Origin of the sequence: Luteimonas aquatica (genome assembly GCF_022662575.1) — a bacterium.
GTDB classification, from domain to species: Bacteria; Pseudomonadota; Gammaproteobacteria; order Xanthomonadales; family Xanthomonadaceae; genus Luteimonas; species Luteimonas aquatica.
In genome coordinates this window covers 437,690-550,864 of sequence record NZ_JALBFU010000001.1, presented here as the reverse complement: position 1 = coordinate 550,864, position 113,175 = coordinate 437,690, and the positions used below count along the sequence as shown (strand labels likewise).

Below are 113,175 nucleotides of genomic sequence, written 5' to 3'. Positions count from 1 at the left end.
GCTCCGCGCGCAACGTCTGCCGCGCTCCGGACCGTCCCGCGTTCCGCGCCGGGGCGCGTTTTTCAAGGATGCGGCGACCTTCGTATAATTCGCGGATGGCCAAGCCCCCCGAACATGAGCACGATCACGGCATCGCCGTGGAAACCAGCAAGCCGGAGCTGGCGCGCCCGCCGCTGTATTCCGTCCTGTTGCTGAACGACGACTACACGCCGATGGATTTCGTGGTCGACGTGCTGCTGCGCTTTTTCGCCATGAACCTCGACAAGGCCACCCAGGTCATGCTGCACGTGCATACCCGGGGGCGCGGCGTTTGCGGGGTCTACACCCGCGAGGTGGCCGAATCCAAGGTGGCGCAGGTCAACGAGTATTCCCGCCTCAACCAGCACCCGCTGCTGTGCACGATGGAAAAGGCCTGAGCCGGGAAACGGGGGCGGCGCGCGCTCCGTGAATCCCCGGTATGGGATTCTGCGTCCCGCGGCATGCACGACTTGCGCAACACGGGGGTTAGGCCTACAACGGAGGCCATGGGGCGGGCATGGAAATTCCGGTCGGCGGCCCCATCTGGGTAGCAGACGTTTAGGAGGCTTCCGCCCCATGTTCTCCAAAGATCTCGAATACTCGATCGGCCAGTGCTACAAGCGCGCCCGCGAGGCGCGCGACGAATACATGACGGTCGAACACCTGCTGCTCGCATTGCTCGACAACCCCTCGGCCGAGGCCGTGCTCAAGGCCACCGGCGCCGACTTCGAACGCCTGCGCGGCGACCTCGAGCAGGCCATCGCCAGTTCCGTCTCGCGCCTGGCCGACGACGACGCCCGCGACACCCAGCCCACGCTCGGCTTCCAGCGCGTGCTGCAGCGCGCCGTGTACCACGTGCAGTCCTCCGGCAAGAAGGAGGTCACCGGCGCCAACGTGCTGGTGGCGATCTTCGGCGAGAAGGACTCGCACGCGGTCTACTACCTCAACCAGCAGGACGTGAACCGGCTGGACGTGGTCAACTACCTCTCGCACGGCATCACCAAGAGCGGCGGCGAGGAACCGCGCGAAAGCGAGGACGCCGCGCAGAAGCCCGAGGGCGGGGAAGGCGAGAGCAAGGGCGACGCCCTGGCCGAATACGCCAGCAACCTCAATGCCCTGGCGCTGGAAGGCAAGATCGATCCGCTGGTCGGCCGCGCCGAGGAAATCGAGCGCACCATCCAGGTGCTGTGCCGCCGCCGCAAGAACAATCCCCTCTACGTCGGCGAGGCCGGCGTGGGCAAGACGGCGCTCGCCGAGGGCCTGGCCAAGCGCATCGTCGACGGCGACGTGCCGGACGTGCTCGGCGACGCCACCATCTACTCGCTCGACCTGGGCGCGCTGGTGGCCGGCACCAAGTACCGCGGCGATTTCGAGAAGCGCCTGAAGGCGGTGCTGGCCGCCTTGAAGAAGATTCCGGGCGCGGTGCTGTTCATCGACGAGATCCACACCATCATCGGCGCCGGCTCGGCCAGCGGCGGCACCATGGACGCATCCAACCTGATCAAGCCGGCCCTGGCCTCGGGCGAGCTGCGCTGCATCGGCTCGACCACGTTCCAGGAGTACCGCGGCATCTTCGAGAAGGACCGCGCCCTGGCGCGGCGCTTCCAGAAGATCGACATCGTCGAGCCGACGGTGGGCGAGGCGGTGGAGATCCTGCAGGGGCTCAAGCCCAAGTACGAGGCGCACCACGGCGTCACCTACGCCGACGACGCCATCAAGGCGGCGGTCGACCTGTCGGTGAAGCACATCGGCGACCGCCTGCTGCCGGACAAGGCCATCGACGTGATCGACGAGGCCGGCGCGCGCCAGCGGCTGCTGCCGGCCGGCGCGCGCAAGACCCTGATCGACGTCGAGGAAGTGGAAACCATCGTGGCCAAGATGGCGCGCATCCCGGCCAAGCAGGTCAGCGCCTCCGACAAGGACGTGCTCGAGCACCTGGAGCGCAACCTGAAGATGGTGATCTTCGGCCAGGATCCGGCGATCGAAACGCTGACCTCGGCGATCAAGCTGGCCCGCTCGGGCCTGGGCAACCCCGACAAGCCGATCGGCAGCTTCCTGTTCGCCGGCCCCACCGGCGTGGGCAAGACCGAGGTCACCAAGCAGCTGGCGTTGCAGCTGGGCATCGAGCTGGTGCGCTTCGACATGAGCGAATACATGGAGCCGCATTCGGTCAGCCGCCTGATCGGCGCGCCTCCGGGCTATGTCGGCTTCGACCAGGGCGGCCTGCTCACCGAGAAGATCGTCAAGACGCCGCACTGCGTGCTGCTGCTGGACGAGGTGGAGAAGGCGCACCCCGACATCTTCAACATCCTGCTGCAGGTGATGGACCGCGGCATCCTCACCGACACCAACGGGCGCGAGGCGAATTTCCGCAACGTGATCCTGGTGATGACCACGAACGCGGGTGCCGCGCAGGCGGCGCGCCGTTCGATCGGCTTCACCCGCCAGGACCACAGCACCGATGCGATGGAAGTGATCCGCAAGGGCTTCTCGCCGGAATTCCGCAACCGCCTGGACACGGTGGTGCAGTTCCAGGCGCTGGGCATGGAGCACATCCTGCGCGTGGTCGACAAGTTCCTGATCGAGCTGGAGACGCAGCTGCACGAGAAGAACGTCTCGCTTTCGACCACCCCGGCCGCACGCGACTGGCTGGCCCAGCACGGGTTCGACCCGCTGATGGGCGCGCGCCCGATGGCGCGGCTGATCCAGGACAAGATCAAGCGTCCGCTCGCCGACGAACTGCTGTTCGGCAAGCTGGTGCAGGGCGGCCGCGTCGGCGTGGACGTGAAGGACGGCGAGATCGTGCTCGACGTGCAGGCCGAGCCGGAAAAGCTGCTGCCGGTCTCGGTCTGACGGCCGGCCAAAGACCGCCGTTTCGCGGTACGGCAGCCGCAAGAACGAACGCCGGCGCGGGATCCGCGCCGGCGTTGGCATGTCCGGGGAACGGCGTTGCGCTCAGCGGCGCCGACGCAGGCGCTCGTAGGTCTTCTGGTCGATGCTCTCGATCTTCATGACCTCGCAACTGCCGCGCTTGGTGGTGACCACGCTGCTCTTCGGGCACAGGCGCCCGTCCGGAGTCGAGACCTCCACGCGCGAGGCCAGCGTCAGCGCGTCGCAGCCGCCGCCGCGGAAGCCGAGCTTGTAGTAGGCGTCGTTGTCGCGCACGAGCGCGTGCTGGGTGCCGAAGGCGGATACGGCGCGCGTCTGGCCGAGGGCGACGCAGCCGCTCTCGTCGGCCGAGGCGGCAAGCGCGCTTCCGGCGCACAGGCAGAGCGAACCGGCCAGGACGATCTTCTTGATCTGGGACATATTGATCTGGAGCATGGTGGCGATCTCGGTGGGCGAGCTCGAAGCGAGCATGGGGAAAGCTACGGGCTGCGCCGGAATGCGGAATCTGCTGGAAGTCGGCGTGACGTTCGCCACCGATGACTTTCGTCCTGTGCCGATCGTCCTGTATCGATCGCCTTGTATCGATCGTCCCGCTGTTCCGCGGCGCGGAGACGTCCGTGCCGCCGCGGTCGGAAACGCGGCGCGGTCTTGACGGTTTCCCCATGCGCGCGCGGCAAAAACAAAAGGGCGGCCATTGGCCGCCCTTCTGTCGCATGGACCGCGATGCTCAGCGCATGCGGTAGGTGATCCGGCCCTTGGTCAGGTCGTAGGGCGTCATTTCCACCTTGACCTTGTCGCCGGTCAGGATGCGGATATAGTTCTTGCGCATGCGCCCGGAAATATGGGCGATGATCTCGTGGCCGTTCTCCAGCTTCACCCGGAACATGGTGTTCGGGAGCGTTTCGGAAACCGTGCCTTCAAATTCGATGACGTCGTCTTTCGCCATGCCTATCTTAGTCGTGGGTGCCCGGCGCGGAGCGCCGTAAAGAGCGCGGCATTCTGCCACGAGACGGGGCTGCCGGCAAAATTTCGTTATTCCTGCCCGGGCGGGGGAGCCCGCGGCGGGCGGTTCAGCCCAGGTCGCGGACGGCCAGGGCGCCGAAGCGCGCGGTCCAGCGGCCCGGCGGTTCCGCGGCCGCCGTGAGCGCGCGGACCCGCGCGAGGAAGGCGGCGCGCGGCCAGTCCTGCGCCCCCAGGCTGGACAGGTGCGCGCTGGCGACCTGGGCATCGATCAGCGGCCAGCCCCATTGCGCCAGGCGCCGCGCCACTCCGGCCAGGGCGAGCTTGGAGCCGCCGCTCTCGCCCGAAAACATGCTCTCGCCGAAGAACATCCGTCCCAGGGCCACGCCGTACAGGCCGCCGACCAGCCTGCCGCCGTCCGGTCCGCCTTCGCCGTAGACCTCGATGCTGTGGGCGTGGCCGCGCCGGTGCAGCTCGACGTAGGCGGCCTGCATCTCCTCGGTGATCCAGGTGCCGTCCTGGCCGCGTCGGGGCACGGCGGCGCAGGCGCGGATCACCGCCTCGAACGCGGTGTCGGCATGGACGGTCCACGGCACGCGGCGCAGGCCGCGGCGCAAGCGCGAGGACAGGCGCACGCCGTCGGTGCGAAACACCGTGCGCGGATCCGGCGACCACCACAGGATCGGCTGTCCGGCCGAGAACCAGGGGAAGACGCCGTTGGCGTAGGCATTGAGCAGGCGCGGCGGCGAGAGGTCGCCGCCGAAGGCCAGCAGGCCGTCGGGACGGCGCAGGGCGGTCCCGGCGTCCGGAAAGGGCGCCAGCGGATCCTCGCCGAGCCTGGGCAGGTGATAGCTCATGCGCCCATGCCCTCACTCCCGGCGAAACGGCGTATGCGACTGCAGCATCTTCGCATAGCCCCGCACCGAGGCCGCCTCGTCCCGGCACCAGGCCGCGAGCGCGGCGGCGAAGTCGGGATCGGCGATCCAGTGCCGGCTGCGCACCAGCGCCGGCAGGAAGCCGCGCGCGATCTTGTGCTCGCCCTGCGCGCCGGGCTCGAACACCCGCAGCCCCTCGCGCAGGCAGTATTCGATGCCCTGGTAGTAGCAGGTCTCGAAGTGCAGCCCGGGGATCTGGCGGCTGGCGCCCCAGTAGCGTCCGTAGAAGGTATCGCCGCCGCGCAGGCACAACGCCCCGGCGACGGTCTCGCCGTCCTGGTCGGCCAGGATCAGCACCAGGTCGCGCGGCATCTCCGTCGCCAGGTGGCGCAGGAACGCCAGGGTCAGCGCCGGCGCGTTGCCGTATTCGGCGAAGGTCTGCAGGTAGAAGCCGTGGATGGCCTCGAGATCGCGCGCCTGGGCCTGGTCGCCGTGCAGCGTCCGGAACGTGACGCCGGCGCGCGCCACCTTGGCGCGCTCCTGGCGGATGTTCTTGCGGTGCTTGTGGTCCATGGCCGCCAGGAAGTCGTCGAAGTCCCGCCAGCCGGCTTCGTTGCGCCAGTGGTACTGCACGTCGATGCGCGGTAGCCAGGCGTCGCCGAAGGCCGCGTCCTCATCCTCGCGATGGAAGTTCACGTGCGCCGAGGACAGCCCCCGGCTTTCGGCCATCGCGCGGATGGCTTCCAGCAGGTGCCGGCGGTCGTCGGCCTCGCGCGCCAACAGGCGCGGGCCGGTGACGGGCGAGTAGGGCACCGCGCACAGCCACTTGGGGAAATAGTCCAGGCCGTGGCGGGCGTAGGCATGCGCCCAGGCGTGGTCGAAGACGAACTCGCCGTGGGAATTGTCCTTGAGGTAGCCGGGCGCGGCCGCGACCAGCGCGCCGCCGCGCCACAGGGTCAGGTGCTGCGGCGTCCACCCCCAGTCGGGGCGCAGGCAGCCGTGGCGCTCCAGGCCGGCGAGGAAGGCGTGGCGGAGGAAGGGGTTGCCGCCTTCTTGCAGCGCATCCCAGGCGGACGCATCGATCTCCTCCAGCGAGGCGAGCATGCGGATCGTGGCGGCGGACGTCGTCACGCCTTGAGCAGGTATTTCACCCGGGTGCCGTCCAGGCTCAGGATCTTGCGCTCGGCCAATTCGCGGATGATGCGGTCCATCGCCGCTTCGTCCAGGCTCTTGCCGAACCAGTTGGCCACCATCGCGCGCAGCGTCTTCTCGGTCTGCGGCCGGCTCTTGGGCATGCCGCGCAGGTTCTCGATCACCGCGTCCACCTGCGCGTCGCCGGGCGCGCGCGTGAGCGGCTTGAGCACCGGCACCGCCTCGAGCGTGGCGGTGCGCTTGGCCGAGAATCCCTGGTCCTTGAGGTGCGCGATCAGCGGGTCGAAGCCGGTGTCCTTGGAGACGATGTGGAACGAGGCGTCGGCATCGGTCGCGGCGATCTTCCCGATGTAGTAGGCGATGTGGAAATCGAGCGCGTTGGGGCCGCTGCCGGCCATCTGCACGTATTCGGCGCGCGGGCCGAGCGCCTGCAGCGCCGTCACCAGTTCCACCGGCAGGCGAGTATTGTTCTTGCCGAGGAAGACCAGGACGCGGAACTTCTCGTCCTTGAGCAGGCCCAGGTTCCTGGGCTGCACGTTCTCGTAGTCGATGAGAACGTAATGGGTCTTAATTGCGGCCGCGGCATGGGGATCAGCCGTCCTTGTCCAGGTACTTCTCGGCGTCCAGCGCCGCCATGCAGCCGAAGCCGGCCGAGGTGATCGCCTGGCGGTAGACCTGGTCGGCGACGTCGCCGGCGGCGAACACGCCGGGCACCGAGGTCTCGGTGGCGCCGCCGCCCAGGCCCGAGCGGATTTCCAGGTAGCCGTTGTTCATCGCCAGCTGCCCCTCGAACAGCGTGGTGTTCGGGGTGTGGCCGATGGCGACGAAGAAGCCGTGCACGGTGATCTCGCGGCTGCTGTCGTCCTGCACCGACTTCAGGCGCAGCCCGGTCACGCCGGCCTCGTTGCCGAGCACCTCGTCGACGACGTGGTGCCAGACCGGTTCGATCTTGCCGGCCTGGATCTTGGCCTGCAGCTTGTCCTGCATGATCTTCTCCGCGCGCAGGGTGTCGCGGCGATGCACCAGGTAGACCTTGCGGGCGATGTTGGACAGGTACAGCGCTTCCTCCACCGCGGTGTTGCCGCCGCCCACCACGGCCACGTCCTGGTCCTTGTAGAAGAAGCCGTCGCAGGTGGCGCAGGCGGAGACGCCGCGGCCCTTGAACTTCTCCTCCGATTCCAGGCCCAGGTACTTGGCGGTGGCGCCGGTGGCGATGATCAGCGCGTCGGCGGTGTAGTCGCCGTTGTCGCCCTTCAGGCGGAACGGCCGCTGCGTCAGGTCGGCGGTATGGACGTGGTCGAAGACCACCTCGGTGTCGAAGCGCTCAGCGTGCGCCTGCATGCGCGACATCAGGTCCGGGCCCATCAGGCCGTGCGCGTCGCCCGGCCAGTTGTCCACCTCGGTGGTCGTCATCAGCTGGCCGCCCATCTGCAGGCCGGTCACGACCACGGGCTTGAGGTTGGCGCGGGCGGCGTAGACGGCGGCGGTCCAGCCGGCGGGGCCGGAACCGAGGATCAGCAGGCGGCAGTGCTTCGAGGTGGTCATGTATACTCGCGGAGTGAAATTTCAGCGTCTCGGGTCGTATAGCTTGGCGGCGCGGAAGCGCCAACTCAAGGCGGCGATGGGGGACGGCGCTGAAACGAACAGTTCGTCGCAGCGCTACGATGCGACTGCCTGGCGGGCGTCCGCGCTACCCCGTGCGGATGCCGCGCGGGGCCGTCGCGCGAAACCCGTACTCCCCCGTGCGGTGTTCCGCAGCCGAAACCCGCACGCCCGCGTGCGGGTTTTTGCCGTCTTGGCCCGGTGCGGCGGTGCCCTCCCAACCTACAGTTAGAGAACAAGCACATGCGTATCGGCGTACCCAAGGAAACCAAGACCCTCGAAGGCCGCGTGGCATTGGTGCCGGCGGCGGCGGGCGATCTCGTCAAGCGCGGCCACGAGGTCTGGCTGGAGAAGGATGCCGGCGTGAAGTCCGGTTTCAAGGACGAGCAGTACACCCGCCTGGGCGTGAAGATCGCGCCGGACGCGGCGGCCCTGTACGAGAAGGGCGAGCTGATCGTCAAGGTCAAGGAGCCGATCGAGGGCGACCTGGCGCTGCTGCGCAAGGACCACCTGCTGTTCTGCTACCTGCACCTGGCGCCGTTGCCGGAGCTGACCAGGCGCCTGCTCGACATCGGCCTGACCGGCGTGGCGTTCGAGACGGTCGAGCTCGACAACGGCGACCTGCCGCTGCTGGCGCCGATGTCGGTGATCGCCGGCAAGATCGGCGTGCAGGTCGGCACCCACCTGCTGCACCAGCCGATGGGCGGCAAGGGCAAGCTGCTCGGCGGCCTGCCGTCCACCGAGCGCGGCAAGGTGGTGGTGTTCGGCGCAGGCCAGGCCGGCGGCAATTCCGCGGCGCTGGCCGCGGCCGGCGGCTCCAACGTGGTGGTGTTCGAGAAGCGCCAGGACCGCATGGACGAGATGATGCGCCTGGGCAACAACGTCACCGCGCTGTATCCCTACGACGACGTGGTCGCGCGCGAGGTGGCCTCGGCGGACCTGGTGATCGGCGCCGTGCTGGTGACCGGCGCGGTCGCCCCGCACGTGCTCACGCGCGAGATGCTCAAGGGCATGGAGCCGGGCAGCGTGGTGGTGGACATCTCCATCGACCAGGGCGGCTGCTTCGAGACCTCGCGTCCGACCACCTGGAAGGAGCCGACCTACGTGGAGGAGGGCGTGACCCACTTCGCGGTCACCAACATGCCGGGCGCGGTGCCGCAGACCTCCTCGCAGGCGATCTGCGCGGCGATCCTGCCGTGGGTGAACAAGCTGGCCTCCGGCAAGTGGCGCGACAACCAAGCGCTGGTGCGCGGCATCAACGTCGAGGGCGGCAAGCTGGTGCACCCGGCCCTGCAGGGCATGAAGCTGTAAAGTGCCGGCAATTCCCGTCTCCGCGCCCCGGCCTGAGCCGGCGGCGCGGGGCCGGAAACGGCAAGACGTCACTTTTCTGCAAATAATCGCGTAGAATCATAATATTGCAGGGTTTTCCTAAGGTTTAATCGCACGGTGGCATCCCGCCCGCTCCCGGAACGCAGCAAACGACCGCGCGCTGCCGCGTCCCAGAAAGCCGCGCCCGAGAACGCCCCGGATCCGCGGCGCCAGCGCCTGCTGCGCGACATCGCGCTGATCCTGATCGGGCCGCTGCTGCTGTACCTGCTGGTCAGCCTGTTCACCTACTCGCCGGGCGACCCCGGCTGGTCGCACTCGGGCAGCGTGACCGCGCCGCTGCACAACCTGGGCGGGCGCGTCGGCGCCTGGCTGGCCGACGTGCTGCTGTACCTGACCGGCTACGTCGCCTTCCTGCTGCCGGTCATGCTCGGCGCCATCGCCTGGATCGCGCTGTTCGGCATGGACAAGGACGGCGACGGCAATGCCGACCTCGGTCCGGCGCTGCGCCTGATGGGCATCGTCGGCTTCCTGGTCTCGGCCACCGGACTGCTGTACCTGCGCCTGGGGCCGGCCGAGAACTTCTCCGCCGGCAGCGGCGGCATCCTCGGCCGCCTGGTCGGCAACTCGCTGTACAACGGGTTCGGCCCGATCGGCGGGAACCTCTTCCTGCTGGCGCTGCTGCTGATCTCGGTGACCCTGGCCACCGGGGTGTCCTGGTTCGCGGTGATGGATCGCATCGGCGGCTGGATCCTGAAGCTGCCGGCCCTGTTCCGCCGCGGCAGCCAGCAGGCGGCCGAATGGCAGGAGGCGCGCCAGCACCGCGAGGAGCGCCAGGAGACCCGCAAGATCGAGACCGAGCTGCGCGCCAAGCGGGCGCCGGTCAAGATCGAGCCGCCGGCGCCGGCGCAGGTGGAGAAGAGCGACCGTGCCAAGCGCGAGCAGCAGATCCCGCTGTTCCACGTCGGCGACGGCTCGGGCATCCCGCCGCTGGCCCTGCTGGACGATCCCAAGCCGCAGCCCAAGGGCTACGACGAGGACACGCTGGAGACCCTGTCGCGGCAGATCGAGTTCAAGCTCAAGGATTTCCGCATCGACGCGCAGGTGGTCGGCGCCTATCCGGGCCCGGTGATCACCCGCTTCGAGATCGAACCGGCGCCGGGCGTGAAGGTCAGCCAGATCAGCTCGCTCGACAAGGACATCGCGCGCGGCCTGTCGGTGAAGTCGGTGCGCGTGGTCGACGTGATTCCCGGCAAGTCGGTGATCGGCCTGGAAACGCCGAACACGCACCGCGAGATGATCTATCTCAGCGAGCTGCTGCGCTCCAAGGAATACGACAAGTCCGGCAGCCCGCTGACGCTGGCGCTGGGCAAGGACATCGCCGGCCGGCCGACCGTGGCCGACCTGGCGCGCATGCCGCACCTGCTGGTGGCCGGCACCACCGGTTCGGGCAAGTCCGTGGCCGTCAACGCGATGGTGCTGAGCCTGCTGTACAAGGCCGGCCCGCAGGACGTGCGCATGCTGATGATCGATCCGAAGATGCTGGAGCTCTCGGTCTACCAGGGCATCCCGCACCTGCTGGCGCCGGTGGTCACCGACATGAAGGAGGCCGCCAACGGCCTGCGCTGGTGCGTGGCGGAAATGGAGCGCCGCTACAAGCTGATGTCGGCGGTGGGCGTGCGCAACCTGGCCGGCTTCAACAAGAAGGTCAAGGACGCCCAGGACAGCGGCCAGCCGATGATGGACCCGCTGTTCAAGCCCAGCCCGGAACTGGGCGAGGCGCCGCGGCCGCTGGAGACGCTGCCCTTCATCGTCGTGTTCATCGACGAGTTCGCCGACATGATGATGATCGTCGGCAAGAAGGTGGAGGAGCTCATTGCGCGCCTGGCGCAGAAGGCGCGCGCGGCCGGCATCCACCTGATCCTGGCCACCCAGCGTCCGTCGGTCGACGTGATCACCGGCCTGATCAAGGCCAACATCCCTACGCGCATCGCCTTCCAGGTGTCGAGCAAGATCGACTCGCGCACCATCCTCGACCAGTCAGGCGCGGAAACGCTGCTCGGCCACGGCGACATGCTCTACCTGCCGCCGGGTACCGCGCTGCCCGAGCGCGTGCACGGCGCCTTCGTCAGCGACGAGGAGGTGCACCGCGTGGTCGACCACCTCAAGCAGAGCGGCAACGGCCCGGACTACATCGAGGGCGTGCTCGACGAGGTGCAGACCATGGGCGACGGCACCGTGGTCGGCGCCACCGGCCTGCCAGAATCGGGCGGCGGCTCGGGCGACGAGAGCGATCCGCTCTACGACGAGGCGGTGAAGATCGTCACCGAGACCCGGCGCGCCTCGATCTCAGGCGTGCAGCGGCGCCTGAAGATCGGCTACAACCGCGCCGCGCGCCTGGTCGAGGCGATGGAGGCGGCCGGCGTCGTCTCGCCGCCCGAGCACAACGGCGACCGCTCGGTGCTGGCGCCGCCGCCGCCGAAGTAGCGTTGCTCCTCGCCGGGCGGCGACACCGGTTACGTCGGCCGCCGTGCGCGCCGTCCGAACGGCGTGCGAAGATGCTTGCCGCCAGGAAGGCGGTCGACGATGCCCTCCGGGTGCCGGCTTTTTCATTTCCAAGGACAGAAACGCATGCACAAACTCCTACCGCCGGTCGTCTGCGCGATCGGCGCCTTTCTCGCACCCGCCGGCTGCGCCTTCGCGCAGGACCAGGCCGAGCACACGCGCCAGATCGAGGCGGTGGTCGAAGCCTTCCGCACCTCGATCATCGAAAAGGACAAGCCGAAATTCACCGCGCTGCTGTTCTCCGAGAACATTCCCTGGACCGCGGTGCTGGAGCAGGAAACGCTGGATCGCGAGCGCCGGAAGAAACCGCAGGCCAAGCGGGTCTTCGCGGACGCCAGCGAGGGGCCGATCGGCTTCATCGATTCGATCGTGCAGGAAAAGGACCGCCAGGAAGAGAAGTTCGACAACGTCCGCATCGAAACCGACGGCAGCATCGCCTCGGTCTGGTTCGACTACAGCTATCACAGCGGCGAGAAGAAGACCAACTGGGGCAAGGAGGCCTGGCAGCTGGTGCGCACCGACGACGGCTGGAAGATCAGCTCGGTGATCTGGTCGATGGCCTACTGACCGTCGAGGCGCAACCCCGTCGCGCTCGCCGCCGACTGGACGAAGAGCGAGGGCCGCCCGGGTCTGGCCCGGGCGGCCTGCCTCTGCTCCGAGGACCTGCCGCGCCGGCACGGCCGCCGGCCGCGACATGAACCACACGGACGGCCGCGGGCGCGGCGCAAGTCCGGATTCAGCTTTTCCGCCACACACTGGCGCGCAGACAACAGGAACCCGATGCCATGCCCGCATTCCGTTTCGCCGCAGCGCTCGCCGCGCTGCTCTTCGCCGCCGGCGCCTCCGCCGGCGCGCGCGACAGCCTAGCCAGCTTCACCAAGGACCTCAAGGGCCTGGACGGGCAGTTCTCGCAGCAGGTCTTCGACACCAATGGCAAGCTCAAGGAATCCTCGAGCGGGCGCGTGGCGCTGTCCGCGCCGCGCCTGTTCCGCTGGGAATACGCCAAGCCCTATGCGCAGCTGATCGTCGCCGACGGCAAGAAGGTCTGGGTCTACGACCCCGACCTGTCGCAGGTCACCGTGCGCCCGCAGGGCGCCGAGGAGCAGAACAGCCCGCTGGCCGCGCTGATCGATCCCGGCAAGCTGGAGCGCGATTTCGACGTGGCCGAGGCCGGCGCCGAAGGCGGCCTGCAATGGCTGGTGCTCACGCCCAAGCAGGACCAGGACGCCGGCTTCCAGAACGCGCGCCTGGGCTTCGGCGCCGACGGGCTGGCCAGGATGCAGGTGGTGGATTCGCTGGGCCAGCGCACCGAGATCTCCTTCAGCGGCTGGAAGAAGAATCCGGCCTTCGCCAAGGACACCTTCCGCTACGTGCCCGGCAAGGGCGTGGACGTGGTGGGCGAGGGCTGATCCGCGGCGAGTGCGCCGATGCCGTTTTCGTCGCCCAGGTCCTTCTCGTAGCGGATCGTGGTCAGCCCGCTGTTCCATTCGGTATCGGGATAGCGCGCCGCCTCGCGGTAGCCGAGCGCCTCGTAGAAGCGCTGGCTGGCCAGGTTGAAGGTGTCGGTCTCCAGGCTGGCGCGGCGCACGCCCCGATCCCGCATCTGCGCCTCGGCCGCGGCCATCAGCGCCCGGCCGAGGCCGCGCCGCTCGCAGGCGCCGAGCACGTGCAATGCCTCGATGAAGCCCGCGCGCTGGTGCACCATGCCGATCACGCGGCCATGCATCTCGGCGACCAGGAATTCACCGGAGTGGTCCTCGACGTAGCGCTCCGCGATGCGGTCGCGGAAGTAGGCCTGGATCGCCGCGGGCGTGAGCTGCGCGCGCCATGTGCGCTCAAAGGTGTCGAGGAGCAGGGCATGCAAGGCTTGCGTATCCTGCGCGCACGCGCCGCGGATCGGCGGCGGAGCATGCGGCACGGACGGCGATCGCGATCGGTTCATGGCGCCAGCTTATACCGCCGTCGGCCGCGGCCCTTGCCGGAAAAAGCCAGCCGCGCAGAAGAACGCGTCGCCGACATGGCAGGCGCCTGAACGCCTGCCATGCCGTCGTTGCGACACGGGCTTTCGGACCAAACGGGCTTTGGGACCGGCGGTCCTCAGAAATAACCGCAGGTGTCGGTGAAGTAGCCGCCGTTGGAATCGATGCCGCCGTTGGTGTCCCAGGCCAGGTTGACGCTGGCGCCGGTGCCCTTGACGGTGACGTCGGCCCTGGCCGATCCCGAGAAGCGGTGCGCGCACTTGGTTTCCGCCACCCAGCGCCCGGTGCGGCCGCTCTTGCCGTAGGTGTACTTGTTGCCGCAGTCGGTGCCGTAGCCCAGGGTGCCCGAGGCGCTCGAACTGTTGCTGTAGCCGAAGGGAGCGGGATTGCAGCTGGCATCGCAGCGGATTCCCGATTGCTGGCCGCCCAGGTTCTTGGTGACCAGGGTCATGCCGTAGACGTTCTTGTACTTCTGCGTCCAAGGCGCCCAGGTCAGCCACTTGGAGATGTAGCGCGGATCGCTGGCCAGGGCGCAGGCGGCGAGCGTCGCCGTCGCCCTGCCGTCGAGCGGGCGCACCGGCTGCGGACGCAGTTCGTAGCGCACGGTCGGCGCGTAGCCGGCGGCCGCCGCCTGCCTGCGGTTCTGCACGATCGAATCCAGGAACACGATGCTCGGATCGAACACCACGCAATGGGCCTGCTCCTGCCAGCACATTTCCAGCGCCTCGTGCACGCGCGCGCGTCCGCCGACCGAGGCGGTGACCGCCAGACGGCGGTAGCTGCCCATGGCCACCGGCAATCCGACTTCGTCGAAGCCTTCCACCCCGCCGTCGAGATCGCTGCGGTCGAACTGCCCGAGGTCCTCGTTGAACCTGCCGTTGCGCAGCTTGAAGCGGTCCTCGCTGGCCTCGATGTGATAGCGCGGCATGCCCACGATCTCGCCGAACGAACGGCCCTCCAGTTCCTTCAGGTTCCCGGACGCGAGCGTCTTCACCTCGAAACGCATGTCGCGGTCGCTGGCGGCCGAGTATTCGGCGTAGACGCCTTCCGCATATCCCTTCGTCACCGACGGCTGCGCGGCCTGCGCGTTCGCGGAAAACGCCAGCGACAGGCCCATGGCGACGGCCGATACCATCACGGTCTTTTTCATGACTACCCCCGGAATGCTGCGTTTGCAGCGTGGTCGTGGCGACCGGACGGCACCTTGGCGGCCCCCCCGGCCGAGCATGCTCCCTGCAGTCCCTGCCACCGGCGCCGCCGATGACGATCCCGGTCCCGCGCCTGCCGCCCGCCCCCGCGGGGCAACGCGACGCAGGCGCTGCGACGGCAGCGCCGGATCATCGTCCGCACCCGCCCCATTGCAGCGGGATTACACTAGTGGCCTGCGTGCAACGTGTGGCGCCGTGCAAATGGCGCCGTGCAAACCGTGGCGGCGTGCAACGACCGATGAAGGAACCAAGCACAAGCCGCCGGTCACACCGCGAATGCTAACCACGACAGGAATCACAGCCGCGTGACGAAACGTAAGGCCCGGCCGGCCGACGATGCCGGCGACCTCTTGACGGTGGACCGCGAGGCGCTGCGCCCGCTGGCCGAGCGCATGCGCCCGCGCACGCTCGACGACATGGTCGGGCAGCGCCGCCTGCTCGCGCCCGGCACGGCGCTGCGCAAGTCGATCGAGGCCGGGCACGTGCATTCGATGGTGCTGTGGGGGCCGCCCGGCTGCGGCAAGACCACGCTGGCGCTGCTGCTGGCCAAGTACGCCGACGCGCATTTCCACGCCATCTCGGCGGTGCTCTCCGGCCTGCCGGAGGTGCGCCAGGTACTGGCCGAGGCCGCGCACCGTTTCGCCGAGGGACGGCGCACCGTGCTGTTCGTGGACGAGGTGCATCGCTTCAACAAGGCGCAGCAGGACGCGTTCCTGCCGCACATCGAGCGCGGCACCATCCTGTTCGTCGGCGCCACCACCGAGAACCCGTCCTTCGAGCTCAATTCGGCGCTGCTCTCGCGCTGCCGCGTGCACGTGATGGAGGCGGTCTCGGCCGAGGACATCGCGCGCGCGCTGCGCCACGCGCTCGAGGACGCCGAACGCGGCCTCGGCGGGCGCGGCCTGGTCATCGGCGAGGCGCAGCTGAAACTGATCGCCACCGCCGCCGACGGCGACGTGCGCCGCGGCCTGACCCTGCTGGAGATCGCCGCCGAGCTCGCCGACGGGAACGGGGGCGGCGAGGGCGGCGCGGACGCGACCGGCGCCATCACCGACTCCATCCTCGAGCAGGTGCTGGCCGACCGCACGCGCCGCTTCGACAAGGGCGGCGAGCAGTTCTACGACCAGATCTCGGCGCTGCACAAGTCCGTGCGCAGCTCCAACCCCGACGCGGCGCTGTACTGGCTCGCGCGCATGCTCGACGGCGGCTGCGATCCCGGCTACCTGGCGCGGCGCCTGACGCGCATGGCGGTGGAGGACGTCGGCCTGGCCGATCCGCGCGCGTTGGCGATGGCCATCGAGGCCTGGGACACCTACGACCGCCTGGGCAGCCCGGAAGGCGAGCTGGCGCTGGCGCAGCTGGCGATCTACCTGGCCAGCACCGCCAAGTCCAATGCCGCGTATGCCGCCTTCAACGCCGCCAGGCGCGACGTGGCCGAGTACGGCACGCAGGACGTGCCCCTGCACCTGCGCAACGCGCCGACCAAGCTGATGAAGGCGCTCGGCTACTCGAAGGGCTACCAGTACGACCACGACGCCGAGGACGGCATCGCGCTCGACCAGACCGGGTTCCCGGACGCGATGGGCGAGCGCGTGTACTACGCGCCGGTCGCGCGCGGTCTGGAGATCAAGCTCAAGGAGAAGCTCGACGCGCTGCGCCAGGCGCGCGAGCGGGCGCGCGGCGAAGGTGAGTCCTGACGGAAGGCGCGATCCGAAAAAAACGCGCCCCGAAGACCGGGGCGCGTGTCATCGCAAATCGTGCGGGACGGGGCGCCCGCGGCGCTTTCAGCGGGCGATTCCGCCGCCGTCCATCGGCAGCGGATCCAATCCGTGCGGCAGCGGCCAGGGCCGGCCATGGCCGAACACCTGCACGCCGGTTTCCCCGCCCAGCACCCACAGGCGGCCATAGGGATCGGCGAACAGCCGCTGCGGTACCTGGTGCCCGACATTGGTGGTCTTGCGCAGCTTCGGCCGCGCCGGGTCGGAGACGTCGAACTCGTGCAGGCCTTCGGTGTCGGCGAACCAGGCGCGGTCGCCGCGCTGCGCCACCTTGTTGTAGTCCGAGCCGCCGCTGGAGGCGTAGCTGCCCACCAGCACCGGCGATTCGGGTTTGGAGACGTCGATGATCTGCATGCCGCTCTCGCAGGCCAGATAGGCCAGCGAGACGTCGCTGTCGATGCTCAGATCGAAGGCCGAGCCGCAGCCCTGGTCGAAGCGGCGCACCAGCACCGGATCGGCCGGATTGCGCAGGCTGTACACGCGCAGGCCGCCGGTGTCCGCGGCGCCCATCTCCCGGCCTTCGGCGATGTAGAGGTAGCCCTTGTCGGCCTTGACCCGGTAAGGCTGCGAGGCCAGGCCGTCGGCCCACACCAGTTCCGCCGTCTCCGGCTTGGACACGTCGGCCACGCCGAGCAGGCCGCCGTTGGTCCACTTGGCGACGTAGGCGTACTTGCCCTGGACGTCGAAGGTGGCGGCGAAGGGGAAGGACAGCCGGCCGCTCTCGCGCGGGCGCCTGGGATTGGACAGGTCGTACATCAGCAGCCCGTAGCCCCAGGCCGCGAGGTAGGCGCGGTCGCCGACCACCTGCGTCTGCTCGAAGCTGCGCGACTGCAGGTACGGCGGCAGGTCGGCCTCCACGCGCACCAGCGGCGTCAGCTCGCGCGGATCGTTGAGGGTGAAGCCGTAGTTGGGCTGCAGCAGCAGCGGCGCTCCGCGCCACAGGGCGATGTCGCGGGCGCCGACGCCGCCGGGCAGCCAGGAGGTGGCGACGCGGCGCGGCTTGGCCGGCGTGCGCGCGTCCAGCGAATGCACCAGGTCGGTGTCGGTCTGCAGCAGGACGGTGTCGCCCAGCGCCAGCGCGTGGTGGCCGCCCAGGGAGGAGACGTCGAGATGGCCGACCGCGCGCGGCGCATCGGCGTTGCCGATGTTCCACACGTCCAGGCCGTCGCTGTAGCCGAAGCTGTAGAAATACGCGCCCAGGCGCAGCCCGTAGGTGGCCGGCGCGATGTCGAGGAAGCCGCGGCGCACCATCTGCTGCGGGTTGCTGAGGTCGAACAGGCTGAGCTGGTTGCCCACGCCCACCGCGCCGCCTTTCTCCGGCGTCAGGCTGAAGCTGTCCAGTCCGTCGACCAGGTGGCTGGCGATCTTGGCCGGCGCGCGCGGGTTGCTCACGTCGTAGAGGTCGAGCACGGTGCCGCCGAGCCAGCTGCGGCCGGTGGCGTAGACCGTATTGCCGTAGGCGACCAGCTTGTTGTACTGCACGGGCACGCCGATCCCGGCCGGCGAGAACGCCGGCTTGCGCGGGTTGGACAGGTCGCCGACGAACACGCCCTGGTTGTTGTCGAACAGGAACAGGTGGCCGTTGGCGGCGACCACGCCGATGGCGAACTGGTCCCCGTCCGGCGAATAGGGCAGGTCGGCCACCAGCCTGGGCCTGGCCGGATTGACCAGCGAGTAGACGGTCACGCCGCCGGTGCCGTCGTGGCCGCGCCAGGTGGCGTAGAGATAGTCGCCGTTGCGGGTGAGCGCGTTGATCGCGCCCTCGGCCGGCGAGGTGACGCCCAGGCGCAACGGGCGCTCGGGGCGTCGGTAGTCCCAGGTCGCCAGCACGCGACCGGTGGCGATGTAGACGAAGCGCCCGTTGGCGATCGGCGCGGCGCGCACCGCGCCGCCGCGGATCAGCGACAGTTCGAGCGGCCGGCTGCTGGCCGAGGCCTGCGCGGCGGGGGCCGTGGCGGCGGAGGCCGGAGCGGCAGCGGCGAGGACGGACAGCAGGGCGGCGGCTAGCAGCTTGTGGGTCATGGGTCTCGCACTCCTGGAGGGGATGTCGGTGACCGGACCCTGCCGCCGCGCCGCGCCGGCGGCATTCCAAGCGCTTGACGATCGCGTGACAAGGCCGTGCCCATCGACGGTTTATTGCGACCGGTCACGATTTTCGGCGCGCGCGGCGGCGTCCGGATCGAGCTCGGCGGGGATGCGGCGCTCGCCCGCCAGGGCCGCGGCGTGCGCGAAGGCGGTGCGCCATTGCCCGCGCTGCCCGTCGCCGCGCGCCAGCCGCAACTGCAGCAGCGCCATGTCGAAGTCGTATTCGGCCCAAGGCGCGACCCGGCCGATCAGCGCGGCGGCCTCGTCGCGGCGGTCGCGACGCAGCAGCCAGAGCGCGTAGGGCTCGACCACGGCGGCGATCTCCTGGGGGATGCCGCGCTGTTCGGCCAGGGCGAGCGCGGCGCGGTAGCCGTCCTCGGCGGCGGTGTCGCCGGGCGCCCGGGGTTCCACGGCGGCCTGCTCCAGGGCGCCGAGCAGGCGGCCGGGCAGGGACGCATCCTGGCTGGCCACCGCGCCCGGCGCCGTGTCCAGGTCCGCCTCCTGCGCCGCCTGCTGCCGGCGCAGCCGCATCCAGCCGCGCAGGCGCGGGTTCTGCTGCCGCGGCCAGTCGCGCAGGCTGCGGTCGGCCAGCGCGACCGCCTGGCGCAGCGCGCCGCCGCGCAGGGCCAGTTCCACGCGCAGGTAGTCCAGGCGTCCGTGGTCGGCGGCCGCCAGGTGGGCCGCCTCGGGCATCTCCAGCAGCCGCGCCGCCTCGCGCAGGCCGCCGGCGGCGATCAGCGCCTCGGCGCGGACCAGGATCAGGTCGGCGCGCTGCATCGGGTCGCGGACGCGCTCCAGCATCGCCCAGGCGCGCTCGCTCTCGGCCAGCGCGGCGTCCGGTCGCAGCAGCTGCAGGTGCGCGGCGATCAGCATCCGCCGCAGCGTGGCCAGTTCGTTCACCGCGCCCATCGAACGGAAATCCTCGACCGCCTTGCGCAGATAGGGCAGGGCCTGGGCGGGGCGTTCGCGATCGATCTCCAGGATGCCGAGGTTCGCATCCACCCGCGCCACCGCCAGCGCGTCGCCGGCCGCGGCCATCTGCACGCGGGCATTGCCGTAGTCGGCCAGCGCGCGGTCGAAGCGGCGCAGCGTCGAATGCACCACCGCGCGTCCGCTCAGCGCCTGGCCCAGCTCGGCGGGATGGCGGCCGCCGTCGCCGGCCAGCGCCACCACCGCGTCGTAGTCGCGCTCGGCGGCGTCGTAGCGCTCCAGCCGGATCAGCATCGCGCCGCGCGCGTTGAGCACGCGCATCCGGAACACCGGGTCGCGGCGCACTTCCTCGCTGGCCAGCAGGCCGTCGAGCGTCTCCAGGCCGCGCGCGTACTCGCCGGCACGGAAATCCACGCGCGCCAGCTGGTAGCGCAGCAGCGGCTGGGCGCGCTGCAGTTCCGGCGCTTCGGCCAGGATGCGGCGCGCGGTCTCGATCTCGTTGGCCAGCATCGCCGCGCGGGCGCGCTGCAGGCGTTCGGCCAGGCCCGGCTGCCCGGTCTCGCCGGCAGGCAGGCGCCCGCCCAGCGCCGCCTGCAGGCGGTCGGCGGCCAGCCGCGCGGCCTCGAGCAGGTCCGCGTGACGCGCCTGGCCGCGCTGCTCCATGCCGCCGGCGTCGCTGGCCACCAGGGTGACCCGCCAGCCGTCGGACAGGCGCTCGGCGCGGCTGCTGACGATCCAGTCCGCGCGCGAGGCGCGGCGCAGCAGCTGCGGATCGTCCGCACCGTGTTCGCGCAGCACGCCGAGCACCGCCTCGCTGGGCAGCACCCGCAGCCCGGCGCGGTGCAGGCGGTCGCCGACGAAATCCATCAGGCCCAGGCGCGCCCAGCTGGCGTTCTCGCGGTCCTCGATCTCGCTGGGCAGCACCATCAGCGCGCGGCCGGCGGGCGGAAGCGCCGCGGCCGGTGCCGGCTGCGTGCGCGACGAGTCCAGGCGCGCGATGCCCCAGGCCGCCAGGACCAGCAGCAGGGCCGCGATGGCGAGCCAGCGCCAGCGATGTCGGGCGCGCGCCGGTGACGGAGGCGCCGGCGCCACGCGCGCGCCGTCGGCCTGCGCGAACGTCGGCACGGATGCGGATGTCGATGTCGGCGCCGGGACGGCGGCGGGCACGACCCGCGCAGGCTCTGCGTCCGTTTCGACGGACGTTTCCTCCATCCAGCGGAAGCCGTAGCGCGGCACGGTGCGGATCGAGCGCTGCTCGTGGCCGTCGTCGCCGACCGCGCGCCGGGCGCGCACCACGATCTGCGCCAGTTGCGCGTCGGACACGTCGGCGCGGCCGAACACGGCCTGCACCAGTTCGTCGCGGCTGACGGCGCGGTCGCGATGCTCGATCAGGAAACACAGGCACTCGAACACCCGTGCCGGGAGGAGCACCGGAACCTCGGCGCGGCGCAGCTCGCGCTTGCCCAGGTCGAGCGAATGATCGCCGAAGCGATAACGGAGAATCGTCATGGAAGCGGGGGAGGCTCTTCCGTTCTCGGAAGCCCGCGACGGCGCCGCGGATTTCGCGAAGGGGGGCGCAATGATCGCGCATCGGCGACGGCGATGACGAGCGCCGCGCGGCACGTGAGGCCATGCGCATGCGCACGGCGCCCGCAGGCATAATGCGCGGGCTGCACCCGAACGCGGAGATGGCATCCTCCCCGAACCGCCGGCCCGACGCGCCAGCTGATGATGCCTGCCGAACCCAGCAAGGGCGGCAGGCGCGCGCCCTTTGAAATCACATCAAATACAAGGGCTAACTATGTATTTTTCCTCATCTTTCAGGGTGCTTCCATGACCCCGGCGGGGTGGTGGTGGCAATTGCTGCTGGTGATGGCCGGCGGAGCGCTCGGCGCCGCCGGGCGCTTCTGGGCGGGCGGCTGGCTGCTGCGCCAGTTCGGCGACGGTTTTCCCTGGGGCACCTTCGCGGTGAATCTCGCGGGCTCGTTTGCGGTGGGTTTCGTCGCGGTCATGCTTGAAGGACGCGGACCGTCGGCGCTGTACCTGCGCGCCTTCCTGATCGTCGGCGTCCTTGGCGGACTCACCACGTTCTCGGCGCTGATGCTCGAATGCCTGCTCTACGCGCGCTCGCAACGCGGCGAACTGACGCTGGTATACCTGTCGGCGAGCGTGTTCCTCGGCCTGCTGCTGGTCTGGGCGGGCTCGCGCGCGGCGGCGATGCTGCATCCGGCCGGCTGACGGGCGCCCGCGCCGCCGCGCCGCGGCGATCCAGGCGCGGAACTGCAAGCGCGAGGCGCGGCTGCAATCGCCCGGGCGCGAATGCGATCGGCCGCCATGGCGAATGGCACTGCACGGCGCCCTGACCGTGGCGCAGGCTGGCGTCTCCTCGGCCGACGCCGCCGCCTTTCCGGAGGTCGCACATGCCGTCACATCCGCTGCCGTCATATCCACTTTCGCGCCGGGCCTTCATTTCCGGCAGTACGCTGTCGCTGGCCGCCCTCGCGTTGTCGCCGCTGGCCGCCTGCAGCCACGACGCCGCGCCGGCCGCGCGCGGCGGCGAAGCCGCGAAAACCGCCGCCGCGCCGTTCGCGGGCACGCTGCTCAAGCGCACCATTCCCGCCAGCGGCGAACAGGTGCCGGCGATCGGCATGGGCACGTCGGGCTCGTTCGAGGTCGCCGATTTCGACGGCGACGCGGCGCGCGGCAGCCGCGACGCGCTGCGCGAGGTGCTCAGGCGCTTCGTCGACGCCGGCGCCACCGTGATCGATACCGCGCCGACCTACGGCAACGCCGAGCGGGTGCTGGGCGCGCTGGTGGCCGAGGCGGGCGTGCGCGGCAAGCTGTTCCTGGCGACCAAGCTCTCCGGCGTCGACGGGCGCGAGGCCGGCCTGGCGCAGTTCGAGCAGTCGCTGCGCGACCTGCGCACCGACAAGGTGGAACTGCTGCAGGTCCACAATCTGGGCGACACGCGGACGCAGCTGGCGCTGGCGCGGGAGCTGAAGCAGCAGGGCAGGACCCGCTACGTCGGACTGACCCATTACCTGGAGCGCGCGCATGAGGAACTGGCCGAAGCCATGCGCCGGTTCAAGCCCGATTTCGTGCAGATCAATTATTCCCCCGCCGCGCCCGGGGCGGAGCAGCGCATCTTCCCGCTGGCGCAGGAACTGGGCATCGCGGTGATGGTCAACCGCGCCTTCGACGACGGACGGCTCTTCGCCCGGGTCAAGGGCAAGCCGGTGCCGGCGTGGGCCGGGGAGGTGGGCGCGACGTCCTGGGCGCAGCTGTTCCTGAAATTCGCCCTCGGTCCGACCGCCGTGACGGCGGTGATCCCCGCCACCTCCAAACCCGACAACCAGACCGACAATCTGCGAGCCGGCATCGGCGCCGTGCTCGACGCGAAGCAGCGCGCGGCCCTGGTCGCGGCGCTGGGTTGAGGGCGGGGAGATGCCGCGCCGCCTGCTCGCGCGCCTGTTCGGCCTGGCCGACGACGAGATCGGCGGCGTGGTCGCCGGCTTCTCGCTGTTCTTCCTGCTGTTCGCCGGCTATTTCATGCTGCGTCCGGTGCGCGAGACGATGGGCATCACCGGCGGCGTGAACAACCTGCAATGGCTGTTCACCGGAACGTTCGTCGCCACGCTGGCGGCGATGCCGCTGTTCGGCTGGATCGCCGCGCGCGTGCAGCGCCGGCGCATCCTCTACTGGGTGTTCGGCTTCTTCGCGATCAATCTGGCCGCCTTCGCCGCCGGCTTCCTGGCTTCGCCCGACGACGTCTGGCTGGCGCGCGTGTTCTACATCTGGTTGTCGGTCTTCAACATGATCGCGATCTCGGTGGCCTGGAGCGTGCTGGTCGACCTGTTCGCGACCGGGCAGGCCAGGCGGCTGTTCGGGCTGATGGCGGCCGGCGCCAGCCTCGGCGGGCTGGTGGGGCCTCTGCTCGGCGTGGGCCTGGTGCAGAGCGTCGGCCATGCCGGACTGCTGCTGCTGTCGGCGCTGTTGTTGTTGGCGGCCGCATTCGCCGCGCGCGCGGCGCAGCGCTGGCGCGACGCGCGGCCGCTCTCGGCGGAGGACGTCGCGCAGCGGCAGCGCCCGCTCGGCGGCAGCCCGCTGGCCGGCGCCACCGACGTGCTGCGCTCGCCGTTCATGCTCGGCATCGCCGCGTTCGTGCTGCTGCTGGCGAGCGTGACCACCTTCCTCTATTTCGAGCAGGCGCGCCTGGTGGAGCTCAACTTCCCCGACAAGCGCACGCAGACGCAGGTGTTCGGCACCATCGACGCGGTCGTGCAGGCGCTGGCGATCCTGTCGCAGCTGTTCGTCACCGGGCGCCTGGCGCAGCGCCTGGGCGTGGGCGTGCTGCTGGTGGCGGTGCCGCTGATCACGGTGTTCGGCTTCCTGTGGCTGGCATTGGCGCCGACCTTCGCCGTGCTGGCGGTGGTGATGGTGGTGCGGCGCGCCGGCGAATACGCCTTCATCCGGCCGGGACGCGAGATGCTGTGGACCGTGACCACGCCCGAGGCCAAGTACAAGGCCAAGAATTTCGTCGACTCGGTGGTCTATCGCGGCGCCGACGCGCTGAGCAGCTGGCTCAAGGCCGGCGTCGACGCGCTGGCGCAGCAGCCGACGATCGCGGCGCTGCTCGGCGCGGCGCTGGCGCTGCTGTGGGCCTTCAACGGCAGCGCCCTGGCGCGCGCCCATCGGCGCATCGAGCACGGCTCGGCCGACGGGGCGGGCCGGTCCTGACGGTGGCGTCAGAGACCCGAGGAAGCCGCCGAGATCTGGCCGACCGCGATCGCGATCCGGCCGGCGGCGCCGGCCACCTGCACGGCCGCGTCGACCACGTCGTCGATCGAGCCGAAGGCCTCCGACAGCGCGCCGGCGGAGTCGCCATCCGCCGCGGCCCCGGAGATGCGGCTCACCACGCCGGAGAGGCTGCTCACCGCGCCTGAAATCTCGTCGACGCCGCCGGCGATATTGCCGACCGCGCCCGCGATCTGGCCGACCGGGCCCGGGATCCAGCTCACCAGGCCGGACAGGTTCTCCACCGCATCGGCGACGTCGCCCACGGCGAGCGCGATCTGCGACACCGCGTCGGCGATCTCGCTGGCCGCGCCGACCACCTCGCCGAGCAGCTCGGCCGGATCGCCGCGACCGGCCGCATTGGCCAGCCGGTCGGTGGTGCCGGACAACTGGTCGACGGCACCGGAGAGGCGATCGACCGCGCCTGCGACCTGCGATACCGCGCCGGCGACCTGGCCCACGGGGCCGGGAATGGCGCTGATCTGGGCGGCGATCCGCTGCACCACGGAGGCGATGTCGCCGACCGCCGTGGCGGCCTGGCTGACGGCGTTGGTGACCTGGTCGATCGCGGCCACGCCGTCGCGCACGACATCGTCGCTCTGCGCAAGCGGGAAGCGCTCGATGGCCGGCGTCGAGGCCGAGGAAATTCCTCGCACGGCGCGGTCGCCGCGGGCGAGGGCGTCGTTCAGCCGGCTGGAGAGCGCATCTGCCCGGCCGCCCGGCTGCTGCGGCAATGTCCTGGAGGCCTGCTCGAGCCTGGTCCCCATGTGCTCGACGCTCGTGCGCAACTGTCCGATGGCCTCGTCGAGACCGCCGGGCAGGGGCCGTCCAGGCAAGCCGGAGGGCGGAAAACGCAGGACGTCCGAAAAGACGTGGCTGCCGGGGATGGGGTCGCCGATTCTGTTCATGACAATTCCGTGACAGGGGCGCAACGTGAATGGTGCCGGCCGTTTGTATTCGTTTCGGTCTTCGGGGCACACTCCGGACATGACCCGGGGAAATCAGGCTGAGGCATGTCCCTCGGCGGGACACGATGTCGTCCCGCCGGCGCCCGTGCGCGCCGACGCCGAACTCGCCGACAGCGTCACGCAGCTGCTGGTCGCCGCCCACGACGGCCGCGAGGACGCCTGGCATCGGATCTACGCGCTGCTCTACGAGGACCTGCATCGCATCGCGCGCTCGCAGATCCGCCAGCAGATCGGCCCGCACCTGTCGCCCACCTCGCTGATCAGCGAAACGTGGCTGCGCCTGTCCGGCTCCAAGCTGGCGGTGGAGAACCGTCCGCACCTGACCGCGCTGATTGCGCGCGCCATGCGCTTCGTGCTGCTAGACGAGGCCCGCCGCATGCTCGCCGACAAGCGCGGCGGCGGCGCCGAGAAGGCCAACCTCGACGACGTCGCCGAGCCGAGCGCGGAGCCGCGCCTGGAACAGCTGCTGGTGCTCGGGCAGGCGCTGGACGGGCTGGCGGACATCGACGAGCGCCTGTCCCAGGTGGTGGAACTGCGCTACTTCGGCGGCCTGAGCGAACAGGAGATCGCGGACGTGTTCGGCCTGACCGTGCGCACCGTGCGCCGCGACTGGCGCCGTGCGCGGGCCTACCTGCTCAAGCAGCTGGGCGAGGAGATGGGGCAGGCGGCGATCTGAGAGAAGCGGCGCCGGCGCCGTTCATGGCCCGCGCGGCTTCATGGCCGTCGCAGCGGACGTCTGCTCCAGCATCGCCAGCTTCTTCTGCACGCCGACCACCGCCGTCTGCCTGGTGGCGCCGAGCTGCTGTCCGACTTCGGAAGCCTTTTGCCAATGCGCGCGCGCGGCCGCGCTGTCGCCGCGCGCGAGCGCGATGTCGCCGAGGATGTCGTGCGAGTTGAACACCATCGAGGATCCGGCCAGGCTCGGCAGCGCCTGTTCCGCGTTGCGCAGCAGGATGCGGGCGGCGCGCTCGGCATCCTGCGGCCGGTTCTGTTTCTGATACAGCTCCACCTGGATATAGCGCGCATGCAGGGCGCGATCGTTGCCGGGGCCAAGCAGCTTGGTCAGGGCGGTGGCGATGCGCTCGAGCTCGGCATCGGCTCCTTGGTCCTGTCCGTAGCGCAGGCGCGCCCTGATCAGCATCAGGCGTGCGCCCCACGCAGGCAGGCCTTGCCGTTCGCTTTCGCCGACCACGCGCGTGAACAGGTCGATGATCTCCGGCCAGGGCTTCGGATTGCCGGGGTTCTGGGAAGCCTTGCTGGCCAGCGTCGCCGCCAGGCCGCGCATCGCCATGATCGTTTCCTGGTGCGAGGGGCCATGCGCCCGCATCGCGATGTCGAACGCGCGCCGGGCTTCGTCCAGGCTGGCCGCGTGCTCGCCCAGGAACAGATGCACGCTGGAGAGCACCTGCAGCGCCTGGCCGACCTCCGGATGTTCGGGGCCGAGCACCGTGCGCAGGATGGCCTCGCCCTTCTTTGCCGAGTCCATGGCCGCGGAAAGCTGCGAGTTGGTGTATTGGCTCTCGGCCAGGCGCACCCAGGCCTTGCCGGTTTCCGGATGGTTCTCGCCGAGCATGCGGCGCCGGTTGGCGAGCAGGGTCTGCGCCACGGCCATCGCTCCCTCGCCCTTGCCGATCAGATACAGCGTATGCGCCAGTTCGGCGCGGACGTTGTCGGCGGCGACCGGATCCCTTTTCTCGGTCAGCCGGATGGCGCGCGCGAGGTCGCGTTCGGCGTCCTGATAGTGCAGCAGTTGCGCGCGCCACGCGCCGCGCTGGGTCAGCAGTTCGGCCAGGGGGACGGGGTCGCGCGACGCCATCGCCTCGGCCGAGGCCAGCGCCTGGTTCAGCGTGGCATTGGCATCGTCGAGCCGCGCCATGCCCCATTGCGCGCGCGCCAGCTCGGTGGTGAGCGACAGGCGCGCCATGTCGCCATCCAGGCCGTCCAATTCCCTGGCGGCCTCAAGTCCGGTGTTCGCCGCGCGCGCGGCTTCCGGATAGCGCGACTGGATGTTGAGCAGGCGCGCGAGCGTGGCGTGCAGGCCGGCCTGCTCGTCGGCCTGCGTCAGATGCATGCCCTGGACTTCCTCGACCATGCTCATGGCATGGCGGTAGTCGCCGAGGGTGGCGTAGTTCCTGGCAAGCGCCATCAGGCCCAGGGCGCGGATCGGAGGAGGCGCCGAGGCGCCTCGCTCGCGCAGGCGACGCTCGGCCACCCGCAGCATTTCCGCCGACGCCAGCGGTGCCTGGCTCAGCCCGGTGAGGGTCATGGCGCCGATTGTGTCCTCGAACAGGCGATTGATGTCGCGCGCCGACTCCGCTTCCCGTTCGGCAAGATAGCTGTGCCGGTAGGCGATGCCCGCGCCCAGCGCCAGCGAGGCGACGACTCCCACGCCCAGGGCCACGGCCAGCCTGTTGCGGCGCACGAACAGGCGCAGCCGATAGCCCGCGTCGCCCTCGCGCGCCTGCAGCGGGCGCAGCGACAGCCAGCGGCGCAACTCGTCCTGCAACTGGGCGACCGAGCGGTAGCGGTACGCCGGGTCGGGCGCGACGCATTTCATGGCGATGCTGTCCAGGTCGCCGGCAAGCTGGCGCCGCAGCGCAGCGGCCGAGGTCGCGCGGCGAAGTTCGACCGCCTTCGCCGGCATGTTCGCCACCAGCTTGCTTGGCGGCCGGGGCCGCCATCGCGGATCTTCCAGTGGCGGCGGCAACCCGGCACGCAAGGGCATGACATCGGCGGGCCATTGATCGCAGAGCAGGCGATAGAGCACCGCGCCCAGGGCATAGACGTCCGCGGCCACGCTGTTCCCGGCGCCGTGCAGGGCTTCGGGAGCGGTGTAGCCGAGGGTCATCGCGACGCGCGGCTGCGCCTGCGTCCAGTCGGGCGCGGTCAGCGAGGACAGCCCGAAATCGAGCAACATCGGCCGGCCGTCGTCGTCGACCAGGACGTTGGAGGGCTTGATGTCCGAGTGCAGCGTGGCCTTGCCGTGCGCGTAGGCCACGCCTTCGCAGGCCTGCACGAACAGCGCCACCCGCTCGCGCAGGCCGAGCGTGCGCGCATCGCACCAACGGTCGATCGGTTCGCCCTGCACCAGCTGCATGGCGAACCAGGGGTGCCCCTGGGGATCGATGCCGCCATCGAGCAGCGAGGCGATGTTGGGGTGGCTGAGGCGGGCGAGCGCGTGCCGCTCGTTGCGGATCGCATCGGCGAGCACGGGTGAGGGGATCTCGGTGCGCACGCACTTGAGCGCGACCGTCTGCAGGTATTGTCCGTCGTCGCGATGGGCGCGGTACACCGTGCCCATGCCGCCGGAGCCGAGGATGGCGTCGATGCGCCAGGGGCCGAGCAGGGTGCCCATCCGCGCGTCGGAGGCGGCTTCGCCCGCCGCCGTGGCCGGCGACTGGCAGTGGGCCAGGATGTCGACCGGCGAGGTCTGCAGCAGCCCCGGGTGGGCATCGGCGTGCAGCAGCAGGCGCAGCTCGGCATGCAGTTCCGGATCGCTGACCTGCAGCAGGTCGAGCGCCTGGGTACGTCCGGGTTCGTCCAGCTCGGCGTAGGCATCGAATGCCGCCAGCGCACGGGCCGCCACCGATGGCGTGGTCATGGCGAACGCCGGGGCATGGCGGGGGAGGAGATGGGCATTGGCATCGATATCATGCGCCTTGCGCCTCTAGTGCGTACCGGCCTGCGCCGGCAAAGCGGGCTGTCGTCGCAATCGAAAGATCCCCCGACCGCATGGTTGGCTTCGCCGATACTCCCGTTTCCAATCTCGCTCCTCCGTGCATTCGCGGTGAGGCGGCCGGACAGGACATCGTGCCGCGGCCAGCGTTCACTTCACCCGATGCTTGCCGAGTTTCCGGGCCAGGGTACGGCGATGCATGCCCAGGCGCCGCGCGGCCTCGGAGATATTGAAGTCGGTGGCGGCGAGCATTTCGTGGATGCGTTCCCATTCCAGCGTCTTGATCGAGGTCTGGCGTTCGGTGAGCTGCACCGTGGCGTCGCCCTCGGCGCGCTCGAACGCCGCCTCGATATCGTCGGTATTGGACGGCTTGGCGAGGTAATGGCAGGCGCCGAGCTTGATCGCCTCGACCGCGGTGGCGATGCTGGCGTAGCCGGTCAGCACCACGATCAGCAAGGCCGGGTCGTGGGCGTGCAGCGCCTGCACGCAGGCCAGGCCGGAGCTGCCGCCTGCCAGCTTGAGGTCGACCACGGCGAAACCGGGCGAATAGTCGCGCAGCACCGGCGCGATCTCGTCCAGCGCGGTCGCCGTGCGCACCTCGTAGCCGCGCCGCTCGAAGGAACGGCTGAGGGTGCGCGCGAAGGCGAGGTCGTCCTCCACGATCAGCAATCGGCGCGGTTCAGCGGTCATCGCGCATGTCCATTGAGGGGAGGGTCCGTCAGGGTGAGCGCGGACAGGGGCAGGGTGACGACCACGGCCGCGCCGCCGGCCTCGCGGTTGCCGGCGGTGATGCTGCCGCCGAGCGTGCGCGCCACGTTCAGGGCCAGGAACAGGCCGAGGCCGCCGCCGGGGCGTCCCTTGCTCGACTGGTAGGGCTTGCCGAAGTGCGACAGCATCGCCGGCGCGAAACCGGGACCGGCATCGCGCACCGTCAGCACCAGGTCGTCGCCCTCGCGCGTGGCCTCCAGCGCGACGTAGCCGGGCGAGGCTTCCAGGGCGTTGTCGAGCACGTTGCAGATCATCTGCTTCAGGCCCGAATCGGAGACGATGGCCAGATTCTCGCCGAAGCGGTTGGCGTAGTCGAACACGCGCACCGGGCGGGTGTTGCGCCATTCGGCGACCAGCTCGTCGAGGAAGGCCCCGACCGTGGTCTGCGCCGGCGCCTCGCCGCGCGCCTCGCCGGCCGAGAGCAGGATGCCGGTGACGATGGCCTTGCAGCGGTTGAGCTGGGTCTGCATCTCGTCCAGTTCCTGCAGCAGCTCGGGCTGCTGCGTGAAGGGCGGCATGCGCTTCCAGTCGCCCAGGATCACCGACAGCGTGGCCAGCGGCGTGCCCAGCTCATGCGCGGCGCCGGAGGCGAGCAGGCCCATGCGCACGATGTGCTCCTCTTCGGCGGCGCGCTGGCGCAGGTCGGCCAGGCGCGCGTCGCGGGCGCGCAGCATGCGGCCGATGCGGGTGATGAACACCACCAGCAGCGTGGCGTTGAGCACGAAGCACAGCAGCAAGCCCTGCACGTAGGGATCGGCCAGGCCGCGGTCCGGGTGCGCGGGGATCGTCACCGGGCCCGGGAACATGGCCAGCCCGATGAAGCCGAGGCTGGCCGCCGCGGCCACCGCCCAGCTCGACCAGGAGCGCAGCAGTACCGCCGCCAGCGCCACCTGCAGCAGGTACAGGAACACGAAGGGATTGGCGGCGCCGCCGCTGAGGTAGAGCTGGGCGGTGAGCGTGACCACGTCCACCAGCAGGGCGAGGAACAGCGCGTTGTTGCCGACTTCCTCGCGGTTGCGCCAGCGCAGCATGCTGAACAGGTTGAAGGCCACCAGGCAGGCCAGCACCACCGCCATCGGCAGCAACGGCAGGCGGATGCCGAAGCCGTAGTGGACGAAGACGATCGTCGCGATCTGCCCGATCACCGCGATCCAGCGCAACTGGATCAGCGGATGCATCGACGGCACGCCGCCGCGCGGCCCGATCACCGAGGGTGCGGCGTACTGGAGCGGGCGGGCTGGGGGGGGGGCCTGCATCGTTTTTCCGGACGAACGCGGTCGGGCCGCAACAATAGCGCCCTCCCGCCTGCGGGAGAGGGTCAGAGGAGCGCGGCGCGACGCCTGCGCTCCTCCAGCGCCACGCGCCAGGCGGCGGCCGCGACCATCAACGCGAGGCCGAACCAGGTCAGCGCGTACACCAGATGGTTGTTGCGAAAGCGCACCACCGTCAAGCCGCCGACCGGCCAGCGCGGCCCGGTCGCGTCCCTGGCGCCTTCCCGGTCGGCGTCGACGAAATAGGGCGCCACCGGCCCCAGTCCGCGCGCGGCGGCGATGGCCTGGACGTCGCGCGAATACCAGCGGTCGCGGGCGGGGTCGTTCCTGCGCAGGAAGCCGCCGCCCGGCTCGCTGATGCGCAGCAGGCCGGTCACGCCGGCGGCGAGGGCGGGATTCGCATCCGCGGACTCGTTCCAGCCGGCAGGAACGAAGCCGCGGTTGACCAGCACGAGCGCGCCGTCGTCGGTGCGGAACGGCGACAGCAGCCAGAAACCCGGGCCGAGCTCGGTGACCGCCTGCGTGCGCGTGTCGTGCCCGGAAAGGAAGCGGCCGCGCAGGCGCACGTGCCTGTACTCGTCGCGGGCGGCGGAAACCTGCGGCCATTCGGCGGGCCCGGGCGCGGCGCCCGGTGCGGCATGGATGCGCGATTCCACGCGTTCGATCAGCGCCAGCTTCCAGGCGCGGCGCTCGACCTGCCAGATGCCGAGCGCCAGGAAGCCGGCGATGCCGATCAGGAACAGCAGCGACATCGCGGCCAGGGCGATCGGGCCGCGCGGACGCTTGGGGGTGTGCTGGCGCATCTGCATGATCGGCGAAGGAGGGCGGACGCGGACGCGTGCCTGCGGCTCGCCGCTCCGTTCCGCCTCAGGGCATGTTGCGCATGTCGTGCGGCGACATCGGCATCATGTTGGTGTTCAGGTGATGCATGACCCAGAGCGAGCCGGCCAGCAGGATCACCACCAGCACCAGGGTGAAGATCAGCGCCAGCATGTTCCAGCCGCCTTCCGATTTCGTGTTCATGTGCAGGAAGTAGACCATGTGCACCAGGATCTGCACGACGGCGAAGGCGAGGATCACGAACGCGGTCATGCCCGAGCCGGGGATGACCTTGCCCATCACCAGCCAAAAGGGGATCGCGGTCAGCACCACCGAGAGCACGAAGCCGATGACGTAGCCGCGCAGGCTGCCGTGGGCGCCCTCGTCGTGGTGCCCGTCGTGGCCGTGTCCGGCGTGATCGTGGGGATGGTCGCGGTTGGCGGGCGAGCTCATGGCAGCACTCCCATCAGGTAGACGAAGGTGAAGACGCCGATCCAGACGACGTCGAGGAAGTGCCAGAACATCGACAGGCAGGTCAGGCGGCGGCGGTTCTCCGTGGTCAGGCCGTGCTTGCCGACCTGTGCCATCAGCGTCACCAGCCAGACGATGCCGAAGGTGACGTGCAGGCCGTGGGTGCCGACCAGGGCGAAGAACGCCGACAGGAAGGCGCTGCGCTGCGGACCGGCGCCCTCGTGAATGAGGTGCGCGAACTCGTACAGCTCCAGCCCGATGAAGGCCAGGCCGAACAGCCCGGTGACCGCGAGCCAGGCCTGCACGGCGCCGACCTTGCGCTGCTGCATGGCGATCATCGCGAATCCATACGTGATCGAGGACAGCAGCAGCATCGAGGTGTTGATCGCCACCAGCTGCAGGTCGAACAGGTCCGCGCCCGAGGGGCCGGCGGCGTAGCTGCGCCCGAGCACGCCGTAGACGGCGAACAGGCAGGCGAACACCAGGCAATCGCTCATCAGGTAGAGCCAGAACCCGAGCAGGGTGCCGTTCTCCGGATGGTGCCTGCCCGCGGCGTCGAGGAAGACCGGGCGCCCGTCGGGGTGATGGAGGGCGATGGCGTGGGCGTCAGACATGGGCGGCGGCCAATTGCTGCGTGCGCGCGTTCTCCACGGCGATCACTTGCTCCGCCGGGATGTGGTAGTCGCGCTTGTAGTTGAAGGTGTGGGCGATGGCCGCGGCCAGCATGGCCGCGAACGACACGCCGGCGACCAGCCACATCTGCCAGATCAGCGCGAACGCGCACAGCGTGCTCAGGATCGCGATCACGAAGCCGGCGGCGGTGTTCCTGGGCATGTGGATCGGCAGGAAGCCGGCGGTCGGGCGCTCGAAGCCGCGCTGCTTCATGTCGTGCCAGGCGTCGTTGTCGTGCACCACCGGGGTGAAGGCGAAGTTGTAGTCCGGCGGCGGCGAGGACGTCGACCACTCCAGGGTGCGGCCCTGCCAGGGATCGCCGGTCTCGTCGCGCAGCTGGTGGCGGCGGCGGATGCTGACGTAGAACTGGATCAGCATGCAGGCGATGCCGATGGCGATCAGCACCGCGCCGAAGGCGGCGATCTGGAACCAGATCTGCAGCGAGGGATCGTCGAAATGGCTCATGCGCCGCGTCACGCCCATCAGGCCCAGCACGTACAGCGGCGCGAAGGCGAACCAGAAGCCGGTCAGCCAGAACCAGAACGAGCACTTGCCCCAGAACGGGTCGAGCTTGAAGCCGAATGCCTTCGGCCACCAGAAGTTGATGCCGGCGAACAGGCCGAACAGCACGCCGCCGATGATCACGTTATGGAAGTGCGCGATCAGGAACAGGCTGTTGTGCAGCACGAAGTCGGCCGGCGGCACCGCCAGCAGCACGCCGGTCATTCCGCCGATCACGAAGGTGACCATGAAGCCCACCGTCCACAGCATCGGCACCTCGAAGCGGATGCGGCCGCGGTACATGGTGAACAGCCAGTTGAAGATCTTCGCGCCCGTCGGGATCGAGATGATCATCGTGGTGATGCCGAAGAACGAGTTGACGCTGGCGCCCGAGCCCATGGTGAAGAAGTGGTGCAGCCACACCAGGTACGACAGGATCGTGATCACCACCGTCGCGTAGACCATCGAGGCGTAGCCGAACAGGCGCTTGCCGCTGAAGGTAGACACCACCTCGGAGAAGATGCCGAACACCGGCAGGATCAGGATGTAGACCTCCGGATGGCCCCAGATCCAGATCAGGTTCACGTACATCATGGCGTTTCCGCCAAGGTCGTTGGTGAAGAAGTTAGTGCCGGCGTAGCGGTCCAGCGACAGCAGCACCAGCACCGCGGTCAGCACCGGGAACGCGGCCACGATCAGCACGTTGGTGCACAGTGAGGTCCATGCGAACACCGGCATCTTCATCATCGACATGCCCGGCGCGCGCATCTTGACGATGGTGGCGATCAGGTTGATGCCCGACAGCAATGTGCCGACGCCGGCGATCTGCAGCGCCCATATGTAGTAGTCGACGCCGACCCCGGGGCTGTAGGCGATCCCGGACAGCGGCGGATAGGCCAGCCAGCCGGTCTTGGCGAACTCGCCCAGGAACAGCGAGGCCATCACCAGGCCCGCGCCGCAGGCGGTCATCCAGAAGCTGAAGTTGTTGAGGAACGGGAAGGCGACGTCGCGCGCGCCGATCTGCAGCGGCACGATGTAGTTCATGAAGCCGGTGACCAGCGGCATGGCCACGAAGAAGATCATGATCACGCCGTGGGCGGTGAAGATCTGGTCGTAGTGCTCGGGCGGCAGGTAGCCGAGGTTGTCGCCGAAGGCCATCGCCTGCTGCAGGCGCATCATGATCGCGTCGGCGAAGCCGCGCAGCAGCATCACCAGGCCGAGCACGATGTACATGATGCCGATCTTCTTGTGGTCGATGCTGGTGAACCACTCGCGCCACAGGTAGCCCCACAGGCGGTACCGGGTGATCGTCGCCAGCAGGGCCAGGCCGCCGACCGCCACCATGGCGAAGGTGATCAGCAGGATCGGCTCGTGCAGCGGGATCGCGTCCCAGCTGAGCCGGCCGAAGATCAGCCGGGCGAGGCTTCCCGAGGGATGCGGTTGTTCGACGGGGACGGACATGGAAGCTCCAGGAATCTTGAACGCGGGCGGCGCGCGCGCCGGGCCCGCCTGGTTGCGTCAGGGGGTGAGGTTGACCGGGTTCCACGGCCTGGCCGCGGCCGATTCGGCGGTGCACATCGCCGAGGCCACGAACGGGCCGCCGCGCACGTCGCCCTTGCGGCGCGGCAGCAGCGCCTCGACGCTGCCCAGGCCCAGGCCGCCGGCCGAGTCGATGGCCATCATCTCGTCCATGCACATGCGGTCGGTGTCCACGCAGCGGTTGAGGATCGCGCGGTACAGGCCGCTGGCGACGCCGGCGTAATGGCGCACCGGCTCGCGCTCGCTCGGCTTTTCCAGCTGCAGGTAGTCGCTGCGCCCGAGCTCGGCGCCGCCGCGCACGGTCCGCACCCAGCGCTCGAAACCGTCCTGGCTCAGGCCATGGAACTTGAAGCGCATGCCCGAGAAGCCGGCGCCGCTGTAGTTGGCGGAGAAGCCCTCGTATTCGCCCGGGGCGTTCATCACCGCGTGCAGCGTCGTCTCCATGCCCGGCATGGCGTAGATCTGGCCGGCCAGGGCGGGGATGTAGAAGGAGTTCATCACCGTGGACGAGGTGATCTTGAACCGGATCGGCCGGTCCACCGGCGCGGCCAGCTCGTTCACCGTGGCGATGTTCTGCTCGGGATAGAGGAACAGCCACTTCCAGTCCAGCGCCACCACCTCGACCACCAGCGGCCTGGTCTCCGGCTTGACCGCCTGGCCGGCCTTGATGCGGTCCAGCGGGCGGTAGGGATCGAGCGTATGCGTGCTGACCCAGGTGATCGCGCCCAGCACGATGATGATCAGCAGCGGCGCGGCCCAGATCAGCAGTTCCAGCTGGGTGGAATGGTCCCAGTCCGGCCGGTAGGTGGCGCGGGTGTTGGAGGCGCGGTAGCGCCAGGCGAACACCAGGGTCAGCGCGATCACCGGCACGATGATCAGCAGCATCAGCACGGTCGACACCACGATCAGATCGCCCTGGCGCGCGGCGATGTCGCCGGGCGCATTGAGCAGAATGGTGTTGCAGCCGGTCAGCGAGAGCAGGGCGACGGCGGCCAGCGACAGGCGGCGCAGGGATTTGGGGACGTTCATGAATGCTGCGAGGGCATGTGTCGAGCCGTGGGGGCTCCGCATGGCGCGCACTGTAGTCCCGGCGCCGCCGGCAGACGATTGGACGTTTTGTCCTATGGTCCCGGCCGGGCGCCGGTGAGAAGCTATGATCCGCCCAGGTCCGCGACGGAGGCGCCCGGGCGCCCGCGCCGTGCCGTGAGGCCATCCTCCGCCGCTCCCCGCAGACGCCGTTCGCCCATGCACGTCCACGACCACGTCACCCCCGGCTCTCCCCTGCATCCGCCGCCGCGCGACCAGGCCGCGCATTCGGAGGTGGCGCCCGGCGAGATCGCGGTGGGCGTGGTGATCGGCCGCACCTCGGAATACTTCGACTTCTTCGTCTACGGCATCGCCTCGGTGCTGGTGTTCCCGTCGGTGTTCTTTCCCTTCCTCGACAGGCTGGAGGGCACGCTGTGGTCCTTCGCCGTGTTCGCGCTGGCGTTCGTCGCCCGCCCGTTCGGCACCATGCTGTTCATGTGGATCCAGCGCCGCTGGGAGCGCAGCACCAAGCTCACCATCGCGCTGTTCCTGCTCGGCACCTGCACCGCCGGCATCGCCTTCCTGCCGGGCTACGGCAAGATCGGCGCGCTGTCGATCGTGCTGCTATCGCTGTTCCGCGTGGGGCAGGGCGTGGCGCTGGGCGGCTCCTGGGACGGCCTGCCGTCGCTGCTGGCGCTCAACGCGCCCAAGGGCCGCCGCGGCTGGTACGCCATGCTCGGCCAGCTCGGCGCGCCGGCCGGCTTCATCATCGCCGCGGGGCTGTTCGCTTTCCTGATCACCAGCCTGTCGCAGCAGGACTTCCTCGACTGGGGCTGGCGCTATCCCTTCTTCGCCGCGTTCGCCATCAACGTAGTGGCGCTGTTCGCGCGCCTGCGCCTGGTGGTGACCCACGAGTACGAGCGCGAGCTGGGTGAGCACGAGCTCGAGCCCACGCCGGTGCTGGAGCTGTTCTCGGCCAAGGGCCGCCATGTGGTGATCGGCGCCTTCGCGGCGCTGGCCAGCTATGCGCTGTTCCACATCGTGACGATTTTCCCGCTGTCGTGGATCCTGCTGTACTCCGACCAGTCGATCGCGCAGTTCCTCGGCGTGCAGATTCTTGGTGCCTTCCTCGCGGCGGGTGGCGTGGTCGCGTCCGGCTTCATCGCCGACCGCTTCGGCCGCCCGCGTACCCTGGGCGCGCTGGCCGCCGCGATCGCCATGTTCAGCGGCTTCGCGCCGACATTGCTGGGTTCGGGCACGCTGGGGCAGGACGTCTTCATCCTGGTCGGCTTCGTCCTGCTCGGCCTGTCCTACGGCCAGGCGGCCGGCTCGGTCACGGCCAACTTCGGCTCGAAGTACCGCTACACCGGCGCGGCGCTGACCTCCGACCTGGCCTGGCTGATCGGTGCCGCGTTCGCGCCGCTGGTGGCGCTCGGCCTGTGCGCGCACTTCGGCCTGGCCTTCGTCGGCGTCTATCTGCTCTCCGGCGCGATCGGCACGCTGGCCGCGCTGGGCGTGAACCGGGCGCTGAACCTGAAGAGCTGATCCGGCGGGACAGCCGGCTCCTCGCGGCCCTCGCGCCCGGGCTGCGCGGGGCAGGGGAGGCTAGCCCAGCCCGCGAGCACGCCTGGTGCCCGCATACCAGGCGAGCACGTCGTCCGGAAGCGCGGCATCGAGCGGGATTGACAGCGCCGGGTACGCGTCCAGTTCGTCGAGCAGCGGCTGCAACAGCCGGCCTTGGCCGTTTTCCGCTTGCAGCAGCAGCGGCCGTTGCGCGCCCGCCCATTCGAACAGCAGATCGACACGCCGGACCAGCGCGTCCCGGAGCCATCCCGACATCGGCGCATGCACGCGGTAGCCGTCACGCGCCAGCAGCCGGGCCGCTTCGCGCACGTGTCCGGAGACGCCACGGTACCATTCGGTCTCGCCTCCGGCCGCGCCGCGTACGGTCATCGGCATCGGGGCGTTGTGCAGCCTGACGGGACGCCGCAACGCCAGTTCCAGGTCGCGCGCGTCGCGCTCGCTCTCGGCCTCGACCAGCAGGCCGTTGTCGAGGTCGAAGAACTCGTACCAGCGCGAATGCAGCGAACGGATCCGCTGCAGCGGATCCCGGGAGAATCCGAGCTTGCACAGATCCTCGCCGCCCAGGCAAGGGAAGTGGTAGGCGAACCAGGGCATGCACGGTCTCCGCGGCGGTCGCGCGATCGCCGATCGCGACATGCTACCCGGAGCGGACGCTCACGCCCGTTCGATGCGTTCCAGATAGGCCAGGAACATGTCGGACATGGCATCCGCGTAGGCCTTGATCTCCGGCAGGGTTCGCGGGGACTCCGAGAATTGTTTCCCCACGATGCTCAGCGTCGTGCCGATCAGGCTGCCCGCACGCACGCGGGTCGATTTGGAGGCGCTCGGCAGAATCTCCCGCATGAATGCCTGGAGCGTACGCTCGCCCGTCGCTCGCGCTTGCTTGGCTTCCGGCGCGTCGCGGTAGAGCGGGGCGGCATCGTTGAGCGCCACGCGCATGCGCGCCTCGTCGCATTCGGAACGGATGAAGGCGTGGACCAGGGCTCGCAGCCGCTCCCGCGGCGGCTTCCCGGCGTCCTTCAGGATGGCGCCCAGCAGGTCCGTCGTCTGCCGCCACTCGTCGCTCTGCAGCCGGAAGAGGATCGCGGCCTTGTTGGGAAAGTACTGATACAGCGATCCGACGCTGACGCCGGCGCGCTCGGCCACCCGCGCCGTGGTGAACCGCTGCGCGCCTTCCGCCGCCAGGACCTGGGCGGCGGCCTCCAGGATCGCGGCGACGAGCTGGTTCGACCGGGCCTGCTTCGGCTGTTTCCGCGAGGAAATCCTCGGGGGCTTGCGATCTGCCATGGGCGGCTCGGCGATCTGGACGATGGATGCGAAGGTCTGTTCCACATCATAGGGTTTCTGTTCGCGGCCGTGCAGGCTTCGGCGCCTTCGGAATGCACGTTGACCGCGCAATTCGCTTCTGCATGCCGCCGGAGACCCGGCAGGCCAGTCGAGAAATGCGAATGACGACGCATCGATGCGCGTCGTGCGCGCGATAGAGCGATCCGACGCAAGCGGGAATTCCGGCGGAAAACGCACGATCCGGATTCCGCGGGGCAAGGCGTCGCCGAATGCGAATACAAAAAGTGACGATTTATTCGTATTGTTTGCCGACACGAGATTCCACTCATTTCGAGACTGATGACGCCATGAACACCCTTGTTTCCGAACCTGTTGCTCCTTTGCTCGATCGGCTCTTCGCGGAGGCTGATGCCGCGAGCAGCCCGGCCGCTGCCGAGCTGTCGCGCGACGAGCGCCTGCGCATGATGCAGAGCAAGACCGAGTACCTCGATTTCTACGAGCGCCTGAAGGACCTTTGGCTGCCGGTCTCCCGGGAGACGGGACATCTGCTTTACATGCTGGCGCGCGCTTCCGGCGCTCGCCACATCGTCGAATTCGGCACGTCCTTCGGAATTTCGACGCTGCACCTGGCGGCGGCCGTCCGCGACAACGGAGGCGGACGCATCCTGACCACCGAATTCGAACCGTCCAAAGTCGAACGCGCCAAGCGGCACATTGCCGAGGGCGGATTGCTCGATCTGGTGGAGGTCCGTGCCGGAGACGCGCTGCGGACCTTGAGTGCGGACTTGCCCGAGACGATCGACTTGCTGCTGCTCGATGGCGCCAAGTCGCTGTACGGCGAGGTGCTGGCCCTGGTCGAAGCCCGCTTGCGGCCGGGCGCGCTCATCGTGGCCGACAACGCCGATTTCAGTCCCGAGTACCTGGCGCACGTCCGTTCGCCGAAATCCGGGTATTTGTCCATCCCATTCGCGGATGACGTCGAGCTCTCGATGCGGCTCGGATAAGTCGGTTCAGAGCCTCAGGATGGCTGGGCGACGCCGCCAGCGACACACAGGTGGGGATTCACCAGATAGCGCTAGGTCGGGTCTGGGGGGGAGACATGCCTGACTTGGCTATATTCGTATTGAACATAATGTACATTATGCGAAATTATCTATCTTGCAGCAACGTACTCCCCCCGCAGCCCTATCGCCGATCTGAACGTCATCGCCGATCTGAACGTCGGACGCTCGCACTGGCGCGGAGCCTGATTTCGAGCTTCTCAGAACGCGGCAACCAAACCAGCACGCCACGCGCGCCAACCAGCTGTAGCCGCTGTTCGAGGCGGTCCATGCTGTTCGCGGCTCAAGCGGCAATCGCTTGACCTTCCCATAATTGGAATGTGTAGGATGGCTTCGTCTTTCCGTCTGATCTGGCCGAGCCGGACTCCCAACCATGGCGATCGCCAAACGCTCAGCTCCTCCGTCCCGTCGGCGCGATCCGCATGCGTCTCTCGAACTCAACGAGGCCAGGACGCGCGGGTTCTATGAGATCGGCGAGGCGGCTGCCGCGTCTGGCGTTTCGGCCAAGATGGTTCGCCATTACGAACGTATCGGCTTGATTCCGCCGGCAACACGCACGTTCGCGAACTATCGCATCTACAACGAGAATGACCTGCACACGCTGCGCTTCATCAAGCGCGCACGCTCTCTCGGATTCTCGATCGACGACATCCAGATGCTGCTGGGGTTGTGGAACGACCAGTCCCGAGCGAGTTCCGAGGTCAAGGCGCTCGCGCAGGGCCATATCAGGATGCTCGAGGAGAAAATCGCAGGGCTGCAGGACATGCGCCAGTCGCTGGTGGCGCTGGCGGATGCTTGCCACGGCAACGATCGGCCGGAATGCCCGATCCTGGAGCAGCTCGGTGCTTCGCTCGAGAACACCGCGCACGATCGTCCGCACGAGGATTCGGGAAGGCGGCCATCAACCGCCGTCGCGCGCCCCGCAAAGCCCTGAGCGGGCCGCATGCTGGAGGGCTCGCACGGCCGCCCTCGCCCTCCGGGAATCCGATTTCGTCATTCCTGGCCGCGCAAGGCGGCCGCCAGGCGTGGCCGCTGTTCGGCAAACGTACCGTAGAACACCTGGTCGCCGACCAGGGTGATCGGCGCGATCCGCACGCCGGTACGCGCCTTGGCCTCGGCCATGACGACCGGGTCAGTCAGGTTGCGCACTTCATGGGCGATTCCCTGACGATCCAGCCAGGCCTTGAGGGCCGCGCAGTCCGGGCAAGCCGGCGTCGAGTACACGATCACGGGCGGCGCAACGGAGGTGCTCATGGCCGGCCTCCGGCCAGGCGCGCCGGCGCATCGGCGTTCGTCGCATGCGGGTACGCCGGCGCGGCCCGGAATCGCCGCAGGCGCAACGCATTGCCGAGCACGAACACGCTAGACAGCGCCATGGCGCCCGCGGCAAGGACCGGCGACAGCAGCGTGCCGTTCACGGCATACAGGGCGCCCGCGGCCACCGGAATCAGGGTGGCGTTGTAAGCGAAAGCCCAGAACAGGTTTTGGCGGATGTTGCGCAGGGTCGCCCGGCTCAGCGCAATGGCGTTGACCACGCCGCGCAGGTCTCCCGACATCAGCACCACGTCGGCCGACTCGATGGCGATATCGGTGCCGGTGCCGATCGCCAGGCCGATTTCGGCATCGGCCAACGCCGGTGCATCGTTGATGCCGTCGCCAACATACGCCACCGCGCCGTGTTCGCGGCGCAGCGCCTTCAGCGCCTCGACCTTTCCATCGGACAGCACGCCGGCCACGATGTGGTCGATGCCGAGCCTGCCGCCGACCGCCCGGGCGGTATCGGCATTGTCCCCGGTGATCATGGCGACCTTGAGTCCGAGCGCGTGCAAGGCCTGGATCGCCGCCGGCGTGGATGCCTTCACCGGGTCGGAGACCGCGATGGTCGCCGCCAGGCGTCCGTCGATCGCGGCGTACAGCGGGCTCTTGCCCTCCCCCGCCAGGCGCTGGGCCCGGGGCCGGCCCTCATCGATATCGACGCCGATCTTCGCCATGAAGCGATCGGCGCCGACCTGCACGAAGCGACCCCGCACCTTCGCCGCCACACCGAGGCCCGCCAGCGACTCGAACGACTCGGCGTCCTGCAGCGTCAGCCCGCGGGCCTGGGCGCCCTCGACGATGGCAGCGGCGATCGGATGCTCGGAGCGCGCCTCCACGGCAGCGACCAGCACCAGGACTTCGTCCTCGGCGAATCCGCCGGTCACCATGAAATCGGTCAGCGTCGGCTTGCCGCGGGTCAAGGTGCCGGTTTTGTCGAGCGCGACGACCTTGGCCGAGCGCAGCGCCTGCAGCGCCTCGCCCTTGCGGAACAGCACGCCGAGCTCGGCCGCGCGACCGGTCCCGACCATGATCGAGGTCGGCGTCGCCAGGCCCATGGCGCACGGACAGGCGATGATCAGCACCGCCACCGCGTTGACCAGCGCGAACGACAGCGCCGGCGCCGGCCCGAAGAAGAGCCAGACGGCGAAGGTCAGCGCGGCGAGCCCCATGACGATCGGGACGAAGACGGACGTGACCTTGTCCACCAGCGCCTGGATCGGCAGCTTGGCGCCTTGCGCGCTCTCGACCATGCGGATGATCTGCGCGAGCATCGTGTCCGCGCCCACCTTGGTGGCGCGGAAGGTGAAGCTGCCCGAGGTGTTGACGGTGCCGCCCACCACCTCGGCGCCGGCGTCCTTTTCCGTCGGCACGGGCTCGCCGGTGATCATCGATTCATCCACGAAGGAACGCCCCTCGACGACGATGCCGTCCACGGGCACGCGCTCGCCCGGCCGGACCTGCACGTGGTCGTCGGGCAGGACGTCGGCAATGGGGACCTCGACGATCCGCCCGTCGCGCACGAGGCGGGCTGTCCTGGCCCGCAGGCCCACCAGTCTCTGGATCGCCTCGCTGGTACGGCCCTTGGCCTTGGCTTCCAGGTAGCGGCCGAGCAGGATCAAGGTCACGATGACCGCGGCCGCCTCGAAGTAGACGTTCGCGGTGCCGGCCGGCAGCCACTGCGGAGCGAAGGTGGCGAGCACGGAGTATCCCCAGGCCGCGCCGGTGCCCATGGCGACCAGCGAGTTCATGTCCGGCGCGGCGCGCAGCAGCGCGGGGAATCCCTTACGCAGGAAACGCAGGCCCGGCCCGAACAGCACGGCCGAGGCGAGCGTGAACTGGAACACGCGCGAAGGCCCGGTGCCGAGGGTGTGCTGCACCCAGTGATGGAAGGCGGGAACCAGGTGGCTGCCCATCTCGAGCACGAACACCGGCAAGGTGAGCGCGGCGCTGATCCACAGTGCGCGCTTGAGCGAGCGCAGCTCCTCGGCGCGGCGCTTTCCCTCCGGATCGGCGCTTTGCGCGAGGTCGTCGACGATATGCGCCGCATAGCCGCTGGATGCGACCGCCGAGACCAGCGCCTGCGGCGTCGCGGTACCCGGCACCAGCCGGACTTGCGCCCGCTCGGTCGCCAGGTTGACGCTCGCCGCGCGGACCCCGAGCACGGCGGCCAACGCTTTCTCGACACGCCCCACGCAGGAGGCGCACGTCATGCCCTCGATGGCGAGTTCGAACGTGCGCATCGGCACGCCGTAGCCGGCCTGCTCGATCGCGGCGACCGCGGCCGCCGCGTCGGCGGGCCCGGCGAAACGCACTTCGGCGTGCTCGGTGGCCAGGTTGACGCTGGCATGCGCGACGCCCGGCACCGCACGCAGCGCTTTTTCTACGCGCGCGACGCAGGAAGCGCAGCTCATGCCCTCGATCGGCAGGTTCAACACGTGGGCACTGGATGGAAACGCGGCGCTCATGGCGGCCTCCGTACGCAAGGACAGCCCGGAGCTTGGACCTTGCCGCGATAGGAAGGTCAAGACGGCCCCCCGTTCGCGCCCCCGGTTGACCTTCCCCCGGCGGCAAGCCGCAGCCTGTCGTCCCCACCAATCGGAGTACGACGATGCTTGAGCTAGAGGTTCCTTCCATGACTTGCGGCGGCTGTGCCGGCGCCATCCGCAGGGCCGTCACCGCCGTGGATCCCGAGGCCGTCGTGGACGCCTCCGCGTCGACGCGTCGCGTCCAGCTGACGACGAAGCTCTCCAAGAACGAAGTGTTGACGCTGCTGGAGCGTATCGGGCATCCCGCCGAGGTGCTTCAGGCCTCCCGATGAGCTGTCGCAGCGTCGCCTGCCGGATCTTTCCGGGACGGCGGTCGATGCTGTCCGTGCGTGCGCCGGACTTGGCGGCAATGGAGCCCCGACCGATCCCACCGGCGGGGCTCCGGGCCCGATCGATCAGAATTCCATGCAGACCGGGCTGTTGCTGAAGCAGCGCCGGCGCAGCTCCCAGTAGCCGGACGTGCAGACGTACAGTTCGCCCACGTCATAGCTGCCCTGGCTGCGCCACACCCAGGTGGATTGGCCTTCGTTGTCCGCCGTGCAAGGCTGCGTCGGCTCCGCGTACGCGCTGCCGCCGAAGGTCATGCTGGCCGCGAGCAAGGTGGCTGCAATGCCTTTGATGGTGATGATCTTCATCTCAGTCCTTTTGATTGAGTCGCCGGAAACAGATGCGGCCCATGCCCCGCGCCTCTCGTCCTGGCACCGCGCGGCCTTCGCGGCGCCGACGATCGCTTCGCCGCGATCTTCCATCGTAGACCATGTCCCGTGGTCGTGATGTCGATTGAAAGCCACCCGCCATGGCGGATAACGTAATGCTCCGCCAACGGCCCGGAGGCCGGCATGAAGACCACGGCGACGGTGACGTCCACCGATGCGCATTACCTGCACCACATCCATGTCGGCCGGTTCGACCTCGACAGCGACGAGCCGCGCGCGCTCGGCGGCCAGGGCGCCGCGCCCGCGCCGTTCGACTACTACCTCGCTTCGCTGTCGGCCTGCACGGCGATCACGCTGCGCATGTACGCCGAGCGCAAAGGCTGGAATCTCGGCCGGTTCAGCGCCGAACTGGCCCTGAGCTTCGGCGAGGACGGCAAGGTGCACGTGCACCGGACGCTGGATTCGGATCAACCGCTCAGCGACGAGCAATGGAGCCGGCTCCTGGAAATCGTCGCCAATACGCCGGTAACGAAGGCGATGCGCGAAGGCGCGGTGATCACCAGCGCGCGGAGGCTGCCATGACGCGCCTGCTCGGCATTTCCGGCAGCCTGCGTGCCGGCTCCTTCAATACCGCGCTGCTGCGCGCGGCCGGCGCGACGATCGCCGACGGGGTCTCCCTGGAGATCGCCACGCTGCACGGGATTCCGCTGTACGACGCCGACGCGGAGCAGCGCGACGGCCTGCCGGCCGCGGTGACCGAGCTGAAGGAGCGCGTCGTCGCCAGCGACGGCGTGGTGCTCTGCACGCCCGAATACAACAACGGCATCCCCGGGGTGTTCAAGAACGCCATCGACTGGCTCTCGCGTCCGGCCTCCGATATCGCCCGCGTGTTCGGCGACCGCCCGTTCGCCGTGATCGGCGCTTCGCCCGGCGGTTTCGGCACCCTCCTGGCGCAGGCGGCGTGGCTGCCCGTGCTGCGCACGCTGCGGGTACGCTACTGGTCGGGCGGGCGGATGCAGGTCTCGCGGGCCGGTTCGCTGGTGAATGCCGAGGGCGAACTGGTCGACGAGGCCACGCGCAAGGCGCTGCAGGATTTCCTGCAGGGATTCGCCCGCTTCGCGCGTCCCTCGTGACGCAGGAGCCGCGCGGGCGGCGCCATCGCGGATCGGCAATGTCCTGAGACGGCCTCGAGTTGCGCTGTTATTTGGTGACGACCCGCCGGAATCCGCCCATGTCCGTCCGCCCGCTCCCGATCATCCTGTTCGCCGCCCTGCTCCTGGCCTGCGGTTTCCCGGCCCTGGCCGCGCCCAATTTCAAGGCCCCCTACCCCTGCGGGCAGACCTGGTCGTACTACCATCACGGCAGCGAAGTCCGCCAGGCCCTGGACTTCGATGCGCCGGCCGGAACGCCGGTGCTGGCCTCGGCGGCCGGCTACGCCACGCAGCACTACGAGGCGAACGGCGCCGGCAACTACGTGGTGATCGACCACGGCGGCGGCTGGAAAACCTACTACTTCCACCTGCAGAGCTTCAGCACCGCCAACGGCGCGACGGTGGGCCAAGGCCAGCGGATCGGCCTCACCGGCAATACCGGCAACAGCTTCGGCGCGCACATCCACTACGAGCAGCTGCTCAATGGCGCCGGCCAGGTGATCGCGATCAACGGCCGCTCGCTGGCCCCCTACCCCGGCGGCAGCGGCGTCGCCAGGCTGACCAGCGATAACGGCTGCGGCGGCAATCCCGCGCCCGCGCCGCGCTACTGGGTAGACACGTATGCCACCGCACCCGGTTTCGGCTCGCCGACGAGCACCGCGCAAACCGGTTCGCTGTATGCCGGCACCAACTACGTGTACTGCAAGACCTGGGGCCGCGAGGTCCGCAACGGCACCTCGTTCAACCACTGGTGGCTCAAGACCGACCTCGACGTCGGACCGGCGAATCAGTGGATCTCGGCCTACTACCTCGACCGCTGGGGCAACGACGAGGCGCGCGACAACGATGGCTTCGATCTGCCGCGCTGCGAGGTGCTGCCCTACGGCAAGATCGGCGAGAAGTACTACGCGCTCGGCGGCACGCGCAGCGTGCTCGGCGTTCCGAAGCTGGCGGAAATGGACGCGCAGCTCGGCGGCCGCTTCCAGCAGTTCAACAACGGCATCATCCTCTGGCACAAGGATAGCGGCGCCTTCGCCGTGCGCGGCGCCATCCTGGACCGCTTCTGGGCCACGGGCGGCGAGACCCGCTGGGGCTTCGCGATGATGGACGAGGCCGACGCGGCGAAATCGCCGGCGACCGGCGACCGCGGCCGGTTCCAGTACTTCCAGCGCGGCCTGTTCCTGTGGTCGCCCAGGACCGCGGCGCACGTGCTGCACGGGGCGATCCTCGACTACTTCGAGGACAACGGCCGCGAGGAGCGCCACGGCTATCCCACCGGCGACGAGGCGCCCTACGGGGAGACCGGCCGGAAGCAGGCGTTCGAGAAGGCGACGTTCTACTGGACGCCGGAGCGCGGGGTCTGGGTGCAATAGGTCCGGCTGCAACAGGTGCGGCTGCAACAGGTGCGGAGCGCAACCGCGCTCATTCGCCGGCCATCGCCGCCTCGAACCGCGCCAGCGCCCGCTCCAGGCGCCATTGCATGTCCGCCTTCGGATTGGCCTCCAGCCAGCGCCGGCAATGCGCGGCGGGCGTCGCCCGCGCATCCGCGCACGCGGCCGCGAATGGCCCGCCGGTTTGCGCGCGCCACAGGCTCGTTCCTGGCAGGAAAGCGTATTCCAGGCTGTCGCGGGCGAGCCGTTTCAGATCTCGGTAGCGCAGGCCCTGTTCGATTGCGGCGCGCAGGTACTCCCGGGTCATGTCGCTGCGCAGCACGCCCTGGTCGTCTGTGGACAGGACGACCGGCACACCCGCCGCGCGGTACAGCGCCAGCGGGTGCGCCTTGCCTGAGATGCCGAGGATGGCGGCGTTGCTGCTCAGGTTGACCTCGACCGCGATGCGCGCCTTTGCCATCCGCCGCAGCAGATCGGGCGCATCCGTCTCTTGGGCGATGTCCATGCCGTGCCCGATGCGCCGGGCCCCGGCGACCGTGACCGCCTCGCGGATGTGGAACCGCAAGTCGCGCGGCGCGACCAGGCCCGGCGCCAGTTCGCCCGCATGCAGGGACATCGGCACCGCCGGATACCGGGCGCGCAGGAACGCCAGCAGGCGCATGTGCAGCGCATAGTCGCGGATCGCCGTCGGATGATGCTCGGGCCCGGCGAGGTTGACGCCGACGCAACGCGGATCGGCCTGCGCCAGGGCGAAGCCGAACAGCAGCGCGGCGAACACCCGGGCCGGTTGCCGGGTGCGCGTGGCGGTGAGCAGATAGCGCGCCTCCACCGCGCAGGCGGGCTGCGGCGCCTGGGTGCCGCAGGCCTGCCGGGCGGCGAGATCCGCATCGTAGCGGTCGAGTTCGGCTCGCGCCTCGGCCACCGCGGCCGGCAGCAAGGGCGCCAGCGCCGCGGACAGCCGCGCCGGATCGGCTTCCTCCCCCAACCCGTCGGAGGCGTCGAGCAATCGCCGCACCGCGTCCGGCATCATCATCAGTTCGACGTAGCCGAGGTTGTCGTCCGCGGCGGCTTCGCGCGCGGCGGCGATGGCGCGGGCCTTGTTGCCCTCGTAGGCCGCCGCGAACGCGCCGAAGGTGGAGAAGAAGCGGTCATGCGGCGCCTGCTCCGCGCTGCCCACGCCTCGCTCGAACCCCCGCATCGACAACGCATCCACGGCGCGGGCGTAGCGCGCGGGGTCCTTCGCCAGATCGCGGGCCGGCATGCGGCCGGGCGCCTCGCATGGCGGGCGCGCGATCCAGTCGCGGTCGATGGCGATGCACAGCCCCTGCTCTGCCGCCCAGCGCAGATAATCCTCGGCATAGACCGTGCCGCTGAGATGGTTGTGCAGGTCGCCGCCCTTCGGCATCGCCTGCAGGAACATCCGCAACCGCGCCGGACTGTCGACGATGCGGTCGAAGTACGCCGCCGTCCGCGCCTCGGCGTCCGGGCCCCTGGCGTCGGCGCATGCCGCGAAAAGATACAGGAGCGCCAGCAGCACGACGGCCGCTTGCCCCGTTCGAGCGTTCGTCTGCCGTACGGCGTCGGTCTCCGCGTCCATGCGGCGATGATCCGCCTGGACGCAGGGACTCACAATCCCGAGGGTACGTGCTCGGCGTAGCGCGGCCAGTGGCCGGTGAGCTCGCGCACGACCGCGCTGCCGACCCGGTACGCGGCTTCATAGGCGGGAAGTCCGGCGCCGGGGTGGCGGGCGGTCGCGGATTCCAGCGTCGTGCGTCCCGGCGGAGCCTGCGTGTAGTTCGATGCCGCGCGCAGCACCAGCAGACGCCGCGCGTCCGCCGCGCCCATTCCGTCCAGCCGTGCCATGGCGGCGGCGATCGCCGAATCTTCCATGTCGCTCACCGCGAAAGCGGCGCGGCCGTCGGTGAACATCCGCACCCAGTCCCGTGCCCAGCGCGTGGCTTCCCGGCCGTGCCAGTAGTGGTTGGAGGACAGGCTGGCGCCGATCCGCACCGTGGGGCTGCCCTGTGTCTTGGGAAAGGCGGTCCATCGTTCGGCGAAACGGGCGAGCGCGGGCGTGCGCTCGAGTTCGACGGTCCTTGTCAGCGCATACGCCCATCGCGTCAGTCCCGCATCGAGGGGAAAGACCTGCGCGTAGCGGGCGGAGGGTCCATAGTCCATGGCCTCCTCCGGCATGCGTCCGGCCCGCTTGGAGCGGAAGGGATACAGGCCATAGGGCCAATCGCGCGGCGCCTCGCGCACGTCGATCGACCTGGCCAGGTCGTTGACGGCGTAGTCGACCCAGACCGCATCCCCGATCGCGCCGACCTGCGGATCGATGCCGGCCACGCCGGCGACCAGCCAATAGGCCTTGCTGACATCGAAGCGCCGATCGAATGCCAGCGCCATCACCGATGCGCCGGCGTTCACCAGGCCCATGCCGCTGACCATGGCCACGACCGAGCGGTCGGCGTTGGTGCGCAATGCGCGCACGCCGCCGGGAAAGGCCATGGTCTCGGTCAGTCCCGCGCGCTCGACCCAGAGCTGCAGTTCGCCCGGCGCGTCGCCGGTATCCTCGCCGTTCTCGTAGGCGGTCACGATGACCACCTTGACCGGCCAGGGAGCGCCATCCCGCGGGACCGGGTCCGCCCCCGCCGCGGCCTGGAACGAAAGCAGCAGGCCGGCCGCTGCGGCAAGCCGACGCAATGCGGTTCTCATCCCCTCCCCTCGCGATCCATGCGCATGCGCGTTGGCCGCAGGCTACGGCATTCGGTGTCGGCGGAGCATCGTTGGCCAGGCGAATGCCCGCCGCACCGATGCCCCGATAGATACCGCATTCCGTTGCGGTCGAGGCATGCCCTTGCGTGGATGGGGGAAGCTTGGAAGCGCCGGCATCCCGGCTGCTTGCGCGGTCAGAAGCAGCCTTTCTCGCCGCAGCTCCTGGTGTTGAAGCTCTTCATGTCGCGGTCGGCGGACTCCTTCTCGGCCTTGATCTGCGCCACGGAGCGGCAGACCTTGGTGGTGAAGTTGCTGCCGGTGCGCTGTTCGCGCGTGCAGACCATGCGCTCGTCTTCCTTGTTCTCGATCGCGCCGGAGATCGAGGCCAGCAGCGTCGAAACCTGCTGGCGCTCGCCGTCGTTCAGGTCCGAGGCGCTGGCCTTGCCTTCCAGCAGCGCGAAGAGCTTGTCCTGGTCGGCGAGGATCTGCTTGCGCTTGACCGACGGCATGGATTCGAAGCGTCCCTTTTCGGCCACGACGTCGGCGCGGATCGCCTGCTGCTGCGCAACGATGTCGCCGGGCTGCTGAAGCGTATCCGCGGCGGCGAGCGCGGAACCGGATACGGCGGCCAGGATCAGGGTTGCGACAAGTACGGCTTTCATTTCTGTTGCTCTCCTTCGGTGAATGCTCTGAAGCCCGCGGGCCCCGGATCGGATGGATCAAAAGGCATATTTCACGCCCACGGTGTAATAGCGGCCGATCGCGCCGCTGTAGTCGAGCGGGTTGTAGCCGGAGGCGCCATAGGTCAGCGGGTCGAGCGGCGCGATGCGGTCGGTGACGTTCTGGACCGAGCCGAACAGCTCCCAGGCCTCGCGCGGCTTCCAGGTGCCGGACAGGTCCACGGTATAGAACGACGCCAGGACGCAGCCGCGCGGCGCGTCCTCGCCATTGGCGAATTTCGATCCGCATTCGGAGCGGCGGCGGATCAGGTTTCCGTCGTCGTCGTAGGCCAGTTCGGTCCGGCCCAGCGTGTTCTCGAGCTTGCCGCGGTAGTTGACCAGCCCGCTCAGGCTCCATGTGCCTGCATCCCAGGTCAGTCCCAGATTGATCCGGTCCTTGGGAATGCCGATGCAGTTGGTGACGTTGCAGTCGCCGTGGGTGCCGGCGTACTCGGTCCTGATGCCGCCGGTATCGCGCTCGAAGGAGTTCATCCGGGTCCATTGCAGGTCGAGCCGCAGCTCGCCGGCGTCGCCCAGCTCGAAGCGCTGGCGGGCATCCAGGTCGAATCCCTGCACGATGGTCGAGTCGGCGTTGGTATAGGCGATTTCCACGCCGAGCAGCGAGCCGGTATGCGGCCGTCCCGGCAGATCGTTGTCGTCGCGACGGACGTTGCCGCCGTTCTTCAGGACCTCCGCGCCGAAGTCCTGGGTCAGGATCTCGTCGGTGCGGCGCACCCGAAAGAAGTCCAGCGTCACCGAGGTGGTCGGCGTGGGATCGAGCACCAGGCCCACCGTGGTGTAGCGCGCGCGCTCGGGCTTGAGGTCGCGGTTGGGGGCGATGAAGATCGCGACCGTCTGCGGCAGGCAGTCGCCGGGATTGGCGCCCGGCGCGGGAACGTTGTCGGGGCAGCGGATCGGGTCCTGGGCGGAGGTGAAGCTCGACAGGCCGCCGTTGCCGGCCTCGATCGGGCTCGGCGCGCGCACCGCCTCCGAGTAGGTGGCGCGCAGCGCCATCCAGGACAGCGCCCGCCACTTGACGCCGAGCTTCGGCGTGGCGATGGCCTTGTAGTTCCGGTACTTGTCCACGCGCACGGCGCCGGAGAGTTCCAGCGACTTGCTCAGCGGCGCGCGCAACTCGCCGTAGACGGCCGAGACCTGCTCGACGCCGTCGTAGGCGTTGTAGCCCATGCCGATGATCTGGCTCGTCTCGGTCAGCGTAGTGGGTTCGAGCGAAATGGCCTGCCGGCGCGCCTCCATGCCCAGCGCCAGACCGAGCGGCCCGCCGCGCAGCTCGACCAGCGAGCGAGAGGCCTTGGCGTCGAAGGTGTCCAGCTCGGTGCTGGCCTGCGAGCGCAGGCGCGGCGAGATGTAGTCGTAGAGCGCGCGCGAGTTCAAGTCGGCATTGACGCCGAGCCGCCAGTATCCGACCGGGCTCTGCGGATCGGTGAGCACCTGCCGGACGCGATCGTAATGCAGGTAGCCGGTCTTGACGGCATCGAAATCGCTCTGCGAATGCGAATAGCCGAGGTCGTAGTCCCAGGCGCCGGCGGTGCCCTTGGTGCCGACGAGCACGCGGACCAGGGCGTTGTCGGTGCTGTTGGTGCGCGGCCCGACGTCGAACGCCGAATAGCGCAGGCGTACGGCGGCGCCGTAGGGATTGTCCGGATGGTCGGCGCCCAGGCGCACCGCGCCGGCGCCGCTGCTGGCGTTCACCGGTCCCCACAGGCCGGACACCGAGGAAGGCGTGGTGATGGAATGCGTGCGCTTGCGCGCATAGCTGAGTTCGGCATACAGCTCGGCGGTGTCGGAGATCGCGAAGCTGCCGTGCGAATAGATGTTGATCGAGCGCGACTCGGGAGTCAGGTCGCGAAATCGTGCCGGATCCCACAGGCAGCCGCCGCCCGGGTCCTGAGGCACGACATCGGAGAGTTTCGAGCATCCGGGAAGCGATACCCAATCGCCCGGTGCCCGTTCCACCGCACCGACCGGCGAGGCCTGCGCCGCGCCCTCGGGCGGGATCACGCCGGACAGGAGGTCCTCGCCGGCCCTGTATCCCCAGCGCCGCCAGTCGCCGCTGCCGATCCATTTGCGGTCGCGGCGATCGCTCACGCGCAGCCCGTCCTCGCGCGTGCCCTCGATGCTCAAGAACACGCTGTAGCCGTCCTTGGCCAGATCGCCGCTGCCGGTCAGGATCGAGCCCGAGCGCGTCTGCGCATCGCCCTCGCCGGACACGCCGTACCCGGCCTTGACCACGGTCGCCGGCGCCTCCTGGCGCAGGATGATGTTGACGGTTCCGGCGATGGCGTCGGAGCCGTAGATCGCCGAGCCGCCGTCCTTGAGCACTTCGATGCGCTCCACGGCCTCGAGCGGAATCGTGCTGAGGTCGGTGAACAGCTTCTGGCCGTCGTCGGCCAGCCCGAAGGAGGCCATGCGGCGGCCATTGACCAGGATCAGGGTGTTGCTGGCACCCAGGCCGCGCAGCGAAAGCGCGGTGCCGCCGGCGGCGAAGCCGCTGCCGAAGGTCTTGGGGATCGACCCCTGGCCGTCGGCGGTCAGTCCCTGCAGGTAGTCGGCAAGATTGCTCTTGCCGGTGCGGTCGATCTCCTGGCGGGTGATCACCTGCACGGGCGAGGCGGTTTCCAGGTCGCCGCGCGGAATGTTGGAACCGGTGACCAGCAGCCGTTCCAGGGTCTGCGGTTCCGGCGCTTGCGCGGCATCGGAGACCGTCGGCGCGGCGCGCCTGGCCGGCTTGGGCGGCGGCGCCTTGCGCAGCACCACGGTGGCATCGCCCGTCCGTTCCCAGGCCAGGCCCGACCCGCTCAGCAGCCGGTCCAGGGCCTGGGCGGCCGTGTATCGGCCGGATACCGGCTTGCTGGTCTTGGCGGCCACCAGGTCCGGAGCGAACACCAGCTGGCTGCCGCTTTGCGCGCCCCAGGCACTGAGCGCCCGCGACAGCGGTCCGGCGGGAATGTCGTACTGGCGCATGGCGTCCGCATGCGCGGACGACTGCGCCGCGGCGATGGGCACGGCCATACCGAGCGCGAGGCCCAACGCGATGTGCAACGCCAGATTCAGCCAGTCGCCCTTGCCTGCCCTATCCATGCTCTCCCCATTGGGTACGGACATCGTTCGCCGATGCCCGTCTACACATGGGGATAACAATCCAGTCCCCGAAAACCCTACCCCCACCCCAACCCCGTCGCGGTTCCAGGCCGCTGCCGGGCATGACGCCCCTATTTCCGGGGCATCAGCACGATTTCCTGCCCGTCGCGGCTGGCCACCCGGACCGGGAACGCGGCGGCGAAGGCGGCCGCGATGGCGGCGTTGTCGCCGGTGCGGAAGCTGCCGCCGACCTGCAGGTCGGCCAGGCCCGGATCGCCCAGGCGCAGCTTCACCGCCGAATAGCGGTTGGCCTCGGCCACCGCCTCGGCCAGCGGCAGGCCGTTGAAATCCAGGCGTCCCTGGATCCAGCCGATGGCCGCCTCCGGGTCGACCCGGCGCACGCGGATATCCGCGGCCGCGCCGCCGTAGCGCGCCTCGTCCCCCGGCGCGAGCACCCTGCGCTGGCGCAGCGCGGCCACTTCCACCTTGCCTTCCAGCAAGGTCACCGCCGCGGCGCCGGCATCGTCGCGCACCCGGAAGCGCGTGCCGAGCGCGGTCACGGTGCCGCCGGCCGCCGCGACGACGAAGGGGTGCCGCGGGTCGTGGGCGACCTCGAACAGGGCCTCGCCGCGCGTGAGCGCGATCTCGCGCTTCGCCGCGCCGTAGCGCACGCGCAGCTCGCTGTCGGTGTTGAGGATGATCCGCGAGCCGTCGGCGAGCCGTTCGCTGCGTTGCTCTCCCACCTGCGTGCGGTAGACCACGGCTTGCGGGGTCTCGGGCACGGACGTGGGCAGCAGATGCCAGACGCCGAGCACGGCCATGGCGGCCACGCTGGCCGCCAGCAGCAGGGGCTTCCAGGGCACGCGCCGCGGCGGCCTGGCCGTGGCCGCCAGGGCCTCGGCGGCCATGGCGCGCAGCCGCGGCGATTCGCGCGCCGCCGCGCCCCAGTCGTCCCAGGCGCGTTCGAGGTCGGCGTAGGCGCGGGCGTGGTCGGCGCTGCGCCGGCGCCAGTCCTCGAAGGCCGCGTCCGCGTCCGCGGAACGGATGCCGTCGCGCCGCCTGGCGAACCAGTCGGCGGCGGCCTGTCGGATCGAGTCGTCGATGGGGGTCATGACTGCATCAACCCTCAAGCGCCCCAATCTCCTACCTGTGCCCGGCACTTCATCAGGGCGCGGGCCAGGTGTTTCTCGACCATCTTCACGGAAACGCCGCAGCGCCGGGCGATCTCGCCGTTGCTGAGCCCCTCCACCCGGCTGAGCAGGAACACCGTGCGGCACTTGGGCGGCAGGGCGGCCACTGCGGCTTCCAGCCGCTGCAGGGAATGCTGCCCGTGCAGCTCGCGCTCCTGATTGGGCATTTCGGAAGCCACGTCGAATCCGCTGAAATCGGTGGGTTGCTCGATCTGGCGCAGGCGCGTCCAGCGCCAATGATTATTGAGCAAGTTGCGCGCGATGCTGAACAGCAGATTGCGCAGGGCCTCCGGCGGCTGCTGCCCGCGATAGCGCATCAGCCGCGTCCAGCTTTCCTGGGCCAGGTCGGCCGCATCCTGGTTCTGCGAAACGCGCCCCTGGAAGAAGCGCAGCAGTTCGGGCTGATGCTCGCGCACGAAGACGCCGAAGCTATCCTCCTCGGCCGGCAACGTCCCTTCCCTCAACTTTTCCAACGGCGACTCGGACACCACGACGTCCCGGCACAGCTCCATACCGGCGGCAATGTGCGACTGCGCCAAGGCGCATGTCAATCGCTCGGAAGGCATGGTCGGGAGCGGCCTGCGGCGCCTGAACGGCTCAGAAGAACTCGTCGAGCAGGCGATAGAACGCCAGCCGTTCGGTATCGATCGCGCCGCCGTAGCGCGCCAGGAAAGGCGCGACCCAGGCCTCGCCGAGATTGTGGCGGATGCTCCAGGCGGCCAGCGCCAGGTCCTGGTGCCGATCGGCCAGCCCGGCGCGCCCGCAATCGACGAAGCCGGTGAAGCCGGCCGCGTCGGCCATCAGGTTCGGCAGGCAGGCATCGCCGTGGGTCAACACCAGGTCTTCGTCGCGCGGTCGCCGCGCCCGCACTTGCTCGAAGAGCGCCGCCCCGCCCTGCCCCAGGCGCTCCTCGTCGAAATCGTCCTCGTCGACCAGCCCCGCGCGCAGGCGTTCGCCGGCACGCGCGATCCGCTGTTCCAGACGGTGGTCGAACGGACAATCGACGGCGTCGACGCGATGCAGCGCGCGCAGCGCGTCGGCGGCGATGCGCACGACGCGTTGCGGATCGCCCGGCGGCACCGAGGCCAGATCCCGCCCGGGCACGGCGCCGAGCAGCAGCCATTCGTGCCCGTCGGCACGGGCCTGTGCCAGGAGCTCGGGGCAGGCGATGCCCTTCGCGGCGAACCAGCGCAGCCGTGCCGCCTCGTCGGGCAGTTCGCACATCGGCCCGGCCAGGTCGGTCTTGGCGAACAGCGTCGGACGCCCGGGCGCGGACAGCCGGTACACGGCCGCGCCCGAACAGCCGATCGTCTGCCTGTCCCAACGATAACCGGCGAGCGGCGCCTGCCAGGCGCGCGGCGCTTGCGCGGACGCCGGGACGGCCGCCGAAGGCGAAGGGATCCTGTCCTGGGGCATCGGCAAAACGGCCTTTTTCTCGGGAAACGCACCGGCAACCATAGCCGGCGCGCGCCGCGCCCGCAGCCCCGGGAGCGCGCGCCCCCGAAACAATTGCCGCCAACCGCTTGCGCACCGCACAACCGATCATTACAATTTCGCGCTTTCCAGCCGTGGGGCCATAGCTCAGCTGGGAGAGCGCCTGCATGGCATGCAGGAGGTCGGCGGTTCGATCCCGCCTGGCTCCACCACATTTCAGGTCGTTAGGCCCGACCGAATGCGTTTCTGGTTCTACCGCGTCCCCATCGTCTAGAGGCCTAGGACATTACCCTTTCACGGTAGCGACCGGGGTTCGAATCCCCGTGGGGACGCCATCTATTGCTGCAAACGACAAGGCCCGCCAATGGCGGGCCTTGTCGCGTTTGTCGTTGGCGCCCCGGTCGGCGCCGCGATCGGGCCGCGTTAATCGGACCGCGTTTCAGCCCATCGCGCCCTGCGCATCCTGATGCTCGCCGCCGGCGATCGAGCTCCAGCTCACTTCGACGCCTTTGCGATGCCCTTTCTCGACCAGCTTGAGGCCATCGGGATCGATGGTGAGGGTGTATGCCTTGTCGCCGATCTGCACTTCGCGCCGCAAGGGTTTGTCGAGTTTGGTCATGGAGCTCTCCTCATGCGCATTCGCGCGCGTCCCGAGGATGCTAGCACTCCCTTCCCCCGCGCTCGTTTGCTGGGCGTAAAAGCGGTGAACGGATCATTAAAAGAAGCTGCGACGGCCTTCAAGAAACGATCGATTCCGGCGCCGATTCGGCTTCGGCGGGGCGCAGGGTGGCCACGCCGTGGCCGCGCTCGGCCAGGTACTGCAGCCATTTGCCGAGAAAGGTGTTCATGCGCAGGCGATGGCCGAGCACCTCGGCCGGCGGCGGATACATGCCGATCACGTCCTGCCAGCGACGGCCGACGTAGCAATGCGTCGCCTCCACCTGCCGCGCGTCGCGATACAGCCGCAGGAAGGCCGAGGGATCCGGCTCTCCGGTGAGCGGATCGCGCATGGCGTAGGTCATGCGCAGCTCGCAGGTATAGGCATGCTGCTCGATCACCTCCAGGCGCAGGCCGAGGCCGTCGCCGATGTCGGAGACATAAGTGCCGGGCGCGAGATCGGCCGGTTCGAACAGTCGCGTGAGGCGATTGAAGTTCTCCGCGTACAAGCCCATCAGCCAACCGAAACGGGTAAGCCGGGGAATGCGTTCGGCGCGGGAGACGACGTGCGACATGGGCCGATCCTACACGCCCGACGGCGATCGCGGCAGCATTGACGAACCCGCCGGGGGCGCCTAATGTAGAAGCTCTTTCGCGATTCCCGCCGAGCCGGAATTTCCCGCGGCGCCGGCCCTTCCGAGACGGAAACGACAGGCCGCGGCGCGCGGCCCGGACCGCGAACGCCCGGAACCGTTCAGAACATCTCGCGATGGATGCCCAGGGTGGTCAGCACCTTGCTGGCGATCTCCTCGATCGAGGTGTGCGTGGTGCTCAGCACCGGAATGCGCTCGGCGCGGAACAGCGCCTCGGCCGCCGTCACTTCGCGCCGGCACGTTTCCAGTTCCGCGTAGCGCGAGTTCGGGCGCCGCTCCTGGCGGATCTGCTGCAGCCGGGTCGGGTCGATGGTCAGCCCGAAGAGCTTGCTGCGGTGCGCGCGCAGGCGCGGCGGCAGGCGGTCGTGTTCGAGGTCTTCCTCGGTGAGCGGATAGTTCGCCGCGCGCACGCCGTAGTGCAGCGCGAGGTACACGCAGGTCGGCGTCTTGCCGGCGCGCGAGACCGCCACCAGGATCAGGTCGGCCTCGTCGTAGTTGATGGCGATGCCGTCGTCGTGGGTGAGCGCGTAGTTCATCGCATTGATGCGGCGGTGGTACACCTCGAAATCGGCGATGCCGTGCGCCTGGCCGACCCGCGACTGCCTGCCCTGCCCCAGCTCCTTCTCCATCGGCTCGATGAAGGGCGCGAACACGTCCAGCATCAGCGCGCCGCTTTCGGCGATGAGCAGGGTCATGGCCGGATCGACGCAGGAGCTGACCACGATCGGCCGCGAGGAGAAGGTCTCCCCGGAGGCGCGGATGCGCTCGGCGACCTCGCGGGCGCGTTCCGGGCTGTCGACGAAGGGGATGCGGTCGGTGACGAAAACGGTTTCAGTGAACTGGGTCAGCAAGCTGTGGCCGATGGTTTCGGCGGTGATGCCGGTGCCGTCGGAAACGTAGAAGACCGGGCGCGTGGTCACGTGTTAAGCCTCCAGGGATGCGTGGCGCATCGCGGCGGGTAAAATAACAACTTCGGCGGGTCCTGCCTCGCCTCCCCCCTTGCCCGAACCCTGGAGTGCCCGATTTTGAGCGCCAACATCCTGTGGCTGCACGACCTGCGCCTGACCGACCTCGCCCAGGTCGGCGGCAAGAATTCCTCGCTTGGCGAGATGATCGGCAACCTCGCCAAGCTCGGCGTCTCGGTCCCGGGCGGCTACGCCACCACCGCCGACGCGTTCAAGGCCTTCATCGCGCACAACGACCTGCACCAGCGCATCTTCGACCGCCTGGCCACGCTCGACGTGGAGGACGTGCCGGCGCTGACCGCGGCCGGCAAGGAGATCCGCGGCTGGGTGATCGACGCGCCGCTGCAGCCCGAGCTCGACGCCGACATCCGCAGCGCCTACGCGCAGCTGTGCAAGGACAACGGCGGCGCGGCCGGCGGCGACGTGGCCGTGGCGGTGCGCTCCTCGGCCACCGCCGAGGACCTGCCCGACGCCTCCTTCGCCGGCCAGCAGGAAACCTTCCTCAACGTGGTCGGCGCCGACGACGTGGTGCGCAAGGTCAAGGAGGTGTTCGCCAGCCTGTACAACGACCGCGCCATCGCCTACCGCGTCCACCACGGCTTCAAGCACGAGGACGTGTTCCTCTCCGCCGGCGTGCAACTGATGGTGCGCTCGGACGTGGGGGCGTCCGGCGTGCTGTTCACCCTCGACACCGAGTCTGGCTTCCGCGAGGTGGTGTTCGTCACCTCCAGCTACGGCCTGGGCGAGAACGTGGTGCAGGGCGCGGTGAATCCGGACGAGTTCTACGTCTACAAGCCGACGCTGCAGAAGGGCAACAATCAAGCGATCCTGCGCCGCTCGATCGGCGCCAAGCAGATCCGCATGGTGTACTCGGACAAGCCCGGCGAGCGCGTGCGCAACGAGGACACGCCGGCCGAGCTGCGCGGCAAGTTCTCGATCAGCGACGAGGACGTGCACGAGCTGTCGCGCCAGGCGCTGATCATCGAGAAGCACTACGGCCGCCCGATGGACGTGGAATGGGCGAAGGACGGCGTCAGCGGAAAGCTCTTCATCGTGCAGGCGCGCCCGGAAACGGTGAAGTCGCGCGCCAAGGCCACGCAGATCGAGCGCTTCCAGCTCGAGAAGCGCGGCGAGGTGGTCGCCGAGGGCCGCGCCATCGGCCAGAAGATCGGCAGCGGCGTCGCCCGCGTGGTGCGCTCGCTCGACGACATGAGCCGCGTCCAGCCCGGCGACGTGCTGGTCGCCGACATGACCGATCCCGACTGGGAGCCGGTGATGAAGCGCGCCGCGGCCATCGTCACCAATCGCGGCGGCCGCACCTGCCATGCCGCGATCATCGCGCGCGAGCTCGGCGTGCCCGCGGTGGTCGGCACCGGCAACGCGCTCGACGCCATCCGGGACGGCAGCGAGGTCACCGTCAGCTGCGCCGAGGGCGATACCGGCTTCATCTACGGCGGCAGCCTGCCCTTCGAGCGCATCACCACAGATCTGTCGTCGATGCCGCCGGCGCCGCTGAAGATCATGATGAACGTCGCCAATCCCGAGCGCGCGTTCGATTTCGCCATGCTGCCCAATGCCGGCATCGGTCTGGCGCGCCTGGAGATGATCATCGCCGCCCATATCGGCGTACATCCCAACGCGCTGCTCGAGTACGGCAAGCAGGACGCGGAAACGAAGAGGAAGATCGACGCCAAGACCGCCGGCTACGCCGACCCGGTCAGCTTCTACGTCGACCGCCTGGCCGAGGGCATCGCCACCCTCACCGCTTCCGTGGCACCCAACCCGGTAATCGTGCGCCTGTCGGACTTCAAGTCCAACGAGTACGCCAACCTGATCGGCGGCGGCAACTACGAGCCGCACGAGGAGAACCCGATGATCGGCTTCCGCGGCGCCAGCCGCTACGTCGATCCGTCCTTCGCCGCCGCTTTCGCGCTGGAGTGCAAGGCGGTGCGCAAGGTGCGCGAGGAGATGGGCCTGGACAACCTGTGGGTGATGATCCCGTTCGTGCGCACGCTCGAGGAAGGCCGCAAGGTGATCGAGGTGCTGGCCGCCAACGGCCTGAAGCAGGAAGAGAACGGCCTGAAGATCATCATGATGTGCGAGGTGCCGTCCAACGCGCTGCTCGCCGACGAGTTCCTGGAGATCTTCGACGGCTTCTCGATCGGCTCCAACGACCTCACCCAGCTCACCCTGGGCCTGGACCGCGACTCGAGCATCGTCGCGCACCTGTTCGACGAGCGCGACCCGGCGGTGAAGAAGCTGCTGTCGCTGGCGATCAAGAGCGCGCGCGCCAAGGGCAAGTACGTGGGCATCTGCGGCCAGGGGCCGAGCGACCATCCCGATCTGGCCGAGTGGCTGATGCGCGAAGGCATCGAGTCGGTCTCGCTCAATCCCGATACCGTGGTCGACACCTGGCTGAAGCTGGCGAAGTCGAAGGCCAAGGCCACTTAAGGCGACGTACAGCGGTTTAATGCCGCGCAAACATCCGTTGTCCTATCATGCGCTGCGCCCCGCTCATGCGGGGCGCTTTGTTTTTGTTCGCCGCTATTTTCGAAAGGACCCATGGATTCCTGGATCAAGACCTTGCAAGGCTCCGAATGGGGCGCGATCGCGCTGACCTGGGGGTTGCGCCTGCTGGCCGCCCTGCTCCTGCTGCTGATCGGCCTGCGCGTGGCCAAGTGGGTGGCCGCCCTGGTCGAGCGGGCGCTCACGCGCGCGCAGCTCGAGTCCACCGCCGTGCAGTTCCTGCGCAAGGCCGTCTACGTGATCCTGGCGGTGGTGCTGGGGCTGGCGGCGCTGCAGACCATCGGCGTGCCGATGACCTCGATGCTGGCGGTGCTGGGCGCCGCGGGCCTGGCGATCGGCCTGGCGCTGAAGGACTCTCTCTCCAACATCGCCTCCGGCGTGATGCTGGTCACCCTCAAGCCGTTCCGCGTCGGCAACATCGTCACCATCGCCGGCGAGACCGGCCAGGTCGAGGCGGTGAGCATCTTCCAGACCACGCTGCGCGGCGCCGACAACCAGACCATCGTGCTGCCCAACAGCCTGATCACCAGCGATTCGATCATCAACCTCACGCCGGACGTCATGCGCCGGATCGAACTGGTCGTCGGCATCGGCTATCAGGACGACATCGGGGTCGCGCGCGCGGCCGCGCTGCGGGAGATGCAGGACGACCGCCGCATCCTGGCCAAGCCGGCACCGAACGTGCTGGTCTACGCGCTCGCCGACAACAGCGTCAACCTCGGCATCCGCTGCCATGTCGGCAACGACGACTACTTCGTGACCAAGTGCGAGCTGACCGAGCGCATCAAGCAGGCCTTCGATCGCCTGGGCATCAGCATCCCCTTCCCGCAACGCGACGTCCACGTCTACCACCACGCCAGCGAGGGCGAGCCCGCCCTGCAGCCGGCTGCAGGCGGCCTGGCGCCCGCGCGCCTGGAGGACAGGCGGCACGAGCCTTCCGGCGATCCGGAGTGAGGCGGCGGCGTTATCCGGCCGCGCCCGCGGCGAAGCGGCCCATGAACGCGCGGTAGTGGCGCAGTTCGGCGATCGAGTCGCGCACGTCGCTGAGCGCGGTATGCGCCGATTCCTTGTGCACGCCGGAGAGCACCTCGGGTGCCCAGCGCCGCGCCAGCTCCTTGAGCGTGCTGACGTCGAGGTTGCGGTAGTGGAAGTGCTTTTCCAGCGACGGCATCTGCCGGTGCAGGAAGCGCCGGTCCTGGCAGATCGAGTTGCCGCACATCGGCGAGTGCCCGTGCCCGACCCAGCGCTGCAGGAAGGCCAGGGTCCGCGCCTCGGCCTCGGCCATCGACACGCCCTCCTCCAGCACGCGCCGCCACAGCCCGGATTTGGCGTGCTGGTGGCGGTTCCATTCGTCCATGGCCTCGAGCGCAGCCAGGGGCTGGGCGATGGCGAACTCGGGGCCCTCGGCCAGCACGTTGAGCTCGGAATCGGTGACCACGGTGGCGATTTCGAGGATCGAATCGCGGTCGGTATCGAGCCCGGTCATCTCCAGGTCGATCCAGATCAGTCGTCCTTCGCTTTCGGAATTCGCCGTCATGACTCGTCGCGGTGGCCGGAGCGCGGCATGATAGCGCAGGCCCGTCCCGTGCAGCCGCCATGCCCAGTCCCGCCCTCGCCCACTACGAAGTCCTGACCGCGATGCTGGCGCCGGCGTTCTTCCTGACCGCCACCGCCTCGCTGCTGACCTCGGCCAACAACCGCCTGGCGCGCATCAACGACCGACTGCGCGTGGTGCTGAAGGAACTGGAAGACACTTCCGATCCGGAATACCGCGAGCTGCTCGAGCGCCGCATCGGCATCCAGCGGCGACGCAGCGTGCTGATCCTGCACGGCGGGCAGTGCCTGTACGCGGCGATCAGCTGCTTCGTCGGCACCAGCCTCAGCCTGGCGGCGGACGCGTTCGTCGGCTACCGCATCGGCCTGCTGCCGACGGTGCTGGCGGCGCTGGGTGTGCTGGCGATGTTCGCCGCGAGCCTGTACCTGGCGCGCGAGGCCAGGATGGCGGTGGCCACGATCAACGAGGAAATGGACCATCGCCACGCGATCGCGCGCATGCGCAAGCGCGAGCAGGCGGCCGACAGATCCGCGGAAACCGCGGCCGGGGAAGCGCGGCCGCGCGCGGACCGCTGACGTTCCCGAAGCGGCCCTGCCCTTCGGCAGTCGGCGGACGGGACGTCCGGCGACGCCTCAGGACTCGCCCAGCGGCGGCTTGCCGCGCTTGCGCCGGAAATAGTTGCTCAGCCGCGCGCCCGCTTTCTCGGCCAGCACCCCGCCGTGCACCTGCACGCGATGGTTGTGGCGCGGATCGGCGAGCAGGTCGAAGACGCTGCCGGCGGCGCCGGTCTTGGGGTCGGCCGCGGCATAGACCACGCGCGCCAGGCGCGCATGCACCATGGCCATCGCGCACATCGCGCAGGGTTCGAGCGTGACGTACAGGGTGCAGCCGATCAGGCGGTGGTTGCCGAGACGGCGGCCGGCGGCGCGCAGCGCCACGATCTCGGCGTGCGCGGTCGGATCGTGGTCGCCGATGTTGCGGTTCCAGCCTTCGCCGACGATCTCGCCCGCGGCATCGACCAGCACCGCGCCGACCGGGATCTCGTCGTCCTCGCGCTCGGCGCGGTCGGCCAGGGCCAGCGCGTGCCGCATCCAGCGCGCATCCTCGGGCGCGAGCGCCGGGCCGTCCGCCTGCACCGACGCGCTCACCGCTTGTCCTGCGCGCGCCGCACGAATTCGGCGAACACCGCCAGCGTCGACTCGCTGACGTGGTGCTCGATGCCCTCCGCGTCGCGCCGCGCGGTGTCCGCGTCCACGCCGAGCGCGAGCAGGAAGTTCTCCACGGTACGGTGGCGTTCGCGGCTCTCGGCGGCGAGCCGCTCGCCGGCCTCGGTGAGGAAGATGCCGCGGTACGGGCGCTGCTGCGCCAGCCCGCTCTTCACCAGGCGCTTGAGCATCTTGGCCACGGTCGGCTGCGCCACGCCCAGGCGCGCGGCGATGTCGACCTGGCGCGCCTCGCCGCCGTCGGCGATGAGGTCGGAGATCAGCTCGACGTAGTCCTCGATCAATTCCGATCGGTGCGCCTCGCGCACGTGGCGGAACGTCTCGGCATGGACCTCGGCATCGACCAGCCCGGAGGCGTCGTCGGCGGCCGAGGGTTTGGAGGCGCGCTGGGCCATCCCGGAATCCTCTTTCGCTGGCGCCGCGGCTCCGCCCCGGCGTGGTCGGCCATTGTCCCCCGAATGCGCGGCGATTTCGCGGCGGATTCATTTTTACCGCCTTTGCTTTATAAATTAGCAATTGCTATATTTACACCAGCCCCGCGACCGATCCCCCAGCGCATGGCCGAACGCCTGCCCTGCTCGACCCCCACGCCGGCCTGGCGACAGGCCGAGGAGCCGGCCGCGCCCAGCCTGGGCGCGATGAACGCCAGCGTCGCCGTGCCCCACTCCAGCCTGTGGTGGCGGCGCCTGTTCGCCTTCCTCGGCCCCGGCTACATGGTCTCCGTGGGCTACATGGACCCGGGCAACTGGGCGACCGACATCAGCGGCGGCTCGAAGTTCGGCTACACGCTGCTGTCGGTGATCCTGCTCTCCAACCTGATGGCGATCGTGCTGCAGGCGCTGGCCGCGCGGCTGGGCATCGCCACCGGCCGCGACCTCGCCCAGGCCTGCCGCGACCACTACTCCAGGCCGGTCAATTTCCTGCTGTGGCTGGCCTGCGAGGCGGCGATCATCGCCTGCGACCTGGCCGAGGTGATCGGCACCGCGATCGCGCTCAACCTGCTGTTCGGCATTCCGCTCACCGCCGGCGCCGTGATCACCGCGATCGACGTGTTCCTGATCCTGTACCTGATGAAGCGCGGCTTCCGCACCCTGGAAGCGTTCGTGATCGCGCTGCTGCTGGTGATCTTCGCCTGCTTCGCGGTGCAGATGGCGCTGGCCGCGCCGCCGATCCGCGAGGTGCTGGGCGGCTTCGTGCCGCAGGCGCGCGTGGTCACCGACCCGGCGGCGCTCTATCTGGCCATCGGCATCATCGGCGCCACGGTGATGCCGCACAACCTGTACCTGCATTCCTCGATCGTGCAGACGCGCGCCTATCCGCGCACCGACGAGGGCCGCCGCGCCGCGCTGCGCTTCGCGGTGACCGACAGCACCGTCGCGCTGATGCTGGCGCTGTTCGTCAACGCCGCGATCCTGATCATGGCCGCGGCGGTGTTCCACGCCAACGGCCGCACCGACGTGCAGGAGATCGAGCAGGCCCACGAACTGCTCTCGCCGATGCTGGGCGTCGGCATCGCCTCCACGCTGTTCGCCGTCGCCCTGCTCGCCTCCGGCGCCAATTCCACGGTGACCGCGACGCTGGCCGGACAGATCGTGATGGAAGGCTTCCTGCGCCTGCGCCTGCCCGACTGGGCGCGGCGACTGGTCACGCGCGGCATCGCCATCGTGCCGGTGGTGGTCGTCACCTCGCTCTACGGCGAACAGGGCACGGCCAAGCTGCTGGTGTTCAGCCAGGTGCTGCTGTCGATGCAGCTGCCTTTCGCGGTGATCCCGCTGGTGCGCTTCGTGTCCGACCGCGGCAAGATGGGCGCGCTGGTCACGCCGCGCTGGCTGACGCGGCTGGCCTGGGCGATCGCGCTGCTGATCGTCGGCCTGAACCTGAAACTGCTGTTCGACACCTTCGCCGGCTGACGCAACGCGATTGCAACCTGCGGCCACTAGGTTGGGGATTCCCCCGCATCGTCGAGCCGCCGCCATGACCGATCGCCACGCTTCGCGCCGCCGTTTCCTGCTGCAGTCGGGCAGCGTCCTGGGCGCGGGCGTGGCGAGCTGGGCCCTGCCCTCCTGCGCCGCACCGGCGATCCTCACCGCCGAGTCCGCGCGGCCCAGGCTCGACTACGGCATCCAGTTCGGCGACGTCGGCGAGCGCCAGGCCACGATCTGGGCGCGCAGCGACCGGCCGTCGTGGATGTGGGTGGAGATCGGCGACGACATCCACTGGCGCCGGCCGCTGCGCCTGCGCGGGCCGCTGGCCAACGCCGCCTCCGACTTCACCGCGCGCCTGGACGTGCCGCTGCTGCCCGGCCCGGCGCAGCGCCAGGTGCGCGTGGCCTTCGAGGACGCGCGCAGCGGCGCCTTCAGCGCCTGGAGCGAAGGACGGCTGCGCGCGGCGCCGGTCGACTGGCGGCGACCGCGCCCGGTGCGCTTCGTCTGGGGCGGCGACGTCGCCGGCCAGGGCTGGGGCATCAATCCCGAGTTCGGCGGCATGCGCATCTTCGAGAGCATGCGCCAGCGCGATCCGGACTTCTTCCTGCATTCGGGCGACACCATCTACGCCGACGGCCCGATCTCCGCCGAGCAGGCGGCCGAGGACGGCCGCATCTGGCGCAACCTGGTCGCCGAGGGCGTGCACAAGGTCGCCGAGACCCTCGACGAGTACCGCGGCCGTTACCGCTACAACCTGCGCGACGCCAACCTGCGGCGCTTCGCCGCGCAGGTGCCGCAGCTGTGGCAATGGGACGACCACGAGGTCGTCAACAACTGGTCGCCGTCCAAGGACCTGAGCGCCGATCCGCGCTATACCGTCAAGGACATCGACGTGCTGGTGCGGCGCGCGCGCCAGGCCTTCCTCGAATACTCGCCGCAGCGCCAGCCGCGCGGCGCGCGCCAGGCGAGCATCGAGCGCGTGGTCCGCTACGGGCCGCTGCTGGATGTGTTCATGCTCGACATGCGCAGCTACCGCGGGCCCAACACCGCCAACCTGCAGCTCGAACCCGGCGCCGACACCGCGTTCCTGGGCCGCCGGCAGTTGCGCGAGCTCGCGCGTGCGCTGAAGCAATCGCGCGCGACCTGGAAGGTCGTCGCCGCCGACATGCCGCTCGGCCTGCAGGTGCCCGACGGCGTCGACGCGCAGGGCCGCGCGCGCTGGGAGGCGGTGGCCAACGGCGAGCCGGGGCTGCCGCGCGGCCGCGAGCTGGAGTTTGCCGAACTGCTGCGCGCGATCCGCGGCGTCGCCAACGTCGTATGGCTGACCGCGGACGTGCATTACTGCGCGGCGCACTACTACGACCCGGACCAGGCCTCGTTCCAGGACTTCGATCCGTTCTGGGAATTCGTGGCCGGGCCGCTGAACGCCGGCGGATTCGGCCCGAACGCGCTCGACGCCACCTTCGGGCCGCGCGTGGTGTTCCAGAAGGCGCCGCCGGCGCCGAACGCCTCGCCGCTCTCGGGCTACCAGTTCTTCGGCGAGGTGAACATCGACCCGCACACGCGGGCGCTGACGGTGGACCTGCGCGACATCGAGGGAACCAGCGTGTTCAGTCGGACGCTGCAGCCGGCCTGATCGTCGCCGGACCGCCGCTACCGCGCGGCGCGCAACACCGCGCGCAGCAGGCCGGGGAAACGCTTCTCCAGTTCCGCCTTGCGCAGGCGGCTGGGCCGCGCCGTGCCGACGATGCGCGTGGAGACCAGGCCGGCCAGGCGCAGCTGGGTCATGTGATGGGAGACGGTGGAGATCTTCACCGGCATCTCCAGCTCCGAGCAGGTGGCCTCGCCGAGGGCATCGAGCTGCCGGATCATCTGCAGCCGCACCGGATCGGCCAGCGATTGCAGCACCGTGCCGATGTCGATCCTGGCGAGGTCCGGCTGCGGCAGCCAGGTGTCTTCTTGTCGCATGGCGGGAAGATGGGGGCGGAATATCGGTGTCCGGCCATCTTAGCAGTCCCGCCGATGATACGATGAGTATCGTAATAGTCGATAATCGCCGCGACCCTCGAGTATTACGATATTGGTCGTAATTAACGATCGGCATCGTATCCATGAACCCCCATCCGGACAGCACTTCTCCCGCCGCCGCTTCGCCGCATTGGCGCGGTCCCGTCGCCATGCTCACGCTCGGCACCTTCGCCGTGGGCACCGACGCCTTCGTGATCGCCGGCGTGCTGCCCTCGGTGGCCTCGACCATGCAGGTCAGCGTCGCCGCCGCGGGCCAGCTGGTGACCGTGTTCTCGCTGGCCTATGCCCTGAGCACGCCCGTGCTGGGCGCACTGACCGCGCACTGGCCGCGCCGCACGTCGCTCGTCCTGGCGATGCTGGCGTTCGTGATCGGAAACGCCTGGACCGCGCTGGCGCAGGGCTTCGACATGGTGCTGCTCTCGCGGGTGGTGGCCGCCGCCGGCGCCGGGCTCTACACGGCGACTGCCAGCGCCACCGCCGCGACGCTGGCCGGCCCGCAGCGCCGTGGCCAGGCGATCGCGCTGGTGATGCTCGGGCTGACCTCCTCGCTGGTGCTGGGCGCGCCGCTGGGCACCGCCATCAGCGCGCTCTGGAACTGGCGCTTCACGCTGTGGCTGGTCACGGCGCTGGGCGCGGTGGCCGGCGTCGCGGTGGCCTTGCGCGTGCCGCCGTTGCGCGAAGCGGCCGCCGGCGGTTTCGCGGCCCGGTTCGCGCCGCTGCGCGACCGCGTGGTCCTGGGCGCGCTGCTGCGCACGATGGTGGTGTTCACCGGCGTCTATATCCCCTACACCTACATCAGCGCGGTCTATGCGCCGGTGACCGCGACGCGTCCGCAGCTGCTGACGCTGATCCTGCTGCTGTTCGGCATCGCCGGCACGGCGGGCAACCTGTTGGCCGGCCGGCTGGCCGACCGGATCGGGCCCACGCGGGTGATCGCGATGGGCTCGGCGGGACTGATCGCGATCTTCCTGGCCATCCCCTGGCTGCGCGGCTCGGTGCCGCTGGCGCTGCTGGCGGCGGTGGTGTCCGGCGTGTTCGCCTTCTCGCTGACCACGCCGCAGCAGCACCACATCCTCGCGCACGCGCCGCCGGGCACGCAGTCGTTCGTGACCGCGCTGTATCAGGCCGTGCTGTATTTCGCGGTGTCGTTGTCCGGCGCATTGGGCGCGCTGGCGCTGCAGTTCCTCGATGCCCGCCTGCTCGCGCCGCTGGGCGCGGCCTTCGTCGCGGTCTCGCTGGCGCTGGTGATTGCCGCGGCACGCGGCGAATCCCCTGCATCCACGCAGGCCGCGTGCACGAACCCCTGATGTCCGGCGCCTTGCTCGGCGCGCCGCGGCGCCGGGCAATCCACGACGCCGCCCAGGCTCAGGCCGCGTCGGCCGCCTTCGCCGGCGCGAGCTGGTCGCGGACCGGCAGGGCGCGGATGCGCTTGCCGGTGGCCGCGAAGATGGCGTCGGTCAGCGCCGGGGCGACCGGCGGCAGGCCGGGTTCGCCGACGCCGCCGAGCGGCTGGGCGAAATCGTCGGCGGCGATCATGTGCACATGGATCTCGCGCGGCGCCTCGTTCATGCGCAGCACTTCGAACTCGTGGAAATTGCTCTGCTGGGCCGCGCCGTCCTTGAAGCTGATCTCGCCGTGCAGGGCGATGCCCAGGCCCATGATCACCGAGCCTTCCATCTGCGAGCGCACGCGCTCGGGATTGACCTGCGGCCCGCAGTCCACGGCGATGTCCACGCGCGGGATCGACAGCGTGCCGTCCTCGCCCACTTCCACCTCGCACACCACCGCGGTGTAGGTGACGAAGCTGCGGTGCGCGGCGATGCCCAGCCCCCGCCCCTTGGCGAGCTTGCGGCCCCAGCCCGCGGCCTTGGCGGCGGTCTCGATCACGCGCTTCCAGCGCGCGGTGTCCACCGGGTACAGCGCCGGGTCCTCGCCGTAGTTGCGCACCTCGACCAGCGCCTTGGGCTCGAACTTGCGGTCCTCGCCGAGCAGCTCGATCAGGAAGTCCTTGTGGTCGCGCCCGGCCGCGTGCGCCAGCTCGGCGGCGAAGCTCTGGATGCCGAAGGCGTGCGGGATGTTGTAGACCGAGCGGAACCAGCCGATGCGCGTATGCGCCTTCGCCTCCGCCGTTTCCAGGCGCACGTTCGGGATCGCGAACGGCAGGTCGAGGATGCCGTGCGCCAGGAACGACGGCGACAGGTGCACCGGATCGGGACCGAAGGTCGAGGCGATGGCCGGCGACGCGGTGCGGTGCAGCCAGCCGGCGACCTTGCCCGAGGCGTCCAGTCCGGCCTCGAAATGCTCGACGGACACGGCGTGGAAGTAGTCGTTGACGATGTCGTCCTCGCGCGTCCAGGTCAGCTTCACCGGCTTGCCGACCGCCTTGGACAGCAGCGCGGCCTCGACCACGAAGTCCGGCTTGGACTTGCGGCCGAAGCCGCCGCCGAGCAGGGTCACGTTGACGGTGACGTTGGCCGGCGGGATGCCCAGCGCTTTGGCCACCTCGTCGCGCGCGGCCTGCGGCGCCTGGGTACAGGCCCATACCTCGCAACGGTCGCCCTCGACGCGCGCGACCGCGGCCGGCGGTTCCATGGAGGCGTGCGCCAGGTGCGGAACGTAGTAGTCGGCGCTCACGCGCTTGGCCGCGCCGGCCAGCGCGCGCTCGATGTCGCCGTCGTTGCGTACCGGCTTGCCCGGTTGCCGGCAGGCGGCTTCCAGGCGCGCGCGGTAGGCCACCGAGTCGTAGCCGGCGTTCGGGCCGCGCGTCCATTCGATCTTCAGCTGCTGGCGCGCCTGGATCGCGCTCCAAGTGTTGTCGGCGACCACCGCGACACCGCCCAGCGGCTGGTAGCCGGACGGCAGCGGCGTGGCGTCCAGCTGCAGCACCTTGACCACACCGGCGAGCTTTTCCGCCGCGCCCGCGTCGAACGAGGCGACCTTGTCGCCGTAGGCGCGCGGCCGCGCCACCACGGCGTACAGCATGCCGTCCACGCGCGTGTCGATGCCGAAGCGGGCGCGGCCGCCGACGATGTCGGCGCCGTCGATCAGATGGGTCCTGCCCTTGCCGATGTAGCGGAATTCGGACGGCGCCTTCAGCGCCAGCGCCTCGGCCTTGGGCACCGGCAGCGCGGCCGCCTTGCCGGCGAGCTCGCCGAAGCCGAGCCTGCGCCCGGATGCCGCATGCACCACTTCGTGCACGCCCGCCTTCACCGTCGCGGCGTCCACGCCCCAGATCGCCGCCGCGGCGGCTTCCAGCATGGCGCGCGCGGCGGCGCCGGCGCGGCGCCAGGCGGCGAAGCCCTGGCGCATGCTGCGCGAGCCGTCGGTGTCCTGGTTGCCGAAGCGCGCCTCGTCGCCGGGCGCCTGCCGCACCTTGACCCGCGCCCAGTCGGCGCCGAGCTCGTCGGCGATCACCATGGCCACGCTGGTGCGCACGCCCTGCCCCATTTCCGAGCGGATGCAGACGATGTTGACCGTGCCGTCCGCGGCGATCTCGACGAACAGCGCCGGATCGTCGCGCAAGCCGTTCTCCATCGCCGCGCCGCCGTACTTGGCGGCCTCCTGCGCGCGCGCCAGCGGCATGCCGCCCACCGCGAGCAGCAGGCTGCCGGCGCCGAAGCCGAGCAGGAACGAGCGCCTGCTCTCGTTGCGGATGCACTCCCCGCGCTTGGCCGCATCCGCGTCGTGGCGGTTCATGCCGCACCTCCCTGCTGCCCCGCGGCGAGCTTGATCGCCGCGCGGATGCGGGTGTAGGTGCCGCAGCGGCAGATGTTGCCGGCCATGGCGTTGTCGATGTCCGCGTCGCTGGGATTCGGATTGGTGCCGAGCAGCGCGGCGGCCTGCATGATCTGTCCGGTCTGGCAGTAGCCGCATTGGGCGACGTCGAGCGTCTGCCAGGCCTTCTGCAAGGGGTGGCTGACGTCCGCCGACAGTCCCTCGATCGTCGTGACCTGCTTGCCTTCCGCCGCCGCGACCGGCGTGACGCAGGCGCGCATCGCGGCACCGTCCAGGTGCACGGTGCAGGCGCCGCACAGCGACATGCCGCAGCCGAATTTCGTGCCGGTGTATCCCAGCGTGTCGCGCAGGTACCAGAGCAGCGGCATGGACGGATCACCGTCGAAACGCTGCTCCTGTCCGTTGACGGTCAGGACGATCATGACGCACCTCGCGATGGCTGGGCGGTTGGACCGCCCGACTATAGCGCAAGCACGCAACGCGCCATGCGGCTCGCGTCGCGTTCGCGACGGGCTGCGAGCGTGCCTTGCGCGCGAGCATGACTTCCGGCCTATGCGCCGCAATGTCCGGTTGGCATTTGCCTCCTCGCCGGCCAGCGCCGATCGGCATTGTGGCGACGCCGCGGCTCGCCTAGCATCCGGCGATGGATGCATTCGCGCTGCTGTTCCTCGCCGGCCTGGCGGCCGGTGCGATGAACGCCCTGGCCGGCGGCGGATCGTTCGTCAGCCTGCCCGCGCTGATCGCCGCGGGCGTGCCCTCGGTGCAGGCCAACGCCTCCAGCACGGTGGCGCTGTATCCCGGCGGCCTGGCCAGCGCCTGGGCCTACCGCGACGGGCTGGGACCGGTGGGCACGGCATCGCTGCGCGCCCTGTTGCTGGCGACGCTGGTTGGCGGCATCGTCGGCGCCTGGCTGCTGCTGCGCACCCCGTCGAGGACCTTCGACGCCGTGCTGCCCTGGTTGCTGCTGCTGGCGTTCCTGTCGCTGTGGCTGGGCGGACGCGCGGGCGAATGGCTGCGGCGCCGCTGGCGGATCGCCCCCTGGGCGGTGGTGGCGATCCAGTTCGCGCTGGGCGTATACGGCGGCTACTTCGGCGGCGCCGTCGGCATCATGATGATGGCGGTGTGGGGACTGCTCGATGGACGCGACCTGAAAAGCCTCAACGCGCCGCGCACGTTGATGGTGAGCGCGGCCAACACCATCGCGGTGCTGATCTTCGTCGCCGCCCGCGCCGTGCATTGGCCCGAGACGCTGGTGATGCTGGGCGCCGCGGTGATCGGCGGCTACGGCGGTGCGCTGCTCGGGCGGCGCGCGCCGGCGCGCGTGGTGCGCGCCGGGACGCTGCTGCTGACCGCCGGGATCACCGCCGCGTTCTTCGCGCGGACCTACCTGCCCGCCTAGATCACGCCTGTTGGCCGCCCAGGTAATCCAGCTTGCCCAGCGGCACGCCCTTGTGGCGCAACAGGCCGTAGGCGACGGTCAGGTGGAAGTAGAAATTGGGCAGCATGAAGCCGCGCACGTAGTCGCGCGCGACGAAATGCAGCTCGCGCTGTCCGGCGCGGAAGCGGATCTCGCGATCCTCGCCGCCGACGATGCGCTCGGCCGGCACGCTGCGCAGGTAGGCGATGGTGCCGGCGATGCGCGCCTGCAGCTCGTCCAGCGTGGTTTCCTCGTCCGGAAAGCTGGGCGCCTCGCCCTGCGACAGCCGCGCCGCGCCGAACTTGGCGGTGTCGCTGGCGCGCTGCACCTGTCCGGCCAGGGTCAGCATGTCGGGGGCCAGGCGCGCCTGCACCAGTTCGGCCGGATCCATGCCGGTCTCGCGCGCGTGCGCGGCGCCGATCTCCAGCTGGCGGGACAGGTTGGACAGGCCGCGCACGAGCGCGGGCACGGACACATCGTAGAGCGAGAGCATGCGGAACTCCGGAACGCGGGATCGCGGAGCGCGCATCTTAGCCCGCGCGATGGCCGAAGGCCGAGGCGAAAAGAGGGGCGGTCACCCGCCCCTCCCTTCGACGCGATGCGGTGCTCAGCAGCTCGGGCTGCAGATCGCCCAGCAGCGCGAATCCGGATCGTTGGGATCGCAACTGCTGCAGCACGGGCGCGCGAACGCCGTCAGGCTGACGCCGATCCCCAGGGCAAACGCGCACACGGCCAACAGCGTCCTGACACGACGGTTCTTTTTCATCGCTAGACTCCTTGATCGTTGAACCACGATGGCCCGGCGCGTCCGTCGCCGGAACCTTCCCGATGCCGGAACGGCATCAGCCGTCCCGTGCGATGGCCGCGTCTCCCTTCGCGGCCGATACCGGTGAGATCGCCTCATTGCCGCCTGATCAGCGCCAGCGACTGGCGGATCGTGTCCTCGCGGTAGCCGCTGATGCGGCGCTCGCCGATGTACAGCAAGGGCACGCCGCCGCCGCCGAGCGCCTCGTACTGCCGCTTGGCGTCGGCCGACTGGTCGATGAGGAAGTCCTGGTAGTCCACGCCTTCGCGCGCGAACAACGCCCGCGTGCGGCTGCAGAAGGGACAATCGCTCGTGGAGAACATCACCACGCGCTTGCCCGTCTGGCGGTACAGCGCATCGTAGTCGCCGCTGACGTACTCGGGCGGCGGAAACATGCGGTCGTAGGCCGAGCGCAGGTGCGGGCCCGCCCACAGTCCGGCGGCCAGGCAGGCCGCGACGAGCACGAGATTGATCAGGATCTTCAAGAGGCCTCCCTGCGCCGAATGCCGACGTCGCACCGATCCCGCATGCCCGTCCGGCGGCATGCATCGGCCGCGATGCTAGCGCGGGATTTCGTGCCTCGATAGTCGCAGCGCAGCATCGTCGCGGCGGCGCTGCGCGCCGCGATTTCGCCTTCACGCTGCCGTCACGGCATGGCGCCGGCGACGAGCACGTGCCAACAGCGGGTTAGCGCGGCTTTGTGCCCGCGGTCACTGCACGGTGCAGGTCATGCTCACGGTCAGCGAGCCGCCGGCCGGCAGCGTCGGCAGCACTACGCCGCCGGCCGACTGCAGGTTGGCGACCGACAATTGTCCGGCGCCCGTGCCCGTCGCCGGGCAGACCGCGCCGCCGGTGGCCGCGCCGCAGGTCGCCGTGGTGCAGCTCAGGCCGGTGGGCGCCGGATCGCGCAGCACCGCGTTGTTGGCGGCGTCGGGGCCGGTGTTGCTGACCACGATGCTGTAGACCGTGCTGGTGCCGCGCGTCACCGTATCGCCGCTCTGGTCGGTGGCGCCGGCCGCCGGCGTGTTGGTCTTGGTCACGCTGAGGTTGCCGCAGGCCGGATCGACCTGCGCCTGCGCGCTGTTGTTGGCCGTGCCGCCGGGCGTGGGCGAGACGAAGCCGCTCTGCACCGAGGTGCCTTCGTTCAGGCCCGACGGCGTGGCGATGGTGGCGGTATTGGTCACCGCCGTGCACTGCGTCGCGCCGGGCGTGGCCGTGATCGTATAGACCACGCGGCCGCCCGCGGCGGCGTTGCCCGCCGGCAAGGTGGCATTGCCGCTGATCGCGCCGCTGCCGGAGGTCGTGCCGTTGACCGCGCCGCCCGGACAGCTGGCGCCGTTGCTGGCCGCGCAGGTCCAGCTGGTGAAGGTCAGGCCCGCGGGGACGGCGTCGGACACTGCGGCGACCGCGTCGTGTGAGGTGGTCGGCGCCAGCAGCGTCCTGGCGGTGTTGTTGTCGAAGGTGACCGTGAAGGTCGTGGCCGCGCCGCCGGCCGGGGTGGCGTTGCTGACGGACTTGGCGGCGCGCAGGTCGACGTCGTCGTCGAGCAGCGTCCAGGTCACGTTGTTGTTGGCCGTACCGCCGCAGGAAGAGGTCGAGGTCAGCACGTAGCTCGGCGAATCCTGGATGGTCAGCACGATGGTCTCGTTGTTCTCGATGACCGTGTCCTGCAATGAGGACATGGTCAGGCTGAACGAGTCGCCGTCGTAGACGCCCTCCGGAATGGTGACGTTGATGGTGTTGGTGCCGCTGGTGGTGGTGTAGTCCTGGCCGAGCGTCGCGGTGCCGCCGATCGTCACCGGCACGGTGATGCCGCCCGTCGGCACGGTGCCGGTGACCTGGATCAGGGGCACGTTGATCGTGGCGCCTTCGACGGTCTGATAGGTGCTGCTGGAGAATTCGACGTAGGGCTGCAGGGTGATCTGGATGTCGTCCAGGAAATTGCCCAGCGTGATGCCGCCCTGCGAGGAAATCGCCTCGAATCCGATGGTCTGAACGCCGTTGCCGCCGTTCCACTGGAAACTGCCGGTGTAGTCGCCCCAGCCATTGGGCCCGGCCGCGCGCGAACAGGTGCCGCCGGCGATGCATTGGCTGTAGGCACCCGGCGTACCGTCATTGGAATCGCTGGCGGTCACGATGCGCGTCATCGGTGTACCGCTCGCGGTGGGTCGGATGTTGAAATCCATCACGTCGGCCTGCGTCGACGACTGGCGGCCACGATGGGAAAACCGCCAATTGATGGTTTCGCCATCGACCAGGCAGATGGTCTGGTACAGGCGCGATGCTTGGTTGGCGTTGAGTTCTGCGTGGTTTCTGCCGGTGCGCGCCGGGACGGGCGGATTGATGCCGCCATTGCCCCACAGCTCGATCAAGGGGCCGGTCGCGGCCGGAAGGCCGCATCCGCCGCCCGCGCCGGAGGGGTGCGTGGTGCTCCAGCCCGGGACCTGCGCGTCGGTGGCGAACGCGACACAGGCGCTCGTACCGAGATTGGGCAGTTCGAAGCCTGGATTGACGATGGTGCGCTGCACTTGCGCTGCGGCGGGCACCGACATGATTCCCAGCGCCAGCCAGGCCAGACCCTGCGCCAGGCGCTTGCTGCCCGATCTTGCACGGCGGGCGACGCGCGCTTTTCGCGTCTCGAGCGTGAAACCGGACATCGATACCCCCTGTATCCCCGAATGCGGTCAGCCGATATTAACCAATATCGTGCCGCGTTTCACATTTACATGGGTTTTTTGCGGGTGATTGTGCAAATGCACACTGGCTACGATCCGACAATGCTTATTCCCACTCGATCGTCGCCGGCGGCTTGCCGCTGATGTCGTAGACCACGCGCGACACGCCCCGCACCTCGTTAATGATTCGGTTGGACACCCGTCCAAGGAAATCGTAGGGCAGTTGCGCCCAGTGCGCGGTCATGAAATCGACCGTTTCCACCGCGCGCAGGGCGATCACCCATTCGTAGGCGCGGGCGTCGCCGACCACGCCCACCGATTTCACCGGCAGGAACACCGCGAAGGCCTGACTGGTCTTGTCGTACAGGTCCGCCGCGCGCAGTTCCTCGATGAAGATGTGGTCGGCACGGGCCAGCAGTTCGGCGTACTCGGGCCTGACCTCGCCCAGGATGCGCACGCCCAGGCCAGGTCCCGGGAACGGATGGCGATAGACCATCTCGCGCGGCAGGCCGAGTTCGACGCCCAGGCGACGCACCTCGTCCTTGAACAGCTCGCGCAACGGCTCGACCAGGCCGAGCTTCATGGTCTCGGGCAGGCCGCCGACGTTGTGGTGGCTCTTGATCACGTGCGCCTTGCCGGTCTTGCTGCCGGCCGACTCGATCACGTCGGGGTAGATCGTGCCCTGCGCCAGCCATTTGGCGTTGGCGAGCTTGTGCGACTCCTCGTCGAAGATCTCCACGAACAGATTGCCGATGATCTTGCGCTTGGCCTCGGGGTCCGCGACGCCCTGGAGCCTGTCGAAATAGCGCCGGTGCGCGTCGACGCGGATCACCTTCACGCCCAGGCCGTGCTTGTCCGAAGCGCCGGCGAAGGTCGCCATCACCTGGTCGCCCTCCTGCCAGCGCAGCAGCCCGGTATCGACGAACACGCAGGTGAGCTGGTCGCCGATCGCGCGATGCAGCAGCGCCGCCACGACCGAAGAGTCGACGCCGCCGGACAGGCCGAGGATCACCTCGTCGCTGCCGACCTGCTCGCGGATCCGCGCGATCTGGTCCTCGATGATGTTGGCGGCCGTCCACAGCGTGGCGCAGCCGCAGATCTCGACCACGAAGCGGCGCAGCAGCGCCTGTCCCGACTTGGTGTGGGTGACCTCGGGATGGAACTGCACGCCGTACCAGCGCTTGGCATCGTTGGCGAAGGCGGCGACCGGCACGCGGTCGGTCTTCGCGGTGACCACGAAGTCCGGCGGCGCCTTGGAGACGTGGTCGCCGTGGCTCATCCACACGTCCAGGCGTGGCGGCGAGCCCGGATGGTCCTTCAGTCCGTCGAACAGGCGGTCGGCCGCGACCAGCGACACCTCGGCGTGGCCGTATTCGCGCGCGTCGGCCGATTCGGTCTCGCCGCCCAGCTGCTTGGCCATGGTCTGCATGCCGTAGCAGATGCCCAGCAGCGGCAGGCCGCCGTCGAACACTTCCTGCGGCGCGCGCGGCGAGCCGTGCTCGGTGGTCGATTCCGGCCCGCCGGACAGGATGATGCCCTTGGGCGCGAACCTGGCGATCTCGGCCGGATCGTGGTCCCAGGCCCAGATCTCGCAGTACACGCCGAGTTCGCGGATGCGCCGCGCGATCAGCTGCGTGTACTGCGCGCCGAAGTCGAGGATGAGGATCTTGTCGCTGTGCAGGTCGGTCATGGGCAGCTCGGAAAACTGGAGGCCATCATTGACGGGATGGCGATCGTCTTTGGATCGTCGTCAAACGATTCCGGATAAGCAGCAGCAGTCTTGCAGGGGAACAACACTGCAGCCGTCCATGGCGCACGGATATCGGCTTCGGATCGCCCGGCCCGGCCATCCATGGCCGGGCGTTCGCGCCCGCAGCCGCTGCCGATCGGGCAGCGGCCAAGCACGGGCGCTCACCCCGCCCGGTAGTTGGGCGGCTCCTTGGTGATCTGCACATCGTGCACGTGGCTCTCGCGCTGCCCCGCCCCGGTGATCTTCACGAAGGTCGGTTTCTTGCGCATGTCCTCGACGGTGGCGCAGCCGACGTAGCCCATCGTCGCGCGCAGACCGCCCGCGAGCTGGTGGACCACGCCCGAGAGCGGTCCGCGATACGGCACGCGGCCCTCGATGCCTTCCGGCACCAGCTTGTCGGCGTCGCTGGCGTCCTGGAAGTAGCGGTCCTTGCTGCCCTTCTCCATGGCGCCCAGCGAACCCATGCCGCGGTAGCTCTTGTAGCTGCGTCCCTGGAACAGCTCGGTCTCGCCCGGCGATTCCTCGGTGCCGGCGAACAGGCCGCCGATCATCACCGTGGAGGCGCCGGCGACCAGCGCCTTGCCGATGTCGCCGGAATAGCGGATGCCGCCGTCGGCGATCAGCGGGATGCGGTCGGCCAGCGCCTCGGCCACCATGTCCACCGCGGTGATCTGCGGCACGCCCACGCCGGCGACCACGCGCGTGGTGCAGATCGAACCGGGGCCGACGCCGACCTTCACCGCGTCGGCGCCGACGTCTTCCAGCGCCTTGGCGGCGTCGCCGGTGACGATGTTGCCGCCGATCACCTGCAGCCCGGGAAAGCGCTTCTTGATCCAGGCCACGCGGTCGATCACGCCCTGCGAATGGCCGTGCGCGGTGTCGACGATGATCACGTCCACGCCCGCCGCGACCAGCTGCTCGACGCGCTGCTCGGTGTCGCCGCCGGCGCCGACCGCGGCGCCGACCAGCAGGCTTTCCGAGACGTCCTTGGCGGCGTTGGGGTTGTCGCGCGCCTTCTGGATGTCCTTCACGGTGATCAGGCCGCGCAGCGCGAAGCCGTCGTTGACCACCAGCACCTTCTCGATGCGGTGCTTGTGCAGCAGCTGCAGCACCTCCTCGTCGGAGGCGCCCTCGCGCACGGTGACCAGGCGCTCCTTCTTGGTCATCACGTTGCGCACCGGATCGTCGAGCCGGGTCTCGAAGCGCATGTCGCGGCCGGTGACGATGCCCACCAGCTGCCCGCCGTCCACCACCGGCACGCCGGAGATGTTGCGCGCGCGGGTGAGCTTGAGCACTTCGGCGATCGTGGTGTCGGGGCCGACGGTGAAGGGCTCCTTGATCACGCCCGCCTCGAAATTCTTCACCCGCGCCACTTCGGCCGCCTGGCGCTCGATGCTCATGTTCTTGTGCAGGATGCCGATGCCGCCGAGCTGGGCCATGGCGATGGCCAGGCGCGCCTCGGTGACGGTGTCCATCGCGGCCGAGACGATCGGCAGGTTCAGGCGCAGGTCGCGGGTGAGCCGGGTGGCGAGGGAGACGTCCTTGGGCAGGACTTGGGAATGCGCGGGGACGAGGGACACATCGTCGTAGGTGAGCGCTTCGGCCTGGATACGCAGCATGGGCGGTCCGGAGGGGGAGAAGCACGTCATTCTACCGCGTTCGGGCCCGCCGGCGCTGGTTTTTCGGTGCCCGCGACACGATGACGGCCGCAACGCAGCGGGTCGCCGGCGTGGGTACCGCACCCGGCCCAGGGCCGTTCAGCCCGCGCCGGCCGGCCGCGCCGCATTTCTCAGTCGGCGGCCTCGGCCGCTTCCAGGGTGTTCTGCATCAGCGTGGCCACGGTCATCGGCCCCACGCCGCCCGGCACCGGGGTGATCCAGCTGGCGCGGCGGGCCGCGGCGGCGAAACCGACGTCGCCCACCAGGCGCCCGTCGTCCAGGCGATTGATGCCCACGTCGATCACCACCGCTCCCGGCTTGACCCATTCGCCCGGGATCAGCCCGGGGCGCCCGACCGCCACCACCAGGATGTCGGCCTCGCCCACGTGGCGCTCGAGCACGTCCTTCGGCGTGAACTTGTGGCAGCTGGTGACCGTGCAGCCGGCGATCAGCAGTTCCAGCGCCATCGGACGGCCGACGTGGTTGCTGACGCCGACGATGGTGGCGCTGCGCCCGCGCACCGGCTGGTCGGTCCAGGCCAGCAGCGTGGTGATGCCGCGCGGCGTGCACGGCCGCAGGCCGAACTGGCGCAGGGCCAGGTGGCCGACGTTCTCGGGATGGAAGCCGTCCACGTCCTTGCGCGGGTCGATGCGGTGGATCAGGCGGGTGGCGTCGGGGATGCCGGGCAGCGGCAACTGCACCAGGATGCCGTGCACCTGCGGATCGGCGTTGAGCCGGTCGATCAGGTCCAGCAGCTCCGCCTCGCCGGTACCCGCGGGCAGATCGAAATCGAAGGCGCGGATGCCGACGATGGCCGCCGCCCGGCGCTTGTTGCGCACGTAGGACTGCGAGGCCGGATCGTTGCCCACCAGCACCACCGCCAGCCCCGGCGGCGTCTTGCCGGCGGCGACCCGGGCCTCGACCCGCAGACGCAGCGCATCGAGCAGCGCGTCGGCGATCCGGCGGCCATCGAGGATGCGGGCCTGGTGCGGGGTGTCGGTCATGCGCGGCGCGTCGGGAAAGCGGTGGGCCCCTATTGTAGTGGCTTCATCCCGTAAGCTCAGTGCGCCCTCCCCGACGCGGACCCGCCGCCATGACCGACCCCGACACCGCCGCGACCGACACCGTCCAGATCGAAGCCGCCGTCTTCCGCCGCCTGCGCCGGCACCTGCTGGAAGCGCGGCCCGACGTGCAGAACATCGACCTGATGGTGCTCGCCGGCTTCTGCCGCAACTGCCTGGCCGACTGGTACCGCGAGGCCGCCCAGGCGCGGGGCGTGGCCATGGACAAGGACCGGGCGCGCGAGATCGTGTACGGCCGGCCGTTCGAGCAATGGAAGGCCGAGCACCAGCCGCCGGCGACGCCCGAGCAGCTGCGCGCGTTCGAGGACGCGCAGCGCCGGCATCCGCGCGCGGACTGATGCTGCGCTTCCTCGCCCTGCTCGCCGCCTTCGCGCTGGCGCTCTACCTGGCCGCCTGCTGGTGGGTCTACCGCCACCAGCGCAGCCTGCTGTATTTCCCGCAGATCACGCGCGCGGACGCCGCCGCCACCGACTTCGCGCTCGATCGCGGCGGCATCGTGCTGCGCGGCTGGGCGCTCGATCCCGACGGCGGATCGCCGATCCTGTACTTCGGCGGCAACGGCGAGCGCATCGAGCACAATCGCGACAGTTTTGCGCAATGGTTTCCCGGGAGCAGCGTCTACCTGCTCGCCTACCGCGGCTACGGCGCCAGCGACGGCACGCCGAGCGAGGCGGCGCTGTTCGCCGATGCCCTCGCCCTCTACGACCATGTCAGCGCCCGCCATCCCGGCCAGCCGGTGCGCGTGATCGGCCGCAGCCTGGGCAGCGGCGTGGCCAGCTACCTCGCCTCGCAACGCCCGGTGGACCGGCTGGCCCTGGTCACGCCCTACGACAGCATCGAGGCGGTCGCCGCCGCGCACTACGCCTGGCTGCCGGTACGCCGCCTGATCCAGGACCGCTACGCCTCGACCACCTATCTGCGCGGCTACGCGGGACCGGTGCTGGTCCTGCGCGGCGGCCGCGACGAGGTGATTGCGCCCGCGCGCACCGACCGCCTGATCGCGGCGCTGCCGAAGCCGCCGCAGGTGGTGGCGATCGCCGACGCCGGGCACGACGACATCTCCGGCTTTCCCGCCTACGGCCAGGCGCTGGCGCGCTTCATGCGCTGAGCGCTCGGCGCCGCGCCTAGGGCCTCGGGCAGCGCGGCACGCCGGAGCCCACCACGCAGTTCACGCAGCACTGCACCTGCGGCTGGTTGGAAGGCGAGGACGGCAGCGACGGCGGCAGGGCCAGCAGCGGCAGCGCGGCGATGTCCGAGGCCGGGCGCAGCTTGAGCACGGCCACCCAGTCCTGGCGGTTGAAGTTGCAGCCGGCTTCGTTCTCGGGCCAGCAGGTGGTCGAGCGTCCGGCGCCGCGCGGCAGGTCCTTGGGCATGCCGTTGCGGTCGATGGCCAGGATGCGCAGCGTCACGCCCTGCAGCACGTTGCCGCCGACCGTGTACAGCTTGCCCGCGCCGCGGTCGACGCCGACCACGATGTCGCAATGCATGAACAGCCCGCCGCCGCTGTTGGCGGCGAGATAGCGCTGCATGCCGAGGAAGCCGAGCGGCGTGCTGTTGGCGCGCACGAAGCACAGCAGGTCGCCGATCGTCGCCGGCTCGGCATCGGGGTCGGCGAAGCGGTAGGCGCTCTCGGCCGGCTGCGCATAGGCGGCGCGCACGTAGTCGAAATGGCTGGGCGAGGGTCTGAACCCGGGTAGGCGCGCCTGCGCCATCACGTAGGAAACGAAGGCCGCCGACCAGGGCTTGTCGATCAGGAAGGCGCGGCAGGCCGGCGGCGCGTAGCTGGCATTGGCGTAGCTGCAGTCCGTGGCGCCCGGGAAGCCGGCCATCTGCCCCATCAATCCGCTGTCGCGCCAGTAGTCGGCCACGCGCTTCCACGCCGGCGTGTAGCCGTCGCTGAGCGCCATCGTCTCGCCCTCGGAGGCGGTGATGCTGGCCAGCCGGCCCTGCACGTCGATGAAGGGCGAATACCAGAGGATGTTCTCGCGACAGGCGATCGCCGCCACCTTCTGCGCGTAGGTCGCGGTGGGCGAATCGGCCGCCGAGGCATTGCACACGGCCGCCTGCGCGGCGAACGGCGCCGCCAACCAGACCAGCAGAAACAGCAACGACAGGACCGGGGGACGCGCTCGGATCATGCGGGAGGCTCGGCATGCGGGAATGCGGCATCCTGCCACAGCGCGGCTGAGCGGTCGTTCACGCTGCGGAAATGGCGCCGGGACGCGGCGCGGCCGTCATGCGGCGCAGAACTTCGCGTAGTCGATGTAACCCGGGAACGGCATGCCGGCCGCGCACACCGGGCAATCGGGGTCGGCGGCCAGCCGCGTCTCGCGGAAACGCATCGACCAGGCATCGAAATGCAGCAGCCGCCCGCGCAGCGGCTCGCCGAGTCCGAGCACCAGCTTGACCGCCTCGGTCGCCTGCAGCATGCCGATCACCCCCGGCAGCACGCCCAGCACGCCGGCCTCGGCGCAGTTCGGCGCGGCCTCCGGCGGCGGCGGTTCCGGGAACAGGCAGCGATAGCACGGCGCCTGCCCGCGCGCGCGCCCGGCGTCGAACACGCTTACCTGTCCCTCGAAGCGATGCACCGCGCCGTACACCAGCGGCTTGCCCAGCTTCACGCAGGCATCGTTGAGCAGATAGCGCACCGGAAAATTGTCGGCGCCGTCCACCACCACGTCGACGCCGTCCAGCAAGCGTTCGATATTGGCCGACCCCGCCCGCTCCGCCACGGCCTCGACCTCGATCCGCGGATTGAGCGCCAGCAGCCGCGCCTTGGCGGACGCCACCTTGGGCAGGCCGACGCCCGCCTCCTCGTGCAGGATCTGCCGCTGCAGGTTGCTGCGGTCGACCACGTCGTCGTCGACGATGCGCAGGCGGCCGACGCCGGCGGCGGCCAGGTAGAAGGCCGCGGGCGACCCCAGTCCGCCCGCGCCGATCACCAGCACGCACGCCTGCTGCAGTCGCCGCTGCCCGGCGAGGCCGACTTCCGGCAGCAGCATGTGCCGCGAATAGCGCTCGACGAAATCCGCATCGATGCCGTCGTCGACGGCTGGCAGCGCGATCGGCAGGCCTTCCGCACGCCAGGCCGTCGTACCCCCGGCCACCGAGGCCAGGTTCCGGTACCCGGCCTGCCGCAAGGCTTCCGCAGCCTGCCGCGAGCGGTTGCCGCTCTGGCAGATCAGCAGCACTTCGGCCTCGAGGTCCCGCAGGTAGCGCTGCGGTTCGCGCTCCAGCGCCGCGCGGGCCACGCCGAGCGCGCCCTCGGCCTGGCCGGTCTGGCGTTCGTGGTCCTCGCGCACGTCGATCAGCACGGCGCCCTGGCGCTGCCGCTGCTGCGCCTGGCGCGGCGTGATGTCCCGGATCGTCATGCCGCAATTATCGCGCCGTTGGCGCGGCCGCGCGCATCGGCGGCGGAACGCCCTGTTGCCGGCGGCGCGTTCAGTACGTCAGCACGTCCACCACCGCGCCGGCCGGGTAAGTCCTCGCGCCGGCGGCCAGCGCGATCAGCGCATCCGAGTCGGCGGCCGCGCGCATGCGGTGCGAACCGTCGGCGGGATTGGCCTCCACCTGCAGCGAGCCGTCCTCCAGCGCGCGCAGGCGGCCGCGCAGGAATTCCAGGCGCTCGTGGGTCTTGTCCCAGGGCGCGGCCAGCCGCGCGCGCCAGCGCGGGCGCGGCGCCGCCCTGCCCTGCAGGCCGTCGGTCAGCGCGCGGCCGAGGGTGAGCCAGGTCGCCAGCACCGAGACCGGATTGCCCGGCAGGCACAGGAACAGGGCATCGCCGAAGCGTCCCTCGCCGCCGCCCTCGGCGAGCAGCACCGGCATGCCGGGCTTCATCGCCACCTTCCAGAACAGCACCCGGCCGTGGGCGCGCAGCAGCGACGGCAGGTGGTCCTTCTCGCCGGCCGAGACGGCGCCGCAGGTGATCACCAGGTCGAAGGCGTGGCCGGCATGGCGCAAGGCGGAGGCAAGCTGCGCCGGATCGTCGCGCAGCGTCGGCCAGGCGGTCGGTTCCAGGCCATCGGCGCGCAGCAGGCCCATCAGCTGTTCGCGGTTGGAGTTGTAGATCTGCCCTGGCGCCAGCGGCAGGCCGGGCTCGACCAGCTCGTCGCCGGTGGTGAAGACCGCCACGGTCGGGCGGCGCGCCACCGGCAGTTCGGACAGCCCCTGCGAGGCCGCCAGCGCGATGCGCGTCGGCGTCAGCACTTCGCCGGCGTGCAGCAGCACATCGCCCGGGCGCGTGTCCTCGCCCGCGACGCGCACGTGCTGGCCGCGCCTGGGCGCGACGTCGACGCGCACCCGGTCGCCCTGCGCGTCCGGCTGCAGCGTGGCGTTTTCCTTCATCACTACCGTGTCGGCGCCTTGCGGCAACGCCGCGCCGGTGGTGATGCGCGCGCACTCGCCCGCCGCCAAATGCAGGTCGAGCGCGGCGCCGGCGAACTGCTCGCCCGCCAGCCGCAGCGCCTGGCCCGCGGCAAGATCGGCGTGGCGGAACGCGAAACCGTCCATCGCCGAATTGTCGAAGGGCGGCTGCGCCAGGTGCGCAGTCATGTCCTGGGCAAGGACATGACCGTGGGCGCGCGCCAGCGCGGTGCGTTCGATCGGCAGGCGCCGCCGCGCGGCGACGTCGGCGACGATGGACAGGGCCTCGTCGAAGGCGATGCGGGTCGGGAAATCCGTCACGGCGATGGCAGCGGTGTCATGGCAGCCGCCACCTTAGCGCAAGCGCTGCGTTCGCAGGTCGGCATGGCGGCGCGCATCGGCGCGACGCATCGATTCATTGTCGGTCCGGCGACGGTGCGATGCCGGCGGCGGCGAGGTCCCCGGGCGTATTGAGATTGCCCAGGCGCACGCCGGCCAGCCGTACCCGCGCCATGCCCAGGCGCGCCTGCAGCGCACGCACCGCGTAGTCGCCGCCGGCGATGGCCGCGGCCGCCGCCGCGCGCAGCTCCTTCACCTGCCAGAGCGCCACCAGCGGCTGCAGGCCGTCGTCGTCCTCGACGAAGGCGCCGCGCCCGCCGGCCGCGGCCAGGCTCGGCCACAGGCAGTCGTTGACGTCGACCAGGTCGACCGGCAGCGTCAGCAGCCATGGCGTCGCGCAGGCTTCGGCCAGCGCCTGCAGTCCGCCGAGCGGGCCCAGGTCGGCCTGCCGGTCGGCCACCGCGCGCAGGCCGGCCTCGGCGTAGCGCTGTACATCGCGGTTGGCGCTCACCAGCACGGCCGCCGCCTGCGGCGCGAAACGCCGCGCCAGGCGCGTCACCTGCGGCACGCCTCCCCGCTCCAGCCAGGCCTTGTCGAGGCCGCCCAGGCGCGTGGCGCGGCCGCCGGCGAGGATGCCGAGGGTCAAGGCTTCGGGAGGCGGCGCTGCGGACATCGGCGGCGTGGATGGCACGGCGGCTCGACGCGGATCGATGGCGCGCCGATGCCGGCGCCCGCGATCCTAGCGCTTGACGTGCTTGAGCAGGCGCCGCTTGCGCGCCATCTGCCGGTCGGTGAGCACGTTCTTCTTGTCCTTGTAGGGGTTCTCGCCCTCCTTGAACACGAAGCGCACCGGCGTGCCGACCAGCTTGAAGCGCTTGCGGAAGAAGTTTTCCAGGTAGCGCCGGTAGGTGTCGGACAGGGTGCGCAGGCGCGTGCCGTGCACGACGAAGGTGGGTGGATTCTCGCCGCCGGGATGGGCGAAGCGCAGCTTGGCCACGTGCCCGCGCACGGTGGGCGGCGGATTGGCCTCGTAGGCGATCTCCAGCGCGCGGGTGATCTCGGCGGTGCCGAACTGGCGCGTGGCCGAGGCATGCGCGCGGTGCACGGCGCGGAACAGCTCGCGCAGGCCCGAGCCGTGCTTGGCGCTGATGCGCACCGCCTCGGCCCACTGCACGAAGGCCAGCTTGCGCGACAGCAGCGCCTCGACCTGTTCGCGCTGGTAGGTGCTCAGGCCGTCCCACTTGTTCACCGCCACCACCAGCGCGCGCCCGGAATCGAGCACCGCGCCGAGCACGCTGGCATCCTGCTCGGTGACGCCCTCGCTGGCGTCGAGCATGATCACCGCGACCTGGCACTGTTCGATCGCCTGCAGGGTCTTGATGATCGAGAAGGTTTCCACCGCCTCCTCCACCCGCGACTTGCGGCGGATGCCGGCGGTGTCGACCAGGCGGTACTTGCGGCCGTCGCGCTCCAGATCGACGGCGATGGCATCGCGCGTGGTGCCGGCCACTTCCGAGGCGATCATACGCTCCTCGCCGAGCAGGCGGTTCACCAGCGTCGACTTGCCCACGTTGGGGCGGCCGATGAAGGCGATGCGCATGCGTTCGGGATCGTCGTCGAGCAGCGTCGCGTCGCCGTCGGGCGGCAGCTTCGCCAGCACCTTGGCCAGCAGCTCGTCGAGCCCCTGCCGGTGCGCGGAGGACACCGCGAGCACGTCGCTGAAGCCGTAGCGCGAGAACTCGGCCATGGCCGCGCGCGCGTCGATGCCGTCGGTCTTGTTGATGACCAGGAAGGTGGGACGCGCGGTCTTGCGCAGCCAGCGCAGGATGTCGTCGTCGAGCGCCGAGGCGCCCTCGCGGCCGTCGACCACGAACAGCACCAGGTCGGCCTCTTCCGCCGCCGCGCGCGCCTGCCGCGCGGTGGCGCCGGCCAGGCCCGTGCCTTCCATGTGGATGTTCTCGCCGGCGATGCCGCCGGTGTCCACCAGCACGAACGGGCGCGCCTCGTCGAGGCGGCAGACGCCGTAGTGGCGGTCGCGGGTCACGCCCGGCTCGTCGTGCACCAGCGCGTCGCGCGTGCGCGTCAACGCGTTGAACAAGGTCGATTTACCGACGTTGGGGCGACCGACCAGGGCGACGAGAGGGAGCATGGGGATTCGGGGGTTGGCGAAGGCGAAGCGAGGAAGGGACAAAGGCGGCCGCTGCTGCTTTCACCCCGCTCCGCCCGCCTCTTCAGTTCTTGGCGGTAGCCGGCGCCGAATCGACGCGGTAGGCGTTGATCTCGCCGTCGGTGTCCTCGACCAGCAGGATGCCGTCGACCACCACCGGGCTGGCCCGCAGCGGATCGCCGCCGGTGCGCTCGCGCGCCGCCAGGCTGCCGTCGGACAGGCGCAGCCAGTGCAGGTAGCCGTCGTAGTCGCCGACGACCGCATAGTCGCCCTGCACCGCTGCCGAGGTGAGATTGCGCCGCGCCAGCACCGGCTGCGACCACAAGGCGCTGCCGCTGTTCTTGTCGAGCGCCCACACCGTGCCGGCGGGATCGGAGACCACCACGCGGTCGCTGGCCATGCCGACGCGGCCCGGGCCGCCATTGTCGTGGGCCCAGATCGGGCGGCCGCTGGGGGCGTCGAGCGCCATGGTCTGCTTCTTGAAGCTGGTGACGTAGAGCGTGGTGCCGTCCAGCGCCGGCGAGCCGTCGACGTCGGCCATGCGCTCGAGTTCGCTGCGGCCGTCGGGCTGGGCCACGGTCTGGTCCCAGATCGGGCGGCCGTCGGCCATCGCCAGCGCGGTCACCGTGCCGTCGTCGTTGCCGACGAAGACGAAGCCCGGGCCGAGGGTGGGCGCGTCGTTGCCGCGCACCGTCAGGGTCGGCAGCTCGCGGTTCCAGAACCAGCGCCGTTCGCCGTTGGTCGCATCGAAGGCGCTGATGCGGCCGTCGTTGGAGCGCACGAACACCAGGCCCTGCCCGATCGCCGGCGCGGCGATCACTTCGTTGGGGACCCTGGCGCGCCACTTCTCGGTGCCGGTGGCCGCGTCGAGCGCGATCACGTCGCCCTTGAGGCTGCCGACCACCACCAGGCCGTCGCCGACGCCCGGGCCGCCGGACAGGCGGATGTCCTTGTCCTTCTTGTCCTTGTCCTGGCGCTTGGGCACGTAGTGCCACACCGACTTGCCGGTCTGCAGGTCGAAGGCATGCACCCCGCCCTCGACGGCGGCGGCGTAGACGCGGCCGTCGGCGGCCACCGGCCCCTGGCGGGCGCCGAGGCGCTTCTCGCCCTTGCCGGCCTTCACCGACCAGAGCCGGCTGACGGTGGCGCTGGGCGTGAATTCGGTGAGCTCGGCCGGTTCGTTGGCCTTCTTGGCGTCTTCCTTGTCCTTGCTGGTGAACCAGCCCTTGACGGTGCTGCATCCGGTGAACGCGAACGCGCAAAGCAGGATCAGCGCCGTGCGGCGCAGGACGGTGCCGGACGGCAGGGCCAAGCTTTTCATCGGGTGCGTGCCTTTTGCTGATGTACCTGTTGCAGATGCGCCTTTCACGGAGGTGTCTTTCAAGTGCGGGCCCCTCAGGTGCGGGCTTCGGGTTTCGCGGCGGGCTTGCCGCCGACGTCGGTGAGCTTGAGCTCCAGCAGGCCGCGCTGCGGCGCCGCGACGTCGAGCTTGGTCAGGGCGTCGCCGTAGGACTTGCGCGCGTCGTCGCGCTTGCCGAGGGCGACCTGGGCGTCGCCGCGCACTTCCAGGCTCACCACGTCGTCGGCTCCGCCCAGCGCCTGCAGCGCCTCCTGCGCCTTGCCGGCGTCAATGAGCAGGCGCGCCAGGCGCTGATTGCGCACGTTCTGCAGGCCGGGATCCTCGGTGGAGGCGGCGCGCAGGGTGGCGATGGCGGCATCGCGCTGGTTGGCGTTGAGCTGGGCCTTGGCCAGATCGAGCGCGTAGAGCACGCCGTAGGGCGTGTCCTTCAGCGCGGCCAGCTGCGCCTGGGCCTGCTTGAGGTCCTTGGACTGCACGGCCTTCAGCGCGGCCTGGTACTGCTCGCCGGCGCGCTGGCTTTCGCCGACGGCGCGCGCCTTCCACCACTGCCAGCCGCCGATCAGGCCCAGGCCCAGGACCACGCCGCCGATCAGGCCCAGGCCATTGCGGCGCAGCCAGGACAGCACGCGCTCGCTTTGTTCGTGTTCGTCGAGAAGATCGTCTATTGCCATCGAAAATCAGCCATCGCAAAGCTGCGTAGGTGGTGGATGCCGCCGTGCCCGCCGGGTCGGGCACGGCACGGATCGAGGGCCCGGAAAGCGGGCCGACAGTACCAGACCGGCCGCGCGCCCAGGCGGCGCGGCCGATGCGGGTTCATGCGCCATTATCCCGCATCGGAGCCGAGCGGTCCGTACGGAGCCCGGCGCGGACCGCGCCGGGCACGGCGTCTCAGTCGGAGACCGGCGCGAGCGCGCCGTCGGAGGATACCGTAAAGCGCGCCACGCTCGCGCGCATGAAGGGCGTCAGGTCCTGGGCCTGGCCGTTGCGCTGCACCTCCACCGCCTTGGCGTTGCCGAGCACCACGCGGCCGACGTCGGCGGCCGGATAGCTGCGGCTCTCGCCGGATTTGAGCAGCGCTTCCTCGAGCGTGCTTCCGTCCTTGGCGCGGATCTGCACCCAGCTGTCGTCGCTGAAGCGCAGGCTCAGCTCGGGCGCCGCGGACGCCGGCGCGGCGGCCGGCGTGCTCTGGCGCGGCGGCACCATCGAGGCGACCACGGTCGAGGGCTCGCGCACGGCCGGTTGCGCCGAGGCGTCGGCCTGGTGGGCGGCGGCCAGCTTGTCGGCGGGCACGTCGAGCGGCGCGGCCAGTTCGTCGCCGCTGTCCAGGTGCGAGCGCGTGGCGACCCACACCGGCAGGATGATCAGCGCGGTGATGACGATGTAGACCAGCCGGCCGCCGACCTGGTCGGCGATGCGCTGCAGCCACGGCGTGCGCCAGTGCGCCACCAGCCGGGTCGGCTCGATCGGCGCGACGCCGGAGGCGTTCTGCACCGGCTCCACCGGCAGCCCCAGCAGCCGGGAATAGCTGCGCAGCTGTCCGCGCACGAACACCGGGGCGCCGATGCGGGCCCAGTCCTCGGATTCGAGCGCTTCGACGATGCGCACGGGCATTTTCAGGCGCGCGGCGACGTCGGCCACGCTCAGGCCGGCGGCCTCGCGCGCATCGCGCAAACGCTGCCCGCAGCCGCGCTGCTCCTGCAATGCGCGTGCCTGCTCCACGCCGGAGCCGTCCGCCATGGAATGATTGGGCGGGATCATGGTTGGCTGGGTTCCCCTAATTGTGGAACGGACCCCGCCTGCGGGAATTCCGTTCTTAGACGTTGAGCATAACGATCGGCGGCGGCCTTGTCGCCAAGCTTGTTTTCAATCAGTGACGCCAGTCGAAGGGCATCGTCCGAGGCCGGCGCCGCGGCAAGGCGCCGCTCCGAGAACGCCCGCGCTTCCATGTAGCGGGCATTGCGGTACTGGACATCGGCCATCGCCTCCAGCGCGACGGCGTTCTCCGGCGCCAGCTCGAGGGCGGCGCGCAGGATCTGTTCGGCCCGACCGGCCTGGCCGGCGCGCAGCGAGCAGGCCCCGGCATTGGCCATGGCCGAGGCGCGGTCGCGATAGGCCGGGTCGACCACGGCACGGTCGAACCAGGCCATCGCCTCGGCCGCCCGGCCGTTGGCGCACAGCCAGGCACCGTAGTTGTTGAGCGCCACGCCCTGGTCCGGCGCCAGTTCGGCGGCCTTGGCGTAGTAGCCGCCGGCCTGCGCGCCGTTGCCGCGCTGGTCGGAGATCACCGCCAGCAGGGTGTAGACGTCGGCCGACTTGGGGTCCAGGCGCAGCGCCTCCTGCGCCAGGCGCTCGGCCTCGTCGTACTCGCCGCTGCCCAGGCGCGCCTGGGCCAGGCCGATGCGGTCGCGCAGCGTGGTCTCGCGCTTGATCTCGGGCGAGTCCTTGAAGTCGTAGCTGGGCCCGTTCGACTCGGTCTTGCCGATCTTCGGGTTGGGCCGGACGAAGGTCAGCCGCGAGCAGGCCGTCGCGGCCAGCGACAGCAGCACGGCGATGGCGATGGCCTCACGCAGCCGCATCGACGCCTCCGCTGCCCTGCGGGCCGCCGCCGTCCCCGGACGCCAGGCCCAGGCGCTTGCGGTGCTCGGCCTGGCGGCGCGTGCGGTCGGCCACCTGCCCCTTGAGCTGGCCGCAGGCCGCGTCGATGTCGTCGCCGCGCGTGCGCCGCACCATGGTCAGCACGTGCGCGTCGAGCAGCGACTTCTGGAAGGCGCGGATGTCGGCCTCGGAGGAGCGCTCGAAGCGCGTGCCCGGGAACGGGTTGAACGGGATCAGGTTGACCTTGGCCGCGTCCTTCATCTGCAGCGCGTTGTCGAACTGGCGCATCAGCCGCGCCAGCTGCCGCGCATGCAGCGGCTGGTCGTTCACGCCCTTCATCAGCGTGTACTCGAAGGTGATCGACTCGCCCTTCTTGCGGCGCGCGTAGCGCTCGCAGGCGGCCATCAGCTCCTCGATCGGATACTTCCTGTTGAGCGGCACCAGCTCGCTGCGCAGCTCGTCGTTGGGCGCGTGCAGCGACACCGCCAGCGAGACGTCGCTGACCTCGCCCAGCCTGTCGATCATCGGCACCATGCCGGCGGTGGACAGCGTGACGCGCTTGTTGGCCAGGCCATAGCCGAGGTCGTCGCGCATCACGCTCATCGCGCGCACGACGTTGTCGAAGTTCATCAGCGGCTCGCCCATGCCCATCATCACCACGTTGGTGAGCTTGCGCTGCTTGTGCGGGACGTTGCCCAGGTGCCGCGCCGCCACCCACACCTGGCCGATGATCTCGGCGGTGGACAGGTTGCGGTTGAAGCCCTGCGTGGCGGTCGAACAGAACTGGCAGTTGAGCGCGCAGCCCACCTGCGAGGACACGCACAGCGTGCCGCGCCCCTTGTCGGGGATGAACACCGCCTCGATGGCGTTGCTGTTGTCCATGCCGAGCAGCCACTTGTGGGTGCCGTCGGCGGAGGGTTTCTCGAACTGGATCTGCGGCACGCGCACCTGCGCGTGCTCCTCCAGCTTGCCGCGCAGGACCTTGCCGAGATCGGTCATCTCGGCGAAGTCGGTGACGTGGCGGTGATGGATCCACTTCATCACCTGGTGGGCGCGGTAGCGCTTCTCGCCGAGCGTGTCGGCGAAGAAGCTCTCCAGGCCCTCACGATCGAGGTCGAGCAGGTTTTGCCTGCCGGGTGCCGGCCTGCCTTGTGCCTGATTGCTGGCGATCGTGTCGTTCACTTCGGAAAACTCAGCGCGCGTAGACGTCCGTGCTCGGGAAGAAGTACGCGATCTCCACCGCCGCCGTTTCCGGCGCGTCGGAGCCGTGCACGGCGTTCGCGTCGATCGAGTCGGCGAAGTCGGCGCGGATGGTGCCGGCCGCGGCGTCCTTCGGATTGGTCGCGCCCATCAGCTCGCGGTTCTTGGCGATCGCGTTGTCGCCTTCGAGCACCTGGATCACCACCGGGCCGCTGATCATGAACTCGACCAGCGCATTGAAGAACGGACGCTCGCGATGCACGGCGTAGAAGCCTTCGGCTTCCTTGCGCGAGAGATGCTTCATCTTCGCCGCCGCGATCTTCAGGCCGGCTTTTTCGAAACGGGAATAGATCTCGCCGACGACGTTTTTGGCTACGGCATCGGGCTTGATGATCGACAGGGTGCGCTCCAGCGCCATTGGGATGATCTCCGGAAAGGCGGGCCATTCGCTGCCCAAGATCCAGGGGGATCTTGCCTGCTAGGGGCCCAGAGTAACATGGAAAAACCCGCGTGCGGACGCGGGTTTAGCCGATTTGGCTACGGTAATTCTAGCGGATTGGTAACGTCTTCTGCACCCATTTCGCACACTCGGGGTTTGACGGGCGGGCGGCCCGGAACTACGATCAAACAAACGTTTGATTTATTTCCGGGCATGCCCAATCCCCCCGTCGCGCAGTTCTCCACCAAGGACCGCATCCTCGGCGCCGCCGAGGAGCTGTTCGCCCAGCATGGACTGGCGGGCACGTCCCTGCGCCAGGTCACCAGCCGCGCCGACGTCAACATCGCGGCGGTCAACTACCACTTCGGCAGCAAGGAAAACCTGGTCAACGAGGTGTTCCGCCGGCGCATGGACGAGATGTGCGGCCTGCGCCTGCGCATGCTGCGCGAGGCCCAGGAACAGCGGCCGGGCGAGCTGGAACCGGTGCTGGCCGCCTTCGTCGAGCCGCCGCTGGCGCTCACCCGCGACCGCGGCGGCAGCGCTTTCATCCGCGTGATCGCCCGCGCCTATGCCGAAAAGAATGACGGACTTCGCAAATTCCTCTCCGAGGAGTACGGCCACGTGCTGCGCGAGTTCGCCAAGGCGATCGCGGTCTGCGTGCCGGAACTGAGCAAGGAGCAGCTGTACTGGCGTCTCGATTTCCTCGCCGGGGCCCTCATCTATGCGATGGCGGACTTCGGCCTGATCAAGCGGCAGCCCGGGGTCAGCGAGGCGGCGCACAGCGAGCGCGCCGCGCGCGAGCTGATCGTCTTCGCCGCGGCCGGGCTGCGGATTTGAACCTTCATCTCGGAGCGTGAAGATGCCTGGGAACAACCCCGGGCAGACCCCGGCCGGACCCTGGCACCGTCACGCTTCAAGTCGAACTCTCCCCTATTAGTCAAGGAGTTACGGGTAATGTCTCAGAATCTACTTGTCCGCCGGGTGGCCGTGCTCGGTGCCGGCGTGATGGGCGCGCAGATCGCCGCGCACCTGGTCAACGCGGGGGTCGACACGATCCTGTTCGACCTGCCGGCCAAGGAGGGCGACCCCAACGGGATCGTGCTCAAGGCCATCGGAAACTTGAGCAAGCTCAGCCCCGCCCCGCTCGGCAGCAAGTCGCTGGCCGAGGCCATCGTGCCCGGCAACTACGAGCTGAGCCTGGCCAAGCTCAAGGATTGCGACCTGATCATCGAGGCCATCGCCGAGCGCATGGACTGGAAGCAGGACCTGTACAAGAAGATCGCCCCGTTCGTGGCCGACCACACCGTGCTGGCCAGCAACACCTCGGGCCTGGGCATCAACAAGCTGGCCGAGGTGCTGCCCGAGCAGCTGCGCCACCGCTTCTGCGGCGTGCATTTCTTCAATCCGCCGCGCTACATGCACCTGGCCGAGCTGATCCCGGCCCGCACCACCGACAAGGCGATCCTGGAGGGCCTGGAGACCTTCCTGACCACCAACCTCGGCAAGGGCGTGGTCTACGCCAAGGACACCCCGAACTTCATCGGCAACCGCATCGGCGTGTTCTCGATCCTGGCCACCATCCACCACACCGCCGAGCACAAGCTGGGCTTCGACGAGGTGGACGCGATCACCGGCCCGCTGCTGGGGCGGCCGAAGTCGGCCACCTACCGCACCTCCGACGTGGTCGGCCTGGACACCATGGCCCACGTCATCAAGACCATGGCCGACACCCTGCCCGACGATCCCTGGCACCAGTACTTCAAGGCGCCCAAGTGGCTGGAGGCGCTGATCGCCAAGGGCGCGCTGGGCCAGAAGACCGGGGCCGGCATCTTCCGCAAGGTCGGCAAGGACATCGTGGTCCTCGACCTGGAGAAGCAGGACTACCGGCCCTCCGACCGCGTCGCCGCGCCGGAGGTGGTCGAGATCCTCAAGAACAGGAACCCGGCCGAGAAATTCGCCCAGCTGCGCGCCAGCCAGCACCCGCAGGCGCAGTTCCTGTGGGCCGTGTTCCGCGACCTGTTCCACTACAGCGCCTACCACCTGGCCGACATCGCCGAGACCGCGCGCGACGTCGACCTGGCCATCCGCTGGGGCTACGGCTGGTCGCTCGGCCCGTTCGAGACCTGGCAGGCCGCCGGCTGGAAGCAGGTGGCGCAGTGGATCGCCGACGACATCGTCGCCGGCAAGGCGATGAGCTCGGCGCCGCTACCGGACTGGGTGTTCGACGGCCGCGACGGCGTGCACGCCGCCGAGGGCAGCTACAGCCCGGGCAAGAACGCCAAGCTGCCGCGCTCCACCCTGCCCGTCTACCAGCGCCAGCGCTTCCCCGATCCGCTGCTGGGCGAGAGCTTCCCGCAGGGCGAGACGGTGTTCGAGAACGACGGCGTGCGCCTGTGGAGCGACGGCGACGACGTGGCCGTGCTCTCGTTCAAGACCAAGATGAACACCGTCTCCGACGCGGTGCTCGACGGCGTGCAGGAAGCCGTCGGCCGCGCCGAGCGCGACTTCAAGGCGCTGGTGCTGTGGCAGCACAAGGAGCCCTTCTCCGCCGGCGCCGATCTCACCGGCGCGATCGGCTACCTGCAGAAGGGCGACCTGAAGGGCTTCGAGGGCATGGTCGCCAACTTCCAGGCCACCAGCCAGCGCATCAAGTACTCGCTGGTGCCGGTGGTGGCCGCGGTGCGCGGCCTGGCGCTCGGCGGCGGCTGCGAGTTCCAGATGCACAGCGCCAAGACCGTGGCCTCGCTGGAGAGCTACATCGGCCTGGTCGAGGCCGGCGTCGGCCTGCTGCCGGCCGGCGGCGGGCTGAAGGAGATCGCGGTGCGCGCCTCGGCCGCCGCGGGCCCGGGCGGCGACGTGTTCGCCGAGCTCAAGCGCTACTTCGAAACGGTCGCGATGGCCAAGGTGTCGACCTCGGCCTTCGAGGCCAAGGAACTCGGCCTGCTGCGCCAGACCGACAAGGTGGTCTTCAACGGCTACGAACTGCTCTACGCCGCCAAGCAGGAGGCGCGCGCGCTGGCCGAATCCGGCTATCGCCCGCCGCTGCCGGCGCGGCGCATCCAGGTGGCCGGCGATGTCGGCATCGCCACCTTCAAGATGCTGCTGGTCAACATGCTGGAAGGCCGCTTCATCAGCGAGTACGACTACGAGATCGCCACCCGCATCGCCACCGTGCTGTGCGGCGGCGAGGTGGATCGCGGCGCGCTGGTCGACGAGGAATGGCTGCTCCGCCTGGAGCGCCAGCACTTCGTCGAGCTGGCGCAGCAGAAGAAGACCCAGGACCGCGTGCTGCACATGCTGCAGACCGGCAAACCGTTGCGGAATTGATTGCCCTCGCCCGTCGTCCCTGCGAAAGCAGGGCCCGTTTCCCCGGTATGGCCCGGAAGAATCCGGGAAGCGCCAGAAGAAATAATGGGTTCCCGCCTTCGCGGGAATGACGGGGCAGCACCCACCCTCACCGATCCATCTTTCGATCGAGAACTGCAATGACCAAGCAAATCCAGGACGCCTACATCGTCGCCGCCACCCGCACCCCGGTCGGCAAGGCCCCCAAGGGCGTCTTCCGCAATACCCGTCCCGACGACATGCTCGCGCATGTCCTGAAGTCCGTCGTCGCGCAGGCGCCCGGCATCGACGTCAGCCGCATCGACGATGCGGTGATCGGCTGCGCGATGCCCGAGGGCGAGCAAGGCATGAACGTGGCGCGCATCGGCGTGCTGCTGGCCGGCCTGCCGAACACCGTCGCCGCGCAGACCGTCAACCGCTTCTGCTCCTCCGGCCTGCAGGCCGTGGCGCTGGCCGCCGACCAGATCCGCCTGGGCAACGCCGACCTGGTGCTGGCCGGCGGCACCGAATCGATGTCGATGGTGCCGATGATGGGCAACAAGGTAGCGCTGTCGCCGTCCGTATTCAAGGACGACCACGTCGCCATCGCCTACGGCATGGGCATCACGGCGGAGAAAGTGGCCGAGGAATGGAAGGTCTCGCGCGAGGACCAGGACGCCTTCGCCCTCGCCTCGCACCAGAAGGCGCTGGAAGCGATCAAGGCCGGCGAGTTCAGGAGCGAGATCTCGCCCTACGAGGTGCTGTCGCACCAGCCCGACCTCGGCGGCAATACCATCCGCCTGAAGAAACTGCTGGTGGAGAACGACGAGGGCCCGCGCGCGGACACTTCGGCCGAAGGCCTCGCCAAGCTGCGCCCGGTGTTCCGCAACGGCCAGTTCGGCGGCACGGTCACCGCCGGCAACTCCTCGCAGATGAGCGACGGCGCCGCGGCGGTGCTGCTGGCCTCCGAGCAGGCGATCAAGGACTACGGCCTCACCCCGCTGGCGCGGTTCGTCTCCTTCTCCGTGGCCGGCGTGCGCCCGGAAGTGATGGGCATCGGCCCGATCGCGGCGATCCCCAAGGCGCTGAAGCAGGCCGGCCTGACCCAGGACCAGCTCGACTGGATCGAACTCAACGAGGCCTTCGCCGCCCAGGCGCTGGCGGTGATCCGCGACGTCGGCCTGGACCCGTCCAAGATCAACCCGCTGGGCGGCGCCATCGCCCTCGGCCATCCGCTCGGCGCCACCGGCGCGGTGCGTACGGCCACCATCGTGCACGGCCTGCGCCGCCGCCAGCAGAAGTACGGCATGGTCACGATGTGCATCGGCACCGGCATGGGCGCGGCGGGCATCTTCGAGGCGCTTTGACGCCGAGCCGATGCCGCACCGCCGCCGGCAAGCCCGCCGGCCTGGGCCACGCCCACAAAAAAGCCCCCGCAACGTCGGGGGCTTTTTCTTGCGCCGTGCTCAGTTGGTCGAGCAGTGCCTGCCGCCGGCGTCGCTCCAGCAGCACGTGGAGCCGCCATCGGGTTCCGGGCGGCACTGGTATCCCCATTGCGGCGTGACCGTGCCCAGCAGGCCCAGCCTGCTCGAAGCGGTGTCCTCGGGAATGCTCAGCACCGTTCCCCGATCGCCGCGCTGCGTCGCGGCGGACGAGGACTGCTGGCTGCTCGCGCCCGCGTCTTTGCCGCGCTGCGAATCGGCCGGCTGCGCGTGGGCGGAGCTGGTCGCTGCGCCGATCGCCAGAACGAGAAGCATGGTGATTTTCTGGATTTTCATAATTGTCCTTAATTAATGAGACCACATGGCAACAGCGGGAGAACAGGCGCCCTCCCGCCGCGCGAATGTACTTCCGCCCGACTTGCCCGCGGCAAAACGCCTTGCGGCGGCGCGCTTCCGATTCTTCGCTCCAATTCGTACTGACTTGGCCGGCCGCATCGGCGGCGAAAAAACGCCGTCGCCCGCGACTTTCATCGAATGCGCGAATTCATCGTGGAAATGCGCACACTGTGAATACGCCCGGTGCTGCGTTCGCAGCATCACGCGTTATTTTGTGACATCGCCTGCACGCTGCTTCGACTACGAAGTGTGGCCGCATCGTTCCGCGGCCCCACTCGACCAGTAGGAGACCATCGATGTCCCGCATCGTTTCGCACCTGCGCCTGTTGTCCGTTTGTGTCGCGCTCGCCTGCACCGCCAACGCGCAAGCGAGCAAGCCTTCCCGCACCGCACCGATCGCGCAAAGCAAGGGCGTGCGCGCGCCAGAAGCCACGCAGCAATGGCCGGACGGACGCTATCGCGCCGACGGCAGCGCGGCGGTGCTGTACCGTCCCGATTTCAAGTCGACGCCGGCCAATGCCCGCAGCCTCGCCCAGCGCCGGGCGCTCAGCGAACGCGAGCGCGGCGCCAATGCCGCGCGCGTCGCCTTCGAGTACCTGGCCGCGCGCCACGACAGGCTTGGCGTGCAGGAAAACGAACTCGCCGGCATCGAGCAGACCAGCCTGCGCAGCGCGCCGGGCCTGTCTGTCGTGCGCTACCGACAGCGCCTGGACGGGTTGCCGGTATACGGCAGCGACATCGCCGTCAGCGTGCAGGACGACGGCAGCGTGGTGTACGTCAGCAACGACAGCGTGCGCAACCTGCAGCCGGCCGCGGCCGGCAAGGCCCTGGCGATCGACGGCCGGCGCGCCATCGCCGTCGCGCTGCGCCATTTGGGCGGCAGAACCTCGGGCCATCGCGACGCCGAACGCATGGCCTACCAGTCGCCCGACACCGGGCGTACCCACGTCGTCTGGCGCGTGGAGGCCGGCACCTGGGAGCTGCTGGTGGACGAGATCAGCGGCGAAGTCCTGCGCGCCCAGGACCGCGCGCTGAATGTCGATGGCGACGGCATGGTATTCGCCCCCGACCCGCTGTCCTCGGCGCGCGCCAGCTACGGCAGCACCGGCTACAGCGACGGCAACAACGCCAGCACGACGCAACTGAGCGCGCAGCGCAAGTCGGTCGTGCTGCGCGAGATCACCTTCGCCAGCAATCGCTACGCCCTCAAGGGCCCGTATGCGCAGTGCCTGGAGATCGAATCCCCGAACGACGGCGCCTGTCCCTCGCAGGCCGGCAGCAGCTTCAACTTCGCGCGCAACGACAAGCTCTTCGATGCGGTGAATGTCTACTACCACATCGACACCTTCATGCGTTACGTCAACCAGACCCTCGGGGTCAGCGTCACGCCCACCCAGTACAGCGGCGGCGTGAAGTTCGACCCGCATGGCCTGGACGGCGACGACAATTCCCACTACGACCCGAACGACGGGTATCTCGCCTTCGGCGAAGGCGGCGTCGACGACGCTCAGGACGCCGACGTGGTCGTCCACGAACTCGGCCACGGCCTGCACGACTGGCTGACCCATGGCGGGCTGTCGCAGACCCAGGGCCTGTCCGAAGGCGTCGGCGACTATCTCGCCGCCGCCTACAGCCGCGATTTCCAGAACCAGTGGACCCCGAGCGACGCGCAGTATTTCTGGGTCTTCAACTGGGACGGCCACAACGAGTTCTGGAACGGGCGCGTCACCAACTGGCATCTCAACCACAGCTACCCCAGCAACCTGGGCGGCACGGGCCATACCGCGGGCCAATACTGGTCCTCGTGCAACCTGGTGGCACGCGATGCCATCGGCGGCCAGGCCATGGACAAGGCCTTCCTGACCGGCCTGTCGATGACCAACGGCAGCAGCAACCAGAAGGACGCCGCGCAGGCGGTGATCAACGCCGCCAAGTCGCTCGGCTACGGCGCCACGCAGATCGCCGCGATCGGCAATGCCTACAACCAGAGCTGCAGCTACGGCGTGACCGTCCCGTAACGACGCCATGCCGGCGCCGTGCATCGTCCTGCCAGGCGATGCGCGGCGCCGGTCTTCCCCCTTCATCCCCTTGCCAACAAAGGAACGTCCATGCGCATCCACCCGCTTTGCATCGCCACCGCCCTGCTGCTGGCCGCCGCGCCCGCCCTGGCCGGATCGGGACAGGACAAGGTCTGGATCAGCCTCGGCGACGAGGCCTACACCCTGCTGCGCGGCATCGCGCCAGGCGCACGCGAGATCGCCCCCTCGCCGGGAACGGCCGCCGGCGGCGGTCTGCACATCGTCGAGGTCGAGCGCGGCAGGCTCGATGCCCTTTCCTCCGCCATCCACGCCGGCCGCCGGCAGTGCGGCGGCTTCGTTGCGCATGCCTCGCTGGCCGAGGCGCAGGATGCGCTCGCCGCCAGGACCAAGAAGCTCGCCACGCAATACCCGGGCTACGAAATCAACAACGGCCCCCTGGTGACGTCGATGCTGCAGTCCTTGAGCGAGCCGAATCTCGTGCAGTCGATCACCGCGCTCTCCAACTACCGCAATCGCCATCACGCCAGCGAATACGGCGCGCAGGCCTCGACCTGGCTGTACCAGCAGTGGACCGCGCTGGCCGGCAACCGCAGCGACATCAAGGTGGAGCAGGTGGCGCACCGGAACACCGCGCAGAAATCGGTGGTGCTGACCATCACCGGCAGCGAACGCCCGAACGAGATCATCGTCCTGGGAGGGCACCTGGACAGCATCGCCAGCGGCGGGGCCGGCGGCACCGCGCCGGGCGCCGACGACGACGCCTCCGGCATCGCCAACCTCAGCGAGGTGATCCGCGTGCTCACCGACAGCCGCTACCAGCCGCGCCGTACCCTCAAGTTCATGGCCTACGCGGCGGAGGAAGTGGGCCTGGTGGGCTCGGGCGAGATCGCCGCCAGCCACAAGGCCGCCAAGGCGCAGGTGCTGGGCGTGCTGCAGCTGGACATGACCAACTACAAAGGCTCCAGCGGCGACATCTACATCACCGAGGACGGCACGGATTCGCGCCAGAACGCGTTCCTGCGCCGCCTGGCGAGCACCTACCTGCCCAACCTGCAGGTGGGCTCGGAGTACTGCTACTACGCCTGTTCCGACCACGCCAGCTGGCAGGGCCAGGGCTACCCGTCCTCGTTCCCGTTCGAGGCCTACGACGACGCGCGCGGCAACGACGAGTCCAATCCCTACATCCATACCTCGCAGGACACGCTGGACAAGAGCGGCGGGCATGCCCTGCACGCGCTGAAGTTCTCGCAGCTGGCGCTGGCCTACGCGGTGGAGCTGGGCAGCAACGTCGGCGTCACCACGCAATGACGGCGGACGCGCGACGCGCAGGCCGCCATGGAAAACGGCGCGTGGAAACGCGCCGTTTTTCCGATGCGGCCGCGTCGGCCGGGGCGCGACCGCCGGCTCAGGCCAGGTCGATGACGCCCAGTTCGTGCAGCGCGCGCGCCATCGAGTCGCGGGCCGCGTCGCTGATCTTCTCGTGGTCGAGCGCGAAGCGGATGGTCGCCTCGACCAGGCCGATGTGCGTGCCGCAGTCGAAGCGGGTGCCCTTGAAGCGGTAGGCGTCGATCTGCGAATCGGCGATCTGCGCGGCGATGGCGTCGGTCAGCTGGATTTCGCCGCCGGCGCCCTTCCCGGTCTTCTCCAGGTGATCGAAGATCGTCGGCGGCAGGATGTAGCGCCCCACCACCGCCAGCGTGCTCGGCGCCTCGGCCGGCGCCGGCTTCTCGACGATGCGCCGGATCGCGCCATGGCGATCCTCGAAGCCCTCGACGGCGACGATGCCGTAGCTGGCGGTCTGCTCCTCGGGCACGTCCTGCACGGCGATCGCGCCGACGCCGTTGGCCTCGGCATGGTCGGCCATCTGCTTCAGCGCGCCGGCGCCGTCCTTGTTCCAGATCAGGTCGTCCGGCAGCATCACGGCGAAGGGTTCGTTGCCGATCACCGCCCTGGCGCAGAGCACCGCGTGGCCCAGGCCCAGCGCCTCGGCCTGGGTGACGAACACCGCGCGCACGCCCTCGGGCAGCACGTTGCGCACCAGGTCGAGCTGCTCGTGCTTGCCCGACTTCTCCAGCTTCTGCTCCAGCTCGTAGGCCTTGTCGAAGTAGTCGGCCACCGCATGCTTGTAGCGGTTGGTGACGAAGACCAGCGTGTCGCAGCCGGCCTCGATGGCCTCGTCCACCGCGTACTGGATCAGCGGGCGGTCCACGATCGGCAGCATTTCCTTGGGCACGGTCTTGGTGGCGGGCAGGAAGCGCGTGCCCAGGCCGGCGACGGGAAACACCGCTTTGCGGATGCGGGGATGCTTGGCGTTGGCTGTTGTCATCTCGAGAGAGGATCGCGCCGCATTTCGGCGGCGCCCTGGTCATGAATGAATGGGCAAGTGTATGCCGAGCCGGCGTTTCGGTGCGCCGCGGGCCCGGAACCGGGGCGTCGGCGGGCTCAGGTCTTTCTGGAGGCGCGCGCGGGAAAGGCCACCACGGTCGCCAGCTGCTTCTGCGGCGCCTCCGGCACGCTGGCCGGGACGAATTCGGGGACCGCCTCGCGCAGCAGCACGGCCAGCTGGTCGAGATCGTAGCGCACCACCGCCTCGCGCAGCGCCGTGCGCATCAGGCGCAGGTTCTCGGCCGCCACCTCGCGCGCCTCGGCCTGGAGGATCTTCGGGTGCGAGGTCGGGCGATAGCGTTCGTCGGCGTGGAACAGCGTCTCGTGCAGCTTCTCGCCCGGGCGCAGGCCGGTGTAGACGATGGCGATGTCGCGGTCGGGCTGCTTGCCGGCCAGGCGGATCATCTGCTCGGCCAGCAGGCGGATCGAGACCGGCTCGCCCATGTCCAGGGTGTAGATGGCCTGCCGCGAACCGATCGCCGAGGCCTGCAGGATCAGCTGGCAGGCTTCCGGGATGGTCATGAAGTAGCGCGTGACCTCCGCATCGGTGACCGTGACCGGCCCGCCGGTGCGGATCTGTTCGCGGAACAGCGGCACCACGCTGCCGGCCGAATCGAGCACGTTGCCGAAACGCACGGTGATGAAGCGCGTGCCCTGGCTGCCGGCGATCGCCTGGCACAGCATCTCGGCCAGGCGCTTGCTGGCGCCGAGCACGTTCACCGGGTCCACGGCCTTGTCGGTGGAAATCAGCACGAACGTGCCCACGCCCGCCTTGAGGCTCTGTTCGGCCACGGTCTCGGTGGCCAGCACGTTGTTGCGCACCGCCTCGCGCAGCTGCGCCTCCAGCACCGGCACCTGCTTGTAGGCGGCGGCGTGGAACACGGCTTCCGGGTGCGAGAGGCCGAGCGCGTGCTCGATCACCGCGGCATCGCCGCAGTCGCCCAGCACGGGGATGAACTCGATCTGCGGGAAATCGCGGCGCAGTTCGGCCTCGGTGGTGGCCAGCGCCAGCTCGTCGATTTCCAGCAGCGCGATCTGCCGCGCGCCGTGCCTGGCGCATTGCCGGCACAGCTCCGAGCCGATCGAGCCGCCGGCGCCGGTGACCAGCACGCTGCGCCCGCCCAGCCAGCCGCGGATCGCCTTCCAGTCCGGGGTGACCGGCTGGCGGCCGAGCAGGTCCTCGATCGCGACCTCCTTCAGCTCGCCGGGCAGCGAGCGGCCCTCGAGCAGGTCGTCCAGGCGCGGCACGGTGCGGAACGGCAGTCCGGTGCGCTCGCAGGCCGCCACTATCCGGCGCATCGAGGCCGCATCCAGCGACGGCATGGCGATCACCAGCAGGTTGACGCCGGTCTCGGGGGCGATCTTGTCGACCTCGTCCACCCGGCCCAGCACCGGCAGGCCCTGCAGTTCGCTGCCGCGCAGCTTGGCGGCATCGTCGAGGAAGCCCACCGGCTGGTAGGCGCCGGTGCGGCGCAGGTCGCGCACCAGGGTCTCGCCGGCCTGGCCGGCGCCCAGGATCAGCACCCGCAGCGCGGCCTTGTCGGTGCGCGTCAGGCTATGGTCCTTCCAGCTCCGGTACAGCAGCCGCGGCATGCCCAGCAGCGCGGTCAGCACGATCGGATACAGCACCAGCACCGAGCGCGGGGTCTGGTTGAGGCGGTTGTAGAGGAACAGGGCCAGCACGATGGCCACCAGTCCGGCGACGCTGGCCTTGAGGATGTTCAGCAGGTCCGGCAGGCTGGCGAAGCGCCACACGCCCCGGTACAGGCCGACCTTCCAGAACACCATGCCCTGCGCGAACAGGATCAGCAGGTTTTCCGGGGAAAAGGCCGGCAGGTCGATGGAGACCGATTGGATCGAATAGCGGAACTGGTTCAGCCCGGCCCAGCAGAGCCAGACCATGAAAAGGTCGTGCAGCACGACTGCGGCTCGAGGCGCTGCGGCACTGACCCGGGTTTTCCATCCACTCATGCGCTTTCGAATCCCTGGCTTTGTCCAGCGTCAGCGCCTTCGCAGACGCCTCCACGCGATGCCCCCCCCCAGGTACCACGCACAGCTGGCCGCGATGATAAATGCAAACCCTGTCTCGCAAATGACTGAAACCAATACGCCCCCCGCCGCGGCCCAGGCCGCATAGGCGAGCGTGACGGTCCGGTGACGGCCAGCGCGCCGGGCCCAGTGCTGGTAGGCATGCTCGACGTGCGGCGTCCACCAGCGCTCGCCGCGCAGCATGCGTGACAACAGTGTCAAGGCAGCGTCGAGAAGGAAGGCCGAGGGCGGCAGCAGCATCAGCACCCAGGTGGCCGGACGGGGATCGCGCACCAGCATCAGCGCCATGGGCGCGGCCAGGGCGTAGCCGATCGCCCCGCTGCCGACGTCGCCCAGGAAGATCCGGGCCTTGCCCTGCCCGCCCAGCGGCAGGTTGAACGGCAGGAAGCCGGCGGCCCCGGCCGCCAGCGCCAGCGCCAGCCACTGCGCCAGGGCATCCCCGGTGAGCCAGGCATAGGCCATGGCCACCACTACGGCCTGCAGGGCGGCGATGCCGTCGATGCCGTCCATGAAGTTCCAGACGTTCACCAGGCCCAGCGCCAGCGCGAACGCCAGGCAGGCCGCCGGCAGGTCGCCGGAGACGCCCCACACCGCCCAGGCCAGCAGCGCGGCGGCCACCCCGTGCACCGCCAGGCGCGGCCAGGGCGAAAGCGAGCGGTGGTCGTCCAGCCAGCCGATGCCGGCGACCAGCGCCAGGCCGGCCGAGACCGGGCCCAGGAAGCCGCGCGATTCGGGCAACTGCCAGGCGAACAGCGCCTGGGCGAACAGCAGCGCGAACACGATGCCGATGCCGCCGCCGCGCGGCGTGGCCACGGCATGGCTGCGGCGTTCGCCGGGGTGGTCGAGGAGGTTGCGCCAGCGCGCGTAGCGCAGCGCCGCCCAGGTGCCGAGGCAGGCGATGCCGGCGCAGGCGGCCAGCCACCACGGCGATGGCACGCCGGAAAGGCTCACACCACCGCGTAGTTGAGCAACGGCTTGATGGTGCCCCACTCCTTGCAGCTGGGGCATTGCCAATGGTGGCTGCGCGCGCCGAAACCGCAGCGGTTGCAGCGGTAGCTCGGGTTGCGCACCAGCAGCTGGTCGGTGATGTGCTTGAGGTCGTTCAGGGTGCGCACCTCGTCGCTGCCCTCGGCGAGGGTGAGCTCGATCAGCGCCGCCTCGCCGCGCACCGAGGGACGGTCCTTGAGCTGCTGTGCGAGGTAATTGCGCGCGGCCGGCACCCCGTCCTCGGCCTCGACCAGCTTGGTCAGCGCCAGCACCGGGGAGATGCCGCGGTAGTGCTCGCTCATCTCGGCCAGGAAGCGGCGCGCGCCGGGCTGGTCGCCGACGCGGTCGTAGGCCGGCAGCAGGGCCGGCAGGATTTCCGGCAAGTAGTCGGCGTCGTGGCGCGCGGCCCGCTCGAAGGCGCGGATGGCGGCGGCGTCGTTGCCGGCGTCCAGCTCGATGCGGCCCTCCAGCATGCCGGCGCGCACCGAGCCCGAATCGGCCGCGTACGCGCGCGCGACCGCCGCGCGCGCGCCGTCGACGTCGCCGCTGGCGCGCAGGCGGTCGGCCAGTTCGCACTCGAACTGCGCGATCAGCTTGCCCATCGGCTCGCCGGTGACGGCTTCGTAGCGCGAGGCGTTCTCGATCGCCTTCGGCCAGTCGCGCTCGGACTGGTAGATGCCGATCAGGTGCTTGAGCGCCTGCGGTGCGCGCTGGTCGATCTTGGCCAGATCGGTGAAGACGGTTTCGGCGCGGTCGAGCAGGCCCGAGCGCATGTAGTCCTCGCCCAGCGCCAGCAGCGCCTGCACCTTCTGCTGGTCGCTCAGGTCGGGGCGCTGCACCAGGCCCTGGTGCAGGCGGATGGCGCGGTCCACTTCGCCGCGCCGGCGGAACAGGTGCCCGAGCGCCACCTGCGTCTCGAAGGTGTCCTTGTCGAGCTCGGCGATGTGCAGGAACAGCTCGATCGCCTTGTCGGCCTGTTCGTTGAGCAGGTAGTTCAGGCCGCGGAAGTAGGTGGTCGACAGGCGGCTGACCTGGGTGTCGCTATGGCGCTCGCCGCCGCGACGGCCGATCACCCAGCCGCTCAGCGCCGCGAAGGGCAGCAGCAGGAAGAACCAGAACCATTCGGTGATGAAGGCCATATCAGGACTCGCCGGAACCGGGCGCGGCGACCGGCCGCGCGCGGCGCTCGCGCCGCAGCTGCTGGCGCAGCGGCAGGATCACCGAGGCCGCCAGCAGCAGGCCGCCGGCGATGGCGCCCAGCAGCATCGCCGCCAGCAGGGCCACGCCCAGCGTGCTGCGCAGGGTGAAGGCGCCGAAATCCACGGCGATCGCCTGCGAATTGAGCATGCCGATGACCACGCCGGCGGCGACGCACGACAGGCCGATGAGAAAACGAAGCAATCGCATAGGGCTAGCTTAGCCGAATGCGCGGTCGGCGAGACGGGTCCGGGGCGGACTCAGTCGTCCTCGGAAGGCAGCGGCATGGCGGTGCTGACGCGCTCGCGCAGCTCCTTGCCGGGCTTGAAATGCGGCACGTGCTTGCCGGGCAGCGCCACGGCGTCGCCGGTCTTGGGGTTGCGGCCGGTGCGCGGCGGCCGGTAATGCAGGGAAAAGCTGCCGAATCCACGGATCTCGATGCGCTCGCCGTGCGCCAGCGCGCCGCCCATCATCTCCAGCAGCGACTTCACCGCCATGTCGACGTCGTCGACCTTCAGATGGCTCTGGCGCTGGCTGAGGATTTCGATCAATTCCGATTTGGTCATGGACACGGATACCGCGGTGGCATGGGCCGATCGCGGCCCGGCCGAAGCCGGGCCGCGAGGTTGACATCACTCGGACTTGTTGCCGAGCTGCTCGCGCAGCAGCGCGCCGAGCTTGGTGGTGCCGCTGGAAGCGTCGGCCGCGGCCTTGTTGTACTCGGCCAGGGTCTCGGCCGCCTCGGCCTCGTCCTTGGCGCGGATCGACAACTGCAGCGTGCGGCCCTTGCGGTCCATGCCGGTGAACTTGGCTTCGATCTTGTCGCCGACCTTCAGGTGCTGGCTGGCGTCGTCGATGCGCTCGTCGGAGATGTCGCGAGCGGCCACGTAGCCTTCCACGCCGTCGGCCAGCTCGATGGTCGCGCCCTTGGCGTCCACTTCCTTGACCGTGCCGGTGACCTTGGAGCCGCGCGGATAGTTGGCCATGAACTGGCCGAACGGATCCTGCTCGAGCTGCTTGACGCCCAGGCTGATGCGCTCGCGCTCCGGATCGACCGCCAGCACCACCGCCTCCAGCGTGTCGCCCTTCTTCAGGTTGCGCGCCACGTCCTCGCCGGTGGAGTTCCAGCTCATGTCGGAGAGGTGGATCAGGCCGTCGATGCCGCCGTCCAGGCCGATGAAGATGCCGAAGTCGGTGATCGACTTGATCTGGCCCGACACCTTGTCGCCCTTCTTGTGGATCGCGGCGAAGGTCTCCCACGGGTTGCTGGTGACCTGCTTGATGCCCAGCGAGATGCGGCGGCGCTCCTCGTCCACGTCCAGCACCATGACCTGGACCTCGTCGCCGACCTGCACCACCTTGGACGGGTTGACGTTCTTGTTGGTCCAGTCCATCTCGGAGACGTGCACCAGGCCTTCCACGCCCGGCTCGATCTCGACGAACGCGCCGTAGTCGGTGACGTTGCTGACCTTGCCGAACACGCGGGTGTTGGCCGGGTAGCGGCGGGCGATGTTGTCCCACGGATCCTCGCCCAGCTGCTTCAGGCCGAGGCTGACGCGGTTGCGCTCGCGGTCGTACTTGAGCACGCGCACTTCCAGCTCCTGGCCGACTTCCACCACCTCGGACGGATGGCGCACGCGCTTCCAGGCCATGTCGGTGATGTGCAGCAGGCCGTCGATGCCGCCCAGGTCGACGAACGCGCCGTAGTCGGTGAGGTTCTTGACCACGCCCTTGAGCTTGGCGCCCTCGACCAGCTTCTCGAGCAGCTGCTCGCGCTCTTCCGAGTGCTCGGTCTCGACCACGGCGCGGCGCGAGACGACCACGTTGTTGCGCTTCTGGTCGAGCTTGATGATCTTGAACTCGAGTTCCTTGCCTTCCAGGTACACCGGGTCGCGCACGGGACGCACGTCCACCAGCGAACCGGGCAGGAACGCGCGCACGTCGCGGATGTCGACGGTGAAGCCGCCCTTGACCTTGCCGCTGATGCGGCCGGTGATGGTCTCGTTCTTGTCCAGGGCTTCCTTGAGCTCGTCCCAGACCATGGCGCGCTTGGCCTTCTCGCGCGACAGCACGGTCTCGCCGAAGCCGTTTTCCAGGGAGTCCAGCGCGACCTTGACGACGTCGCCCTCGGCGACGTCGATCTCGCCGGCCTCGTTACGGAACTGTTCGATCGGCACGATGCCTTCGGACTTCAGGCCGGCGTTGATCACCACCACGTCGGTGCGCACCTGGACCACGGTGCCGGTGACGATGGCGCCGGGCTTGAGCTTGGCCAGGTTGGTCTGGCTCTGTTCGAACAGTTCTGCGAATGATTCGGTCATTTGAAAATTTCTCGGTTGATGACACAGATCGGAGCGCTGGAAATCCGCCGCATATCGAAAAGTCCGCACATGGATGTGCGGGCTCTTGCGGAAGGATCCGCACTACGCCCCGATCCACCCGTTATTGGCCGTCGCGGGATTGCGTATGGCCGTGAGTGTTGTGGTTGAACGGACGATCCGCGCGGTTCGCACCACGCGGGGCTGGGTCTGCCGCAGCTTCGATGGAGCCTTCCGGCGAACGGGCCGGAACGCTCTTCCCCTTTGCGCCCTCCTCCGTGGATCGGAGGAAGGTATCCGGAGCGGGCGCCTAGGCGCCCACGATGCCGAGAACCTGTTCGACGACGGCCTCGATGCCAAGGCCGGTGGTGTCGATGCGCACGGCCTCTTCGGCCGGTCGCAGCGGCGCCACCGCGCGACTGGCATCGCGGGCGTCGCGGGCGAGAATCTCGCGCAGCAGACCGTCCAATGTAACCGAAACCCCCTTGTCTTTCAACTGTTTATAGCGTCTTTCCGCCCTTTCCTCTGCGCTGGCGGTGAGAAACACCTTGAACGGGGCGTCGGGGAAGATCACCGTGCCCATGTCGCGGCCGTCCGCGACCAGGCCCGGCGGGCGCCGGAAGGCGCGCTGGCGGTCCTTCAGGGCGGCCCGCACCTCGGGGATGGCGGCGATCGCCGAGGCGGCGGCCCCGGCGGTCTCGGTGCGCAGCTCCTCGGTGGCGTCATGGCCGTTGACCAGCACCCGCAGCTCCCCGGCGGGGTCGTCGCGGAAGCCGATCTCGGTGTCGAAGGCGCAGCGCACCAGGGCGCCGGCATCGTCCAGGTCGAGGTCGGCCCAGCCGGCGGCCACGCCCACCGCGCGGTACAGGGCGCCCGAGTCCAGGTAATGCCAACCCAGCCGCTGGGCCACGGCGCGGCTGATGGTGCCCTTGCCAGAGCCCGAGGGGCCGTCGATGGTCAGCACGGGCGGCAAGCCGGGGGTCTCGGGGGGCATCTGCGGTCTCCGGGGATTTGCTCCATTCTAGCCGCCCCGCTGAACCGGCCTCGTCGGCCGGCCTCGCGGGCAGGTATGCAACCACTTGATTCGCGAAGAATTTACCGGCTAGAATTGCGGGCTTGCTTGTCCCACCCATTTCCAAACCCCGTTTCTGAGGTCTGTCATGAAGGTCCTGTCCTCCCTGAAATCGGCGAAGGCCCGTCACCGCGACTGCAAGGTCGTTCGTCGCCGCGGCAAGGTCTTCGTGATCTGCAAGTCCAACCCGCGTTTCAAGGCCCGTCAGCGCTGAGGGTTTCCCCGGGATTGCCGGGAAACGCAGGAAGTACGAAAGAGGCCGCAGCGATGCGGCTTTTTTCATGCCCGCCTTTCCGCCTGGCGCTTTCGCGGCCGATTCCGCGCAGGCGCCCTCCGCCCGCCGTTTCGCACGCGGCAGGCGTGACAAGGCGCACAGCCTCGCCCCAGCGACCGCCCGCAAGCCGGTCCGATCTGCTACAAGGCAACGGCGCATTCATCGTCTCGCCAGGGGAGTCCGGTCATGTCGTCACGCCTTACGCCATTCGCGCTGCTGTCCGCGCCGCTGCTGCTCGCCCTCGCCGGCGCCGCCTCGGCCGACGTGCTGCTGATCAACCGCGTGCAGCAGGAGCAGCAGCTGCAGCTGCCCGCCCGCGGCACCAGCATGGGCGCGGTCCAGTCCCGCTTCGGCGCGCCGAGCGAGAAGCTCGAACCGCGCGGCGGCCAGAAGCGGCAGTGGCCGACCATCCACCGCTGGGTCTATCCCGGCTTCACCGTCTATTTCGAGAACAGCCGCGTCGTCGACGCGGTGGCCAACAAGGCCACGCCGAACGAGACCGGCCCCAAGCCCGCGATCCGCTGAAGCCGGCGGTCCGCCTCGCGCGGTCCCGCGGCGCCCGCACTCCGCCCGCGCCCGGAAACGATCGGTTTCCGGGAACGGCAGACCTGCGCCGCGACTTTCCCTAGAATTGCGGCCCGACCGCGAACGTCCGCACGGCCCTGGCCGGACCGGACCGCGGCCCTCCTCCCGCGCACCGCGCCGCGCCCTTGGCGCGGACCAGGCGCCCTCCCGGAATGCAAGCCGTCATGACCTCATCGAATCTGCGCTTCCCCGCGGAGTGGGAACCCCAATCCGCGGTGCTGATCGCGTGGCCGCACGCCGGCACCGACTGGGCCGAGCGCCTGGGCGAGGTGGAAGACACCTACATCGCCCTGGTGGCGGCGATCACCCGCTTCCAGCGGGCGCTGATCTGCGTGGCCGACGACGACATCGAGGCCTATGCGCGGGCACGCCTGTCCTCGGCGCGCATCGACATGGCGCGCGTGACCTTCCTGCCGGTGGAGTACGACGACACCTGGCTGCGCGATTCCGGGCCGATCACCCTGCTGGAGAACGAGGCCTCCGGGGACCGGGCCTTCCGCCTGCTCGACTTCCGCTTCACCGGCTGGGGCGGCAAGTTCGAGGCGAGCCGCGACGACCTGCTGGTGCAGCGCCTGTCCGAAGCCGGAACATTTCTTGAAAGTACGCGGCAAAACATTGATTTCGCTCTGGAAGGCGGCGCGATCGACACCGACGGCGCGGGCACCCTGCTGACTACCTGGCAGTGCCTGCACGAACGCCATCCGGACATCGCGCGCGACGCGCTGGACGGCAAGCTGGCCGGCTGGCTGGCGCAGCGGCGCGTGCTCTGGCTCGACCACGGCTACCTGGAGGGCGACGACACCGACGCCCATGTCGACACGCTGGCCCGCTTCGCGGCGCCCGATGCGATCGTCTTCCAGGCCTGCGACGACCCGGCCGATTCCCACTACGCCGAACTCGGCGCCATGGCCGCGGAGATCGCCGCGCTGCGCACCGCCGACGGACGCCCCTACCGCCTGTTCCCGCTGCCCTGGGCACAGCCGGTGATCGATCGCGACGGCGAAGGCAAAAGCCGCCGCCTGGCCGCCAGTTACGCCAACTTCCTCATCGTCAACGGCGCCGTGCTGATGCCGGCCTATGGCGACCCGGCAGACACGATGGCGGCCGAAGTGCTGCAGCGGGCATTCCCGGACCGCGAGATCGTGCCGATCCCCTGCCGCTCGCTGATCTGGCAGAACGGCAGCCTGCACTGCATCACCATGCAGTTGCCGCTCGGGCTCGCCTGAGGCCGCCGGGCATCGGTCACCGCGCCCGTTCTACAATGCCGGCGATGCGACGATCGTTTCCGGAGCCGACGCAATGGACGAGAACAATCCGCAGGATCCGCTCATGCGCACCGACGCCGGGGAATTGCTCGGCGCCTATCGGGAGCAGCCGCGATCGCCGCCGGAAAACGGCATCCGACAAGCAGCCGCGCGCGTCGCCCAACAGCGCCCGCCCGGCGACCTGTTCGAGGAAAGGATGGCGCAGGCCGACCTGCAGGAGATGCTGGTCGGCAAGTACACCACCCCGAAACGGCGCAGGCGCGCCTGGCTGTTTCTCGCGCTGCCCTTCACGCTGATCGGGATCCTGGGGCTTTGCTGGCAGTTGCCGGCGCTGTTCGCCGGACAGACGGCCGGCGCCTTCCTGCAGACGCTGGGAATGTGCGCGCTCTGGACCGCCATGGCCGCCTACTTCCCGATCCTGCTGCTGACACACCGCCGCTATACCTTCCACTGACCATCGAGCATGAAACACACCACCCTCCCCGTCGCCCTGATCCAGGAACGCAACCACGGCGATGCCGAAGCCAATCTGGCCGTCATCGAGCAGCGCGTGGCCGAGGCCGCCGCGCAGGGCGCCAAGCTGGTGCTGCTGCAGGAACTGCACAACGGCGCCTACTTCTGCCAGCACGAGTCGGTGCAGGAGTTCGACCTGGCCGAGCCCATCCCCGGCCCGAGCACGCAGCGCCTGGGCCAGCTGGCCA

At 69.6% G+C, this 113,175-nt stretch carries 102 protein-coding genes, 2 tRNA genes, 2 pseudogenes and 1 riboswitch (1 of these 107 running past the window's edge); of the genes and pseudogenes, 39 read left to right on the top strand and 67 right to left on the bottom strand.

The annotated features are described in order from the left end of the window. Nucleotides 1-95 precede the first annotated feature (95 nt). Complete coding sequence (clpS, locus tag MD221_RS02615) at nt 96-416, top strand: ATP-dependent Clp protease adapter ClpS (RefSeq protein ID WP_242107608.1); 321 nt, start codon at nt 96-98, stop codon at nt 414-416. Nucleotides 417-594: 178 nt separating this feature from the next. Continuing rightward, nucleotides 595-2,871: an ATP-dependent Clp protease ATP-binding subunit ClpA gene (clpA, locus tag MD221_RS02610; RefSeq protein WP_242107605.1), complete on the top strand. Its 2,277-nt coding sequence runs from the start codon at nt 595-597 to the stop codon at nt 2,869-2,871. Nucleotides 2,872-2,973: 102 nt separating this feature from the next. Here the strand turns inward: clpA and MD221_RS02605 are convergent, their stop codons facing one another. The 6 genes from MD221_RS02605 to trxB form a co-directional block, all read right to left on the bottom strand. After that, the gene (locus MD221_RS02605; protein ID WP_242107603.1) at nt 2,974-3,378 is read right to left on the bottom strand and encodes a hypothetical protein; all 405 of its coding nucleotides are present in this window, start codon (nt 3,376-3,378) and stop codon (nt 2,974-2,976) included. Between the two features lie 256 nt (nt 3,379-3,634). Beyond that, a complete protein-coding gene (gene infA, locus MD221_RS02600) occupies nt 3,635-3,853 on the bottom strand; it encodes a translation initiation factor IF-1 (RefSeq protein ID WP_242107601.1) in 219 nt (72 codons plus the stop codon). A gap of 124 nt (nt 3,854-3,977) precedes the next feature. Continuing rightward, nucleotides 3,978-4,724, bottom strand: coding sequence for a leucyl/phenylalanyl-tRNA--protein transferase (gene aat, locus MD221_RS02595; RefSeq protein ID WP_242107599.1), 747 nt, complete (start codon nt 4,722-4,724; stop codon nt 3,978-3,980). A 12-nt stretch (nt 4,725-4,736) separates the two neighbouring features. Then, complete coding sequence (locus MD221_RS02590) at nt 4,737-5,846, bottom strand: GNAT family N-acetyltransferase (RefSeq protein WP_242108567.1); 1,110 nt, start codon at nt 5,844-5,846, stop codon at nt 4,737-4,739. A gap of 23 nt (nt 5,847-5,869) precedes the next feature. After that, nucleotides 5,870-6,445 carry a PIN domain-containing protein gene (locus MD221_RS02585; RefSeq protein ID WP_277928878.1) on the bottom strand — a complete coding sequence of 192 codons (576 nt, stop codon included), beginning with the start codon at nt 6,443-6,445 and terminating at the stop codon, nt 5,870-5,872. Between the two features lie 40 nt (nt 6,446-6,485). Further along, entirely contained in the window at nt 6,486-7,439 is a 954-nt protein-coding gene (gene trxB / locus MD221_RS02580; RefSeq protein ID WP_242107595.1) for a thioredoxin-disulfide reductase, read from the bottom strand. Between the two features lie 300 nt (nt 7,440-7,739). Between trxB and MD221_RS02575 the strand changes: the two genes are divergently transcribed. The 4 genes from MD221_RS02575 to lolA all read left to right on the top strand — a co-directional run bounded on the left by MD221_RS02575 (nt 7,740) and on the right by lolA (nt 12,796). After that, nucleotides 7,740-8,807, top strand: coding sequence for an alanine dehydrogenase (locus MD221_RS02575; RefSeq protein ID WP_242107593.1), 1,068 nt, complete (start codon nt 7,740-7,742; stop codon nt 8,805-8,807). 135 nt (nt 8,808-8,942) lie between these two features. Continuing rightward, on the top strand, nt 8,943-11,309 hold the full coding sequence (locus MD221_RS02570) for a DNA translocase FtsK (RefSeq protein ID WP_242107592.1): 2,367 nt from the start codon (nt 8,943-8,945) through the stop codon (nt 11,307-11,309). Between the two features lie 144 nt (nt 11,310-11,453). After that, nucleotides 11,454-11,954 (top strand): nuclear transport factor 2 family protein, encoded by a 501-nt coding sequence (locus tag MD221_RS02565; RefSeq protein ID WP_242107591.1) that lies wholly within the window; start codon nt 11,454-11,456, stop codon nt 11,952-11,954. A gap of 218 nt (nt 11,955-12,172) precedes the next feature. Next, a complete protein-coding gene (lolA, locus tag MD221_RS02560; RefSeq protein WP_242107590.1) occupies nt 12,173-12,796 on the top strand; it encodes an outer membrane lipoprotein periplasmic chaperone LolA in 624 nt (207 codons plus the stop codon). Here lolA and MD221_RS02555 read toward each other — a convergent pair. Together MD221_RS02555 and MD221_RS02550 are read right to left on the bottom strand one after the other, a co-directional pair. Beyond that, nucleotides 12,754-13,329 carry a GNAT family N-acetyltransferase gene (locus MD221_RS02555; protein ID WP_277928873.1) on the bottom strand — a complete coding sequence of 192 codons (576 nt, stop codon included), beginning with the start codon at nt 13,327-13,329 and terminating at the stop codon, nt 12,754-12,756. The two genes, lolA and MD221_RS02555, sit on opposite strands and share 43 nt — an antisense overlap. 155 nt (nt 13,330-13,484) lie before the next feature. After that, the gene (locus MD221_RS02550) at nt 13,485-14,516 is read right to left on the bottom strand and encodes a hypothetical protein (RefSeq protein ID WP_242107588.1); all 1,032 of its coding nucleotides are present in this window, start codon (nt 14,514-14,516) and stop codon (nt 13,485-13,487) included. 363 nt (nt 14,517-14,879) lie between these two features. Here MD221_RS02550 and MD221_RS02545 point away from each other — a divergent pair, with 363 nt between their 5' ends. After that, a complete protein-coding gene (locus MD221_RS02545) occupies nt 14,880-16,271 on the top strand; it encodes a replication-associated recombination protein A (protein WP_277928872.1) in 1,392 nt (463 codons plus the stop codon). Between the two features lie 87 nt (nt 16,272-16,358). Here MD221_RS02545 and MD221_RS02540 read toward each other — a convergent pair whose 3' ends face one another. Then, nucleotides 16,359-18,374, bottom strand: a complete 2,016-nt coding sequence (locus tag MD221_RS02540; RefSeq protein WP_242107587.1) for an LVIVD repeat-containing protein — start codon at nt 18,372-18,374, stop codon at nt 16,359-16,361. A 111-nt stretch (nt 18,375-18,485) separates the two neighbouring features. Continuing rightward, complete coding sequence (locus MD221_RS02535) at nt 18,486-20,876, bottom strand: winged helix-turn-helix domain-containing protein (protein WP_242107586.1); 2,391 nt, start codon at nt 20,874-20,876, stop codon at nt 18,486-18,488. A gap of 166 nt (nt 20,877-21,042) precedes the next feature. After that, nucleotides 21,043-21,112, top strand: a riboswitch (Fluoride riboswitch). 88 nt (nt 21,113-21,200) lie between these two features. Between MD221_RS02535 and crcB the strand changes: the two genes are divergently transcribed. The 3 genes from crcB (at nt 21,201) to MD221_RS02520 (ending at nt 24,104) form a co-directional block, all read left to right on the top strand. After that, nucleotides 21,201-21,605: a fluoride efflux transporter CrcB gene (crcB, locus tag MD221_RS02530; RefSeq protein ID WP_242107585.1), complete on the top strand. Its 405-nt coding sequence runs from the start codon at nt 21,201-21,203 to the stop codon at nt 21,603-21,605. A gap of 182 nt (nt 21,606-21,787) precedes the next feature. After that, nucleotides 21,788-22,801, top strand: coding sequence for an aldo/keto reductase (locus MD221_RS02525; protein ID WP_242107583.1), 1,014 nt, complete (start codon nt 21,788-21,790; stop codon nt 22,799-22,801). Between the two features lie 10 nt (nt 22,802-22,811). Next, entirely contained in the window at nt 22,812-24,104 is a 1,293-nt protein-coding gene (locus MD221_RS02520) for an NTP/NDP exchange transporter (protein WP_242107581.1), read from the top strand. An 8-nt stretch (nt 24,105-24,112) separates the two neighbouring features. On the opposite strand, the gene MD221_RS02515 is transcribed toward MD221_RS02520, so the two are convergent. After that, entirely contained in the window at nt 24,113-25,150 is a 1,038-nt protein-coding gene (locus MD221_RS02515; RefSeq protein ID WP_242107578.1) for a methyl-accepting chemotaxis domain-containing protein, read from the bottom strand. Between the two features lie 64 nt (nt 25,151-25,214). Here MD221_RS02515 and MD221_RS02510 point away from each other — a divergent pair, with 64 nt between their 5' ends. Next, nucleotides 25,215-25,805, top strand: a complete 591-nt coding sequence (locus MD221_RS02510) for an ECF-type sigma factor (RefSeq protein ID WP_242107576.1) — start codon at nt 25,215-25,217, stop codon at nt 25,803-25,805. A 21-nt stretch (nt 25,806-25,826) separates the two neighbouring features. Here MD221_RS02510 and MD221_RS02505 read toward each other — a convergent pair whose 3' ends face one another. The 8 genes from MD221_RS02505 to cyoA form a co-directional block, all read right to left on the bottom strand. After that, nucleotides 25,827-28,730 (bottom strand): protein kinase domain-containing protein, encoded by a 2,904-nt coding sequence (locus MD221_RS02505; RefSeq protein ID WP_242107574.1) that lies wholly within the window; start codon nt 28,728-28,730, stop codon nt 25,827-25,829. 225 nt (nt 28,731-28,955) lie between these two features. Continuing rightward, nucleotides 28,956-29,495, bottom strand: a complete 540-nt coding sequence (locus MD221_RS02500) for a response regulator transcription factor (protein ID WP_242107572.1) — start codon at nt 29,493-29,495, stop codon at nt 28,956-28,958. After that, nucleotides 29,492-30,829 (bottom strand): ATP-binding protein, encoded by a 1,338-nt coding sequence (locus MD221_RS02495; protein WP_242107570.1) that lies wholly within the window; start codon nt 30,827-30,829, stop codon nt 29,492-29,494. The genes MD221_RS02500 and MD221_RS02495 overlap by 4 nt, the downstream gene beginning before the upstream one ends. 62 nt (nt 30,830-30,891) lie before the next feature. Further along, complete coding sequence (locus MD221_RS02490; protein ID WP_242107567.1) at nt 30,892-31,647, bottom strand: SURF1 family protein; 756 nt, start codon at nt 31,645-31,647, stop codon at nt 30,892-30,894. A gap of 64 nt (nt 31,648-31,711) precedes the next feature. Next, nucleotides 31,712-32,116: a cytochrome o ubiquinol oxidase subunit IV gene (gene cyoD / locus MD221_RS02485; RefSeq protein ID WP_242107565.1), complete on the bottom strand. Its 405-nt coding sequence runs from the start codon at nt 32,114-32,116 to the stop codon at nt 31,712-31,714. Then, on the bottom strand, nt 32,113-32,748 hold the full coding sequence (gene cyoC, locus MD221_RS02480) for a cytochrome o ubiquinol oxidase subunit III (RefSeq protein WP_242107563.1): 636 nt from the start codon (nt 32,746-32,748) through the stop codon (nt 32,113-32,115). Before cyoC ends, cyoD begins: the two co-directional genes overlap by 4 nt. Then, nucleotides 32,741-34,768, bottom strand: coding sequence for a cytochrome o ubiquinol oxidase subunit I (cyoB, locus tag MD221_RS02475; RefSeq protein WP_242107561.1), 2,028 nt, complete (start codon nt 34,766-34,768; stop codon nt 32,741-32,743). The genes cyoC and cyoB overlap by 8 nt, the downstream gene beginning before the upstream one ends. A gap of 57 nt (nt 34,769-34,825) precedes the next feature. Further along, nucleotides 34,826-35,875, bottom strand: coding sequence for a ubiquinol oxidase subunit II (cyoA, locus tag MD221_RS02470; protein WP_242107559.1), 1,050 nt, complete (start codon nt 35,873-35,875; stop codon nt 34,826-34,828). A 216-nt stretch (nt 35,876-36,091) separates the two neighbouring features. Between cyoA and MD221_RS02465 the strand changes: the two genes are divergently transcribed. Next, the gene (locus tag MD221_RS02465; RefSeq protein ID WP_242107557.1) at nt 36,092-37,417 is read left to right on the top strand and encodes an MFS transporter; all 1,326 of its coding nucleotides are present in this window, start codon (nt 36,092-36,094) and stop codon (nt 37,415-37,417) included. Nucleotides 37,418-37,477: 60 nt separating this feature from the next. Here MD221_RS02465 and MD221_RS02460 read toward each other — a convergent pair whose 3' ends face one another. Both MD221_RS02460 and MD221_RS02455 read right to left on the bottom strand, forming a co-directional pair. Beyond that, nucleotides 37,478-38,050, bottom strand: coding sequence for a GIY-YIG nuclease family protein (locus MD221_RS02460; protein WP_242107555.1), 573 nt, complete (start codon nt 38,048-38,050; stop codon nt 37,478-37,480). A 60-nt stretch (nt 38,051-38,110) separates the two neighbouring features. Then, a complete protein-coding gene (locus MD221_RS02455; RefSeq protein WP_242107553.1) occupies nt 38,111-38,980 on the bottom strand; it encodes a TetR/AcrR family transcriptional regulator in 870 nt (289 codons plus the stop codon). Nucleotides 38,981-39,090: 110 nt separating this feature from the next. Here MD221_RS02455 and MD221_RS02450 point away from each other — a divergent pair, with 110 nt between their 5' ends. Together MD221_RS02450 and cueR are read left to right on the top strand one after the other, a co-directional pair. Next, nucleotides 39,091-39,747, top strand: coding sequence for an O-methyltransferase (locus MD221_RS02450; RefSeq protein ID WP_242107551.1), 657 nt, complete (start codon nt 39,091-39,093; stop codon nt 39,745-39,747). Nucleotides 39,748-40,177: 430 nt separating this feature from the next. Beyond that, nucleotides 40,178-40,738 carry a Cu(I)-responsive transcriptional regulator gene (gene cueR, locus MD221_RS02445; RefSeq protein WP_242107550.1) on the top strand — a complete coding sequence of 187 codons (561 nt, stop codon included), beginning with the start codon at nt 40,178-40,180 and terminating at the stop codon, nt 40,736-40,738. 59 nt (nt 40,739-40,797) lie between these two features. Here the strand turns inward: cueR and MD221_RS02440 are convergent, their stop codons facing one another. Continuing rightward, on the bottom strand, nt 40,798-41,058 hold the full coding sequence (locus MD221_RS02440; RefSeq protein ID WP_242107549.1) for a glutaredoxin family protein: 261 nt from the start codon (nt 41,056-41,058) through the stop codon (nt 40,798-40,800). Then, complete coding sequence (locus MD221_RS02435; protein ID WP_242107548.1) at nt 41,055-43,586, bottom strand: heavy metal translocating P-type ATPase; 2,532 nt, start codon at nt 43,584-43,586, stop codon at nt 41,055-41,057. The genes MD221_RS02440 and MD221_RS02435 overlap by 4 nt, the downstream gene beginning before the upstream one ends. Nucleotides 43,587-43,729: 143 nt before the next feature. Here MD221_RS02435 and MD221_RS02430 point away from each other — a divergent pair, with 143 nt between their 5' ends. Continuing rightward, nucleotides 43,730-43,939 (top strand): heavy-metal-associated domain-containing protein, encoded by a 210-nt coding sequence (locus MD221_RS02430; protein WP_242107547.1) that lies wholly within the window; start codon nt 43,730-43,732, stop codon nt 43,937-43,939. 123 nt (nt 43,940-44,062) lie between these two features. Here MD221_RS02430 and MD221_RS02425 read toward each other — a convergent pair whose 3' ends face one another. Beyond that, nucleotides 44,063-44,302, bottom strand: coding sequence for a hypothetical protein (locus MD221_RS02425; protein WP_242107546.1), 240 nt, complete (start codon nt 44,300-44,302; stop codon nt 44,063-44,065). A gap of 204 nt (nt 44,303-44,506) precedes the next feature. Here MD221_RS02425 and MD221_RS02420 point away from each other — a divergent pair, with 204 nt between their 5' ends. The 3 genes from MD221_RS02420 (at nt 44,507) to MD221_RS02410 (ending at nt 46,847) form a co-directional block, all read left to right on the top strand. Further along, complete coding sequence (locus tag MD221_RS02420) at nt 44,507-44,905, top strand: OsmC family protein (RefSeq protein WP_242107545.1); 399 nt, start codon at nt 44,507-44,509, stop codon at nt 44,903-44,905. Beyond that, on the top strand, nt 44,902-45,456 hold the full coding sequence (locus tag MD221_RS02415) for an NADPH-dependent FMN reductase (RefSeq protein ID WP_242107543.1): 555 nt from the start codon (nt 44,902-44,904) through the stop codon (nt 45,454-45,456). Before MD221_RS02420 ends, MD221_RS02415 begins: the two co-directional genes overlap by 4 nt. Nucleotides 45,457-45,554: 98 nt before the next feature. Beyond that, nucleotides 45,555-46,847: a peptidoglycan DD-metalloendopeptidase family protein gene (locus tag MD221_RS02410; protein WP_242107541.1), complete on the top strand. Its 1,293-nt coding sequence runs from the start codon at nt 45,555-45,557 to the stop codon at nt 46,845-46,847. A gap of 49 nt (nt 46,848-46,896) precedes the next feature. Here the strand turns inward: MD221_RS02410 and MD221_RS02405 are convergent, their stop codons facing one another. The 7 genes from MD221_RS02405 to MD221_RS02375 form a co-directional block, all read right to left on the bottom strand. Then, the gene (locus MD221_RS02405; RefSeq protein ID WP_242107539.1) at nt 46,897-48,402 is read right to left on the bottom strand and encodes an adenosine deaminase family protein; all 1,506 of its coding nucleotides are present in this window, start codon (nt 48,400-48,402) and stop codon (nt 46,897-46,899) included. 89 nt (nt 48,403-48,491) lie between these two features. Continuing rightward, nucleotides 48,492-49,580 (bottom strand): purine-nucleoside phosphorylase, encoded by a 1,089-nt coding sequence (locus MD221_RS02400; RefSeq protein WP_277928871.1) that lies wholly within the window; start codon nt 49,578-49,580, stop codon nt 48,492-48,494. Nucleotides 49,581-49,774: 194 nt separating this feature from the next. Continuing rightward, nucleotides 49,775-50,242: a hypothetical protein gene (locus MD221_RS02395; protein ID WP_242107535.1), complete on the bottom strand. Its 468-nt coding sequence runs from the start codon at nt 50,240-50,242 to the stop codon at nt 49,775-49,777. 57 nt (nt 50,243-50,299) lie between these two features. Next, nucleotides 50,300-53,401: a TonB-dependent receptor gene (locus tag MD221_RS02390; protein ID WP_242107533.1), complete on the bottom strand. Its 3,102-nt coding sequence runs from the start codon at nt 53,399-53,401 to the stop codon at nt 50,300-50,302. A 131-nt stretch (nt 53,402-53,532) separates the two neighbouring features. Beyond that, nucleotides 53,533-54,513 (bottom strand): FecR family protein, encoded by a 981-nt coding sequence (locus tag MD221_RS02385; protein WP_242107531.1) that lies wholly within the window; start codon nt 54,511-54,513, stop codon nt 53,533-53,535. Between the two features lie 14 nt (nt 54,514-54,527). Continuing rightward, a complete protein-coding gene (locus tag MD221_RS02380; RefSeq protein WP_242107529.1) occupies nt 54,528-55,157 on the bottom strand; it encodes an RNA polymerase sigma factor in 630 nt (209 codons plus the stop codon). Nucleotides 55,158-55,188: 31 nt separating this feature from the next. After that, entirely contained in the window at nt 55,189-56,007 is an 819-nt protein-coding gene (locus tag MD221_RS02375; RefSeq protein ID WP_242107527.1) for an APH(3')-II family aminoglycoside O-phosphotransferase, read from the bottom strand. A 154-nt stretch (nt 56,008-56,161) separates the two neighbouring features. On the opposite strand from MD221_RS02375, the gene MD221_RS02370 reads away from it, so the two are divergent. Next, nucleotides 56,162-56,237, top strand: a tRNA-Ala gene (locus MD221_RS02370). Nucleotides 56,238-56,284: 47 nt separating this feature from the next. After that, a tRNA-Glu gene (locus tag MD221_RS02365) sits at nt 56,285-56,360 on the top strand. Between the two features lie 104 nt (nt 56,361-56,464). On the opposite strand, the gene MD221_RS02360 is transcribed toward MD221_RS02365, so the two are convergent. From MD221_RS02360 to ppsR, 3 genes are all read right to left on the bottom strand, one after another. Further along, nucleotides 56,465-56,644 carry a hypothetical protein gene (locus tag MD221_RS02360; protein WP_242107525.1) on the bottom strand — a complete coding sequence of 60 codons (180 nt, stop codon included), beginning with the start codon at nt 56,642-56,644 and terminating at the stop codon, nt 56,465-56,467. A gap of 118 nt (nt 56,645-56,762) precedes the next feature. Continuing rightward, the gene (locus MD221_RS02355) at nt 56,763-57,257 is read right to left on the bottom strand and encodes a DUF1249 domain-containing protein (RefSeq protein WP_242107524.1); all 495 of its coding nucleotides are present in this window, start codon (nt 57,255-57,257) and stop codon (nt 56,763-56,765) included. 179 nt (nt 57,258-57,436) lie between these two features. Then, nucleotides 57,437-58,255: a posphoenolpyruvate synthetase regulatory kinase/phosphorylase PpsR gene (ppsR, locus tag MD221_RS02350; RefSeq protein WP_242107522.1), complete on the bottom strand. Its 819-nt coding sequence runs from the start codon at nt 58,253-58,255 to the stop codon at nt 57,437-57,439. Between the two features lie 105 nt (nt 58,256-58,360). Between ppsR and ppsA the strand changes: the two genes are divergently transcribed. After that, entirely contained in the window at nt 58,361-60,751 is a 2,391-nt protein-coding gene (gene ppsA / locus MD221_RS02345) for a phosphoenolpyruvate synthase (protein ID WP_242107520.1), read from the top strand. Between the two features lie 111 nt (nt 60,752-60,862). Next, complete coding sequence (locus MD221_RS02340) at nt 60,863-61,780, top strand: mechanosensitive ion channel family protein (RefSeq protein ID WP_242107519.1); 918 nt, start codon at nt 60,863-60,865, stop codon at nt 61,778-61,780. A 10-nt stretch (nt 61,781-61,790) separates the two neighbouring features. On the opposite strand, the gene orn is transcribed toward MD221_RS02340, so the two are convergent. Beyond that, on the bottom strand, nt 61,791-62,363 hold the full coding sequence (gene orn, locus MD221_RS02335; protein ID WP_242107517.1) for an oligoribonuclease: 573 nt from the start codon (nt 62,361-62,363) through the stop codon (nt 61,791-61,793). A gap of 59 nt (nt 62,364-62,422) precedes the next feature. On the opposite strand from orn, the gene MD221_RS02330 reads away from it, so the two are divergent. Beyond that, on the top strand, nt 62,423-62,956 hold the full coding sequence (locus MD221_RS02330) for a DUF2721 domain-containing protein (RefSeq protein WP_242107515.1): 534 nt from the start codon (nt 62,423-62,425) through the stop codon (nt 62,954-62,956). A 57-nt stretch (nt 62,957-63,013) separates the two neighbouring features. On the opposite strand, the gene tadA is transcribed toward MD221_RS02330, so the two are convergent. After that, nucleotides 63,014-63,529, bottom strand: coding sequence for a tRNA adenosine(34) deaminase TadA (tadA, locus tag MD221_RS02325; RefSeq protein ID WP_277928870.1), 516 nt, complete (start codon nt 63,527-63,529; stop codon nt 63,014-63,016). Then, nucleotides 63,526-63,999, bottom strand: a complete 474-nt coding sequence (gene mntR, locus MD221_RS02320; protein ID WP_242107514.1) for a manganese-binding transcriptional regulator MntR — start codon at nt 63,997-63,999, stop codon at nt 63,526-63,528. Before mntR ends, tadA begins: the two co-directional genes overlap by 4 nt. Nucleotides 64,000-64,161: 162 nt before the next feature. Here mntR and MD221_RS02315 point away from each other — a divergent pair, with 162 nt between their 5' ends. Continuing rightward, nucleotides 64,162-65,514, top strand: a complete 1,353-nt coding sequence (locus tag MD221_RS02315; RefSeq protein WP_277928869.1) for an Nramp family divalent metal transporter — start codon at nt 64,162-64,164, stop codon at nt 65,512-65,514. Between the two features lie 64 nt (nt 65,515-65,578). Then, complete coding sequence (locus MD221_RS02310; protein WP_242107512.1) at nt 65,579-67,165, top strand: alkaline phosphatase D family protein; 1,587 nt, start codon at nt 65,579-65,581, stop codon at nt 67,163-67,165. Between the two features lie 17 nt (nt 67,166-67,182). Here MD221_RS02310 and MD221_RS02305 read toward each other — a convergent pair whose 3' ends face one another. Beyond that, nucleotides 67,183-67,497, bottom strand: a complete 315-nt coding sequence (locus MD221_RS02305; RefSeq protein ID WP_242107510.1) for an ArsR/SmtB family transcription factor — start codon at nt 67,495-67,497, stop codon at nt 67,183-67,185. A 143-nt stretch (nt 67,498-67,640) separates the two neighbouring features. On the opposite strand from MD221_RS02305, the gene MD221_RS02300 reads away from it, so the two are divergent. Beyond that, a complete protein-coding gene (locus MD221_RS02300; RefSeq protein ID WP_242107507.1) occupies nt 67,641-68,864 on the top strand; it encodes an MFS transporter in 1,224 nt (407 codons plus the stop codon). A 58-nt stretch (nt 68,865-68,922) separates the two neighbouring features. Here MD221_RS02300 and MD221_RS02295 read toward each other — a convergent pair whose 3' ends face one another. Further along, nucleotides 68,923-71,253, bottom strand: a complete 2,331-nt coding sequence (locus MD221_RS02295) for a xanthine dehydrogenase family protein molybdopterin-binding subunit (protein ID WP_242107505.1) — start codon at nt 71,251-71,253, stop codon at nt 68,923-68,925. Then, a complete protein-coding gene (locus tag MD221_RS02290) occupies nt 71,250-71,714 on the bottom strand; it encodes a (2Fe-2S)-binding protein (protein ID WP_242107503.1) in 465 nt (154 codons plus the stop codon). The genes MD221_RS02295 and MD221_RS02290 overlap by 4 nt, the downstream gene beginning before the upstream one ends. Before the next feature lie 221 nt (nt 71,715-71,935). Here MD221_RS02290 and MD221_RS02285 point away from each other — a divergent pair, with 221 nt between their 5' ends. Then, on the top strand, nt 71,936-72,691 hold the full coding sequence (locus MD221_RS02285) for a sulfite exporter TauE/SafE family protein (RefSeq protein WP_242107501.1): 756 nt from the start codon (nt 71,936-71,938) through the stop codon (nt 72,689-72,691). A 1-nt stretch (nt 72,692) separates the two neighbouring features. On the opposite strand, the gene MD221_RS02280 is transcribed toward MD221_RS02285, so the two are convergent. The 7 genes from MD221_RS02280 to folD all read right to left on the bottom strand — a co-directional run bounded on the left by MD221_RS02280 (nt 72,693) and on the right by folD (nt 80,601). Further along, nucleotides 72,693-73,202 (bottom strand): DUF1993 domain-containing protein, encoded by a 510-nt coding sequence (locus tag MD221_RS02280; protein ID WP_242107499.1) that lies wholly within the window; start codon nt 73,200-73,202, stop codon nt 72,693-72,695. A 114-nt stretch (nt 73,203-73,316) separates the two neighbouring features. Beyond that, entirely contained in the window at nt 73,317-73,475 is a 159-nt protein-coding gene (locus MD221_RS02275; RefSeq protein WP_242107497.1) for a hypothetical protein, read from the bottom strand. A gap of 134 nt (nt 73,476-73,609) precedes the next feature. After that, a complete protein-coding gene (locus MD221_RS02270) occupies nt 73,610-73,999 on the bottom strand; it encodes a glutaredoxin family protein (RefSeq protein ID WP_242107495.1) in 390 nt (129 codons plus the stop codon). Nucleotides 74,000-74,224: 225 nt separating this feature from the next. Then, on the bottom strand, nt 74,225-76,171 hold the full coding sequence (locus MD221_RS02265) for a hypothetical protein (RefSeq protein WP_242107494.1): 1,947 nt from the start codon (nt 76,169-76,171) through the stop codon (nt 74,225-74,227). Between the two features lie 124 nt (nt 76,172-76,295). Continuing rightward, nucleotides 76,296-77,879 (bottom strand): glutamine-hydrolyzing GMP synthase, encoded by a 1,584-nt coding sequence (guaA, locus tag MD221_RS02260; RefSeq protein ID WP_242107493.1) that lies wholly within the window; start codon nt 77,877-77,879, stop codon nt 76,296-76,298. A 221-nt stretch (nt 77,880-78,100) separates the two neighbouring features. Then, complete coding sequence (guaB, locus tag MD221_RS02255) at nt 78,101-79,558, bottom strand: IMP dehydrogenase (RefSeq protein ID WP_242107492.1); 1,458 nt, start codon at nt 79,556-79,558, stop codon at nt 78,101-78,103. Between the two features lie 170 nt (nt 79,559-79,728). Beyond that, on the bottom strand, nt 79,729-80,601 hold the full coding sequence (folD, locus tag MD221_RS02250; RefSeq protein ID WP_242107491.1) for a bifunctional methylenetetrahydrofolate dehydrogenase/methenyltetrahydrofolate cyclohydrolase FolD: 873 nt from the start codon (nt 80,599-80,601) through the stop codon (nt 79,729-79,731). A gap of 89 nt (nt 80,602-80,690) precedes the next feature. Here folD and MD221_RS02245 point away from each other — a divergent pair, with 89 nt between their 5' ends. After that, nucleotides 80,691-81,017, top strand: coding sequence for a DUF1244 domain-containing protein (locus MD221_RS02245; protein WP_242107490.1), 327 nt, complete (start codon nt 80,691-80,693; stop codon nt 81,015-81,017). Further along, nucleotides 81,017-81,787 carry an alpha/beta hydrolase gene (locus tag MD221_RS02240; protein ID WP_242107489.1) on the top strand — a complete coding sequence of 257 codons (771 nt, stop codon included), beginning with the start codon at nt 81,017-81,019 and terminating at the stop codon, nt 81,785-81,787. Before MD221_RS02245 ends, MD221_RS02240 begins: the two co-directional genes overlap by 1 nt. A gap of 16 nt (nt 81,788-81,803) precedes the next feature. Here the strand turns inward: MD221_RS02240 and MD221_RS02235 are convergent, their stop codons facing one another. The 11 genes and pseudogenes from MD221_RS02235 to ndk form a co-directional block, all read right to left on the bottom strand. After that, nucleotides 81,804-82,817, bottom strand: a complete 1,014-nt coding sequence (locus MD221_RS02235; RefSeq protein ID WP_242107488.1) for a DUF2272 domain-containing protein — start codon at nt 82,815-82,817, stop codon at nt 81,804-81,806. 96 nt (nt 82,818-82,913) lie between these two features. Beyond that, nucleotides 82,914-84,065, bottom strand: a pseudogene (gene moeB / locus MD221_RS02230) (molybdopterin-synthase adenylyltransferase MoeB); the annotation flags it as partial. A 55-nt stretch (nt 84,066-84,120) separates the two neighbouring features. Beyond that, a complete protein-coding gene (locus MD221_RS02225) occupies nt 84,121-85,362 on the bottom strand; it encodes a molybdopterin molybdotransferase MoeA (protein ID WP_242107486.1) in 1,242 nt (413 codons plus the stop codon). 94 nt (nt 85,363-85,456) lie between these two features. After that, nucleotides 85,457-86,053 carry a molybdenum cofactor guanylyltransferase gene (gene mobA, locus MD221_RS02220; protein WP_242107485.1) on the bottom strand — a complete coding sequence of 199 codons (597 nt, stop codon included), beginning with the start codon at nt 86,051-86,053 and terminating at the stop codon, nt 85,457-85,459. A gap of 66 nt (nt 86,054-86,119) precedes the next feature. Further along, nucleotides 86,120-87,529 (bottom strand): ribosome biogenesis GTPase Der, encoded by a 1,410-nt coding sequence (der, locus tag MD221_RS02215; RefSeq protein ID WP_242107484.1) that lies wholly within the window; start codon nt 87,527-87,529, stop codon nt 86,120-86,122. 82 nt (nt 87,530-87,611) lie between these two features. After that, complete coding sequence (bamB, locus tag MD221_RS02210; RefSeq protein ID WP_242107483.1) at nt 87,612-88,868, bottom strand: outer membrane protein assembly factor BamB; 1,257 nt, start codon at nt 88,866-88,868, stop codon at nt 87,612-87,614. 74 nt (nt 88,869-88,942) lie between these two features. Continuing rightward, a complete protein-coding gene (locus MD221_RS02205; RefSeq protein ID WP_242107482.1) occupies nt 88,943-89,578 on the bottom strand; it encodes a YfgM family protein in 636 nt (211 codons plus the stop codon). A 217-nt stretch (nt 89,579-89,795) separates the two neighbouring features. Next, nucleotides 89,796-90,644: a helix-turn-helix domain-containing protein gene (locus MD221_RS02200; protein WP_242107481.1), complete on the bottom strand. Its 849-nt coding sequence runs from the start codon at nt 90,642-90,644 to the stop codon at nt 89,796-89,798. A 17-nt stretch (nt 90,645-90,661) separates the two neighbouring features. After that, entirely contained in the window at nt 90,662-91,483 is an 822-nt protein-coding gene (gene pilW / locus MD221_RS02195; protein WP_242107480.1) for a type IV pilus biogenesis/stability protein PilW, read from the bottom strand. After that, on the bottom strand, nt 91,470-92,684 hold the full coding sequence (rlmN, locus tag MD221_RS02190) for a dual-specificity RNA methyltransferase RlmN (protein ID WP_242107479.1): 1,215 nt from the start codon (nt 92,682-92,684) through the stop codon (nt 91,470-91,472). Before rlmN ends, pilW begins: the two co-directional genes overlap by 14 nt. A gap of 10 nt (nt 92,685-92,694) precedes the next feature. Further along, entirely contained in the window at nt 92,695-93,120 is a 426-nt protein-coding gene (gene ndk / locus MD221_RS02185) for a nucleoside-diphosphate kinase (protein ID WP_242107477.1), read from the bottom strand. A 234-nt stretch (nt 93,121-93,354) separates the two neighbouring features. Here ndk and MD221_RS02180 point away from each other — a divergent pair, with 234 nt between their 5' ends. From MD221_RS02180 to MD221_RS02170, 3 genes are all read left to right on the top strand, one after another. After that, complete coding sequence (locus MD221_RS02180) at nt 93,355-93,978, top strand: TetR/AcrR family transcriptional regulator (RefSeq protein WP_242107475.1); 624 nt, start codon at nt 93,355-93,357, stop codon at nt 93,976-93,978. 117 nt (nt 93,979-94,095) lie between these two features. Continuing rightward, complete coding sequence (locus tag MD221_RS02175) at nt 94,096-96,468, top strand: 3-hydroxyacyl-CoA dehydrogenase/enoyl-CoA hydratase family protein (protein WP_242107473.1); 2,373 nt, start codon at nt 94,096-94,098, stop codon at nt 96,466-96,468. Nucleotides 96,469-96,626: 158 nt separating this feature from the next. Continuing rightward, a complete protein-coding gene (locus MD221_RS02170) occupies nt 96,627-97,832 on the top strand; it encodes an acetyl-CoA C-acyltransferase (protein ID WP_242107471.1) in 1,206 nt (401 codons plus the stop codon). A 99-nt stretch (nt 97,833-97,931) separates the two neighbouring features. Here MD221_RS02170 and MD221_RS02165 read toward each other — a convergent pair whose 3' ends face one another. Then, nucleotides 97,932-98,222 (bottom strand): hypothetical protein, encoded by a 291-nt coding sequence (locus MD221_RS02165; protein WP_242107469.1) that lies wholly within the window; start codon nt 98,220-98,222, stop codon nt 97,932-97,934. 377 nt (nt 98,223-98,599) lie between these two features. On the opposite strand from MD221_RS02165, the gene MD221_RS02160 reads away from it, so the two are divergent. Continuing rightward, a complete protein-coding gene (locus MD221_RS02160) occupies nt 98,600-100,321 on the top strand; it encodes a hypothetical protein (RefSeq protein ID WP_242107467.1) in 1,722 nt (573 codons plus the stop codon). A gap of 90 nt (nt 100,322-100,411) precedes the next feature. Further along, nucleotides 100,412-101,650, top strand: a complete 1,239-nt coding sequence (locus MD221_RS02155) for a M20/M25/M40 family metallo-hydrolase (RefSeq protein WP_242107465.1) — start codon at nt 100,412-100,414, stop codon at nt 101,648-101,650. Between the two features lie 97 nt (nt 101,651-101,747). On the opposite strand, the gene galU is transcribed toward MD221_RS02155, so the two are convergent. The 8 genes and pseudogenes from galU to cmk form a co-directional block, all read right to left on the bottom strand. After that, a complete protein-coding gene (galU, locus tag MD221_RS02150; RefSeq protein WP_242107464.1) occupies nt 101,748-102,668 on the bottom strand; it encodes a UTP--glucose-1-phosphate uridylyltransferase GalU in 921 nt (306 codons plus the stop codon). A 116-nt stretch (nt 102,669-102,784) separates the two neighbouring features. Next, the gene (locus MD221_RS02145; protein ID WP_242107463.1) at nt 102,785-104,698 is read right to left on the bottom strand and encodes a polysaccharide biosynthesis protein; all 1,914 of its coding nucleotides are present in this window, start codon (nt 104,696-104,698) and stop codon (nt 102,785-102,787) included. A 30-nt stretch (nt 104,699-104,728) separates the two neighbouring features. Continuing rightward, a complete protein-coding gene (locus tag MD221_RS02140; protein ID WP_242107462.1) occupies nt 104,729-105,727 on the bottom strand; it encodes an MraY family glycosyltransferase in 999 nt (332 codons plus the stop codon). Continuing rightward, nucleotides 105,724-106,902 (bottom strand): lipopolysaccharide assembly protein LapB, encoded by a 1,179-nt coding sequence (lapB, locus tag MD221_RS02135; protein ID WP_242107461.1) that lies wholly within the window; start codon nt 106,900-106,902, stop codon nt 105,724-105,726. Before lapB ends, MD221_RS02140 begins: the two co-directional genes overlap by 4 nt. A gap of 1 nt (nt 106,903) precedes the next feature. Next, on the bottom strand, nt 106,904-107,170 hold the full coding sequence (locus tag MD221_RS02130; protein WP_242107460.1) for a lipopolysaccharide assembly protein LapA domain-containing protein: 267 nt from the start codon (nt 107,168-107,170) through the stop codon (nt 106,904-106,906). Between the two features lie 50 nt (nt 107,171-107,220). Then, nucleotides 107,221-107,550 (bottom strand): annotated as a pseudogene (locus MD221_RS02125) (integration host factor subunit beta); the annotation flags it as partial. Nucleotides 107,551-107,592: 42 nt separating this feature from the next. Further along, complete coding sequence (gene rpsA, locus MD221_RS02120) at nt 107,593-109,281, bottom strand: 30S ribosomal protein S1 (RefSeq protein WP_242107458.1); 1,689 nt, start codon at nt 109,279-109,281, stop codon at nt 107,593-107,595. Between the two features lie 307 nt (nt 109,282-109,588). Next, nucleotides 109,589-110,272, bottom strand: coding sequence for a (d)CMP kinase (gene cmk / locus MD221_RS02115; RefSeq protein ID WP_242107457.1), 684 nt, complete (start codon nt 110,270-110,272; stop codon nt 109,589-109,591). A 166-nt stretch (nt 110,273-110,438) separates the two neighbouring features. Here cmk and ykgO point away from each other — a divergent pair, with 166 nt between their 5' ends. The 5 genes from ykgO to MD221_RS02090 form a co-directional block, all read left to right on the top strand. Next, nucleotides 110,439-110,564, top strand: a complete 126-nt coding sequence (ykgO, locus tag MD221_RS02110) for a type B 50S ribosomal protein L36 (protein ID WP_010342887.1) — start codon at nt 110,439-110,441, stop codon at nt 110,562-110,564. 246 nt (nt 110,565-110,810) lie between these two features. Beyond that, nucleotides 110,811-111,149: a hypothetical protein gene (locus MD221_RS02105; RefSeq protein ID WP_242107456.1), complete on the top strand. Its 339-nt coding sequence runs from the start codon at nt 110,811-110,813 to the stop codon at nt 111,147-111,149. A gap of 224 nt (nt 111,150-111,373) precedes the next feature. Further along, a complete protein-coding gene (locus tag MD221_RS02100) occupies nt 111,374-112,435 on the top strand; it encodes an agmatine deiminase family protein (RefSeq protein WP_242107455.1) in 1,062 nt (353 codons plus the stop codon). Nucleotides 112,436-112,538: 103 nt separating this feature from the next. After that, nucleotides 112,539-112,928: a hypothetical protein gene (locus MD221_RS02095; protein WP_242107454.1), complete on the top strand. Its 390-nt coding sequence runs from the start codon at nt 112,539-112,541 to the stop codon at nt 112,926-112,928. A gap of 9 nt (nt 112,929-112,937) precedes the next feature. Beyond that, nucleotides 112,938-113,175, top strand: partial view of a carbon-nitrogen hydrolase gene (locus MD221_RS02090; RefSeq protein ID WP_242107453.1) — the 5' end (the start) only. Its footprint extends 647 nt past the window's final position; only the first 238 of its 885 coding nucleotides appear in the window; its start codon is at nt 112,938-112,940; its stop codon lies off the right edge, out of view.

Coding starts and splice junctions, on each gene's coding strand:
- MD221_RS02245 (WP_242107490.1), top strand. CDS start 80,691: ATGACCGACCCCGACACCGCCGCGACCGACACCGTCCAGATCGAAGCC.
- MD221_RS02575 (WP_242107593.1), top strand. CDS start 7,740: ATGCGTATCGGCGTACCCAAGGAAACCAAGACCCTCGAAGGCCGCGTG.
- MD221_RS02200 (WP_242107481.1), bottom strand. CDS start 90,644: ATGGCGGACGGCTCCGGCGTGGAGCAGGCACGCGCATTGCAGGAGCAG.
- MD221_RS02330 (WP_242107515.1), top strand. CDS start 62,423: ATGCCCAGTCCCGCCCTCGCCCACTACGAAGTCCTGACCGCGATGCTG.
- MD221_RS02100 (WP_242107455.1), top strand. CDS start 111,374: ATGACCTCATCGAATCTGCGCTTCCCCGCGGAGTGGGAACCCCAATCC.
- MD221_RS02425 (WP_242107546.1), bottom strand. CDS start 44,302: ATGAAGATCATCACCATCAAAGGCATTGCAGCCACCTTGCTCGCGGCC.
- MD221_RS02395 (WP_242107535.1), bottom strand. CDS start 50,242: ATGAAAGCCGTACTTGTCGCAACCCTGATCCTGGCCGCCGTATCCGGT.
- MD221_RS02235 (WP_242107488.1), bottom strand. CDS start 82,817: ATGATCCGAGCGCGTCCCCCGGTCCTGTCGTTGCTGTTTCTGCTGGTC.
- orn (WP_242107517.1), bottom strand. CDS start 62,363: ATGACGGCGAATTCCGAAAGCGAAGGACGACTGATCTGGATCGACCTG.
- MD221_RS02280 (WP_242107499.1), bottom strand. CDS start 73,202: ATGCTCTCGCTCTACGATGTGTCCGTGCCCGCGCTCGTGCGCGGCCTG.
- MD221_RS02415 (WP_242107543.1), top strand. CDS start 44,902: ATGACGCGCCTGCTCGGCATTTCCGGCAGCCTGCGTGCCGGCTCCTTC.
- pilW (WP_242107480.1), bottom strand. CDS start 91,483: ATGCGGCTGCGTGAGGCCATCGCCATCGCCGTGCTGCTGTCGCTGGCC.
- crcB (WP_242107585.1), top strand. CDS start 21,201: ATGACCCCGGCGGGGTGGTGGTGGCAATTGCTGCTGGTGATGGCCGGC.
- MD221_RS02435 (WP_242107548.1), bottom strand. CDS start 43,586: ATGAGCGCCGCGTTTCCATCCAGTGCCCACGTGTTGAACCTGCCGATC.
- guaB (WP_242107492.1), bottom strand. CDS start 79,558: ATGCTGCGTATCCAGGCCGAAGCGCTCACCTACGACGATGTGTCCCTC.
- MD221_RS02340 (WP_242107519.1), top strand. CDS start 60,863: ATGGATTCCTGGATCAAGACCTTGCAAGGCTCCGAATGGGGCGCGATC.
- trxB (WP_242107595.1), bottom strand. CDS start 7,439: ATGACCACCTCGAAGCACTGCCGCCTGCTGATCCTCGGTTCCGGCCCC.
- MD221_RS02390 (WP_242107533.1), bottom strand. CDS start 53,401: ATGGATAGGGCAGGCAAGGGCGACTGGCTGAATCTGGCGTTGCACATC.
- MD221_RS02500 (WP_242107572.1), bottom strand. CDS start 29,495: ATGACCGCTGAACCGCGCCGATTGCTGATCGTGGAGGACGACCTCGCC.
- lapB (WP_242107461.1), bottom strand. CDS start 106,902: ATGGCCTTCATCACCGAATGGTTCTGGTTCTTCCTGCTGCTGCCCTTC.
- rpsA (WP_242107458.1), bottom strand. CDS start 109,281: ATGACCGAATCATTCGCAGAACTGTTCGAACAGAGCCAGACCAACCTG.
- MD221_RS02145 (WP_242107463.1), bottom strand. CDS start 104,698: ATGAGTGGATGGAAAACCCGGGTCAGTGCCGCAGCGCCTCGAGCCGCA.
- cyoA (WP_242107559.1), bottom strand. CDS start 35,875: ATGAACGTCCCCAAATCCCTGCGCCGCCTGTCGCTGGCCGCCGTCGCC.
- MD221_RS02430 (WP_242107547.1), top strand. CDS start 43,730: ATGCTTGAGCTAGAGGTTCCTTCCATGACTTGCGGCGGCTGTGCCGGC.
- MD221_RS02310 (WP_242107512.1), top strand. CDS start 65,579: ATGACCGATCGCCACGCTTCGCGCCGCCGTTTCCTGCTGCAGTCGGGC.
- cyoB (WP_242107561.1), bottom strand. CDS start 34,768: ATGTCCGTCCCCGTCGAACAACCGCATCCCTCGGGAAGCCTCGCCCGG.
- MD221_RS02240 (WP_242107489.1), top strand. CDS start 81,017: ATGCTGCGCTTCCTCGCCCTGCTCGCCGCCTTCGCGCTGGCGCTCTAC.
- galU (WP_242107464.1), bottom strand. CDS start 102,668: ATGACAACAGCCAACGCCAAGCATCCCCGCATCCGCAAAGCGGTGTTT.
- MD221_RS02460 (WP_242107555.1), bottom strand. CDS start 38,050: ATGCCCTGGTTCGCCTACCACTTCCCTTGCCTGGGCGGCGAGGATCTG.
- infA (WP_242107601.1), bottom strand. CDS start 3,853: ATGGCGAAAGACGACGTCATCGAATTTGAAGGCACGGTTTCCGAAACG.
- folD (WP_242107491.1), bottom strand. CDS start 80,601: ATGACCGACACCCCGCACCAGGCCCGCATCCTCGATGGCCGCCGGATC.
- MD221_RS02300 (WP_242107507.1), top strand. CDS start 67,641: ATGAACCCCCATCCGGACAGCACTTCTCCCGCCGCCGCTTCGCCGCAT.
- MD221_RS02465 (WP_242107557.1), top strand. CDS start 36,092: ATGCACGTCCACGACCACGTCACCCCCGGCTCTCCCCTGCATCCGCCG.
- MD221_RS02305 (WP_242107510.1), bottom strand. CDS start 67,497: ATGCGACAAGAAGACACCTGGCTGCCGCAGCCGGACCTCGCCAGGATC.
- clpA (WP_242107605.1), top strand. CDS start 595: ATGTTCTCCAAAGATCTCGAATACTCGATCGGCCAGTGCTACAAGCGC.
- MD221_RS02170 (WP_242107471.1), top strand. CDS start 96,627: ATGACCAAGCAAATCCAGGACGCCTACATCGTCGCCGCCACCCGCACC.
- MD221_RS02155 (WP_242107465.1), top strand. CDS start 100,412: ATGCGCATCCACCCGCTTTGCATCGCCACCGCCCTGCTGCTGGCCGCC.
- aat (WP_242107599.1), bottom strand. CDS start 4,724: ATGAGCTATCACCTGCCCAGGCTCGGCGAGGATCCGCTGGCGCCCTTT.
- MD221_RS02420 (WP_242107545.1), top strand. CDS start 44,507: ATGAAGACCACGGCGACGGTGACGTCCACCGATGCGCATTACCTGCAC.
- MD221_RS02605 (WP_242107603.1), bottom strand. CDS start 3,378: ATGCTCGCTTCGAGCTCGCCCACCGAGATCGCCACCATGCTCCAGATC.
- MD221_RS02095 (WP_242107454.1), top strand. CDS start 112,539: ATGCGCACCGACGCCGGGGAATTGCTCGGCGCCTATCGGGAGCAGCCG.
- MD221_RS02380 (WP_242107529.1), bottom strand. CDS start 55,157: ATGCCTTCCGAGCGATTGACATGCGCCTTGGCGCAGTCGCACATTGCC.
- ykgO (WP_010342887.1), top strand. CDS start 110,439: ATGAAGGTCCTGTCCTCCCTGAAATCGGCGAAGGCCCGTCACCGCGAC.
- MD221_RS02550 (WP_242107588.1), bottom strand. CDS start 14,516: ATGAAAAAGACCGTGATGGTATCGGCCGTCGCCATGGGCCTGTCGCTG.
- bamB (WP_242107483.1), bottom strand. CDS start 88,868: ATGAAAAGCTTGGCCCTGCCGTCCGGCACCGTCCTGCGCCGCACGGCG.
- MD221_RS02400 (WP_277928871.1), bottom strand. CDS start 49,580: ATGAGAACCGCATTGCGTCGGCTTGCCGCAGCGGCCGGCCTGCTGCTT.
- MD221_RS02130 (WP_242107460.1), bottom strand. CDS start 107,170: ATGCGATTGCTTCGTTTTCTCATCGGCCTGTCGTGCGTCGCCGCCGGC.
- ndk (WP_242107477.1), bottom strand. CDS start 93,120: ATGGCGCTGGAGCGCACCCTGTCGATCATCAAGCCCGATGCCGTAGCC.
- MD221_RS02165 (WP_242107469.1), bottom strand. CDS start 98,222: ATGCTTCTCGTTCTGGCGATCGGCGCAGCGACCAGCTCCGCCCACGCG.
- cueR (WP_242107550.1), top strand. CDS start 40,178: ATGGCGATCGCCAAACGCTCAGCTCCTCCGTCCCGTCGGCGCGATCCG.
- der (WP_242107484.1), bottom strand. CDS start 87,529: ATGCTCCCTCTCGTCGCCCTGGTCGGTCGCCCCAACGTCGGTAAATCG.
- MD221_RS02315 (WP_277928869.1), top strand. CDS start 64,162: ATGGCCGAACGCCTGCCCTGCTCGACCCCCACGCCGGCCTGGCGACAG.
- MD221_RS02180 (WP_242107475.1), top strand. CDS start 93,355: ATGCCCAATCCCCCCGTCGCGCAGTTCTCCACCAAGGACCGCATCCTC.
- MD221_RS02275 (WP_242107497.1), bottom strand. CDS start 73,475: ATGAAAAAGAACCGTCGTGTCAGGACGCTGTTGGCCGTGTGCGCGTTT.
- mobA (WP_242107485.1), bottom strand. CDS start 86,053: ATGTCCGCAGCGCCGCCTCCCGAAGCCTTGACCCTCGGCATCCTCGCC.
- MD221_RS02540 (WP_242107587.1), bottom strand. CDS start 18,374: ATGACCCACAAGCTGCTAGCCGCCGCCCTGCTGTCCGTCCTCGCCGCT.
- cyoC (WP_242107563.1), bottom strand. CDS start 32,748: ATGTCTGACGCCCACGCCATCGCCCTCCATCACCCCGACGGGCGCCCG.
- MD221_RS02535 (WP_242107586.1), bottom strand. CDS start 20,876: ATGACGATTCTCCGTTATCGCTTCGGCGATCATTCGCTCGACCTGGGC.
- MD221_RS02295 (WP_242107505.1), bottom strand. CDS start 71,253: ATGAACCGCCACGACGCGGATGCGGCCAAGCGCGGGGAGTGCATCCGC.
- MD221_RS02160 (WP_242107467.1), top strand. CDS start 98,600: ATGTCCCGCATCGTTTCGCACCTGCGCCTGTTGTCCGTTTGTGTCGCG.
- MD221_RS02440 (WP_242107549.1), bottom strand. CDS start 41,058: ATGAGCACCTCCGTTGCGCCGCCCGTGATCGTGTACTCGACGCCGGCT.
- MD221_RS02385 (WP_242107531.1), bottom strand. CDS start 54,513: ATGACCCCCATCGACGACTCGATCCGACAGGCCGCCGCCGACTGGTTC.
- MD221_RS02520 (WP_242107581.1), top strand. CDS start 22,812: ATGCCGCGCCGCCTGCTCGCGCGCCTGTTCGGCCTGGCCGACGACGAG.
- MD221_RS02290 (WP_242107503.1), bottom strand. CDS start 71,714: ATGATCGTCCTGACCGTCAACGGACAGGAGCAGCGTTTCGACGGTGAT.
- lolA (WP_242107590.1), top strand. CDS start 12,173: ATGCCCGCATTCCGTTTCGCCGCAGCGCTCGCCGCGCTGCTCTTCGCC.
- MD221_RS02410 (WP_242107541.1), top strand. CDS start 45,555: ATGTCCGTCCGCCCGCTCCCGATCATCCTGTTCGCCGCCCTGCTCCTG.
- guaA (WP_242107493.1), bottom strand. CDS start 77,879: ATGACCGACCTGCACAGCGACAAGATCCTCATCCTCGACTTCGGCGCG.
- MD221_RS02555 (WP_277928873.1), bottom strand. CDS start 13,329: ATGAACCGATCGCGATCGCCGTCCGTGCCGCATGCTCCGCCGCCGATC.
- MD221_RS02565 (WP_242107591.1), top strand. CDS start 11,454: ATGCACAAACTCCTACCGCCGGTCGTCTGCGCGATCGGCGCCTTTCTC.
- MD221_RS02490 (WP_242107567.1), bottom strand. CDS start 31,647: ATGCGCCAGCACACCCCCAAGCGTCCGCGCGGCCCGATCGCCCTGGCC.
- MD221_RS02360 (WP_242107525.1), bottom strand. CDS start 56,644: ATGACCAAACTCGACAAACCCTTGCGGCGCGAAGTGCAGATCGGCGAC.
- clpS (WP_242107608.1), top strand. CDS start 96: ATGGCCAAGCCCCCCGAACATGAGCACGATCACGGCATCGCCGTGGAA.
- MD221_RS02205 (WP_242107482.1), bottom strand. CDS start 89,578: ATGGCAATAGACGATCTTCTCGACGAACACGAACAAAGCGAGCGCGTG.
- cyoD (WP_242107565.1), bottom strand. CDS start 32,116: ATGAGCTCGCCCGCCAACCGCGACCATCCCCACGATCACGCCGGACAC.
- MD221_RS02590 (WP_242108567.1), bottom strand. CDS start 5,846: ATGCTCGCCTCGCTGGAGGAGATCGATGCGTCCGCCTGGGATGCGCTG.
- MD221_RS02285 (WP_242107501.1), top strand. CDS start 71,936: ATGGATGCATTCGCGCTGCTGTTCCTCGCCGGCCTGGCGGCCGGTGCG.
- MD221_RS02105 (WP_242107456.1), top strand. CDS start 110,811: ATGTCGTCACGCCTTACGCCATTCGCGCTGCTGTCCGCGCCGCTGCTG.
- MD221_RS02515 (WP_242107578.1), bottom strand. CDS start 25,150: ATGTCCGGAGTGTGCCCCGAAGACCGAAACGAATACAAACGGCCGGCA.
- mntR (WP_242107514.1), bottom strand. CDS start 63,999: ATGGCCCAGCGCGCCTCCAAACCCTCGGCCGCCGACGACGCCTCCGGG.
- MD221_RS02355 (WP_242107524.1), bottom strand. CDS start 57,257: ATGTCGCACGTCGTCTCCCGCGCCGAACGCATTCCCCGGCTTACCCGT.
- MD221_RS02525 (WP_242107583.1), top strand. CDS start 21,788: ATGCCGTCACATCCGCTGCCGTCATATCCACTTTCGCGCCGGGCCTTC.
- MD221_RS02495 (WP_242107570.1), bottom strand. CDS start 30,829: ATGCAGGCCCCCCCCCCAGCCCGCCCGCTCCAGTACGCCGCACCCTCG.
- MD221_RS02375 (WP_242107527.1), bottom strand. CDS start 56,007: ATGCCCCAGGACAGGATCCCTTCGCCTTCGGCGGCCGTCCCGGCGTCC.
- MD221_RS02450 (WP_242107551.1), top strand. CDS start 39,091: ATGAACACCCTTGTTTCCGAACCTGTTGCTCCTTTGCTCGATCGGCTC.
- MD221_RS02505 (WP_242107574.1), bottom strand. CDS start 28,730: ATGACCACGCCATCGGTGGCGGCCCGTGCGCTGGCGGCATTCGATGCC.
- MD221_RS02265 (WP_242107494.1), bottom strand. CDS start 76,171: ATGTCCGGTTTCACGCTCGAGACGCGAAAAGCGCGCGTCGCCCGCCGT.
- MD221_RS02175 (WP_242107473.1), top strand. CDS start 94,096: ATGTCTCAGAATCTACTTGTCCGCCGGGTGGCCGTGCTCGGTGCCGGC.
- cmk (WP_242107457.1), bottom strand. CDS start 110,272: ATGCCCCCCGAGACCCCCGGCTTGCCGCCCGTGCTGACCATCGACGGC.